This is a genomic window from Streptomyces sp. NPDC025273, assembly GCF_040638585.1.
In the GTDB taxonomy this organism is placed as follows: domain Bacteria; phylum Actinomycetota; class Actinomycetes; order Streptomycetales; family Streptomycetaceae; genus Streptomyces; species Streptomyces cinereorectus.
The window spans coordinates 54,892-149,660 of sequence record NZ_JBEZYP010000017.1 but is presented as its reverse complement, the minus strand read 5'-3'; the positions used below and the strand labels follow the sequence as shown (position 1 = coordinate 149,660).

79 protein-coding genes, 2 tRNA genes and 2 pseudogenes (1 of these 83 running past the window's edge) are annotated in these 94,769 nt (G+C 70.6%); 48 read left to right on the top strand and 35 right to left on the bottom strand.

Going from position 1 to position 94,769, the window contains the following annotated elements:
• Nucleotides 1-92: 92 nt before the first annotated feature.
• A complete protein-coding gene (gene htpG, locus AB0F38_RS25305) occupies nt 93-2,009 on the bottom strand; it encodes a molecular chaperone HtpG (protein ID WP_361897628.1) in 1,917 nt (638 codons plus the stop codon).
• Nucleotides 2,010-2,071: 62 nt separating this feature from the next.
• Nucleotides 2,072-2,812 carry a TetR/AcrR family transcriptional regulator gene (locus tag AB0F38_RS25300; protein WP_361897625.1) on the bottom strand — a complete coding sequence of 247 codons (741 nt, stop codon included), beginning with the start codon at nt 2,810-2,812 and terminating at the stop codon, nt 2,072-2,074.
• A 114-nt stretch (nt 2,813-2,926) separates the two neighbouring features.
• Between AB0F38_RS25300 and AB0F38_RS25295 the strand changes: the two genes are divergently transcribed.
• Nucleotides 2,927-3,484: an NAD(P)H-dependent oxidoreductase gene (locus AB0F38_RS25295; RefSeq protein ID WP_361897623.1), complete on the top strand. Its 558-nt coding sequence runs from the start codon at nt 2,927-2,929 to the stop codon at nt 3,482-3,484.
• A gap of 393 nt (nt 3,485-3,877) precedes the next feature.
• Here the strand turns inward: AB0F38_RS25295 and AB0F38_RS25290 are convergent, their stop codons facing one another.
• From AB0F38_RS25290 to AB0F38_RS25275, 4 genes are all read right to left on the bottom strand, one after another.
• Nucleotides 3,878-5,494, bottom strand: a complete 1,617-nt coding sequence (locus tag AB0F38_RS25290) for an MFS transporter (protein ID WP_361897620.1) — start codon at nt 5,492-5,494, stop codon at nt 3,878-3,880.
• A 309-nt stretch (nt 5,495-5,803) separates the two neighbouring features.
• Nucleotides 5,804-7,141 (bottom strand): hypothetical protein, encoded by a 1,338-nt coding sequence (locus AB0F38_RS25285; RefSeq protein ID WP_361897617.1) that lies wholly within the window; start codon nt 7,139-7,141, stop codon nt 5,804-5,806.
• Between the two features lie 296 nt (nt 7,142-7,437).
• A tRNA-Pro gene (locus tag AB0F38_RS25280) sits at nt 7,438-7,511 on the bottom strand.
• A gap of 110 nt (nt 7,512-7,621) precedes the next feature.
• The gene (locus AB0F38_RS25275; protein ID WP_361897614.1) at nt 7,622-8,560 is read right to left on the bottom strand and encodes a metallophosphoesterase; all 939 of its coding nucleotides are present in this window, start codon (nt 8,558-8,560) and stop codon (nt 7,622-7,624) included.
• 79 nt (nt 8,561-8,639) lie between these two features.
• Between AB0F38_RS25275 and AB0F38_RS25270 the strand changes: the two genes are divergently transcribed.
• Nucleotides 8,640-9,104 (top strand): GatB/YqeY domain-containing protein, encoded by a 465-nt coding sequence (locus AB0F38_RS25270; protein WP_361897611.1) that lies wholly within the window; start codon nt 8,640-8,642, stop codon nt 9,102-9,104.
• Between the two features lie 113 nt (nt 9,105-9,217).
• On the opposite strand, the gene AB0F38_RS25265 is transcribed toward AB0F38_RS25270, so the two are convergent.
• Nucleotides 9,218-11,452, bottom strand: coding sequence for a transglycosylase domain-containing protein (locus AB0F38_RS25265; protein WP_361897609.1), 2,235 nt, complete (start codon nt 11,450-11,452; stop codon nt 9,218-9,220).
• Nucleotides 11,453-11,850: 398 nt separating this feature from the next.
• Between AB0F38_RS25265 and AB0F38_RS25260 the strand changes: the two genes are divergently transcribed.
• Nucleotides 11,851-12,201: a WhiB family transcriptional regulator gene (locus AB0F38_RS25260; protein ID WP_361897606.1), complete on the top strand. Its 351-nt coding sequence runs from the start codon at nt 11,851-11,853 to the stop codon at nt 12,199-12,201.
• A gap of 36 nt (nt 12,202-12,237) precedes the next feature.
• Here the strand turns inward: AB0F38_RS25260 and AB0F38_RS25255 are convergent, their stop codons facing one another.
• A complete protein-coding gene (locus AB0F38_RS25255) occupies nt 12,238-13,677 on the bottom strand; it encodes an ArsA family ATPase (protein WP_361897603.1) in 1,440 nt (479 codons plus the stop codon).
• Nucleotides 13,674-14,705 (bottom strand): ArsA-related P-loop ATPase, encoded by a 1,032-nt coding sequence (locus AB0F38_RS25250; protein ID WP_361897600.1) that lies wholly within the window; start codon nt 14,703-14,705, stop codon nt 13,674-13,676. Before AB0F38_RS25250 ends, AB0F38_RS25255 begins: the two co-directional genes overlap by 4 nt.
• A gap of 71 nt (nt 14,706-14,776) precedes the next feature.
• On the opposite strand from AB0F38_RS25250, the gene AB0F38_RS25245 reads away from it, so the two are divergent.
• The 4 genes from AB0F38_RS25245 to AB0F38_RS25230 all read left to right on the top strand — a co-directional run bounded on the left by AB0F38_RS25245 (nt 14,777) and on the right by AB0F38_RS25230 (nt 17,274).
• A complete protein-coding gene (locus AB0F38_RS25245) occupies nt 14,777-14,935 on the top strand; it encodes a DUF4177 domain-containing protein (protein WP_019992579.1) in 159 nt (52 codons plus the stop codon).
• Nucleotides 14,935-15,405, top strand: coding sequence for a RidA family protein (locus AB0F38_RS25240; RefSeq protein ID WP_361897597.1), 471 nt, complete (start codon nt 14,935-14,937; stop codon nt 15,403-15,405). Before AB0F38_RS25245 ends, AB0F38_RS25240 begins: the two co-directional genes overlap by 1 nt.
• Before the next feature lie 118 nt (nt 15,406-15,523).
• Nucleotides 15,524-16,447 (top strand): NUDIX hydrolase, encoded by a 924-nt coding sequence (locus AB0F38_RS25235; RefSeq protein ID WP_361897594.1) that lies wholly within the window; start codon nt 15,524-15,526, stop codon nt 16,445-16,447.
• Nucleotides 16,444-17,274 (top strand): MBL fold metallo-hydrolase, encoded by an 831-nt coding sequence (locus tag AB0F38_RS25230; protein ID WP_361897592.1) that lies wholly within the window; start codon nt 16,444-16,446, stop codon nt 17,272-17,274. Before AB0F38_RS25235 ends, AB0F38_RS25230 begins: the two co-directional genes overlap by 4 nt.
• An 89-nt stretch (nt 17,275-17,363) precedes the next feature.
• On the opposite strand, the gene AB0F38_RS25225 is transcribed toward AB0F38_RS25230, so the two are convergent.
• The gene (locus AB0F38_RS25225; protein WP_014046869.1) at nt 17,364-18,038 is read right to left on the bottom strand and encodes a Crp/Fnr family transcriptional regulator; all 675 of its coding nucleotides are present in this window, start codon (nt 18,036-18,038) and stop codon (nt 17,364-17,366) included.
• Between the two features lie 403 nt (nt 18,039-18,441).
• On the opposite strand from AB0F38_RS25225, the gene nth reads away from it, so the two are divergent.
• From nth to AB0F38_RS25210, 3 genes are all read left to right on the top strand, one after another.
• Nucleotides 18,442-19,332, top strand: a complete 891-nt coding sequence (nth, locus tag AB0F38_RS25220) for an endonuclease III (RefSeq protein WP_361897589.1) — start codon at nt 18,442-18,444, stop codon at nt 19,330-19,332.
• 82 nt (nt 19,333-19,414) lie between these two features.
• Nucleotides 19,415-20,152, top strand: a complete 738-nt coding sequence (locus AB0F38_RS25215) for a CoA pyrophosphatase (RefSeq protein WP_361897586.1) — start codon at nt 19,415-19,417, stop codon at nt 20,150-20,152.
• 91 nt (nt 20,153-20,243) lie between these two features.
• Nucleotides 20,244-21,449: a MarP family serine protease gene (locus AB0F38_RS25210; RefSeq protein ID WP_361897583.1), complete on the top strand. Its 1,206-nt coding sequence runs from the start codon at nt 20,244-20,246 to the stop codon at nt 21,447-21,449.
• An 898-nt stretch (nt 21,450-22,347) separates the two neighbouring features.
• Here AB0F38_RS25210 and AB0F38_RS25205 read toward each other — a convergent pair.
• From AB0F38_RS25205 to AB0F38_RS25170, 8 genes are all read right to left on the bottom strand, one after another.
• Nucleotides 22,348-22,998: an MOSC domain-containing protein gene (locus AB0F38_RS25205; protein WP_361897580.1), complete on the bottom strand. Its 651-nt coding sequence runs from the start codon at nt 22,996-22,998 to the stop codon at nt 22,348-22,350.
• A gap of 360 nt (nt 22,999-23,358) precedes the next feature.
• Nucleotides 23,359-23,562, bottom strand: coding sequence for a hypothetical protein (locus AB0F38_RS25200; protein ID WP_361897577.1), 204 nt, complete (start codon nt 23,560-23,562; stop codon nt 23,359-23,361).
• A gap of 105 nt (nt 23,563-23,667) precedes the next feature.
• Nucleotides 23,668-24,636, bottom strand: coding sequence for an alpha/beta hydrolase (locus AB0F38_RS25195; protein ID WP_361897574.1), 969 nt, complete (start codon nt 24,634-24,636; stop codon nt 23,668-23,670).
• Complete coding sequence (locus AB0F38_RS25190) at nt 24,633-25,163, bottom strand: phage holin family protein (protein ID WP_361897571.1); 531 nt, start codon at nt 25,161-25,163, stop codon at nt 24,633-24,635. The genes AB0F38_RS25195 and AB0F38_RS25190 overlap by 4 nt, the downstream gene beginning before the upstream one ends.
• A gap of 39 nt (nt 25,164-25,202) precedes the next feature.
• Nucleotides 25,203-26,603 carry a Na+/H+ antiporter NhaA gene (nhaA, locus tag AB0F38_RS25185; RefSeq protein ID WP_361897568.1) on the bottom strand — a complete coding sequence of 467 codons (1,401 nt, stop codon included), beginning with the start codon at nt 26,601-26,603 and terminating at the stop codon, nt 25,203-25,205.
• A 293-nt stretch (nt 26,604-26,896) separates the two neighbouring features.
• Entirely contained in the window at nt 26,897-27,070 is a 174-nt protein-coding gene (locus AB0F38_RS25180; protein WP_361897566.1) for a hypothetical protein, read from the bottom strand.
• Nucleotides 27,071-27,293: 223 nt separating this feature from the next.
• Entirely contained in the window at nt 27,294-29,288 is a 1,995-nt protein-coding gene (gene acs / locus AB0F38_RS25175) for an acetate--CoA ligase (RefSeq protein ID WP_361897563.1), read from the bottom strand.
• A 159-nt stretch (nt 29,289-29,447) separates the two neighbouring features.
• The gene (locus AB0F38_RS25170; protein ID WP_361897560.1) at nt 29,448-32,012 is read right to left on the bottom strand and encodes a bifunctional SulP family inorganic anion transporter/carbonic anhydrase; all 2,565 of its coding nucleotides are present in this window, start codon (nt 32,010-32,012) and stop codon (nt 29,448-29,450) included.
• A gap of 284 nt (nt 32,013-32,296) precedes the next feature.
• On the opposite strand from AB0F38_RS25170, the gene AB0F38_RS25165 reads away from it, so the two are divergent.
• Complete coding sequence (locus AB0F38_RS25165) at nt 32,297-33,607, top strand: hypothetical protein (protein ID WP_361897558.1); 1,311 nt, start codon at nt 32,297-32,299, stop codon at nt 33,605-33,607.
• A 79-nt stretch (nt 33,608-33,686) separates the two neighbouring features.
• On the opposite strand, the gene AB0F38_RS25160 is transcribed toward AB0F38_RS25165, so the two are convergent.
• Nucleotides 33,687-34,682, bottom strand: a complete 996-nt coding sequence (locus AB0F38_RS25160; RefSeq protein WP_361897555.1) for an ATP-binding protein — start codon at nt 34,680-34,682, stop codon at nt 33,687-33,689.
• A 102-nt stretch (nt 34,683-34,784) separates the two neighbouring features.
• On the opposite strand from AB0F38_RS25160, the gene AB0F38_RS25155 reads away from it, so the two are divergent.
• On the top strand, nt 34,785-35,609 hold the full coding sequence (locus tag AB0F38_RS25155; RefSeq protein WP_361897552.1) for an oxidoreductase: 825 nt from the start codon (nt 34,785-34,787) through the stop codon (nt 35,607-35,609).
• A 426-nt stretch (nt 35,610-36,035) separates the two neighbouring features.
• On the opposite strand, the gene AB0F38_RS25150 is transcribed toward AB0F38_RS25155, so the two are convergent.
• A complete protein-coding gene (locus AB0F38_RS25150; RefSeq protein WP_361897550.1) occupies nt 36,036-36,875 on the bottom strand; it encodes an HAD-IB family hydrolase in 840 nt (279 codons plus the stop codon).
• A gap of 498 nt (nt 36,876-37,373) precedes the next feature.
• Here AB0F38_RS25150 and ssd point away from each other — a divergent pair, with 498 nt between their 5' ends.
• The 7 genes from ssd to AB0F38_RS25115 all read left to right on the top strand — a co-directional run bounded on the left by ssd (nt 37,374) and on the right by AB0F38_RS25115 (nt 42,554).
• On the top strand, nt 37,374-38,513 hold the full coding sequence (ssd, locus tag AB0F38_RS25145; protein ID WP_361897547.1) for a septum site-determining protein Ssd: 1,140 nt from the start codon (nt 37,374-37,376) through the stop codon (nt 38,511-38,513).
• Entirely contained in the window at nt 38,510-39,658 is a 1,149-nt protein-coding gene (locus AB0F38_RS25140; RefSeq protein WP_361897544.1) for a TadA family conjugal transfer-associated ATPase, read from the top strand. The genes ssd and AB0F38_RS25140 overlap by 4 nt, the downstream gene beginning before the upstream one ends.
• Complete coding sequence (locus AB0F38_RS25135) at nt 39,655-40,524, top strand: type II secretion system F family protein (protein ID WP_361897541.1); 870 nt, start codon at nt 39,655-39,657, stop codon at nt 40,522-40,524. Before AB0F38_RS25140 ends, AB0F38_RS25135 begins: the two co-directional genes overlap by 4 nt.
• 26 nt (nt 40,525-40,550) lie before the next feature.
• Nucleotides 40,551-41,324 (top strand): type II secretion system F family protein, encoded by a 774-nt coding sequence (locus AB0F38_RS25130; RefSeq protein ID WP_361897649.1) that lies wholly within the window; start codon nt 40,551-40,553, stop codon nt 41,322-41,324.
• 135 nt (nt 41,325-41,459) lie between these two features.
• Nucleotides 41,460-41,660: a DUF4244 domain-containing protein gene (locus tag AB0F38_RS25125; RefSeq protein WP_361897646.1), complete on the top strand. Its 201-nt coding sequence runs from the start codon at nt 41,460-41,462 to the stop codon at nt 41,658-41,660.
• Between the two features lie 109 nt (nt 41,661-41,769).
• Nucleotides 41,770-42,099 carry a TadE family type IV pilus minor pilin gene (locus tag AB0F38_RS25120; protein WP_361897538.1) on the top strand — a complete coding sequence of 110 codons (330 nt, stop codon included), beginning with the start codon at nt 41,770-41,772 and terminating at the stop codon, nt 42,097-42,099.
• Nucleotides 41,991-42,554, top strand: a complete 564-nt coding sequence (locus AB0F38_RS25115; RefSeq protein ID WP_361897535.1) for an Rv3654c family TadE-like protein — start codon at nt 41,991-41,993, stop codon at nt 42,552-42,554. Before AB0F38_RS25120 ends, AB0F38_RS25115 begins: the two co-directional genes overlap by 109 nt.
• 188 nt (nt 42,555-42,742) lie before the next feature.
• Here the strand turns inward: AB0F38_RS25115 and AB0F38_RS25110 are convergent, their stop codons facing one another.
• Nucleotides 42,743-45,232, bottom strand: coding sequence for a DEAD/DEAH box helicase (locus AB0F38_RS25110; RefSeq protein ID WP_361897532.1), 2,490 nt, complete (start codon nt 45,230-45,232; stop codon nt 42,743-42,745).
• 79 nt (nt 45,233-45,311) lie between these two features.
• On the opposite strand from AB0F38_RS25110, the gene AB0F38_RS25105 reads away from it, so the two are divergent.
• The 11 genes from AB0F38_RS25105 to AB0F38_RS25055 all read left to right on the top strand — a co-directional run bounded on the left by AB0F38_RS25105 (nt 45,312) and on the right by AB0F38_RS25055 (nt 61,955).
• The gene (locus tag AB0F38_RS25105; RefSeq protein WP_018551161.1) at nt 45,312-45,665 is read left to right on the top strand and encodes an STAS domain-containing protein; all 354 of its coding nucleotides are present in this window, start codon (nt 45,312-45,314) and stop codon (nt 45,663-45,665) included.
• 212 nt (nt 45,666-45,877) lie between these two features.
• Nucleotides 45,878-46,312, top strand: a complete 435-nt coding sequence (locus tag AB0F38_RS25100) for an ATP-binding protein (protein ID WP_361897529.1) — start codon at nt 45,878-45,880, stop codon at nt 46,310-46,312.
• 353 nt (nt 46,313-46,665) lie between these two features.
• Complete coding sequence (locus AB0F38_RS25095) at nt 46,666-49,107, top strand: sodium-translocating pyrophosphatase (protein ID WP_361897526.1); 2,442 nt, start codon at nt 46,666-46,668, stop codon at nt 49,105-49,107.
• A 281-nt stretch (nt 49,108-49,388) separates the two neighbouring features.
• On the top strand, nt 49,389-50,024 hold the full coding sequence (locus tag AB0F38_RS25090) for a small secreted protein (RefSeq protein WP_361897523.1): 636 nt from the start codon (nt 49,389-49,391) through the stop codon (nt 50,022-50,024).
• An 83-nt stretch (nt 50,025-50,107) separates the two neighbouring features.
• Nucleotides 50,108-51,631 carry a methyltransferase gene (locus tag AB0F38_RS25085; RefSeq protein ID WP_361897521.1) on the top strand — a complete coding sequence of 508 codons (1,524 nt, stop codon included), beginning with the start codon at nt 50,108-50,110 and terminating at the stop codon, nt 51,629-51,631.
• A 407-nt stretch (nt 51,632-52,038) separates the two neighbouring features.
• The gene (locus AB0F38_RS25080; RefSeq protein WP_361897518.1) at nt 52,039-52,236 is read left to right on the top strand and encodes a hypothetical protein; all 198 of its coding nucleotides are present in this window, start codon (nt 52,039-52,041) and stop codon (nt 52,234-52,236) included.
• 279 nt (nt 52,237-52,515) lie between these two features.
• Complete coding sequence (gene topA / locus AB0F38_RS25075; protein ID WP_361897515.1) at nt 52,516-55,365, top strand: type I DNA topoisomerase; 2,850 nt, start codon at nt 52,516-52,518, stop codon at nt 55,363-55,365.
• 298 nt (nt 55,366-55,663) lie between these two features.
• Nucleotides 55,664-58,741, top strand: a complete 3,078-nt coding sequence (gene tmk, locus AB0F38_RS25070) for a dTMP kinase (RefSeq protein ID WP_361897512.1) — start codon at nt 55,664-55,666, stop codon at nt 58,739-58,741.
• 175 nt (nt 58,742-58,916) lie between these two features.
• Nucleotides 58,917-60,122, top strand: coding sequence for a DNA polymerase III subunit delta' (locus AB0F38_RS25065; protein WP_361897509.1), 1,206 nt, complete (start codon nt 58,917-58,919; stop codon nt 60,120-60,122).
• A 131-nt stretch (nt 60,123-60,253) separates the two neighbouring features.
• Nucleotides 60,254-61,783, top strand: a complete 1,530-nt coding sequence (locus AB0F38_RS25060) for an alpha/beta hydrolase (RefSeq protein WP_361897506.1) — start codon at nt 60,254-60,256, stop codon at nt 61,781-61,783.
• Between the two features lie 98 nt (nt 61,784-61,881).
• Nucleotides 61,882-61,955, top strand: a tRNA-Thr gene (locus AB0F38_RS25055).
• A 121-nt stretch (nt 61,956-62,076) separates the two neighbouring features.
• Here AB0F38_RS25055 and AB0F38_RS25050 read toward each other — a convergent pair.
• Nucleotides 62,077-62,802, bottom strand: coding sequence for an alpha/beta fold hydrolase (locus AB0F38_RS25050; protein ID WP_361897503.1), 726 nt, complete (start codon nt 62,800-62,802; stop codon nt 62,077-62,079).
• Between the two features lie 109 nt (nt 62,803-62,911).
• Nucleotides 62,912-63,337 (bottom strand): annotated as a pseudogene (locus AB0F38_RS25045) (beta-1,3-glucanase family protein); the annotation flags it as partial.
• A 43-nt stretch (nt 63,338-63,380) separates the two neighbouring features.
• Between AB0F38_RS25045 and AB0F38_RS25040 the strand changes: the two are divergent.
• Together AB0F38_RS25040 and AB0F38_RS25035 are read left to right on the top strand one after the other, a co-directional pair.
• Nucleotides 63,381-64,259, top strand: a complete 879-nt coding sequence (locus tag AB0F38_RS25040; RefSeq protein ID WP_361897500.1) for a sulfurtransferase — start codon at nt 63,381-63,383, stop codon at nt 64,257-64,259.
• A gap of 125 nt (nt 64,260-64,384) precedes the next feature.
• Nucleotides 64,385-64,732 carry a hypothetical protein gene (locus AB0F38_RS25035; protein WP_361897498.1) on the top strand — a complete coding sequence of 116 codons (348 nt, stop codon included), beginning with the start codon at nt 64,385-64,387 and terminating at the stop codon, nt 64,730-64,732.
• A 5-nt stretch (nt 64,733-64,737) separates the two neighbouring features.
• On the opposite strand, the gene AB0F38_RS25030 is transcribed toward AB0F38_RS25035, so the two are convergent.
• From AB0F38_RS25030 to AB0F38_RS25020, 3 genes are all read right to left on the bottom strand, one after another.
• Nucleotides 64,738-65,418, bottom strand: a complete 681-nt coding sequence (locus tag AB0F38_RS25030; protein WP_361897495.1) for a phosphotransferase — start codon at nt 65,416-65,418, stop codon at nt 64,738-64,740.
• A gap of 37 nt (nt 65,419-65,455) precedes the next feature.
• Nucleotides 65,456-66,511, bottom strand: coding sequence for a DUF2804 domain-containing protein (locus AB0F38_RS25025; protein ID WP_361897492.1), 1,056 nt, complete (start codon nt 66,509-66,511; stop codon nt 65,456-65,458).
• A gap of 226 nt (nt 66,512-66,737) precedes the next feature.
• Complete coding sequence (locus AB0F38_RS25020; protein WP_361897489.1) at nt 66,738-68,444, bottom strand: bifunctional 3'-5' exonuclease/DNA polymerase; 1,707 nt, start codon at nt 68,442-68,444, stop codon at nt 66,738-66,740.
• A 168-nt stretch (nt 68,445-68,612) separates the two neighbouring features.
• On the opposite strand from AB0F38_RS25020, the gene AB0F38_RS25015 reads away from it, so the two are divergent.
• The 3 genes from AB0F38_RS25015 to AB0F38_RS25005 are packed head-to-tail and all read left to right on the top strand — an operon-like array spanning nt 68,613 to nt 72,901.
• On the top strand, nt 68,613-69,563 hold the full coding sequence (locus AB0F38_RS25015) for an NADP-dependent oxidoreductase (RefSeq protein ID WP_361897486.1): 951 nt from the start codon (nt 68,613-68,615) through the stop codon (nt 69,561-69,563).
• Nucleotides 69,564-69,567: 4 nt separating this feature from the next.
• A complete protein-coding gene (locus AB0F38_RS25010) occupies nt 69,568-70,749 on the top strand; it encodes a DUF2786 domain-containing protein (RefSeq protein WP_361897484.1) in 1,182 nt (393 codons plus the stop codon).
• A gap of 55 nt (nt 70,750-70,804) precedes the next feature.
• Complete coding sequence (locus AB0F38_RS25005) at nt 70,805-72,901, top strand: FUSC family protein (RefSeq protein WP_361897482.1); 2,097 nt, start codon at nt 70,805-70,807, stop codon at nt 72,899-72,901.
• A 12-nt stretch (nt 72,902-72,913) separates the two neighbouring features.
• Here the strand turns inward: AB0F38_RS25005 and AB0F38_RS25000 are convergent, their stop codons facing one another.
• Entirely contained in the window at nt 72,914-73,387 is a 474-nt protein-coding gene (locus AB0F38_RS25000) for a hypothetical protein (protein ID WP_361897479.1), read from the bottom strand.
• A gap of 268 nt (nt 73,388-73,655) precedes the next feature.
• On the opposite strand from AB0F38_RS25000, the gene AB0F38_RS24995 reads away from it, so the two are divergent.
• Nucleotides 73,656-73,898, top strand: coding sequence for a DUF397 domain-containing protein (locus AB0F38_RS24995; RefSeq protein ID WP_056793446.1), 243 nt, complete (start codon nt 73,656-73,658; stop codon nt 73,896-73,898).
• 83 nt (nt 73,899-73,981) lie between these two features.
• On the opposite strand, the gene AB0F38_RS24990 is transcribed toward AB0F38_RS24995, so the two are convergent.
• On the bottom strand, nt 73,982-74,566 hold the full coding sequence (locus AB0F38_RS24990) for an ATP-binding protein (protein WP_361897476.1): 585 nt from the start codon (nt 74,564-74,566) through the stop codon (nt 73,982-73,984).
• Between the two features lie 338 nt (nt 74,567-74,904).
• Here AB0F38_RS24990 and AB0F38_RS24985 point away from each other — a divergent pair, with 338 nt between their 5' ends.
• From AB0F38_RS24985 to AB0F38_RS24965, 5 genes are all read left to right on the top strand, one after another.
• Entirely contained in the window at nt 74,905-75,786 is an 882-nt protein-coding gene (locus tag AB0F38_RS24985; RefSeq protein ID WP_361897474.1) for a helix-turn-helix transcriptional regulator, read from the top strand.
• A gap of 54 nt (nt 75,787-75,840) precedes the next feature.
• Nucleotides 75,841-77,298 carry an aldehyde dehydrogenase family protein gene (locus AB0F38_RS24980; RefSeq protein WP_361897471.1) on the top strand — a complete coding sequence of 486 codons (1,458 nt, stop codon included), beginning with the start codon at nt 75,841-75,843 and terminating at the stop codon, nt 77,296-77,298.
• Nucleotides 77,299-77,476: 178 nt separating this feature from the next.
• Nucleotides 77,477-78,118, top strand: a complete 642-nt coding sequence (locus AB0F38_RS24975; RefSeq protein WP_361897468.1) for a PadR family transcriptional regulator — start codon at nt 77,477-77,479, stop codon at nt 78,116-78,118.
• Nucleotides 78,119-78,205: 87 nt separating this feature from the next.
• A complete protein-coding gene (locus AB0F38_RS24970) occupies nt 78,206-79,168 on the top strand; it encodes an ATP-binding cassette domain-containing protein (RefSeq protein WP_361897465.1) in 963 nt (320 codons plus the stop codon).
• The gene (locus tag AB0F38_RS24965; RefSeq protein ID WP_361897462.1) at nt 79,165-79,971 is read left to right on the top strand and encodes an ABC transporter permease; all 807 of its coding nucleotides are present in this window, start codon (nt 79,165-79,167) and stop codon (nt 79,969-79,971) included. The genes AB0F38_RS24970 and AB0F38_RS24965 overlap by 4 nt, the downstream gene beginning before the upstream one ends.
• A gap of 10 nt (nt 79,972-79,981) precedes the next feature.
• Here the strand turns inward: AB0F38_RS24965 and AB0F38_RS24960 are convergent, their stop codons facing one another.
• The 3 genes from AB0F38_RS24960 to AB0F38_RS24950 are packed head-to-tail and all read right to left on the bottom strand — an operon-like array spanning nt 79,982 to nt 82,464.
• A complete protein-coding gene (locus AB0F38_RS24960; protein WP_361897459.1) occupies nt 79,982-81,403 on the bottom strand; it encodes a glutamate decarboxylase in 1,422 nt (473 codons plus the stop codon).
• Nucleotides 81,404-81,418: 15 nt separating this feature from the next.
• Nucleotides 81,419-82,042: an NAD(P)H:quinone oxidoreductase gene (gene wrbA, locus AB0F38_RS24955; protein ID WP_361897456.1), complete on the bottom strand. Its 624-nt coding sequence runs from the start codon at nt 82,040-82,042 to the stop codon at nt 81,419-81,421.
• A 56-nt stretch (nt 82,043-82,098) separates the two neighbouring features.
• The gene (locus tag AB0F38_RS24950; RefSeq protein WP_361897453.1) at nt 82,099-82,464 is read right to left on the bottom strand and encodes a YbjQ family protein; all 366 of its coding nucleotides are present in this window, start codon (nt 82,462-82,464) and stop codon (nt 82,099-82,101) included.
• Nucleotides 82,465-82,610: 146 nt separating this feature from the next.
• On the opposite strand from AB0F38_RS24950, the pseudogene AB0F38_RS24945 reads away from it, so the two are divergent.
• Nucleotides 82,611-83,249, top strand: a pseudogene (locus tag AB0F38_RS24945) (VTT domain-containing protein); the annotation flags it as partial.
• A gap of 323 nt (nt 83,250-83,572) precedes the next feature.
• On the opposite strand, the gene AB0F38_RS24940 reads toward AB0F38_RS24945, so the two are convergent.
• Nucleotides 83,573-85,288, bottom strand: coding sequence for a threonine/serine exporter family protein (locus AB0F38_RS24940; RefSeq protein ID WP_361897450.1), 1,716 nt, complete (start codon nt 85,286-85,288; stop codon nt 83,573-83,575).
• 197 nt (nt 85,289-85,485) lie between these two features.
• Nucleotides 85,486-85,980, bottom strand: coding sequence for an inorganic diphosphatase (locus tag AB0F38_RS24935; protein WP_361897448.1), 495 nt, complete (start codon nt 85,978-85,980; stop codon nt 85,486-85,488).
• Nucleotides 85,981-86,066: 86 nt separating this feature from the next.
• Here AB0F38_RS24935 and dacB point away from each other — a divergent pair, with 86 nt between their 5' ends.
• The 6 genes from dacB to folE all read left to right on the top strand — a co-directional run bounded on the left by dacB (nt 86,067) and on the right by folE (nt 93,692).
• Nucleotides 86,067-87,551: a D-alanyl-D-alanine carboxypeptidase/D-alanyl-D-alanine-endopeptidase gene (gene dacB / locus AB0F38_RS24930; RefSeq protein WP_361897445.1), complete on the top strand. Its 1,485-nt coding sequence runs from the start codon at nt 86,067-86,069 to the stop codon at nt 87,549-87,551.
• A gap of 48 nt (nt 87,552-87,599) precedes the next feature.
• Nucleotides 87,600-88,745, top strand: a complete 1,146-nt coding sequence (locus tag AB0F38_RS24925; RefSeq protein ID WP_361897443.1) for a zinc-dependent metalloprotease — start codon at nt 87,600-87,602, stop codon at nt 88,743-88,745.
• A gap of 189 nt (nt 88,746-88,934) precedes the next feature.
• On the top strand, nt 88,935-89,999 hold the full coding sequence (gene tilS, locus AB0F38_RS24920) for a tRNA lysidine(34) synthetase TilS (RefSeq protein ID WP_361897440.1): 1,065 nt from the start codon (nt 88,935-88,937) through the stop codon (nt 89,997-89,999).
• A gap of 97 nt (nt 90,000-90,096) precedes the next feature.
• Nucleotides 90,097-90,636 (top strand): hypoxanthine phosphoribosyltransferase, encoded by a 540-nt coding sequence (gene hpt, locus AB0F38_RS24915; RefSeq protein WP_361897643.1) that lies wholly within the window; start codon nt 90,097-90,099, stop codon nt 90,634-90,636.
• 207 nt (nt 90,637-90,843) lie between these two features.
• Nucleotides 90,844-92,904, top strand: a complete 2,061-nt coding sequence (gene ftsH, locus AB0F38_RS24910) for an ATP-dependent zinc metalloprotease FtsH (protein WP_361897437.1) — start codon at nt 90,844-90,846, stop codon at nt 92,902-92,904.
• A gap of 182 nt (nt 92,905-93,086) precedes the next feature.
• Complete coding sequence (gene folE, locus AB0F38_RS24905) at nt 93,087-93,692, top strand: GTP cyclohydrolase I FolE (RefSeq protein ID WP_361897434.1); 606 nt, start codon at nt 93,087-93,089, stop codon at nt 93,690-93,692.
• A gap of 219 nt (nt 93,693-93,911) precedes the next feature.
• On the opposite strand, the gene AB0F38_RS24900 is transcribed toward folE, so the two are convergent.
• The gene (locus AB0F38_RS24900) at nt 93,912-94,394 is read right to left on the bottom strand and encodes a DUF3180 domain-containing protein (protein ID WP_361897431.1); all 483 of its coding nucleotides are present in this window, start codon (nt 94,392-94,394) and stop codon (nt 93,912-93,914) included.
• 55 nt (nt 94,395-94,449) lie between these two features.
• On the bottom strand, nt 94,450-94,769 hold the 3' portion of the coding sequence (gene folK / locus AB0F38_RS24895; protein WP_361897429.1) for a 2-amino-4-hydroxy-6-hydroxymethyldihydropteridine diphosphokinase. Its footprint extends 292 nt past the window's final position; only the last 320 of its 612 coding nucleotides appear in the window; its start codon lies off the right edge, out of view; it ends in the stop codon at nt 94,450-94,452.

Here is a 94,769-nt window from a genome sequence, read left to right as displayed (position 1 = left end):
CTTCGAGGGCGACGACGGCGACTCGGACACGGCCGGGTCGGACGAAGGGGACCCGGACGTCGGGGCCGCCCCGCCGCCGGGACACGGGGCGGTTACAGCGTGCGCTCCAGCCGGTCCGCCATCAGCCTGCTGAAGCGGGCCGGATCGGTCAGCTCGCCGCCGTCCGAGAGGATGGCCAGCCCGTGGACGAGCTCGGCCGCCTCGGCCAGCTGGTCGTCGGCGCCCTGCTCGGTGCCCCGTTCGGCGTAGGCCTTCTTCAGGCCGCCGATCAGGGCGTGCGAGGGGTTGAGTTCGAGGATGCGCTTGATCTGCGGCACTTCCTGGCCCATGGCGCGGTACATGTTCTCCAGCGCCGGGGTGACGTCGTGCGTGTCCGAGACGATGCAGGCCGGCGAGACGGTGAGCCGTGAGGACAGCCGCACCTCCTTCACGCTCCCGCCCAGCTGCTCGGTCATCCAGGCCAGCAGGCCGGCGTAGTCCTGCTGCTGCTTCTCGCGCTCGGCCTCGACCTCCTTCTTCTCCTCGTCGGTGTCCAGGTCGACTTCGCCCTTGGCGATGGACTGCAGCTGCTTGCCGTCGAACTGCGGCACGGACTGCACCCAGACCTCATCGACCGGGTCGGTCAGGAGAAGGACCTCGAAGCCCTTGGCGCGGAAGGCCTCCATGTGGGGAGAGCTCTCCATGGCGGCGCGCGACTCGCCCGTCATGAAGTAGATCTGCTCCTGCCCCTCCTTCATCCGCTCCACGTACGAGCGCAGAGTGGTCAGCCCCTCCTCGTCCTGGGTCGAGGCGAACGAGGAGATCTCGAGAAGTGTGTCGCGGTTCTCGAAGTCGTCGAGGAGGCCCTCCTTGAGGACCCGGCCGAATTCCTTCCACAGCGTCCCGTACTTCTCCGGGGCGGCGGACATCATGTCCTTCACCGTCGACAGCACCTTCTTGACCAGGCGCCGCCGCATCAACTCGATCTGGCGGTCCTGCTGCAGGATCTCGCGCGACACGTTGAGCGAAAGGTCCTGGGCGTCGACCACACCCTTCACGAAGCGGAGGTACGTCGGCATGAGCGCTTCGCAGTCGTCCATGATGAACACGCGCTTGACGTAGAGCTGGACCCCGCGCTTGTGCCCCTGCATGAACAGGTCCTGCGGTGCGTGGGACGGCAGGAAGAGCAGCGCCTGGTATTCGAAAGTGCCCTCCGCCTGCATGCGGATCGTTTCGAGCGGGTCGGTCCAGTCGTGGCTGATGTGCTTGTAGAGCTCGCTGTACTCTTCGTCGGTCACGGAGCTCCTGGACCGGGCCCACAGCGCCTTCATCGAGTTGACCGTCTCGGTGCCGGGCTCGGCTCCGTCCTCGCCCGCCGTTGTGGTGGCCATGCGGATGGGCCAGGTGATGAAGTCCGAGTACCGCTTGACGATCTCCCTGAGCTTCCAGGGCGACGTGTAGTCGAAGAGCTGGTCCTCGGCGTCCTCCGGCTTGAGTCGCAGGGTGACCGTGGTGCCCTGCGGGGCGTCGTCGACGGACTCGACGGTGTACGTTCCCTCGCCGCTGGAATTCCAGCGCGTTCCGTGGCTCTCGCCCGCGCGACGGGTCAGCAGCGTGACCTCGTCGGCCACCATGAAGCTGGCGTAGAAGCCGACACCGAACTGCCCGATGAGCTCTTCGGAGGTCGCGGAGTCCTGGGCCTCCTTCAATTCCTTCAGGAACTTGGCCGTACCGGAGTTCGCGATCGTCCCGATCAGCTGCACGACCTCGTCGTGCGACATCCCGATCCCGTTGTCGCGAACGGTCAGCGTGCGCGTCTCGGTATCGGCCTCGACGGCGATATGGAGGTCGGACGTATCCGCCTGGAGCGTGTCGTCGCGGAGAGTTTCCAGTCGCAGCTTGTCCAGCGCGTCCGAAGAATTGGAGATGAGCTCGCGCAGAAATACATCCTTGTTCGAGTAAATCGAATGGATCATCATCTGCAGGAGCTGGCGCGCTTCTACCTGGAACTCGAATGTCTCGGCCGGCATGGGTGCGGGTTCCCTTTCTGGGGGTGAGTCGTCTGGGCCGGGACAATCGTAGCCAGCCCGCGTCAATCCCAGGACCGGTTCGGGAGCCCTGTGAAGTCGCCCTGCGAGGGCGGGTGTTCGCGGTCGGACCGCGGGGTCCCAGGAGTCGGCTCGCGTGCTGCCCCGAGCCGGGTGACCAGGTCGTGCCAACCCTGGTCCAACTCCTCGATCGGTATCCCCCGTTGCCTGGTCAGGTGGTGGACCAGGGCAGCGTCTATCGATCCCAGCAGGGTGTGCGCGAGCAGCTCCGTATTGCCTTCCACGCGGGCGCCGCGCAGCAGCATGGCGACATGACTGAGACGCAGGCGGTGCGCCGGAACGGCGTAGGCGCGCAGCGGGTCGGTCCGGGAGGCCAGTATCAGGTCGTGGTGATCACGTTCGTGGCGCATGACGGCGGGCCCGAAGGCGTGCAGCCGGTCAGCGGCGGGGGCGTCCGGACCCATGGGCGGTGGCCCTGACAGGAAGGTGGCCTGGAGCAGCCCCTCGCGGTGGTCGAGCAGTGCGATGAGCAGGCCGGTGCGGTCGCCGAAGCGCCGGAAGACGGTGCCTTTGCCCACCCCGGCGGCCGCGGCCACCGATTCCATGGTCAGGTTGGCGGCTCCGCGGTCGGCCATGAGGCGTGAGGCGGCGTCCAGCAGGCGGGTGCGGTTGCGTGCCGCGTCCGATCGCAGCTGCTCGGGTTCGCCGACGGTGGAGAGCGTGAGAGGCGGCCGCGCCTCGCCCGGGTCGGGCAGCCAGGGCAGCGGGGGAACGGAACCGGTCATGGCTTCAGGGTAGCCCCGGGAGAAGGTAAGTGGACCGTGGTCCGCTTAAGTGCTACAACTTTAAACGGACCACGGTCCGCTTACTTCGCTGTCTCCGTCTCCCAGGAGTTCCCCATGTCCGTACGCATCCTCGCCCTCGTCGGCAGCCTCCGCTCCGGTTCCCACAACCGCCAGCTCGCCGAGGCCGCGGTGAAGCACGCCCCCGAGGGCGCCGCTGTCGAGCTGTTCGAGGGCCTGGCCGACGTGCCCTTCTACAACGAGGACATCGACGTCGAGGGCAGCGTCCCGGTTGCCGCCGCCCACCTGCGTGAGGCGGCCGGCAAGGCCGACGCCTTCCTGCTCTTCTCGCCCGAGTACAACGGCACCATGCCGGCCGTTCTGAAGAACGCGATCGACTGGCTGTCGCGCCCCCACGGTGCCGGAGCCCTCACCGGCAAGCAGGTCGCCGTCGTCGGCACCGCCTTCGGCCAGTTCGGTGGTGTGTGGGCCCAGGACGACGCCCGCAAGTCGGTCGGCATCGCGGGAGGAGTGGTTCTGGAGGACGCCAAGCTCTCCATCCCCGGCTCCGTGACCCGCTTCGCCGAGACCCACCCGGCCGATGACACCGAGGTGGTCGCCTCGCTCACCGAGGTCATCCGCCAGGTCGCCGAGCGGCCCGTCGCGGCTGCCTGACGCTTTTCGCCCCCGGCGGGGCGCGCCGAGGATGATGCGCCGTCGCCGGGGGGCGGTCGCGACGGCGCGGGCCCGTGCCGGCCACTCGGCTCCAGGACGATCAGGCCCCGACAGACACGTGTCCGGACCGAGCGCCCCTCGCCGTCCGGGGCCGCGAGCCCCTCGGCGACCTCGATCCGGAAACCACGGGGGTCGAAGTGTGGTTCCCCCGATACCGGGGCGGTCCATGCCGCGGCCCGAAACGCCCGGTTCCACGTCTGTGGCGCAGCGCCGGAGGTGGTAGCGGTCCGGGCGACACGGGGACGCGTACCCGTCCTTACAGGAGGCCCGGGACCTGAGCCGTCCGCGTCAACCGCACGCACGCACAGCGGCTGATCTAGCTGTTGCCCGCGGCTACGCCTTGGCCGAGCCGGGCTGGGTCGTCGGGATCCGATGGGTGAAGAACAGCGAGACCAGTGCGGAGAGCGCGAGGACGGCGAGTGCGGCGCGCAGGCTCTCGACGCGTGCCTCGGCGTTCGCGTCGAGCGCGGCCTCGGTCACCTCCGCGGTGGCGTCGGCGTCGTCGAGGACAGTCTTGAGCTGGGCGTTCGACAGGAAGGGGGCGCCGCTCTGGAGCTGGACGCTCGCCTGTTCCTTGACCGGGTCGGGGACAGCCGGGTTCTGTTCGATGCTGGTGAGGAACGAGGTGGTCAGCGTGGCGATCAGGATCGACCCGGCGAGAGCCGTACCGATCGAGGCCCCGAGGTTGGTGACGGAGTTCTGGATGCCGCCGACTTCCGCGCTCTGCTGATCCGGCACCGCGGACACGGTGACCGAGCCGAGCTGGGAGGCGAGCGCGCCCATGCCCAGCCCGATCAGCAGCAGTGGAACCGTGACGACTTCCGCGCCCGCGTCCGCGTCGAGCGCGGCCATCAGGACCACCGCCCCGGCGAGCATCGCCAGGATCCCGAGCCGCACGACCTGCCGGGGTGAGACGTCGGGAAGGAGACGCGGGATCAGGACCGCGGCCGCCAACAGCGTCAGGGAGAGCGGCAGGATGCGCGCTCCGGTCTGGAGCGCCGACAGGCCGAGTGCGACCGACAGATAGAGCGGAACGACGAAGAACACGCCCATCTGCACGAGGTACTGGAAGAAGAACATCGTCAGGCCGCCGGTGAGCTGCTTGTTGCCCAGCAGTGCCGGCTCCACGAGCGGCTCCCTGCCCCGTTGGACGAGACGGTCCTCCCAGCGGAGGAAAAACCAGATGAGGAACAGGCCCGCGAGCATCAGCCACACGACCGGTGAGATGCCCAGCCATGAGGGCGCGTCGGGTTTCGGCCGGAACCAGCCCCACTGGTCCGAGCGCAGGACACCGAACACGAAGATCCCGAGTCCCAGGGAGGAGAGTGCTGCCCCGACGAGGTCGATGCGCGGACGCCTGTCGGGCGCCGCGTCGGCGACCCGCCGCGTGAGCATCAGGATGCCGAGGACGAGGACCACCTCCCCGGCGAACACCCAGCGCCAGGAGAAGTACGTCGTGGCCACACCTCCGATGAGCGGCCCCACGGCGATGGCTACGGCCCCGGCGGCGGCGACGAGCCCGTAGGCGGCGGGGCGGCGCTCCACGGTGAAGTTGCCGGCCACGAGCGCGACGATCGCCGGCAGGATCAATGCCGCGCCGATTCCCTCCAGCAGCGCCCAGCCGACCAGGAGCACCGGCAGGTTCGGGGCGAGCGACGTGGTCAGCGACCCGCATCCGTAGATGACGCAGCCGATCATGAACGCTCGCTTGCGGCCGATCAGCGCGCCGACCTTGCCACCGGGAATCATGAGCATGGCCATCACGAGCGTGTACGCCGTGATCGCGCCCTGGATCCCGGTCACGGTCGAGTCCACGTCCTCGGCCACTGTGGCGATCGACACGTTCATGACAGAGCTGTCGAGCGCCATCAGGAACTGGCCGGAGGCGAGCGTCAGCAGGACGACCCGCGATGTGGTCGAACTGTCCTGTGTGTCCGTTCTGGGGGTCATGGCCGTATTGTGGCGATGATTGCGGAGAACCGATTCACGACCCGCCATGGAGATCGGCCGGTAGCCGGGCCGATGCTCCGGTATGTCGCCGACCCGGCTCTTTCGCCGAACGCCTCAGGCAGTGCGGGCCGTCGACGCAGACCGGGTTATCCCGCCGGGCGGGCGGTGTTCACTGCCGGGTTCACGGCGAACGGCAGGGGATCTCTGTGGGCCGCGCCCCATGCGGGTCACCCCGACCGGTTCGGCCGCGGCGCACTGATTGCGGCCGAGCATCTTGCGCGGGGCGGGCTCGGGCCATCGGGGCGTGCCTCAGTGAGCGGCGCCGTCGGCGCGGGAGTCGGCGGGCGGTGTTGCGCCGACGTCCAGGAACTCGAGGACGGCGAAGCCGACCAGCGTGATGACCGCCGTCCACACCACGACCATGGTGGTCGGGTAGGACCAGGTGAACAGGACGATCGCGGCGACAAGGATGATGGTGACGCCGATCCAGCGCTTGGATCGGTGCACGAACCGCCCGACCGCACCCAGGCGGAGCCCCGCCGACACCGCCACGTCGCGCAGCGCGGCAATGCTCCTGCGACAGCCCGTACGGGTGAGGAAGGCGAGACGGGACGGGCCGGCGAGGAACGCGCCGACGGCGGTGAAGAGGGCAACCGCAGCGAGCGCCCGCACTCCGGCGCGCAGGAACTTGACCAGTGCGTCGTACACGGCTCCGGCGGCCGGCTGGGAGGTCCCGGAAGGCAGCCGGTCGAGGTAGATGTCACGCACGACGGTCAGGGAGACACCCAGGACCAGCATGGCGACGAACACTGCCACCGCGGCCCCGATCAGCGCGTGCCGGCGGTTGAACGCCACGTGCACCCCCGCGGCGGCGGTCAGCAGGGCGATGACGGGCAACCAGCCGCCGAGGATCTCCAACACTCGTAGATTGGTCTTCACCTCGCCGATGTCCTTCGACTCGAAGACCACGAAGTCCGTATGAACGTCCGGGATCTTCGCGGCGGGCGGGAAACCGGCGCTGACCAGTTGTTCCCTCACCTGGGCGACGATCGGAGCCACGTCGATGGCGACCTGGTCGTTCTCCAGCGAGACCGTGCCATCGGCTTGACCCGTCAGGGCCTTGTCGAGCGCGGTGTGCGCCGCGCGGTTGCCGTTCACCCAGACCCGCTCGAAGGTACTGCTGGTGACCACCCGCTCCGCCGTGCTGCTGACCAGCTGTTTCAAACCGCTTTCGATCGGCTCGTCCAGGGTGCCCAGCAATTCGGCCACACGCGGCGGGACGCCCTTCTGTGAAGCCGCGTCGCTCAGTTCCTTGACCAGCGCGTGCACGTCCACCTGCGCCAGCACGGCGGCGGTGACCCGGTTGGCGACCGCCTTCTGCACCTCGGGATCGCCGGCCAGCGGTCCGACAGTGGCAACGTAGCGACCGGTGTCCTGCACGATGCTGTTCGTCCACACCGCGACGACGGACAGCAGCGACAGCAGTGCGGCGAAGAGAATCAGCAGTACGGAGCCGGCGGATCGGAAGGGGTGGTGCCGCGCCGCCTGTGGCGGTCCGGCGCTCTCCAGGGCACTCAACCGGTTCCGCAGTTCTTCCAGTTCGCCGTACTCTCCGGCCGAGCGCTCCGCACCCCCGCTGTGACTCATGGCCACGAGTAGATCCGTGGGGCGCGGAACGCGCGCCCCGGACGAACCAGGCGGGTGACGGTCCACCGAGGACGCCCCGGCCGGCCTGTGCGCGTTCTCCAGCCCTCCGGCCAGGAGACTTCGAGCCGCACAGTCATTGGGTGTGGCGGATTTCGCCGCGGACGGTCTGCACAGTGATCAGGTGACCCGTGGCGGAGTCCACGGAGCTTGGGAACCGACTCACCGAACAGCCCCAGAAACCACTCAGGGGCCCGACCCGCGATGCGGATCAGGCCCCTGACCTGGTGTTTCAGCTGTCGGGGTGGCGGGATTTGAACCCACGACCTCTTCGTCCCGAACGAAGCGCGCTGCCAAGCTGCGCTACACCCCGATGTCCACCGATTGTCTCGGCGACATCGATTACTTTAGCCCACCGGCGCCCGGAGGCGAAATCCGGTTTTTGTCGCGGACGGCGGGCACGGAGGTGAGCGCCCGTGACCGTCAGTCGCGTGGCGTCAGCGTCAGGAGGGTCGCCTCCGGCGGGCAGGCGAAGCGGACCGGGGTGTAGCGGTTCGTGCCGCAGCCGGCCGAGACGTGGAGGTAGGAGCGCTTGTCGCCCACCGTGTGGCGGGAGAGGCCCTTCACCCGGTCCGTGTCCAGGTCGCAGTTGGTGACGAGGGCCCCGTAGAAGGGGATGCAAAGCTGGCCGCCGTGGGTGTGGCCCGCCAGGATCAGCGGGTAGCCGTCCGCCGTGAAGGCGTCCAGGGAGCGCAGATACGGGGCGTGGACCACGCCGATCGAGAGGTCGGCACCCGCTTCGGGGCCGCCCGACACCTCGGCGTAGCGGTCCCGCTTGATGTGCGGGTCGTCCAGACCCGTGAACGCGATCTCCAGCCCGTCCTGCTTGAGGTGGCCCCGGGTGTTGGTCAGGTTCAGCCAGCCCGCCGCGTCGAACGCGTCGCGCATCGGCTCCCAGGGGTTGTGGACGACGCCGGCCGCCGGAGCATTTCCGTTGAGCCCGTGCTTGCCCTGCATCTTCTCCAGGAGGTATAGGGCAGGGTTGCGGAGCTTGGGGCCGTAGTAGTCGTTGGAGCCGAAGACGTACACGCCGGGGAACTCCATCAGCGGACCGAGCGCGTCGAGCAGCTCCGGCACGCCCTCCGTATCGGAGAGGTTGTCGCCGGTGTTCACGACGAAGTCCGGGCGCAGGCCCGCCAGCGACTGCAGCCAGGCGCGCTTCTTGCGCTGGCCGCTCACCATGTGGATGTCGGATACCTGGAGCACGCGCAACGGGCGTGCCCCGTCCGGGAGTACGGGAATCGTGATCCGTCGCAGGCGGAACGAGCGCGCCTCGAATCCGGCGGCGTATACGAGGCCGGCGGCGCCGACCGCAGCGCCGACTGCCGTGACTTTCAGGGGTACTCCGTAGCGTGCGCGCATGTGCCCATCGTCGCAGACACGGTGGGGCGGGAGGAAAACAGGAGGGCGGCAGGTGCCCCGTACCTGTCACAATCGCCGCATGACCACGCTCAAGTCCAAGCTCAAGGAAGACCTCACCACGGCCATGAAGGCGCGTGACGAGCTCACCTCGTCCACCCTCCGGCTCACCCTCACCGCGATCACCAAGGAAGAGGTCAGCGGCAAGTCCGCGCGCGAGCTCTCCGACGACGAGGTGCAGAAGGTGATCGCCAAGGAGGCGAAGAAGCGCCGTGAGGCCGCCGAGGCCTTCGCGCAGGGCGGCCGGGCCGAGCAGGCGGAGCGGGAGAAGGCGGAGGGCGAGCTGCTCGACGCGTACCTGCCCAAGCAGCTCTCCGACGATGAGCTGAACGCGATCGTCACGCAGGCCGTCGAGGAGGCCCGGGCAGCCGGCGCCGAGGGGCCGCGGGCGATGGGCGCCGTCATGAAGATCGTCAGCCCGAAGGTGACGGGGCTCGCCGAGGGCGGCCGGGTGGCCGCCACCGTGAAGAAGCTCCTCGCGGGCTGAGGGAGGCGCGGCGGGGTCGATCCGCCGGCCGGGAGACCCGGCGGGACGTACGTACGAGAGGAGGGGCGCTCCCGAGCCGGGAGCGCCCCTCCTCTCATACGTGGACCAGGTGATCAGGGACCGTTGCCGCCGCCGCGCGGGCCGCCGTCATTGCCGCCGATCATGCCGGGCGGGAGGGTGATCCCGCCGGTGGTGTCATTGCCGGGCTTGTCGTTGTTGCCGCCGCCGTTGTCCTCGTCGCGGCTCCCGTCCTTCTCCGGGTCCGCCTTCTCCTTGCCGCGAGGCACCGCGATCGGATGGAAGGACGGGGTCTCCGAGGCGGTCAGCGCGCCGGTCATCGCGGTCTTCCAGATGGGACCGGGCAGACAGCCACCGCAGACCTTCTCGTAGTACTGACCACCGATGTTGATGTTGTACATCTTGGTGGTCTTCTCGCCGATGTCGTCCCCGACCCACACCGCCGTGGAGAGGTTCGGGGTGTAGCCGACGAACCAGGCGTCCAGACGGTCGTTCGTCGTACCGGTCTTGCCCGCGTTGTCGCGGTCGGTGAGACCGGCCAGCGTGCCGGTGCCGTCCTCGACCACGCCCTTGAGCATCTGGCTGATCGAGTCCGCCGTCGGCTCGCTCATGGCGCGGGAGCACGTCGACTTCGGCACCTCGATCGCCTTGTCGTCGGCGTCGGTGATCGACTCGATGGCGATCGGCGAGCAGTACGTGCCCCGGTTGGCGAACGTGGCGTACACGGAGGCCATCGACAGCGGGGTGCTCACCTCACCGCCGAGGGTGATCGAGGCGTTCTCCTCGATCTCCTTGCCGTCGCCCCGCTCGTAGCCGACCTTCTTCGCCATCTCGACCGTCTCGCAGAGCCCGGTCTTCTGCTCCAGCAGGGCGAAGTAGGTGTTGATGGACTTGCCGAGCGCGCTCGTCATGTCCCACGAGCCCTTCTCGGACTCCAGCTCGTTCTGCAGGTCCCAGTTGTCGCTGCCGGTGGGGGCACCCGAGCAGTCGCGGTAGGAGCTCTTGGGCACCGAGAGCTTCCAGCCGGTGGAGAAGCTCGTCGCCGGGGTGATGCCCTTCTCCAGGGCCGCGGCGGCGGTGATCGGCTTGAAGGTCGAGCCGACCTGGAAGCCGTAGGTGCTGCCGCCCATCTTGTTGCTGACGGCGAGGTTCAGCACCGTCTCGTGCTGCTTCTGGTCCAGGCCGTACGGGCGGGACTGGCCCATGGAGAGGATCTTGCCGGTGCCGGGCTGGACCTGGACGACCGAGGCCGCGACCTTGTCGTCCTTGTAGACCTTCGAGGTCGCCGCCTCGTTCGCGGCCTCCTGCGCACGCGGCGAGAGGGTGGTCTTGATGGTCAGACCACCGAGGTTCCAGAGCTTGGAGCGCTCTTCCTCGGTCTTCCCGAAGGCCGGGTCCGTGAGGATGGTCTTGCGTACGTAGTCACAGAAGAACCCGGAGCCGCTGACGGCCGTGATGCAGCCGTTCTGCGGCTTCTTGACCTTCAGGTCGATCGGGGCGGCGATGGCCTTGTCGGCCTCGCTCTGCGAGATGTCGCCGACGGCCGCCATGCGCTGCAGCACGGTGTTGCGACGCTTGGTCGCCTCCTCCGTGTCGTTGACCGGGTCGTAGCGGCTCGGCGACTGCACGAGACCGGCCAGCAGCGCGGCCTCCTCCAGCTTCAGGTCCTTGGCGTGCTTGGAGAAGTAGCGCTGCGACGCGGCCTCGATGCCGTAGGCCTGCTGCCCGAAGAACGTGATGTTGAGGTAGTTCTCCAGGATCTTCTTCTTGCCGAGCTCTTCCTCGACCTGGATCGCGTACTTGAGCTCGCGGACCTTGCGGCCCAGGGTCTGCTGCGTGGCCTCGGCGACCTTGTCCGGGTCGTCGCCCGCCTCCTCGACGAAGACGTTCTTGACGTACTGCTGGGTGAGCGTCGACGCGCCCTGCGCGGCCCCGCCGGCCTGCACGTTGCGGTTCATCGCGCGCAGGATGCCCTTGAGGTCCACCGCGCCGTGCTCGTAGAAGCGCGAGTCCTCGATCGCGATGATCGCGTCCTGCATGTACGGCGAGATGTCCTTGAGCGGGACGACGGTGCGGTCGCGTGAGTAGACCGTGGCGATCGCGCCGCCCTCGTTGTCCAGGATCGTGGTCCGCTGGCTCAGCGGCGGAGTCTTGAGGTTGGAAGGGATCTCGTCGAATCCCTCGACCGTCCCCTTCGCGGCGAGCCCCAGTGCTCCGGCGGCCGGCAGCGCGATGCCCGCCAGCACGACTCCGGAGAGTGCGGCGACACCGAGGAACTTGGCGGCCTGCTGGGTCGTCGTGAGACCCCCGCCTGAGCGCTTCTTTGGCATAGGGGCAGCCTACGTTCTCATTCGCCGGACACACGTATAGGCCTTGGCCTAAGCTGCTCTCAACTGTCACAGCTGACCGATTTCGTATCAACCCCTGTGCACGGCCCCTGAACAAATTCAGCCACTCGCCGAGGCGCTCCCGAATTCGCCCCGCGTGTCACTGAATGTCCGTTGCTTCATGGGCACCCTGTCCCGATTTAGTCGGGATGTTCACGTATGTCCTCGCCTCACTCCTCTGGGTGATCTGCCGCCTACGCATAGTCCGTTCGGACCATTCAAGATTGGGCCCGAAGGGGGTGTTGCGCTGTCGCCACCTTCCGTAACGTCCTCAACTGGCAGCGGTGAATATGCCGTTGTCGCCGTGGGGGAGCCTCGATTCGGGAGAGGACGGCGCCGGCATGGGCTGGGTAACCGACTGGAGTGCGCAGGCAGCCTGCCGCACTACCGATCCGGATGAATTGTTCGTACAAGGGGCAGCGCAGAACAGGGCCAAGGCGGTGTGCACCGGTTGCCCGGTGCGGACCGAGTGCCTGGCCGATGCGCTGGACAATCGCGTCGAGTTCGGCGTGTGGGGCGGAATGACGGAGCGGGAGCGCCGCGCACTGCTGCGCCGACGGCCCACCGTCACGTCCTGGCGTCGCCTGCTGGAGACCGCGCGCAGTGAGTACGAGCGGTCCACGGGCATGTTGCCCGCAGCGGTGGGCCTGGACGACGACGAGCTGCAAGAGACGTACGCCGCCGTGGGGTAGACCCCTGCGGGATCCCGGCGTCGTGTCCCACGCAGCTCAGGCCGGAGCGGAACCGGTCGCGAGCCGTTCCCCGATGGCCCGTAGGCCTGCGAGGTCGTGCACATCACCGGGGAGCGCGGCCACCTCGGTCACCGGGACCTCGGGGTGGATCGCGGTGAAGCGGTCACGTGTGTGCTGCTCGCGCGCCACGACCTGCATCCGCTCGGCGTGCAGCCGCAGCAGACTGGCGGTCAGTTGCTCGACGGATACGTCGGGCACGGTGACGGGTACGGCGGTGGCGTCTTCGTCTGCGGCGTGCGTGAGCGGCCCGGACGGCTCAGGCGACTTTCGGTCATGCGGATCGGGGTCGTGCGACGTTCTCCCGTGCTGTTCGGGGGCAGGCGACTTCGGGTCGTGCGGCTCGTCCGGAGGGGAATCGTGCGCAGTCGTCTCGCCGCTGTGCTCAGGGGGGAGTGGTGGCTCGGAGGCATCGGGAGAGGTGACGGCCGCCGGGTCCCACAGGCCAGCCTTCCCGGCCGTCTGATCCACAATGCCGACGCCTTCAAGATTTTCTGCGGCGGCCAGCGCCCGCTCCGCGGAGAGCCGTGCGGCCTGGCTGCCGTGCACCCGGTTGAGAACGAGACCGGCCAGCGGCATCTCCTCCGCGGCCAGCCGTTCCACGAAGTACGCTGCCTCGCGCAGCGCGTCCCGCTCCGGCGTCGCGACCACCAGAAACGCCGTGCCAGGGGCCTGGAGCAGCTTGTACGTGGCATCGGCCCGGGTGCGGAATCCGCCGAACATGGAGTCCATCGCCGTGACGAAGGTCTGTACGTCGCGGAGGAACTGCCCGCCGAGCAGCTTGCCGAGCGTCCCCGTCATCATTGACATGCCGACATTGAGGAACTTCATCCCGGCCCGCCCGCCGATCTTCGCCGGGGCGATCAGCAGCCGGATGAATTTCCCGTCGAGGAACGAGCCGAGACGTTTCGGCGCGTCCAGGAAGTCCAGTGCGGAGCGGGACGGCGGGGTGTCGACGATGATCAGGTCCCACTCGTCGCGCGCCCTCAGCTGCCCGAGCTTCTCCATCGCCATGTACTCCTGTGTGCCAGCGAAACCGGCCGACAGGGACTGGTAGAACGGGTTCTCCAGGATCGCGCGGGCCCGCTCGGCGTCCGTGTGCGCCTCGACGGTCTCGTCGAAGGTGCGCTTCATGTCGAGCATCATGGCGTGGAGTTCGCCGTCGCCGCCGATGTCCTCGACCCGGCGCGGGATGTTGTCGAGCTGGTCGATGCCCATGGACTGGGCGAGCCGGCGGGCCGGGTCGATGGTGAGGACGACCACCTTGCGGCCGCGCTCGGCCGCCCGTACACCGAGCGCCGCTGCGGTCGTGGTCTTGCCGACGCCACCCGAACCGCAGCACACGACGATCCGGATCCCCCGGTCGTCGAGGAGCGCGTCGGTGTCCAGCCCCGGTGCGATGTCCGTGCCCAGTGTCATGACCCCACCCCTTGTCCGGAGCGGGACGCGCCCCCGGCGGGCCCCTGCCCCGCCTCGTCCGCCGTCTCCTCGCCCACACCCTGTTTACGGAACTCCGCCGCCAGGTCGTACAGCGCGGACAGGCTCACACCCTCGCCCATCAGCGGCAGCTCGACGGTGGGCAGCCCGAGCCCGGCCAGTACCGCACGCTGCTCGCGCTCCAGGCCCACCCGCTGGGCATGCTCGGCGGCCTGCTCGACCAGCGGCCGCACGAGCCCTGCCGAGCCGGTCACGCCCGACCTGGTCAGCGCCTTCGCGATCTCCTTGCGACGACCCCCGGACGCCGTGCGCAGCGCGTCCTCGTCCAACAGGTGCGGCCGCACCATGTTCACGACGACGCGTCCCACGGGCAGTTCCGCGGCCCGCAGCTCCGCGATGCCGTCCGCGGTCTCCTGGACCGGCATCTCCTCCAGGAGTGTCACCAGGTGGACCGCCGTCTCGGGGGACTTCAGGACCCGCATCACGGCCTGCGCCTGATTGTGTATCGGGCCGATCCGGGCCAGCCCCGCCACCTCGTCGTTCACGTTGAGGAAGCGGGTGATGCGGCCCGTGGGCGGAGCGTCCATGATCACGTGGTCGTAGACGAACCTGCCCTGCTTGTCCTTGCGCCGCACGGCCTCGCAGGCCTTGCCGGTCAGCAGGACGTCCCGGACGCCGGGCGCGATGGTGGTGGCGAAGTCGATCGCGCCGAGCTTCTTCAGCGCCCGGCCGGCACCGCCCAGCTTGTAGAACATCTGGAGGTAGTCCATCAGCGCCCGCTCGGCGTCGATCGCCAGGGCGTGGACCTCCCCGCCGCCCGGCGCCACGGCGATCTTGCGTTCCTCGTACGGAAGGGCTTCGGACTCGAAGAGCTGGGCGATGCCCTGTCTGCCCTCGACCTCGACGAGGAGCGTGCGCCTGCCCCCGGCCGCGAGGGCGAGCGCGAGTGCGGCGGCGACCGTGGTCTTACCGGTACCGCCCTTGCCGCTGACGACCTGGAACCTGCTCACGTCTTCGAGCCTAACCAGTCGGCGGGCAGCCTACGCACGAGGCCGCCTGTGCCAGGCATTACAGTCGGCTCATGACCAAGTGGGAATACGCGACCGTGCCCCTTCTCGTGCACGCGACCAAGCAGATTCTGGACACCTGGGGCGAGGACGGCTGGGAGCTGGTCCAGGTCGTTCCCGGCCCGAACAACCCCGAGCAGCTCGTGGCCTACCTGAAGCGGGAGAAGCCGTAGTGGCGGGCGCCGTCGAGGCGAAGCTCGCCGAGCTCGGCCTGACGCTCCCTGACGTCGTCCCGCCGCTGGCCTCGTACCAGCCGGCCGTGCGGTCCGGGGTGTACGTGTACACCTCCGGCCAGCTGCCGATGGTGGACGGCAAACTCGCGGTGACGGGCAAGGTCGGCGCCGAGGTGACGCCGGACGAGGCCAAGGAGCTGGCGAAGACCTGCGCGCTGAACGCCCTGGCGGCCGTGAAGTCGGTCGCCGGCGACCTGGACCGGATCGCCCGGGTCGTGAAGGTCGTGGGCTTCGTCGCCTCGGCCTCCGACTTCACCGGGCAGCCGGGCGTGGTCAACGGCGCGAGCGAGCTGCTGGGCGCCGTCCTGGGCGACAAGGGTGTGCACGCCCGCAGTGCCGTGGGCGTCGCCGTACTGCCGCTGGACGCACCGGTGGAGATCGAGGTGCAGGTCGAGCTCGTCGAGGCCTGAGCCCGTACCTCCCGCTGCCCGCCCGGTCTCCGTGACCGGGCGGGATCATGCGTGTACGGGGCAGCGGCAAGGCCGTACGCCCCTCGAACATCGGCGCTGTTCCGGATAGCCTCCGGCCATGTCCAACGGTCAGTGGTACCCACCGGAATGGCCCGCCCGGATCAGGGCCCTCGCCAGCGGCGAGCTGACAGCCGTGCGCCCCAGGCGGGCGGCCACGGTGATGCTGCTGCGGGACGACGCGTCCGGGGCGGGGACCCCCGGTCCCGCCGTCCACATGCTGCGCCGGCGCACCTCCATGGCCTTCGCCGGGGGTGCGTACGCCTATCCGGGTGGCGGCGTCGACCCGCGCGACGACGACCACCTCGTGGACTGGGCGGGACCGTCCCTTCAGACCTGGGCGGAGCGGCTGGGCGTGGACACGGTCACCGAGGCACAGGCCGTCGTCTGCGCGGCGGTCCGGGAGACGTACGAGGAAGCGGGCGTCCTGCTGGCCGGATCCACCGCGGACACCGTCGTGAGCGACACCACGGGCGCCGACTGGGAGGCCGACCGTGAGGCCCTCGTAGCCCGCGAGCTGTCCTTCGCCGGTTTCCTCGACCGCCGGGGCCTGGTGCTGCGCTCCGACCTGCTGGGCGCATGGGCCCGCTGGATCACTCCGGCATTCGAACCGCGCCGGTACGACACCTGGTTCTTCGTCGCGGCGCTGCCGGAAGGGCAACGCACCCGGAACGCCTCGACCGAGGCCGACCGGACGGTCTGGATCCGGCCCGGTGACGCCGCGGACCGCTACGACCGGGGCGAACTGCTGATGATGCCGCCCACCGTGGCCACGCTGCGGGCACTGAGCCCGTACGGTACGGCCGCCGAGGCGCTGGAGGCAGCGGATTCCCAGAGCCTCGCTCCCGTACTGGCAGAGGCCCGGATGGAGGGCGGCGAGCTGGTGCTGAGCTGGCCCGGGTACGCCGAGTTCACCCAGCACATCCCTTCCGTCCCCGTCTCCGCGGACGGCGGAGGCACCGGCACGGACGGCGGCACCGCATGAGCGACGCGGCAGCCCTGCCCGGACAGCCCCGCGGCGGGGTGCTCTCCGGCTCTGCCACCACCCGTACGGTCAACGTCCTGGCCCCCAACGCCTCGGCGATGACGCTGGACGGCACCAACACCTGGATCGTCGCGGAGCCGGACTCCGACCTCGCGGTCGTGATCGATCCGGGGCCGCTCGACGACACGCACCTGCGGACCGTCATCGACGCCGCGGAGAGGGCGGGGCGGCGCATCGGTCTCACCCTGCTCACCCACGGCCACCCCGACCACGCGGAGGGCGCGGCCCGCTTCGCCGAACTCACGCGTACGAAGGTGCGCGCCCTGGACGCGGCCCTGCGGCTCGGGGACGAGGGGCTGACGGCCGGTGACGTGATCACCACGGGAGGGCTCGAGCTCCGGGTCGTCCCCACCCCGGGACACACCGCGGACTCGCTCTCCTTCCACCTGCCCGCCGACCGGGCGGTGCTGACGGGCGACACGATCCTCGGGCGCGGCACGACGCTCGTCGCGCACCCGGACGGGCGGCTCGGCGACTACCTGGACACACTGCGGCGGCTGCGTTCGCTGACCGTCGACGACGGGGTCCACACGGTGCTTCCCGGGCACGGGCCGGTGCTGGAGGACGCCCAGGGGGCCGTCGAGTTCTACCTCGCTCACCGGGCGCACCGCCTCGCCCAGGTCGAGACGGCCGTGGAGGCCGGACACCGGACGCCCGCGGAGATCGTGGCCACGGTGTACGCGGACGTGGACCGTTCCCTGTGGCCGGCGGCGGAGCTGTCGGTACGGGCCCAGCTGGAGTACCTGACCGAGCGCGGCCTGATCTGAGTCACGGCCCGCAGGGCTGCCCCCGGGCACGCGCAAGGGCCCCACCGCACGGTGAGGCCCTTTCGGTGAGCGTACGAGGCAGGGCGGCGTCAGCGGGACCGCTTCGCCAGCCGCTCCACGTCCAGCAGGATCACGGCCCGGGCCTCGAGCCGCAGCCAGCCGCGGCCCGCGAAGTCGGCGAGGGCCTTGTTGACCGTCTCGCGGGAAGCGCCGACCAGCTGGGCCAGCTCCTCCTGGGTCAGGTCGTGCACCACGTGGATGCCCTCCTCCGACTGGACGCCGAAGCGACGCGACAGATCGAGGAGCGCGCGGGCGACGCGGCCCGGCACGTCGGAGAAGACCAGGTCGGACATCTGGTCGTTGGTCTTGCGCAGCCTGCGGGCGACGGCCCGCAACAGGGCGGTGGCCACCTCGGGACGGGCGTTCAGCCAGGGCTGGAGGTCACCGTGGCCGAGGCCGAGGAGCTTGACCTCGGTGAGCGCCGTCGCGGTCGCGGTGCGCGGACCCGGGTCGAAGAGTGACAGTTCCCCGATGAGCTCGCCGGGGCCGAGGACGGCCAGCATGTTCTCCCGGCCGTCGGGGGAGGTGCGGTGGAGCTTCACCTTGCCTTCGGTGACCACATACAGGCGGTCGCCCGGGTCGCCCTCGTGGAACAGCGCGTCACCGCGTGCGAGGGTCACCTCACTCATCGAGGCGCGGAGCTCCGCGGCCTGCTCATCATCGAGCGCCGCGAAAAGCGGGGCGCGCCGCAGAACGTCGTCCACGAGTTCTCTCCTTGTCGGCCTGTTCAGGGAACCGTGGTCCCCATGATGCCGGACGGTAAAACAGTGCGATCGATCACAAACCAGTTTGACGCACGGGCGTGCCGGGCCCTACGGCAGGGGGCTGATTGGGCGTGGATGAGCGGTGACCGGGGCAGATGTCAGCCCCTGGCTCTAGGCTGGCCGGGTGTCCGGAACGCCGGTGGGAGCGCAGGCAGAGAGGGCTGATGGGGTGCCGGAAGACGGAAATTCCGCTGTGGGTGAACAGCCTGCGCGAAGTCGGAGAAAAGCGACAGAACTCCCTGAGGCAGAGTCGGGCAGGCCCGCCGAGCCGGCCGCACAGGGTGCCGGTGCGCCGCGATCGACGGGGACGCCGCGCGCAGCCGGTGCGACTCGGTCCCGGCCGGTGAAGAAGACCGCGAAGAAGGCTGTGAAGAAGTCGGTGACAGAGCCCACGACCGGGCCCGCGAAGAAGCCCGCGAGGAAGGCGGCGGCGGAGCCCACGACCGGCACCGCGAAGAAGCCCGGTAAGCCGGAGTCGCATCTCGCCATGGTCCGGCGCGCCCGTCGGATCAACCGCGAACTCGCCGAGATCTATCCGTACGCGCACCCCGAGCTGGATTTCCGCAATCCTTTCGAGCTTCTGGTCGCCACGGTGCTCTCCGCCCAGACCACCGACCTGAGGGTCAACCAGACCACTCCCGCGCTCTTCGCCGCCTACCCGACTCCCGAGGACATGGCCGCCGCCGTCCCCGAGGAGCTGGAGGAGATCATCCGGCCGACCGGATTCTTCCGGGCCAAGGCGCGGTCCCTGATAGGGCTGTCGGCATCCCTCCGGGACAATTTCGGCGGCGAGGTCCCGGGCCGCCTCGAGGATCTCGTGACCCTGCCCGGCGTCGGCCGCAAGACGGCCAACGTCGTGCTCGGCAACGCGTTCGGTGTGCCCGGCATCACCGTGGACACCCACTTCGGCCGACTGGTCCGCCGCTGGAGGTGGACCGAGCAGGAAGACCCGGAGAAGGTCGAGGCGGAGGTCGCCGAGATCTTCCCGAAGAGCGAGTGGACCATGCTCTCGCACCGCGTCGTCTTCCACGGCCGCCGCATCTGCCACTCCCGCAAGCCGGCCTGCGGGGCCTGCCCGGTCGCCCCGCTCTGCCCGGCGTACGGCGAGGGCGAGACGGATCCCGAGAAGGCCAGGAAGCTCCTGAAATACGAGATGGGCGGCTATCCGGGACAACGGCTCAGCCCGCCCCCGGACTATCCGGGCAGCCCCGCCCCACCCTTGGGAGCCGGGTGAACGACACCACTCCCGCGGGTGGTGCAGGGGGCCGCTCGGAACGAATCCGCCGACGGCAGGCGTTGGAACGACGGGGGTGCACATGACGCACGCACAGAGCACACGGGCCGCGCTGGGAGCGGTCACCACAGGGACGAGCGCGCCCCACGACAGCGCGATCACCGTCACCACAGAAGGGCTGCCCGGCTGGCTCGACCCCGTGGCCCGGGCGGCACGGAGCGTCCGGGCCCAGCAGCTCAGCCAGTTCCTGCCGCCCGAGAGCGGGGCCGGACGCCAGTCCGCGGTGCTGATCCTCTTCGGCGAGGGCGAGTGCGGGCCCGAGCTGCTCCTGATGGAGCGCTCCAGCTCCCTGCGCTCCCATGCGGGCCAGCCGTCCTTCCCGGGGGGCTCGCTCGACCCGGAGGACGGCGACCGTGCCACCACCGGACCGCTCAGGGCCGCGCTGCGGGAGGCCCAGGAGGAGACGGGCCTCGATCCGGGGGGTGTCCAGCTCTTCGGTGTGCTGCCCCGGCTCTACATCCCGGTCAGCAGCTTCGTCGTCACACCCGTCCTCGGCTGGTGGCGGGAGCCGAGCCCGGTGGGAGTGGTTGATCCTGCCGAGACCGCCAGGGTCTTCACCGTCCCCGTGGCGGATCTCACGGATCCGGCCAACCGCGCGACAGCGATCCATCCGAGCGGTCTGCAAGGCCCGGCATTTCTGGTCGAATCCGCACTGGTCTGGGGTTTCACGGCCGGCGTGATCGACCGGATCGTGCACTACGCGGGGTGGGAACGCCCCTGGGACCGGACCAAGCAGGTGCCGCTCGACTGGCGCGCATGACAGGCTGACTCCCGTGCTGCGCTGTTCCGGGCCTGGCCCGGACCCCGTCGAACCGGACGGGCCAGGTGACGAATCTGCGAGGCTATAGACGGTGAACGTGCTGGACATCCTGCTGCTGGTCGGTGCCGTGTGGTTCGCGGTCATCGGCTACCGCCAGGGTTTCGTCGTCGGGATCCTGTCCGTGATCGGCTTCCTGGGGGGCGGCCTGGTCGCCGTCTACCTGCTGCCGGTGATCTGGGACCGGCTGACCGACGGATCGGAAGTCTCTTCCACCGCCGCCGTCGTCGCGGTCGTGATCGTGATCGTCTGCGCCTCCGTCGGCCAGGCCTTCACCACGCATCTGGGCAACAGACTCCGCAGATACATCACGTGGTCGCCGGCGCGCGCCCTGGACGCCACCGGCGGTTCCCTGGTCAACGTGGTGGCCATGCTGCTCGTCGCCTGGCTGATCGGCTCCGCACTCGCGGGCACGACACTGCCGACGCTGGGCAAGGAGGTCCGTAGCTCCTCGGTCCTGCTCGGAGTCTCCAGGGTGATGCCCGATCAGGCCTCCAACTGGTTCACGGACTTCTCCTCCGTCCTCGCGCAGAACGGCTTCCCGCAGGTCTTCAGCCCGTTCGCCAACGAGCCCATCACCGAGGTCAAGGCCCCGGATCCGGCCCTGGCGGGCAGCCCCGTCGCCGCCCGCGCCAAGAAGTCCATCGTCAAGGTCGTCGGCATGGCACCGAGCTGCGGAAAGGTCCTCGAAGGCACCGGCTTCGTCTTCTCGGACCGACGCGTGATGACCAACGCCCATGTGGTGGGCGGCGTCGACGAGCCGACCGTCCAGATCGGCGGCGAAGGCCGGCTGTACGACGCGAAGGTCGTCCTCTACGACTGGGCGCGGGACATCGCCGTGCTCGACGTCCCGGACCTCGACGCGAAGCCGCTGCGCTTCACCGACACCGAGAACGACGCCGAGAGCGGTGACGGCGCGATCGTCGCCGGCTTCCCGGAGAACGGCGCCTACGACGTACGCTCCGCCCGCATCCGCGGCCGCATCGACGCCGACGGCCCGGACATCTACCACCGGGGCACCGTGCAGCGCGATGTCTATTCGTTGTTCGCGACCGTCCGCCAGGGCAACTCCGGTGGCCCGCTGCTGACTCCGGACGGCAAGGTGTACGGAGTGGTGTTCGCGAAGTCGCTCGACGACCCGGACACGGGGTACGCCTTGACGGCCGACGAGATCCGCGAGGACATCGAGCTCGGCAGGTCCGCGGCCCAGCAGGTCGACAGCCAGGGCTGCGCGCTCTAGACGATCGATTCCGAGGGGTGCGGTGGTCGTAGGCGGCCGGTGCGCGCATGACGGGCCGGCCGGTGTGATCGTTGTGCCGGAGGCCGGCGAGAGGAGCCGCTGCAGGACGCGGACCGTCACCCCCCCGGGGTCCGGCCGCCGGTGGCGGTCGCGGTCGAGCCGGCCTTTGAGGGACTCGTTGATCGACCCGGTCGCCTGCCGAAGCGGCTTGAACACGTGTGACCAGGCTTGCTCGGCCTCGCCCTTGCGGGCCGGCGGCAACAGCGGATGTCCCCGCGAGCTGGCGTTCGCAGTCCCCCGAAGTGGCTCATGTCGCCGATCAACGTCTACCCTGCCCGGCCGGTGAGCAGGCCGGGCTCGACTTCGAACATGGCGGGCAAGGTCCCGTGCTCGTCGGCCTCGCCCCGGTCAGCGCGAAGGCGGCGGACAGGCCGTGCGGCATGCGCACCAGGGGCAGCGGCAGGCCCCGAAGAACCGCGAATGGCCGGCTCCGTAGCCGTACTCGGCCCATTCGGCAAGGTCGGAGGGTTTGACGGTCTCGCGCGAGCGCTCGCACTCCACCGAGGGGAGTCCACCACCCACACGGCAACGGTCCACAGCGTGGTGTCGATGGCCAGCAGGAGTATGACCTGCTGGATCAGGCCGGTGTACCTGCGCAGCCGCTCGTTGTGGCCGGGCTGCCGGGGCGGGTGCACGGGAACAGGTGCCGCACGCGGGCGCGGGCATGACGGATCCAGCGTGCCTCGGGTGTGAGGGCGAGCAGCGCCTGTATCACTGCCAGGGTCACCAGCTCCGCGTCGTGCGCCGCGGTGCACCATGCCCGCCTTCGGTCGGTACGGGGCCAGTTGCGGGTGAAAGCCTTCACCATGGGCGCGGTCGAACGCCTGAACTCGCTCGTCTACGCGGTGATACGTCTGCGGGCCCGTTCCTTGTCCTCTTCCGGCAGCGCGTCGGCGACCAGCAGCCGCGGCAGCAGTTCCGGTTCCCGTGTCATCGCGCGGAACGCGAGCGCGACGGTCACGTCGTGGTCGGGCCGGTACACGATCCGCACCGGGTCGGCGGCACGGATGTCGCCCGGCTCGACCACACGCAGATACGCGCCCGGCAGCGCGGCCTGCGTGAACCGCTTGATCCAGCCGTCACGCTCCAGCCAGCCCTGGAACGTCGCACACGGGATCCGCGGGCACGACACCTCCAGGACGACATCCGGCCCGATGCGCCAGCGCTCGCCGATCAGAGCACCGTTGACGTCCAGGCCGACAGTCGAGAGATTCTCCCCGAAGACGCCGTTCGCCAGCGGCTTGCCCAACTCGGCCTCCCACCGGTCGAGGTCCTCGCGGGCGTAGGCGTAGACGGCCTGGTCGCAGCCACCATGGTGCTGCACGTCGTAGACCCGATCGCCGACGAGACCGACCGTGCCGGTGCCCTTGGGGCCAGGGGCGGCCACGGCGACCGGGCCGTCAACGGGCCGCTTGTCGATACCCGTGGCGCTGAGACCCTTCCAGGGGTTGGGGCGTGGCCTGCCGACATTGACGGAGAGCAGCTGCATGGAGGCGACGGTACGGTCCGCTGCACCCGAAAGGCGACACATTTCCCCGCCACCGCGGCCCTTGCGGGGTGCACGGTGCCATCGAGGCCGCTCCCTCGGCGGGGTGATGGTCCGTCTCCTGCGGCGGGCTCGCGCTGACCGCCGGGTTCGGCACGACGAGCAACGAGCACACAGGCCGGCCGGTCATCGGGAACTGACCGCCTGCGACCACTGACCTTTCGAATTGATCATCCAGGCGCCGCGGCCGGGGACCTGCCGCCGCCCGACTGCTTCCGCACCGGGCTGCGGCGGGCGGACCACGCAGGACCCTGAGGTCTCAGGGGCTGAGGGGGGGCCGTGCGTGGCGTACCGGCCGACGTGTCATCCGCGGGGATGGCGCAGCCGCGCCGAGACCCAGCGGGCCCGGCGGTGGAGGATGCGCGGAATGCCCAGCCGGAGATCGTGAGAATCACTCGCATCGTGCACCTGGCTCACGGAGCCGCCCCCCTCATGAGTGCTCTGACCAGCGGAAGCGGTCGAGCGGTGGTTGCGTGCTGCGTCGTTGAAGTCGCGCGTCCAGCCCATACCCCGACGTCTGCCCGTGACCCAAGGTCGGTAATCGCGCGCGAGTCAGCCAATTGGCTTATGCGGCAGGCAATTGGCTGTTCGTCGGACACCTGTCCCCATCGGCTACCGGTCGGGCTCGGGATCCTTGAGCCAGTTGATGAGTTCGGTCGAGAAGCCCACCGGATCCTCCTCGTGGGGGAAGTGCCCCAGACCGTCGAAAAGTCGCCACCGGTACGGCGCCTCGACGTACTCGCCCGACCCCGCGGAACTACGGGTCCGGACAGCCGGGTCGAGCGAACCGTGCAGGTGCAGCGTAGGAACGCGCACCGGGCGCTTCATCCGGCGGTTGAACTGGACGCCGTCCGGACGGGCCAGGGAACGCACCATCCAGCGGTACGGCTCGATGGCGCAGTGCGCCGTCGACGGGATGCACATCGCGCGCCGGTAGACGTCCACCGTCTCGTCGTCGGGAAAATCCGGGGTGCGCGGCCCCGACCAGTCCCGGATGAGGCGGCCGACCAACGCCGCGTCGTCCGCCACGAGCTGGCGCTCCGGAACCCATGGACGCTGGAATCCCCAGATGTGCGAGCCGGCCCGGGACTGTGCGAAGTCGGAGAGCATCGAGGACCGCCAGCGACGCGGATGGGGCATCGAGGACACCACGAGCCGTCGCACCAGCTTCGGCCGCATGACCGCGGCCGTCCAGGCGAGATAGCCGCCCATGTCATGACCGACCAGCGCCGCGTCCGGCTCGCCGAGCGAGCGGATCACGCCGGTGACGTCGAGCGCCAGGTTGGCCGGGTCGTAGCCCCGGGGGGTGCGGTCGCTGCCGCCGACGCCGCGCAGGTCCATCGCGACCGCACGGAATCCGGCGTCGGCCAGTGCGGTCAGCTGGTGGCGCCAGGTCCACCAGAACTGCGGGAAGCCGTGCAGCAGCAGCACCAGCGGCCCGTCGCCGAGCTCGGCGATATGGAAGCGTGCACCGTTGGCGGCCACATCGCGGTGGGTCCAGGGGCCGTCGAGACGTACGGGACCGCCGGAACCGGCAGTCGGTCCCACCGGGCCGGGCGCGTTGACATCGGGGTCGGTCATGTGGACGAGCGTGCCACAGAGGCCGCCTTGTCCTGGACCGGACGGTTCTCGATGGCCTTGTCCGCGAGTGTGCTGCCCGGGGCCCGGCCGATCGCACCCTGGATGACGGCGGGGCGGGGGTGCGGCTTGACGCCCTGCAGGACCGCAGCGGTCTGCTTGGCCGAAGCGATGGACTTCTCCGGCGGCTTGACCTTCTTGAACTTCGCGATGGCGATCAGGGCGAGCAGGACCGCCAGCAGAATGAACGCCAGGCCCACGATTCCGAAGCACCAGGCCAGCCCCAGCCCCGACGTGTGAATCCAGTAGGCGGCCGCGAAGCTCAGCACGGGAAGCGAGAACAGGATCAGCACACCCGCGACGATGAACGCCACACTGCCGATCACACCGCGCTTGACGTCCTGGCGCACCTCGGCCTTGGCCAGGGCGATCTCGTCATGCACCAGCGCGGACATCTCAGCCGTGGCCGAGGCGAACAGCTGGCCGATACTACGGTCGGTGCTGCCCGCGTAGTTGCCGGGGTCGCTCATCCCTGACTCCCTCTCCTCTTGCGTACATCCGATGTCAGATCATGCCGGACTGTCCGGCTTGCCGCTCGCTGCCCCCGCCAGTTCGGCAAGGCGGCGATGCTCGGCCGCCTTCCTCTCGTATATCGCGGCCATGCGCAGGTGGTACTGCGGGTCGTCCTGCTCGTAGACGTCCGGCACACCCGATTCGTCCTCGTCGCGCTCCTCCGCCTCGTACAGGGCCCTGTATCTGCGTACCCGGAGTCTGAGCAGTACACCGGAGAGTACGGCGGCAATCAGGGATCCGAGCAGGACCGCGGCCTTGACCTCGTTGATCATGCCCTCGTCGCCCTCGAACGCGAGCTCCCCGATGAGCAGCGAAACGGTGAATCCGATCCCGGCGAGGGCGGCGACCGCGAAGACATCGGCCCAGGCGAGATCCTTGTTCAGCTCGGCCTTGGTGAAGCGCGCGACGAGCCAGGTGCCACCGAAGATCCCGATCGTCTTCCCGACGACCAGACCGAGAACCACACCGAGCGTTTCGGGCCGGGTGAAAACGCCGGCCAGGGCGTCGCCCTTGAGAGTGACACCGGCCGAGAAGAGTGCGAACAGCGGCACCGCGACGCCGGCCGACAGCGGGCGCACCAAGTGCTCGATGTGCTCACCGGGGGAGTGCGCCTCGCCCTCGCGCCGGGTGCAGCGGAGCATGAGGCCCATGGCGACACCGGCGATCGTGGCGTGGACACCGCTGTTGTACATCAGGCCCCAGATGACCAGGGCGAGCGGAACGTAGACGTACCAGCCACGGACCCCCGTGCGCAGCAGCGCGTAGAAGACCGCCAGGCAGAGGAAGGCTCCGCCGAGCGCCAGGAAGTCGATGTCCTCGGTGAAGAAGACCGCGATGATCAGGATCGCGAACAGGTCATCGACGACGGCCAGCGTGAGGAGGAACGCGCGCAGTGCCGCCGGCAGCGACGTGCCGATCACAGCGAGGACGGCGAGAGCGAACGCGATGTCGGTGGCGGTCGGAACGGCCCACCCTGCCGCGGAACCTCCGCCGAGCGCGGCGGTCAGCGCGTAGACGGCAGCGGGTACGGCCATCCCGCACAGGGCGGCGGCGACGGGCAGGGCCGCCGCCCTGGGGTCGCGCAGCTCGCCCGCGACCAGCTCGCGCTTGAGCTCGACGCCCGCGACGAAGAAGAAGACCGCGAGCAGGCCGTCTGCCGCCCAGTGGGCTACGGAGAGGTTGAGCCCCAGGGTCTCGGGACCGAAGTGGAAGTGGCTGACGGCCGCGTAGCCGGAGCCGAAGGTGTTCGCCCAGATCAGCGCGGCGACGGCCGCGACCAGCAGGATGATGCCGCCCACCGTCTCGGTGCGCAGGGCCTCGGCGACGTAGTTCCGCTCGGGCAGGGGCAGACGGCCGAGCAGGGTGCGGCGGGAGGGAGGGGGGACGGGCGCGGCCACGAGGGAGACCTCCGGGTCGGGTAAGGCTGCGACGGCATGGCGGATACACGTGCCGACCAGACTTCCCGGCGCCCCTGTGGAGTTCTCTTTGTGAAGTTGTCGTGACGCACTGACGTGCGTGGTGACGAAGCCCTCACTCTACCTGGGGCACCCGGGAACGGATCCGGACGCGCACCCGGCTCCGGAGTCCGCCGCCCGTCGACGCCGTCCGCTGACCAGCATCGTCCCCGGACGACCGAGGGGCACCCGGGGCGCCGCCAGGTGCCGTCGGAGCCTACGCGGAAGCGGCTGTGTCAGCCGGGCAGGCGCACGTCGTCCCACTTGGCGGTGGGCTCGGGCCGGACGCCGGTCTGGACGAGCGGACCGGAACGCTGCCCGGAGCAGCCGTCGCTTCCGGTTCGGCTGCGGGTGAGCCGGCGGCTGGACATGTCCGCGTCCACGATGGAGTCGGGGTTCCCGCCGATCATTCACGGCGGCTGACGCCGCGCACGAACGTCAGGGCGCAGCCCTCGCGGAACACCGCCCCTCCACCCGATGTCGTGACCACTCATTCAGGGGCCGTATCCGGGCGGGCTGACAACCGGCGCCCGGCCTCGTCGGCTGCGCGTTCCGTTCCTCCGCACGCATGGGGACAGTGACCCGAGCAGGACCGAAGCCCCGCACCAGGCGGAGGCTTCGGTCCTGCGGCTGCTATGCCGGGTCGGCGGGCTTCAGACTGTCGGCGATGCGTCGCACGCTGTCCGAATCCGTGAGTGTGGTGACGTCACCCAGCTCGCGGTTCTCGGCGACATCGCGCAGCAGGCGCCGCATGATCTTGCCGGATCGGGTCTTCGGCAGCTCGGCCACCGGGAGGACCCGCTTGGGCTTGGCGATCGGGCCGAGCGTGGCACCGACGTGGTTGCGCAGCTCCGCTACCAGCTCCTCGGAGGCGGTGGCCGTGCCGCGCAGGATCACGAACGCGACGATGGCCTGGCCGGTCGTCTCGTCGTTCGCGCCGACCACGGCCGCTTCGGCGACCGCCGGGTGCGATACGAGGGCCGACTCGACCTCGGTGGTCGAGATGTTGTGCCCGGACACGAGCATGACGTCGTCGACCCGGCCGAGCAGCCAGACGTCGCCGTCCTCGTCCTTCTTGGCGCCGTCGCCCGCGAAGTACTTGCCCTCGAAGCGGGACCAGTAGGTGTCGATGAAGCGCTGGTCGTCGCCCCAGATGGTGCGGAGCATCGACGGCCAGGGCTCGGTGAGGACGAGATAGCCGCCCCCGCCGTTCTGCACCTCGCGGGCCTCGTCGTCCACGACGGTCGCGGAGATACCGGGCAGGGCACGCTGCGCCGAGCCGGGCTTGGTCGCCGTGACTCCGGGGAGCGGCGAGATCATCATCGCGCCTGTCTCGGTCTGCCACCAGGTGTCGACGACCGGGCAGCTGTCGGCACCGATGTGCTTGCGGTACCACATCCAGGCCTCGGGGTTGATCGGCTCGCCGACCGAACCCAGGACCCGGAGCGACGACAGGTCGAACTTGGCGGGGATGTCGTCTCCCCACTTCATGAACGTACGGATCGCGGTCGGCGCGGTGTAGAGGATCGTGACGCCGTACTTCTGGACGATCTCCCAGAAGCGCCCCTGGTGCGGGGTGTCGGGCGTCCCCTCGTACATGACCTGGGTCGCGCCGTTGGCCAGCGGCCCGTAGACGATGTACGAGTGTCCCGTCACCCAGCCGATGTCGGCGGTGCACCAGTACACGTCCGACTCGGGCTTCAGGTCGAAGACCGCGTGGTGCGTGTACGCCGTCTGGGTGAGGTACCCGCCGGAGGTGTGCAGGATGCCCTTCGGCTTACCCGTGGTGCCCGAGGTGTAGAGGATGAAGAGAGGGTGCTCCGCCTCGAAGGCCTCGGGAGTGTGCTCGGCCGACTGCCGGGCCGTGATCTCGTGCCACCAGACGTCCCGGCCCTCGGTCCACGCGGTGTCCTGTCCGGTGCGCCGGACCACGAGGACGTGCTCGATGCTGTCGATGCGGGAGACGGCGTCGTCCACGGCCGGCTTGAGCGCGGAGGGCTTGCCCCGGCGGTAGCCGCCGTCCGCGGTGATGACGACCTTGGCGTCCGCGTCCTGGATGCGGGCGGCGATGGCGTCCGCGGAGAAGCCGCCGAAGACCACCGAGTGCGCGGCGCCGATGCGGGCGCAGGCCAGCATCGCGATCGCGGCCTCAGGGATCATCGGCAGATAGACGGCGACCCGGTCGCCCTTGCCGACTCCGAGCTCGGTGAGGGCGTTGGCGGCGCGCGAGACCTCGTCCTTCAGCTCCGCGTACGTGATCGCACGGCTGTCGCCCGGCTCGCCCTCGAAGTGGATGGCGACCCGGTCGCCGTGGCCCGCCTCGACATGGCGGTCCACGCAGTTGTACGCGACGTTGAGCGTGCCGTCCGCGAACCACTTCGCGAAGGGCGGGTTGCTCCAGTCGAGCGTCTCCGTCGGCTCCGTGGCCCAGGTCAGGCGACGGGCCTGCTCGGCCCAGAAACCCAGCCGGTCCGCATCGGCCTGCTCGTACGCCTCCACCGTCACGTTGGCGTTCGCGGCCAGATCGGCAGGCGGTGCGAACCGCCGCTCCTCCTTGAGCAGATTGGCCAGGCTTTCGTTGCTCACGACATCTCCCATTCCCAGGGTGTCCGTTGTGTCCCGGGTCATAGCTCATCAGTCCGCAGGCCGGGTGACAAGTGTCTGCCCGGAATTGGTTTAGACCTGTGTTTCGTGTATAGAAGCACAGCCCCCGCTTCCGCGAGCAGCGTGGTGCGTTGCTTGCGGAAGCGGGACCACAAGGTCTCACGGACCGGTGGCGCGTGTGGTTCAGGCGCCGACCACTGTGTCGGGGGCAGCGTGGCGGACTCCGGGGCCGCGGTACACACCGGATCGAACACTGGGGCCGGTATCGAACTCGCCGCCGAGCCGTGTGTCCGGTTCCGCGCCGGGTTCCGAGGCTGGGTCGACCCGGGCGAACACCTCGTCGGGGCCGGTACCTGAACTGGCTCCCTCGGCCAGCAGGTAGGCCTGGGCCTCGCCCACGTGGAAGTACATGCCGTGCAACTGCAACGTGCCCGCCGCGAGCCGCCGCGCCACCGAGTCGTGCGCCCGCAGGTGTTCCAGCTGCTGGACCACGTTGGTGAGGCAGAGCTGCTCCACGGCATCGGTGGGCAGCCGGCCGGAGATCCGCGCCCAGGAGTGGTGGCGCGAACCCATACGCTCCAGGCTCGGCAGGCCGTGCCGCAGCCAGCGCCACAGTGGGGTCCGGGGGGCCTCCGTCTCAGGTGCGGCGCCCAACAAGGCCTGCATGGCCCCGCACCCGGAGTGCCCGCAGACGGTGATGGACTCGACTTCCAGCACCTCCACCGCGTACTCGATCGCGGCGGCCACGGAGTCGTCGTTGCTCATCGCGCTCACTGTGTTCGGCGGCGGCACCAGATTGCCGACGTTCCGTACCGTGAAGAGGTCGCCGGGCCCACTCGCGGTGATCATGCTGGTGACCAGGCGGGAATCGGCACAGGTGATGAACAGCTGGGAAGGCTGTTGGCCCTCGGCCGCCAGCCGGGCCAACTCCTCGCGAACCAGAGGGGCGGTGGTGCGCTGAAAGGAGCTGAGGCCGCTGAGCAGCCTATGAGCGCCCTGCCGGTCGGCTCCAGCACCCGATGAGGCGGAGGGAGAGGCAACGGCAACCGCTGTGCCGGGGACCCCGGCCGCGTCGGCATGTCCGGCCTTGTCGTGGCAGTGGTGGTTGCGCCACGGTGTCCATGGACGACAACAGGAGTGGGCAGCTGACGGGGGCTCGCCGATCCGGCCGCCCGAGCGCCCGGTGAAGGCGATCCGTCCGCCCAGGGCCGTCTGGGCCGTACACCACTCCTGAATCGCCTCGTACGCCGCGTGGTCCATGAAGAAGCCGTCCAACTCGATGGTGGCATCGGCTCCTTGGGGCAGACGTCCGAGCAGTCGGCTGAGCCGGGGAACAGCCAGGAAGGTCAACTGCCCACGGACGGTCACCTGATACCTGCCGTCCTGCTCCGACACCGTGATCCGGGTGCGGGCCAGCCGGTGCAGGGCGACGCCCACCGCCACGACGATGCCGATCGCCACGCCCTCGAGGACGCCTGCGCCGATCACACCGGTGATCGTGGCCCCGTACACCAGGAACTCGCGATGTCTGTGGACGTTGCGGATGTGCGCGAAGCTGACCATCTGGATGCCGACGACCATCACCAGGGCAGCGAGCGCCGCCAACGGGATCCATTCGAGGGCCGTGACCAGCAGCACCGCGGCGATCAGCACCCAGACACCGTGCAGCACCGTGGAGGCGCGGCTCGTCGCCCCGGCTCGTACGTTCGCCGAACTGCGCACCGCTCCTCCGGAGACGGGGAGCCCGCCGAAGAGTCCGGCCAATGCGTTGGCGGCTCCCTGAGCGCGTAGCTCCCGGTCGAGATCGGCGCGCTTGACCGGTACGGGCGGCGTGGCTCCGTCCCTGTGCTGCACCGCCGTCCGGTCGGCGGTCAACTTGTCCACGGCGACGGAGGCGAGGAGGGATTCCAGACTCGCCACCAGCATGACCGTGAACATGGCGGTGGCCAGGGCGGCCACCGGGCCCTGAGGCAGCTCGGGCAGGGCGTGCGAGCGCCAGGAGGGCAGGTCGACCCGGGCGATACCCGGTGTCGCCACGGCGGCCACGGCCGTTGCGATGACGACTGCCGCGAGGGCGGCCGGAATCCGGCCGAGCGCCGATCCGATGCGTCCGGGCAGCCGTGGCCAGAGGACGAGAAGAGCGATGGTCAGCGCGCCGATGAGCGGTGCGGCCGGGCTGAGCTGCTCCAACAAATCAGGCAGAGTACGGACGTTGCTGAGAACGGAACTCTGGGGGGACCCGCCGAGCACAACGTGCAGCTGAGCGAGCGCGATGGCCACGCCGATGCCGGCGAGCGTGCCGTGCACGATGGCGGGGCTGACGGCGAGCGCCCCGCGGGCTGTTCTCAACGAGCCCAGCAGGATCTGCAGCAGGCCCGCGCCGATGGTGATCGCGCAGGTGGTGCGCCAGCCGTAGACCTGGATCAACTCGGCTGTGACCACGGTCAGCCCGGCTGAGGGACCGCTGACCTGGAGGGGTGTGCCGCCCAGCAGTCCGGCGACGATGCCGCCGATGACCGCGGAAACCAGTCCGGCTGCGAGTGGGGCATCCATGGCGACGGCGAGGCCGAGCGACATGGGGACGGCGATCAGGAAGACGGTGAGGGACGCGGACAGGTCGGCGCCCGAGATACGGAATCGGCGGCCGTTCCTGGGGGGCGGACTGTGCGGACGCTTGACTCCCGAGGCGCGGGGAGGGCGCGAACTGCGGGATGAACGGTCATTTCGAGTAGGGATGCAGGCAGACATGGTCCCGTCTCCTCCGGGGCAGCGCGGTCGCGGAATGTGAGTGACGCGGCCGTGGGTCACGGCGTGCAGCGGCGGGATTTCTCAACTCTCGGTAAATGAATCGTAATGGAGAGTAAAGGAAGGTGTCCATGTTTTCGAGCACATAGCGTATGCAGTCACTCATTCAAGTGAATAAGCATCTTTTATTCCATCTTGTCTTACTGGTTCCTCGCAACTGCGTGCGATGTTGACCGCGCCACGTCGGCACTTCAACGCACGACTCCTGCAAGGAAGAGGGTGGACGGATGATGGCCGCAACGAAGAGGATCGCCCTGGGCGCCGTGGCCACAGCGCTGATCGCCGGCCTGGCGGGCTGCTCCGGAATCGGCTCCGGCACCGGGAAGGAGGCGGCGCCGGGCAAGCAGGAGCACTCCCCGGCTGCAGCGCCCAAGGGTGCGGTCAAGCTCATCGGCGACGGGTCCACCGCCTTCACCGGAGCTCAGCCGAAACAACCCGTGGCGAAGCGCCTGAAGCCCGGTCAGAAGCCTCCGCAGTTCGTGGTGTTCTCCTGGGACGGCGCTGGGGAGGACAGTCAGAAGCTCTTCTCGCACTTCCGCGGAGTCGCGAAGAAGTACGACGCGAACATGACGTACTTCCTCAGCGGTGTGTACCTCCTCCCGGAGGACAGGAAGGCGCTCTACGCCCCGCCCCGGCATGCGGCGGGGCGCTCGGACATCGGCTTCAACGACACCGAGGGCATCCGTGACACCTTGGTGGAACTACGCGCCGCCTGGCTGGACGGCAACGAGATCGGCACCCACTTCAACGGGCACTTCTGCGGGCCGGACGGCGGCGTCGGGACCTGGTCGGTCGAGGAGTGGAAGAGCGAGATCGCCCAGGCGAAGGCCTTCGTGAAGAACTGGAAAACCAACTCCCCGGCGCTCAAGGCCGAAGCGCCGCTGCCCTTCGACTACGACCAGGAGCTGGTCGGCGCCCGCACCCCCTGCCTGGAGGGGCAGAAGAACATGGTCGCAGCTGCGCGGACCATGGGCTTCCGCTACGACTCCAGTGGTGTCGGCAACCAGGTCTGGCCTGCGAAGAAGGACGGTGTCTGGGACCTTCCCCTCCAGCTCGTCCCGGTCCCTGGCCGCGCCTTCGAGACGCTCTCGATGGACTACAACTTCATGTTCAACCAGTCCGGCACGACACAGGGGGACCCAGGTCGGCACGCCTACTGGGGCAACCAGATGAGGGACGGTCTGCTCCAGGCGTTCGACCGTGCCTACAACGGGAACCGTGCTCCGCTGATCATCGGTAACCATTTCGAGTCATGGAACGGTGGCACGTACATGCGTGCCGTCGAGGAGACCATCAAGACGGTGTGCACACAACAGGACGTGCGCTGTGTCTCCTTCCGGCAGTTGATCGACTGGCTCGACGCGCAGGGCCCGGCGACCCTCGCCAAGCTCGGAACGCTGAAGGTCGGACAGGAGCCCGAGCAGGGCTGGGCCGCCTTCCTGGCCGGTACGGCTCCCGGCAAGGCGGCAGGCAGCCCCGTGCCTGCGAGGCCGGCGGACCAGCCGGGAGCCAAGGGCGCGGACAGGAGCGCGGACTAGGCGTCACCGACCGGCTTCGGGCGTGCCGCCCGGCGCCGGCCTCGTGGCGTACCGGCTGGTCATGCAGCGAGCCGGCCGGTCAGGCAGGCTGGGTGGCGCCCGCGTGGGCGCAGTGCTCATTCAGTACGAACGCGGGGTCGACCTGGGCAGCCAGGTCGGCGCCCGTCTTCTCGTTGCCCCAGCTCTCGGCGTTCTTCAGATGGAAGTGCACCATCTGCTGCGTGTAGCGCTCCCAGTCGCGCTGCTCGTAGGAGTCCTCCGCAGCGTTCTGCAGAAGCTGCAGAGCCATCCGGTTGTCCGCCTCCAGCAGATCGAACGGGGCCGGCCTGCCCTTCTCCATGGTGCGGACCCAGCCCGACTGACCGATTCCGACCAGCAGGTCGTCGCCTACCTCCGCACGCAGGAAGTCGAGATCGTCCTTGCCCTGAACCTTGTTGCCGACCACTTTCAGGGCGACGCCGAAGTCCCGAGCGTATTCCTTGTACTGGCGGTAGACGGAGACGCCCTTCCTGGTCGGCTCGGCGACCAGGAACGTCATGTCGAACCGGGTGAACATCCCCGAGGCGAACGAGTCCGATCCCGCCGTCATGTCCACCACCACGTAGTCGTCCGGGCCGTCGACCAGGTGGTTGAGGCAGAGCTCCACCGCCCCGACCTTGGAGTGGTAGCAGGCCACCCCCAGATCGGACTCTGTGAACGGACCCGTGACCATCAGCCGGATGTCCCCGTCGTCCAGTCGCACCGTGCGCGCGCAGGCGTCGTAGACCGGGTTGTCCTCGCGGACGCGCAGCAGCCGTGAGCCCTCACCCGGCGGTGTCGTTTTGATCATCGTCTCGGTGGACGCGATGCGGGGGTTGGTGCCGCGCAGATACTCCTTGATGAGGGGCAGTTGCGCGCCCATGGCGGGCAGGGCGGCGGCTTCCGTCTCGTCGAGGCCGAGCGCGGCCCCGAGATGCTGGTTGATGTCGGCGTCCACCGCGACGACATGGGCTTCATTGGCAGCGAGGTGGCGGATGAAGAGCGAGGACAGCGTTGTCTTACCGCTGCCGCCCTTCCCCACGAAAGCGATCTTCATGTTCACCTAGGGTAGCGGGTTCATCGCTCAGTGCTGTCATGCTTGGTGAAGAAGGCCACTCCCCGGCGGTATCCGGACGGGGTGCGCGTAGCCTCCCTACCTATGAGTACGACTTCCTCGGACCCGCTTGCCGCCTTGGGTGCCCTTCCGGGGGTGACCGATGCGGTGGACTCCGTACGCAAGGCCGTGGACCGGGTCTACGGCCACCGGGTCATGCGGCGACGCAGCAATGAGGTCACCGCGGAGGCGGCCCTGCGTGGCGCCCGCGGTTCGGCGGCGCTGTCGGGCGCCGACTGGAATCTGGAGGAGGTGCGCCGACGCACCGACTTCAGTGGCGAGGCCGAGGCGCGCACCGTCGGGGCGGCCTTGAGGCTGACGGCGGAGGCGGGTCAACTGCTCTCCATCTGGAGACAGTCCCCGCTGCGGGTCCTGGCTCGGCTGCACCTGGTGGCGGCCGGTGGGGCGTCCCCTGACGATGCTGTCGGCCGGCCCCGGCTGGCGGGCGAACCGGTCGACGAACCGCTGGTCGAGGCGCCGCTTCCTGATGCACACGAGGTGGCGGGGCGACTTGAGGGGCTGTCGCAGCTGATCATCGCCGGGAGCGAGGCGCCGGCGCTGGTGATGGCCTCTGTCGTGCACGGTGAACTGCTGGCCCTGCGGCCCTTCGGCTCACACAACGGCCTGGTGGCCCGAACCGCCGAGCGCATCGTACTGATCGGCAGCGGGCTCGATCCGAAGTCGATCTGCCCTGCCGAGGTGGGGCATGCGGAACAGGGGCGAGCGGCCTACGTGGCGGCTTTCGAGGGCTATCTCTCGGGGAAGCCCGAGGGAATGGCTGCCTGGATCGAGCATTGCGGGCGCTCGGTGGAACTCGGAGTCAGGGAGTCGACGGCGGTCTGCGAGGCGCTGCAGCGCGGCGCCGCCTAGGCAGTGAGCGTCCCGGCGACCGAATGGGCGGCGCCGGAAAGGGGTGCGGCGGTACCGGATCCGGTACCGCCGCTGGCATGTCCGCCCAGTTACCAAGCGTCCTCGATATATGCCCATCAGGTCAGGTTCTTTGCCCGTCACCTGGTGCGGCTGGCCCGTAATCGACGGGTCGACGTCGCGTGGGTGCTCGACTTTCATGCACGGTCCGTGGGGCCGTCTGTGCGTGCAAGGGTGATCCTCTCGGATGTCCCTGGTCTCGCGGGCCGTTGAGTCCTTTGTACTCCAGGACCGGGGGTAGCGGAAGTCCTGGCCACACTCTTTTACTTTTGGGTTCAAAAGGTGCGAATCGCATGCTGCTGCGTGTGTTCGATCACACTGGCGCTGTCACGGAGGTCGGGCAGGCGCGCATCGGCCCGGCCCGCTGTGTCACGTGGTGACTGCGGCGGCGCGGCGACGGTTGGCGTACCAGACGAGCCCGGCTGTCACGGCCGCCGCACCCACTGCCGCGGCGGCCACGAGTGCCGGGCGCGGAGGCATGGAGAACGCAGGCAGTCGCTGCTTGAGGCGGACGGGGCGGTCGAAGGCGAGAATCGGCCATTCCCGGAGGACGGCCTCGCGCCTCAGCGCCCGGTCCGGGTTGACCGCATGCGGATGACCGACGGACTCCAGCATGGGCACGTCGGTGGCGGAGTCGCTGTAGGCGTAGCAGCGCGAAAGGTCGTACCCCTCCGAAACTGCGAGCGCCTTCACGGCTTCGGCCTTCGTGGGCCCGTAGGCGTAGTACTCGATCTCGCCTGTGAAGCAGCCGTCGTCGCCGACGACCATCCGGGTTGCTACGACCCGGTCGGCGCCGAGCAGTTCGCCGATCGGCTCGACGACTTCCGCTCCCGAGGTCGACACGATGACGACGTCGCGGCCGGCGGTGTGATGCTCCTCGATCAGGGTCGCCGCCTCGTCGTAGATGATCGGGTCGATCAGATCGTGCAGTGTCTCGGCGACGAGCTCCTTGACCTGCTGGACGTTCCATCCCTTGCAGAGCGCTGAGAGGTAGTCGCGCATCCGCTCCATCTGGTCGTGATCGGCGCCCCCGGCGAGGAACACGAACTGTGTGTACGCGGTGCGCAGTACGGCACGGCGGTTGATCAGCCCGCCTTGGTAGAAGGACTTGCTGAAGGTCAGTGTCGATGACTTCGCAATGACCGTCTTGTCCAGGTCAAAGAAGGCTGCTGTGCGCGGCGAGAAGCAGTTTTCCACAAAGGTGAGCATAGGGGCCCACCATTCGGCGTAAACCCCGGTGGGTGGGTTTGCCTGAGAGAGCGCTCGGGTACACCATGGAAGTCACGGATCGTTCGCGACCGTGCTAACCCGGTCCGACTCCTCCCCCCCCGAGTCGGCCGTGGGGACGACCCCCGCTCTCCCCCCCGGCGGGGGTCGTCGCATGTCCGGAACCGGTTCTGCCCTCCGGAACAATGGGCCTCCTTGGTTTCCCGGTCACGCCGAGCATTGCTGCCGTGCACACACTCGAGCATGCATCGTCACGCTGTGTAGCGGAAGGTCTGCGCTCTGAAAGTCGCCTGGACGAGCTACCGAGATATTCACAATGCTGAAGTTGTCCACAGCTTTCGAGCAAGATCCACATGTTTTTCCGATGCGCAGCATGTTGATTCCACCCGCGAAGTCCGCGGGTTCCGGAATCGCGCATCTCGGTTCGGTCCGAGACCGCCGCGAACCGCACCGAAGGGGCAGTGGGAAGGGGCGGGGACCATGGCTGGATCCAACGCACGAGAAGGTCTGTCGAACGCCGAGGGGCCGCGGGACGGACCGTTGATCGTGACCGAGGACGTGCTTTTGCTGGACGACTTGCTGAGGCTGTGCGCGGCGGCCGGCGTCGTGCCCGAGGTGCATCACGGACCACCCGCACAGAGAAGCGGCTGGGAGCGGGCCCCGATGGTTCTGGTGGGTGACGACGCCGCACCGCGGTGCCGCGGTGCGGCACGCAGGCGGGGAGTGATGCTGGTCGGCCGGGACCAGGACGACCCTGACATCTGGCGCCGGGCGGTGGAGATCGGGGCCGAATGCGTGCTCCGATTGCCTGACTCCGAGGGCTGGCTCGTCGATCGGATCGCCGATACCGCCGAAGGTGCCGGGCGTCCCGCGCTCACCGTCGGGGTGATGGGTGGCCGGGGCGGCTCCGGTGCGTCCACGCTTGCCTGTGCGCTTGCTGTGGCGGCGGCCAGGTCCGGTCGGCGGACCCTGCTGGTCGACGGCGATCCGCTGGGCGGTGGGATCGACGTGCTGCTCGGTGGTGAGGAATCCGAAGGAATGCGGTGGCCGGATTTCGCCGGTTCCAAAGGGAGGGTGGGTGGCCGCGCACTGGAGGAGTCCTTGCCCGCGCTGCACGGACTGCGCGTGCTCAGCTGGGGACGGGACAACGACGTGACCGTCCCGCCGTCGGCCGTGCAGGCGGTCCTCGCGGCGGCTCGGAGGCCCGGCGGAGTGGTCGTCGTGGACCTGCCGCGCCGGGTCGACGAAAGCGTGGCCGAGGTGCTGGCACAAGTGGACGTAGGGCTGCTGATCGTGCCGGGTGAGCTCAGGGCGGTGGCGGCAGCCAAGCGCGTGGCATCGGCGGTCGGTGCGGTCCTGGAGGATCTGAGGGTCGTCGCGCGCGGGCCCTATACGGCCGGCCTGGACGAACAATGGGTGGCGCAGGCGCTGGGACTTCCTCTCGTCGGCGACCTGCCCCTGGAAGCGCGGCTTTCGGAGGACCAGGACAGAGGCACGCCACCCGGCGGCAATTCGCGTGGCTCACTGGCTCGCTTCTGCACGGCGTTCTGGGATCGGGCGGACTCCTCGGCCGGCGCGGCGGGCATTGCGGCAGGACGGCCCGGCGGGGGTACCTCATGACCGAGGCCCTGCTCGACGCCGTGCGGCAACGGCTGGCCCGCAGCGGTGCCGCGCCCACCCCGGCCGGAGTGGCGGCCGCGCTGAGGGCACAAGGTCGCTTGCTCGGTGACGCGGAAGTGCTCGGTGCGGCCGAGGAACTGCGTGGGGAGCTGGTCGGCACCGGAGTGCTGGAGCGCTTGCTGGCCGACCCGGCGGTGACGGACGTGCTGGTGTCCGCTCCCGACCGGGTGTGGGTGGACCGCGGGGCCGGACTCGAACTGACCCCGGTCACCTTTCCGGATGCCGCTGCGGTCCGCAGGCTGGCGCAGCGGCTCGCCGCGGTGGCGGGGCGGCGGCTGGACGATGCCCGGCCGTGGGTGGACGCACGATTGCCGGACGGGACACGGATGCACGCTGTCCTTCCGCCGGTGTCCGTCGGCACGACGTGTCTGTCGCTGCGCGTGGTGCGCCCCAGGGCTTTCACGCTGGCGGAGCTCGTCGGGGCCGGGACGGTCCCGCCCGGCGGGGACCGCGTCCTGAGAGCGCTGGTCGAGGCCCGGGTCTCCTATCTGATCAGCGGGGGGACAGGTGCCGGGAAGACGACTTTGCTGTCCAGCCTGCTGGGCGCGGTCGGCGACGGGGAGCGCATCGTGCTCGCCGAGGATTCGTCTGAACTGCGCCCGGACCATCCGCATGTGGTGCGCCTGGAATCGCGTCCCGCGAATCAGGAGGGGGTGGGTCTGGTGACGCTCCGGGACCTGGTGCGCCAGGCGTTGCGCATGCGGCCCGACCGGCTGGTGGTGGGGGAGGTGCGGGGCGCCGAGGTGACGGAGTTGCTGGCCGCGCTGAACACCGGGCATGAGGGCGGGTGCGGCACGGTGCATGCCAACGCGGCGAAGCACGTTCCGGCCCGTCTGGAGGCACTGGGGACGGCGGCGGGTCTCGACCGGGCGGCACTGCACAGCCAGTTGGCGGCTGCGCTGTCGGTTGTGGTCCATCTCGTACGGGACCGGGGAGGGCAGCGGCGCCTCGCCGAAGTACACGTGCTCGAACGGGACGTGGCGGGTCTGGTGATGACCGTGCCCGCGCTGCGCTGGGGTGCGGAGGGGTTCGTTCCGGAGCGGGGCTGGGAGCGGTTGGGGTCGCTGATCGGAGGAGCGCGGTGACAGCGGCTCCGGACGCCCTGAGGCAGGCGCTGACTCTGGTGATAGCGGTGTGCGCGGGTCTGGCGGGCGCACTGGCCGTGCTGCGGGACCCGGGGGTGCGGCGGGCACAGGCGTTGCTCGCGGGAGCGAGGGCGGACCCGCAGCAGTCGGCAGCGACATGGGCCACGGTCCGGGTGTTCCTGGAGCGGCGGCGCGAATGGCTGTGTGCTCCTGTGGCGGCTCTTCTCGCCGTGTTGGGTGAATCGGTGCTGCCCCTGCTCGCAGGGGCCGTGGCGGTGCCCCTGGTGCGGCGCTGGATGCGGCGGCGGACGCTGCGGTGCGAGCGCGAACGGGCGGCCGACGCGGTGACGGCACTCTGCGGGGCCGTCGTGGGTGAGCTGCGGACGGGACGTGAGCCAGGGCAGGCCCTGGCCGCCGCCGGGTGTCAGGCGGGAGCGCTGGGGGCTGCCGAGTCCGCGGTGCTGGCGGCCGCGCGGTTCGGCGGCGACGTGCCGGGCGCGCTCCGGCAGGCGGCGGCCGGACCCGGCCTCGACGGACTCGCGGGGGTGGCGGCCTGCTGGCGGGTGGCGGTGGACGGCGGAGCCGGTCTCGCGGCGGGGCTGTCTCGCCTGGAGGGTGCGTTGCGGGCTGAGCGGAGGCGGCGGGAGGAGTTGCGGGCGCAGTTGGCGGGCGCGTGGTCGACGGTCGTAGTGCTGGCGTTGCTGCCGGTAGTGGGGCTGGGGCTGGGAGCGGCGCTCGGAGCGGACCCGCTGAGGGTGCTGTTGCACAGTCCGGGCGGGCTGGCGTGTCTGCTGACGGGCGGCGTGCTGGAGGCGGCGGGGCTGTTCTGGGCGGCGCGGATCGTGCGGGCCGGGGAGACGGAATGAGCGGGCTCTCCGGCGAGGTCCACGGGATGGGGGCCATAGGTGCGGCGCTGGGGGCGGGCGTGTACCTGCTCCTCACACTGATCGGGCAGCGGCAGGAGCGTGCGACCCGCAAACGTGGAGCGCGGCTGTCGGAGGTCTGCTCCGCCGGCCGGAGGCTCGATTGGCAGCGCCTGCGGACAGGAGGCTTGGGCCCTGCCCCGCAATGGGCGGCGTCCTTGGGCGCCTGTGCAGTCGGCTGGATCCTCGTCGGAGGGCTGGCCGGGTGCGGGGTCGGCCTGGCGGCGGCCTACGGGGTCCGGCGATGGCAGAGGTCCGGGCGTGGGCGCAGAAACGGGGGCCAGGAAGCGGAAGCCGCTTCAGGAGCCAGGCAGTTGCCGCTTGCTGCGGATCTGCTGGCGGCCTGCCTCTCGGCGGGCGCCGGACCCCGGGACGCGGCGGAGGCCGTCGGTGAATCCATGGGCGGCCCGGTCGGCGACCGGCTGGCCCGCACGGCAGCAGAGATCCGGCTGGGCGGCGACCCGGCCGACGCGTGGGGGCGGTTCGCGGAGATACCGGGTGCGGGGCCACTGGCCCGCTGCCTGGAGCGGGCCGGCTCGACGGGCGCTCCGGCGGCGGAGCCGGTCGCCAAGCTGGCCGACGAGATGCGTGCCGAGCGGGCGAGCGCGGCTGTGGCGCGCGCCCAGCGAGCGGGCGTGCTGATCACAGCGCCGGTCGGGCTCTGCTTCCTGCCCGCCTTTCTGGCGGTGGGTGTGGCACCGGTGGTCATCGGGCTGGCGTCCGGGCTGTTGCACAGCAGATGACGCAGAAGTGCGGGTGGTGCTTCTCCCCGGACGCCCCTACGCCCACTCCGATCCGCATTTCCTCACCGAATTTCTGAATCTGATCTGAACGGGGCCGAGATGGGAAAGAACGTTGTGGGACAGGCGCTGTGTGCGATGCGCCGTGCCTGGCGGGACAGGTACGACAGGCTTGCCCGGTCCGTCAGGACGGACCGGGGCATGACGACGTCCGAGTACGCGGTGGGAACCATCGCAGCGTGTGCGTTCGCGGCGGTGCTCTACAAGGTCGTGACGAGCGGGGCAGTGCAGTCGGCGCTGCAGTCGCTGATCAAGGACGCGCTCGATGCGAAGTTCTGAAGCGGCGAGGGCAACCCGGGCCCGGACCCGGACTCGCACCGGGGCAGGAGCCAGGGAGGGGCCCAGAGCGCCGGTCCGGCGGCCGGCCGGATCCGGTGACCGGGGTGCGGTGACGGCGGAGGCCGCCATGGCCGTTCCCGTGCTGGTGGCTTTCGTCCTGGCTCTTGTCTGGGCCCTGGTGGCGGCGTCCGATCAGATCCGATGCGTGGACGCCGCGAGGGCCGGGGCGAGGGCGGCCGCCCGCTCGGAACCGGAAGCTGCGGTGCTGTCCGCGGCGCGGGAGGCGGCGCCGGGCGGAGCCCGGGTCGACCTGGCGCGAACCGGGGAGCTGTGGCGGGTCAGGGTCGAGTCACCGACGCAGGGTCCCGGACAGCTTGCTCTGACGCTGAGCGCGGAGGCGGTCGCCTTGGCCGAGGACACGGTGGGAGCGGCGCCGTGAGAGACGCGCGAAGGAGAGCGCAGCCCGGGGACCAGGGGTTGGCGACGGTGTGGGTGGCTATGACGACGGTGACACTGTGCGCGGTGTTCGCCATGGTGCTCGCGCTGGGACAGGCCGTGGCGGCCCGGCACAAGGCGGGTGGGGCCGCGGACCTGGCTGCTCTTGCCGCGGCCGATCGTGCAGTGCGGGGAGAAGCGGTGGCCTGCAGCGCAGCGAGGGAGGTGGCCGGGGCACAGGAGGCTGAGGTGGTCCGGTGCGTGGTCCAGGGAGAGGTCGCCGATGTGACGGCCCGCGTGCGTTTCGGTCCGTACTCGCCGGAGGTCAGGTCGAGGGCGGGTCCTCCGGCTACGGGGCCGTCCGGAACGGCGGCTGCCGCACCACCGGGTGCGCAGTCGGCGGTAGCGCCTACGGGGGTGCGGGCACCGGCGGTCCGACGGCTCCAACGACACCACTGAGCGCGGGGGCGAGGTATCGACGGCGGTGAGGGGACACGCGCGCTCACATCGGGACGGGGCAACCTTGGTCGGTGACATCGGTGACATCGGTGACATCGGTGACATCGGTGACATCGGTGACATCGGTGACATCGGTGACATCGGCGTCGCCCGGCTGTGGCGTCGGCCCGGCTACGGGCCGGTCGTGTCTAGCCCTCGGGGCCTTGCGGCTGCGGGTCCTCCTCGGGGTCCGGCGGTGCGGTCCTGAGGAGTTCTGTCAGAAGGCGCACGGCACCCCGCTTGTGCAGCGGTTCGTTGCCGTTGCCGCACTTGGGGGACTGGACGCAGGACGGGCAGCCGGCCTCGCACTCGCAGGACGCGATGGCCTGGAGGGTCGCCGTCAGCCACGTCCGGGCCGTGTGGAACGCCCGCTCGGCGAACCCGGCGCCGCCGGGGTGGCCGTCGTAGACGAAGACCGTCGGGAGCAGGGTGTCCGGGTGCAGGGGAACGGAGACACCGCCGATGTCCCAGCGGTCGCAGGTGGCGAAGAGGGGCAGCATCCCGATCGACGCGTGCTCGGCGGCGTGCAGGGCGCCGCCGAGGATCTCGGGGTTGATCCGGGCGGCATCCAGCTGGTCCTCGGTGACCGTCCACCACACGGCACGGGTGCGCAGGGTGCGGGGCGGCAGGTCCAGTTTGGTCTCGCCCAGGACCTCCCCGGAGATCAGCCTGCGGCGCAGGAAGGAGACGACCTGGTTGGTGACCTCCACGGAGCCGAAGCAGAGCCGCCCGTCTCCCCACGGGACCTCGGTGTCGGTTTCCAGCACGGTGATGGCGGTGGTGTCGCGTGCGTTGGTCGAGTACGGCGGGACGGCTTCCTCCACCAGGGCTACCGCGTCCTCCAGATCCAGCTTCCGGACCAGGTACGTGCGGCCCTGGTGGAGGTGGACCGCGCCCTCGTGCACGGCGGTGTGCGCTGCGGATTCATCGACGGTGCCCAGCAGCCGGCCGGTGCCTTCCTCGACGATCTGGACCGGACGGCCGCCCCCGCCGCGGATGTCCGTGAGGTCGGCGGCCCGTTCGCGGCGGGTCCAGTGCCAGCCCGTAGTCCGCTTGCGCAGCAGCTTCGCGGCTTCGAGCTGCGGCAGCAGGTCGGGCACCGCGGGGCCGAAGAGCGCGAGGTCGGCCTCGGTGAGTGGCAGTTCCGCCGCCGCGGCACACAGGTGCGGGGCGAGGACGTACGGGTTGTCCGGGTCCAGGACGGTCGATTCCACGGGCTGCTGGAAGAGTGCTTCGGGATGGTGGACGAGGAACGTGTCCAGCGGGTCGTCACGGGCCACGAGGATCGCCAGTGCGCCCTGCCCGGCGCGTCCGGCGCGGCCCGCCTGCTGCCACAGGGACGCCCGGGTGCCCGGGTAGCCGGAGATGACGACGGCATCCAGGCCCGACACGTCGATGCCCAGTTCCAGGGCCGTGGTCGCGGCCAGTCCGAGCAGTTCTCCGGAGTGCAGTGCGCGTTCCAGGGCCCGGCGTTCCTCGGGCAGGTATCCGCCTCGGTAGGCGGCGACCCGCGCGGGCAGGGAGCTGTCCACCTCGGCGAGCCGCTCCTTGGCGATGAGGGAGATGAGCTCGGCGCCGCGCCGGGAGCGCACGAAGGCGACCGAGCGGACGCCCTGGAGGGTCAGGTCGGTCAGGAGGTCGGCGGTCTCGGCCGTGGCGGTGCGGCGCACCGGAGCGCCCTTCTCACCGTGCAGGTCGGTCAGCGGCGGCTCCCAGAGGGCGAAGACCATCTCGCCGCGGGGCGAGGCGTCGTCGGAGACCTCCTTCACGGGCAGGCCGGTGAGGCGGCCCGCGGCGACCGATGGCTGCGCCGCGGTGGCGGAGGCGAGCAGGAAGACGGGGTCGGAGCCGTAGCGCGTACACAGGCGGCGCAGGCGGCGCAGCACCTGGGCGACATGGGAGCCGAAGACGCCCCGGTAGGTGTGGCACTCGTCGATGACGACGAAGCGCAGGGCACGCAGGAAGGAGGCCCAACGGGGGTGGGACGGGAGTATCCCCCGGTGCAGCATGTCGGGGTTCGTCAGGACGTAGTTGGCGTACTGGCGTACCCATTCGCGTTCTTCGACCGGCGTGTCCCCGTCGTAGACCGCCGGTCGTACCGCGGTTCCGAGCGGGGCGGAGAGTTCCTTCACGGAGCGCCGCTGGTCGGCGGCGAGAGCCTTGGTCGGGGCGAGATACAGGGCGGTCGCGCCGCGGCCGTTCGGGGCCTGTGAGCCGTCCATGAGGGCACTCAGGACGGGGGCCAGGTAGGCGAGCGACTTGCCGGACGCCGTTCCGGTGGCGATCACGACGGATTCGCCGTCCAGGGCGTACTCGGCGGCGGTGGCCTGGTGTTCCCACGGATGGTCGATCCCGGCCCGGCCAATTGCCGAGATCACTTCTGGCCGGATGCGATCCGGCCAGATGGCATGGGTTCCCGCTCGCGGGGGCAGGTGCTCCGTATGAGTGATGCGCGCTGCCCGGCCCGCCCCTGCGGCGAGCCGGTCGAGGACCACGGCGGGAGAGGGGCGCGAGCCTTCGTTCCCGGGTGGTCTGCTGGGGCGGTGATTCTTGGCCATCGGCACCGAGTGTGTCACTGGCATGACGGACAATGGCCCCAAGGCGTCGTGCATGGCTGCTGGTAAGTGATTGAATGCCATCGCGGCTGGCGATCCGTCCCCTGGCCTCCGTCGGGGAGACCGAGGGGCGACCGCTCGATAGCAAGGTGCTGGAGGATCCGTGGACCTGTCCCTGTCGACTCGCAATGTGTCCGGCCCTGGTGGCGACCGTACGGTCGTCGAGGTCGGTGGCGAGATTGATGTGTATACCGCGCCCAAGCTGCGCGAGCAGTTGGTCGAGTTGGTGAATGACGGCAGCTACCACCTGGTTGTCGACATGGAGGGTGTCGACTTCCTCGACTCCGCCGGCCTCGGCGTGCTTGTGGGTGGCTTGAAGCGTGTCCGGGCCCATGAGGGCTCGCTGCGCCTGGTGTGCAACCAGGAGCGCATTCTCAAGATCTTCCGGATCACAGGTCTGACCAAGGTGTTTCCCATTCACACCACGGTCGACGAGGCTGTCGCGGCCACCGACTGATTCGTCGGCCCAGGCCTGCCGTTTTCGGGCGGCAGGCGGCGGCAGGCAGCGACAGGCCGACAGGCGGCAGCAGGCAGGCCGTCGCGGGCAGGTGGTCGACCCATGGGGTCGGCTGCCGGCTTCGTCGGTTCCGGAGGAGCATGGAGAGCAGGGGTACCGGGCGACACGCCCGGGCCCCTGAGATGCACGCCCGTACGTTCGAGGGGGATGGCATGCCAACCGTTGAACTCCGCTTCAGCGCTCAGCCCGAACACGTCAGGACGGCTCGCCTCGTGGCAGCCGCCGTGGCACGCCGGGCCGGCGTCGACGAGGCGGTGCTCGACGAGGTGAGACTCGCCGTCGGCGAGGCGTGCAGCCGTGCCGTCGGTATGCATCGCAGTCATGGCATCACCGCTCCGGTCACGGTTGTGCTGACCGAGGAGGAGAAAGCGTTCTCCATCGAGGTCGGCGACGGAGTCCCCGGCCCGGGTAGCGATCCTTCACAGTCGGGCGCGGGGCCGGAGCCGGACACCGACGCGGACAGCGAGGACGAGATGGGCCTCGCGGTCATCAGAGGCCTGGTCGACGATGTGGAGGTCCGGTCGGGCGTGGACGGCGGAGTCATCCGTATGACCTGGCCCACTGCCCCGGCGGTGGTCCTGCCCTGAGCCGTACCGCCCCTTCCCTGAGCCCTGCCGTCCCTTCGGGAACGTAGGTCCCTCCTGGCGCCGAGTCCCTCCGGGCGGTACGCGGCGGATTTAGTCACGGACACGCCGGTACGTGCGAGCAGTTTTTCGGCCCTGCTGAGCAGGGCCGTTTTTCATGTGCGCATGATCAATGATCTGTGGATTTCTGCGTGCGTCATGCCCCTGCCCCATTACTGCATCCGGGTGCAATGCCGGGCGAGATTGTTTGCCATTGGGTGGACGAAAGTCGATTTCATTGACCATTCACTGTTTTGATCAGGATTCGCTCCCTACAATCCGTCCACGTCTTGAGCGCTGAGCTTCAAGGAGGACGTATGGCGGAGTTCTTCGGCACCCCACTGTTCTTCAGCACACCACCGGCAGAACTGACGCACGTTACCGGACCTTCCGTCCGGCCCACCTCGCTCGCAGCCGCGGTTCTCACCGATGAGAACCGGCTGATCGTCGCCGTCGTCGCGGTCGTCGCACTTGTGGCGCTGGTCGTCGCCCGGCTGCTGGTGCGCCAGGTGCTGGCGGCCGGTGAGGGCACCGACCGCATGAAGGAGATCGCGGCAGCCGTCCAGGAAGGCGCGAATGCCTATCTGGCCCGGCAGCTGCGCACCGTCGGCGTCTTCGCCGTGGTCGTGTTCCTATTGCTTCTGCTGCTCCCGGCCGACAACTGGTCGCAGCGTGCGGGGCGCTCGTTCTTCTTCCTGGTGGGTGCGCTCTTTTCGGCTGCCACGGGATACATCGGCATGCGGCTGGCCGTGCGCAGTAATGTGCGTGTGGCGGCTGCTGCGCGTGAGGCGACTCCAGCACAGGGTGAGCCGGAAAGGGATCTCGCCACTGTTTCGCACAAAGCGATGAAGATCGCCTTTCGGACGGGTGGTGCGGTCGGCATGATCACCGTCGGCCTCGGCCTGCTCGGTGCCTCCTGCGTCGTCCTCGTCTACGCCGCCGACGCGCCCAAGGTGCTGGAGGGATTCGGGCTCGGTGCCGCACTGATCGCCATGTTCATGAGAGTCGGGGGCGGCATCTTCACCAAGGCCGCCGACGTGGGCGCGGATCTCGTGGGCAAGGTGGAGCAGGGCATCCCGGAGGACGACCCGCGCAACGCCGCGACCATCGCCGACAACGTGGGAGACAACGTCGGTGACTGTGCGGGCATGGCGGCCGATCTCTTCGAGTCGTACGCCGTGACGCTCGTCGCCGCACTCATCCTGGGCGAGGCCGCCTTCGGGGACCCGGGACTGGCCTTCCCGCTCATCGTTCCGGCGATCGGTGTGGTCACCGCGGTGATCGGGATCTTCGCGGTCGCCCCGCGCCGGGCCGACCGAAGCGGGATGACGGCCATCAACCGCGGATTCTTCGTGTCTGCCGTGATCTCGCTCGTCCTGGTGGCCGTGGCGGTGTTCGTCTACCTGCCCGCCTCGTACGCCGAGCTGGACGGGGTCACCGACAGCGCCATCACCTCGCACGGCGGTGACCCGCGCGTCTTCGCCCTCGTCGCCGTGGCCATCGGCATCGTGCTCGCAGCCCTGATCCAGCAGCTCACCGGCTACTTCACGGAGACCAACCGGCGCCCTGTCCGGGACATCGGCAAGTCCTCGCTGACCGGCCCGGCGACGGTGATCCTCGCCGGTATCTCCATCGGGCTGGAGTCGGCCGTCTACACCGCGCTCCTCATCGGTCTCGGCGTCTACGGAGCGTTTCTGCTCGGCGGGGCGTCGATCACGCTGGCGCTCTTCGCGGTGGCCCTGGCCGGGACGGGCCTCCTGACCACCGTGGGGGTCATCGTCGCGATGGACACCTTCGGCCCGGTCTCGGACAACGCCCAGGGCATCGCCGAGATGTCGGGCGACGTCACGGGCGCCGGGGCGCAGGTCCTCACCGATCTGGACGCCGTCGGCAACACCACCAAGGCCATCACCAAGGGCATCGCGATCGCCACCGCCGTCCTGGCGGCGGCGGCTCTCTTCGGCTCGTACCGCGACGCCATCGCCACGGCGGTCGACGACGTGGGGGCCCGTGCCGGGGAGCTGGGGCTGAGCCTGGACATCTCGCAGCCGAACAACCTCGTCGGCCTGATTCTCGGCGCCGCCGTCGTGTTCCTCTTCTCCGGTCTGGCCATCAACGCGGTCTCCCGTTCCGCCGGGGCCGTGGTCCACGAGGTGCGGCGGCAGTTCCGCGAGCACCCCGGGATCATGGACTACACGGAGAAGCCGGAGTACGGCCGCGTCGTCGACATCTGCACCAAGGACGCCCTGCGTGAACTGGCCACGCCCGGGCTGCTCGCGGTGCTGGCGCCGATCGCGGTCGGGTTCAGCCTGGGGGTCGGGGCGCTCGGCTCGTATCTCGCGGGTGCGATCGCCACCGGCACCCTCATGGCCGTCTTCCTCGCCAACTCCGGTGGCGCGTGGGACAACGCCAAGAAGCTCGTCGAGGACGGGCATCACGGCGGCAAGGGCAGCGAGGCCCACGCCGCGACCGTCATCGGGGACACGGTCGGCGATCCCTTCAAGGACACCGCGGGCCCGGCCATCAACCCGCTTCTCAAGGTGATGAATCTCGTGGCGCTGCTCATCGCTCCCGCGGTCGTGCAGTTCAGCTACGGGGACGACGCGAACGCGGGTGTGCGAGCCGTGGTCGCCGTGGTCGCCCTCGTCGTCATCGTCGGTGCGGTCTATGTGTCCAAGCGGCGCGGGATCGCCATGGGTGACGAGGAGGGTTCGGGAGGTGGGGGTGCCAAGCCGGCCGATCCGGCGGCTGTCTCGTGAGACAGCAGGGGGCGGGTGATCCGCGGTGTGAGTAACACCTGATCAGAAAGTCTGCGGGCGGCGTGTGGTGATGCGCCGTCCGTCTGCCGCCGGGGCTCTTCGGGGCCATGGTGGCGGACAGTGTTCGCACGCGTGCACGAGTCTGCAGGTGAGTTGTATCTCCCTCATTTCCCTTGGTGCAAATGGCTGCAAAAGCACGCACATCGGATACCTGGCGCCTGAATGTCGCCCACTTGGCGTGTAAGTTCCGGGGCCGAGAGCCTTGGAAGGGACCCAATCCGGTGAACAAGAAGCTTGCAGCCGCACTGTCCGGCGGTGCGGTACTCGTACTGACACTGTCGGGCTGCAGCGACGACAGCGACAACAAGGTGAACGACTGGGCGAAGAAGGTCTGCGACCAGGTCCAGCCGCAACTGCAGAAGATCGCGAACGCCAATGCCGCGATCCAGCAGCAGACGGCCGACAACAGCAAGCCCGCCGACGTCCAGCAGACCGACTCGGCTGCCTTCCAGCAGATCTCGCAGGCCTACAAGGCGCTGGGCACGGCCGTGGAGTCGGCGGGCCCGCCGCCCGTGGACGACGGCGAGACCACGCAGAAGGAAGCGGTGAAGGAGCTCAACGCCTCCTCCGCGGCGTACGCGAACCTGAAGACGAAGGTCGACGCGCTCGACACGAAGGACCAGGCGGAATTCGCCGACGGACTCAAGGGAATCGCCGACGAGCTGAACAAGATCAGCACCAGTGGCGACCAGGCTCTGAAGAAGCTCCAGTCCGGTGAGGTCGGTTCGGCGATGGCGAAGCAGAAGGGCTGCCAGAAGCCGACGGCCTCCGCCCCGCCCGCCTCCGCTCCGTCCGCTCCGGAGCCGGCGCCGTCGAAGTCCGCCGCGCCTTCGGCTTCGGCGAGCGAGAAGGCGTAACCGCGGCGCCTTCACAGCGGTCCGGTCGCCCTTGTGGGTGCCGGGCCGCTGCCGTTGTCGGCGGGAGCGGACACAATGGGCGGGTGAGTACGACCAGCCTTCCCGCATCCGCCCGCACATCCCTGCTCCGCGAAGCCCTGATCGCGGCGGCCTTCACCGCCGACGGGCTCCTCGACCGGCTCGGCGCGCCCGCCTACGCCGCGCTCGCCCGCAGTGAGACCGTCCCGGCGCTCCGGGCCACGCGCGGGGACTCGCCGCTCGACACGCTGGTGCGGCTGTTCCTCCTGCAGCGCTCCGTCCCGGCGGCCACCGCCGCCGGCGCACTCCCGCTGGAGGCGTGTGTGGAGGACGGCTGGGTCGTGCGGGAGGGCGATCTGGTCAGAGCGACCGTCGACGTGCGGCCGTACGGCGGGCCGGAGGGCCAGGACTGGTTCATCGTCTCCGACCTGGGGTGCGCGGTCGGCGGGGCCGGCGGAATCGGCTCGCACGAGGAAGGCGTCGTCCTCGGTGTCGGCGGCGCGTCCACCACGCTCGCCGGAATCACCGTACGCAGGCCCGTCGCCTCCGCCCTCGATCTCGGTACGGGATCCGGCATCCAGGCCCTGCACGCCGCCCAGCACGCGACCCGGGTCACGGCCACGGACGTCAACCCGCGCGCCCTCGAATTCACCCGGCTCACCCTCGCCCTGTCGGGAGCGGCCCCGGCCGATCTGCGGGAAGGCTCCCTGTTCGAGCCGGTCGGCGCGGAGACGTACGACCTGATCGTCTCCAACCCGCCCTTCGTCATCTCACCCGGAGCCAGGCTGACGTACCGCGACGGTGGCATGGGCGGCGACGACCTGTGCCGGACCCTGGTGCAGCAGGCGGGCGACCGGCTGAACGAGGGGGGTTATGCGCAGTTTCTCGTCAACTGGCAGCACGTGGAGGGCGAGGAGTGGCAGGACCGGGTGCGTTCCTGGGTTCCGCACGGCTGTGACGCCTGGATCGTGCAGCGCGAGGTGCAGGACATCACGCAGTACGCCGAGTTGTGGCTGCGCGACAGCGGTGACCACCGTACGGACCCCGCCGCGTACGCCGACCTGTACGAGGCCTGGCTGGACGAATTCGAGGCCCGCGGCACCAAGGCCGTCGGCTTCGGCTGGATCGCGCTCAGGAAGTCCGCGGCGGCCGCTGCCGGGAATCCCTCGGTCGTGGCCGAGGAGTGGCCGCACCCGGTGGAGCAGCCGCTCGGGCCTGCCGTCGAGGCCCATTTCGCACGGCAGGACTATCTGCGTCAGCACGACGACGCGGCTTTGCTGGCAGCGCACTTCACCCTTGCCGAGGAGGTCGTGCAGGAGCAGGTCGGCCTGCCGGGCGCCGAGGATCCCGAGCATGTGGTGCTGCGTCAGAACCGCGGGATGCGGCGGGCGACCAAGGTCGATGCGGTCGGCGCGGGGTTCGCGGGTGTGTGCGACGGATCGCTGCCCGCGGGCCGGATCCTGGACGCCATCGCCCAGCTGATGGCCGAGGACCCCGTGCTGCTCCGTGACCGCACCCCGCAGGCGATCCGGCTGCTGCTGGAGGAGGGCTTCCTGGAGCCGGTGCGGGGCTCCGGGCCCGCCCGCTGACCGCGCGACGCGACGACTCGGCCACGCGCCGGCCGCGTGGCGGGGGCGCGGGGCTAGGGGCTGCCGGGAGGCTCTGGGAGGCCGTCACGTCCCGTGCGCCGTCGGGGCCCTGCCACCGCGCTCCGCTCTTGTGCGGACGAGCCACGCCCCTCGCCCCGAACAGCCTTCTGATCAGCTCTTTCCCGCCCACAACGCCCCGGCCCCGGGAGGTCAGCGGATTCCGCTCGGGGTCGTTCCCGACAGGGCTGTGCGGCGTTCACCCGGGGTTCGTGCCGGCGTCGCCCCGGCGTGGCAGGGTCCCCTCTGTCGAGCAGTGCGGACGGCACGGGCGGCGCAGGCGCACGGGCTGCCCGCATGGACGGGCGGCGTGGGCAGCAGCCGGCGCGCGGAGCGTGAGGGGTACGGACATGGAGAGCGTCACCGCGGTCTTCGCCGGTACGGCATTCGCACTGTTCGGTGCCGCCCTCCTCGTCTGGACGGGGGCGCGCGCCATTCAGCGTGCGCCGGTCGCCCTCGGTGTGAGCCCCGTCGCCTCCACCGTTCTCGCCACGCTCTTCGGCGTACTCTTCCTCCTTCTCGGCGTGTGGTGTCTCACCCGCGTCTGATCAAGACCGGGGGCAGGGCCGGTCACCGGCCGGCGCCCGCCCCGCAGGCGTCCCGGCGATGGCCCGAAACCCGCAGGCGACAGCGCTGCGAAGCGCGGACCGGGCGGTCCGGGCGGCAGGAATGGCGGAAGTCGGGTTACCGTTCGAGTGGCCGTTGCGGGCTTTTGCCGTTTGACACGGGGGCGGGTTGTACCGTCACACTCCGCAGCGACAGCACCGCGGGCAGCGTCACTGCGCTGCCCGGATGCCCACGAGTGCCGACCGGAGAGAAGAGCGAAGTTGTCCCCGACCAGCGAGACCGCAGGCCGCCGACTCGTCATTGTCGAGTCGCCTGCCAAGGCGAAGACGATCAAGGGCTACCTCGGCCCCGGATACGTCGTCGAGGCGAGCGTCGGGCACATCCGCGACCTGCCGAACGGCGCCGCCGAGGTGCCGGACGAGTACACCGGTGAGGTCCGCCGTCTCGGGGTGGACGTCGAGAACGACTTCCAGCCGATCTATGTCGTCAACGCCGACAAGAAAGCCCAGGTCAGGAAGCTCAAGCAGCTCCTGGCCGAATCCGACGAGCTCTTCCTCGCCACCGATGAGGACCGCGAGGGCGAAGCCATCGCGTGGCACCTGCAGGAAGTTCTCAGGCCCAAGGTCCCGGTCCACCGGATGGTCTTCCACGAGATCACCAAGGACGCGATCCGGGCCGCCGTCGCCAACCCGCGCGAGCTGAACCAGCGCATGGTCGACGCCCAGGAAACCCGCCGCATCCTCGACCGTCTGTACGGCTACGAGGTCTCGCCGGTCCTGTGGAAGAAGGTCATGCCGCGGCTCTCCGCGGGCCGTGTCCAGTCCGTCGCCACGCGACTCGTCGTCGAGCGGGAGCGTGAGCGCATCGCCTTCCGTTCCGCCGAGTACTGGGACCTGACCGGCACCTTCGCCACCGGCCGCGGCGGTGACGCCTCCGACCCCTCGACGCTCACCGCCCGCCTCAGCGCGGTCGACGGGCGCCGCATCGCCCAGGGCCGCGACTTCGGTCCGGACGGCCTGCTCAAGGCCGCGTCCGGCCGGACGCTGCACCTGGACGAGGCGAACGCCCGTGCCCTGGCCGCCGCGCTCGCCGACTCCGCCTTCGCGGTCCGTTCGGTCGAGTCGAAGCCGTACCGGCGCTCCCCGTACGCCCCCTTCCGTACGACGACCCTCCAGCAGGAGGCGAGCCGCAAGCTGGGCTTCGGGGCCAAGGCCACGATGCAGGTGGCGCAGAAGCTGTACGAGAACGGCTTCATCACCTACATGCGTACGGACTCCACGACCCTCTCGGACACCGCGATCTCCGCGGCCCGGGCGCAGGTCACACAGCTGTACGGGGCGAACTATCTGCCGGACAAGCCGCGCACGTACGCCGGGAAGGTCAAGAACGCGCAGGAGGCGCACGAGGCGATCCGCCCCTCCGGCGACCGCTTCCGCACCCCGGCCGAGACGGGCCTCACCGGCGACCAGTTCCGGCTGTACGAGCTGATCTGGAAGCGGACCGTCGCCTCCCAGATGAAGGACGCCGTCGGGAACTCCGTCACCGTGAAGATCGGCGGGCGGGCCGGCGACGGCCGGGACGCCGAATTCTCCGCCTCCGGCAAGACGATCACCTTCCACGGCTTCATGAAGGCGTACGTGGAAGGGGCCGACGACCCGAACGCCGAGCTGGACGACCGCGAGCGCCGGCTGCCGCAGGTCGCCGAGGGCGACGCGCTGACCGCCGACGAGGTCACGGTCGACGGCCATGCCACCAAGCCGCCGGCCCGTTACACCGAGGCCTCGCTGGTCAAGGAGCTCGAAGAGCGCGAGATCGGCCGTCCGTCGACGTACGCCTCGATCATCGGGACGATCCTGGACCGCGGCTACGTGTTCAAGAAGGGCACGGCCCTGGTGCCGTCGTTCCTCTCGTTCGCCGTGGTCAACCTGCTGGAGAAGCACTTCGGCCGACTGGTCGACTACGACTTCACCGCACGCATGGAGGACGACCTCGACCGCATCGCGCGGGGCGAGGCCCAGTCCGTGCCGTGGCTGCGGCGGTTCTACTTCGGCGCGGGCGCCGACGGCGCGGCCGACGCGGGTACGGCCTCCGACGCGGGCAACGGCGACGGTGACCACCTCGGTGGCCTGAAGGAGCTCGTCACCGACCTCGGGGCGATCGACGCCCGGGAGATCTCCTCCTTCCCCGTCGGCAACGGCATCAAGCTGCGGGTCGGCCGGTACGGCCCGTACATCGAGCGCGGCGAAAAGGACTCCGAGGGCCACCAGCGCGCGGACGTGCCGGAGGACCTGGCGCCCGACGAGCTGTCCGTGGAGCACGCGGAGGAGCTGCTCGCCAAGCCGAGCGGTGACTTCGAACTCGGCGCAGACCCGGTCACCGGGCACCAGATCATCGCGAAGGACGGGCGCTACGGCCCGTACGTCACCGAGGTGCTGCCCGAGGGCACGCCGAAGACGGGCAAGAACGCGGTGAAGCCCCGGACCGCGTCCCTCTTCAAGTCCATGTCGCTGGACACGGTGACGCTGGCCGACGCGCTCAAGCTGATGTCGCTGCCGCGGGTCGTCGGCGAGGACGCCGAGGGTGTCGAGATCACCGCGCAGAACGGGCGCTACGGTCCGTACCTCAAGAAGGGGACGGACTCGCGCTCCCTCACGTCCGAGGACCAGCTCTTCGACATCACGCTCGACGAGGCCCTCGCGATCTACGCCCAGCCGAAGCAGCGCGGGCGGGCCGCCGCCAAGCCGCCGCTGAAGGAACTGGGCACCGACCCGGTGAGCGGTGCTCCGGTCGTGGTGAAGGACGGCCGCTTCGGTGCGTACGTCACCGACGGCGAGACCAACGCGACGCTGCGCACCGACGACAGCGTCGAGGACATCACGCCGGAGCGCGGCTACGAGCTGCTCGCCGAGAAGCGGGCCAAGGGGCCCGCGAAGAAGAAGACGGCGAAGAAGGCTCCGGCCAGGAAGGCGCCCGCGAAGAAGGCGACGGCGGCGAAGAAGACAGCCTCCAAGGCCACGACTGCCAAGAAGACGACGGCGACCGCGAAGAAGACCGCGGCGAAGAAGGCTCCGGCCAAGAAGGCCGCCCCTGCGGCGTCGACGGAGGACTGACCTCGCCGGAGGCCGTACATGACGGAGGAGGGGCCGGACATCCGGCCCCTCCTCCGCCGTGTGCGCACGGACGGGCGTCCTGTGCGCACGGAGCGGCGTCCTGTGCGCACGGAGCGGCGTCCTGTGCGCACGGAGCGGCGTCCTGTGCGCACGGAGCGGCGTCCTGTGCGCACGGACGGGCAGACAAGCAGCGCACGGGCCGGGGATACCTACCACGGGTGCTCCGCGCGGCACCCCCGGCGGCCGTATGTTCGGACGCGGCCCCCGGTCAGCGCAGCGCTCCCGATAGGCTGGGCGGATGACGCGAGCCGAGCAGCCACCGGTCGTGAGCCCCACCTCCGACACACTTGCCGCAGACTCACGCGAGCGCGCCGTACGAGCCCTGTTGCGCATCCCCCCGCTGAAGCGGTTGTGGAGCGCCCAGCTCGTCGGCAGTATCGGCGATTCACTCGCCCTTCTCGTGCTGGTGCTGTTGTCGCTGCAGGCGGCGGTCCTGGAGGGCTCCTTCGGGGCCGGATACCGCGGGGCGGCCTTTGCCGTCGCCGCCGTCTTCGGTGCCCGGATCCTTTCCACCGTGCTCTTCGGAGCCGTACTCCTGGGGCCCTTGACGGCGCTCACGGCCCCTGGTGGTCCCGTGGACCGCCGCTGGCTGATGATCGGGGTGGACGGGCTGCGGCTCGCGCTCCTGGTCATCGCGCCGCTGTGGATCGACTGGATGCCCGACAAGGCGCTCATGATGATCCTCGTCACCGTTCTCGTGGCCGGTGCCGCCGAACGCCTGTGGACGGTGGCCAAGGAGAGCGCGGCTCCCGCGCTGCTGCCCGCGCCGCCCATCGAGGGCGCCGCCGTACGCCCCCTTCCCGACCACCTCGATCCGCTGCGCAGGCTCTCCCTGCGGACGAACTTCCTGGCCATCCCCGCGGCCGCGGCCGTCCTGCTGGTCGCCGCGCTGATTGGCAACCTGCTCGGTACCGGGCTCGACTGGTTCTCCTTCCACCAGGCGGCCCTCGGTTCGTACGTCGCGGCCGGCTTCTTCTCGGCCTCGATCTCGGTCCTTTACTTCCTCGAACTGCCGGGCATTCCGACGCCCCGCCCGCGCTCGCCACTGGAGGGTCTGCGCCGGCCGGCCACCGCAACGGGCACCGACAAGGGCCGCACCGGCAGCATCCCGCTGGTCGTCGGCGTGTGTGCCGCCGTCGCCGGGGCCATCGCCGCCGCAGCCGCGGTCTCCGTGCTGCACGCGGCCGACCTGGGCGGCGGACCCGCCACCTTCGCCCTGCTGATCCTCGCCCTGACCGGCGGCACCGCGCTCGGTATCCGTACCGCGCGGAAGGTCCTGCCCACCCTGTCGCGCCGCCGGCTGCTGGCGCTGGCCACCGCCGTCACCGGAGTGGCGCTCCTCGCGCTCGGCCTGGTCCCGGACACGGCGACCGGGCTGCTGATCGCGTTGCTCGCCGGCTACGCGGCAGGTGTCACCGCCCACACCGGGCACGCGGTGATCGACCAGGAGACCGAGGAGTCCCGGCGGGCCAGGACCACCGAGCACCTCCAGGCCGTCGTCCGGGTGCTCGTCGCGCTCGGCGCGGTGGGCGGTCCGCTGCTCGCCGCCGCCATCGGGCGGCACCGGCTGGGTTCCGGCGACTTCGTCTTCGCCCACGGAGGGGCCGCCTTCGCGCTGGTGCTGATCGGTGCCCTGCTGCTGCCCGTCGCCGTGATCGTCCTCGCCAAGACGGACGACCGCGCCGGGGTGCCGCTCCGTCGTGACCTGCGCGAGGCTCTGCGCGGCGGCCAAGACCCCGATGTCGCCCCCGCCACGACCGGATTCTTCCTCGCCCTGGAGGGCGGCGACGGAGCCGGGAAGTCCACCCAGGTCGAGGCGCTCGCCGACTGGATCAGGGCCAAGGGCCACGAGGTCGTCGTGACGCGCGAGCCGGGGGCGACCCCGGTCGGCAAGCGGCTGCGCTCGATCCTGCTCGACGTGTCGTCGGCCGGGCTGTCGAACCGGGCGGAGGCGCTGCTGTACGCCGCCGACCGCGCCGAGCACGTCGACTCGCTCGTCCGCCCGGCGCTGGAACGCGGTGCGATCGTCATCTCGGACCGCTACATCGACTCGTCCGTCGCCTACCAGGGTGCGGGCCGCGACCTCTCCCCGACCGAGATCGCCCGGATCTCGCGATGGGCGACGAGCGGACTCGTACCGCACCTGACGGTGCTCCTGGACGTCGACCCGGAGACGGCGCGGGAGCGCTTCACCGAGGCTCCCGACCGGCTGGAGTCCGAGCCTGCCGAGTTCCACACCCGGGTACGGTCCGGCTTCCTCACCCTCGCGGCGGCGGACCCGACCCGCTACCTGGTGGTGGACGCCGGCCAGGAACCGGAAACGATCACCACCGTCGTACGCCACCGGCTCGACCAGCTCCTCCCGCTCTCCGAGGCCGAGATCAGGGCCCAGGAGGAGGCGCGCAGGGCGGCCGAGGAGGAGGCCCGGCGCAGGGCCGAGGAAGAGGCTGCACGCAAGGCCGAGGAGGAGCGGCTGGAGCGTGAGCGGCAGGCTCAGCTCGCCAAGCTCCGTGCCGAGGAGGAGGAGCGCAAGCGCCGCGAGGAGGAGGAGGCGCGGCAGCGTGAGGCCGAGCGGCAGGCAGAGGAGGCCCGGCAGCGCGCCGAGGACGCCCGCCGCCGTGCCGAGGAGGAGCGGGCCCGGCTGGAGGCCGAGGACCGGGTGCGTGAGGCCGAGCAGGCGCGGCTGCGCCAGCAGGCCCAGGAAGAGGCCAGGCTCCGCCAGGAGGCGGAGGCACTGCGCCTGGAGAAGCAGCGCAAGGCGGAGGAGGCACTGCTACGGGCCGAGGAGGCACGGCGCCGTGCCGAGGCCGAGGCGGCTGCCCGGGCCGAGGCGGAAGAGGCTGCGAGGAAGCGGTCCGCGCAGTCCGCTCCGTCCGTACCGGACAACGAGCTCACGATTCCGACCCCGGTCGTGAATCCGAACGAGATCACCCAGCCGGTGCCGCTCGCCCCGCCGTCGGACCGTCCGGTCCGTGACGCGGAGGAGACGGCCGTCCTGCCGCCCGTCCGGGACGAGGACCCGGCGGACCGCGTGCCGCCGGGCCTGTTCCGCGACGAGAGCCGCGCCGCGCCCGCCGCCGAGAACGAGAACGAGCGCACGCGCGAACTGCCGCAGGTCGCCGACGACCCGCGGGCGGGGCGGGCCGCTCAGGACCGTTCCGGCCGCCCGAAGCGTCCTCGTCCCGACTGGGCGGAGGAGACGCCGCTCGACGATCTGCCGACGCTGGCCGACGAGCTGCTCGGTGGCCAGGACGAGGACCGGGGCGACCAGGACCGGGGCGACCAGGGCCGGGGCGGTCGCCGGCCGCGCGGCTGAGGATGTGTCCGGGAGCCCTCGGCCATGCGCCGAGGGCTTTCACGGGCGCACTCGGTCATGCGGCCGAGCGGGGACGGCGGAGCCCTCGGAAGACGGAGGGCCGGGAATGTCGGACCCTTCCCGCACAATGGGATCCGGTTTTCCCCGCACCACACCACCGGAAGGGCGGTGACCCATGACCGTATGGGACGACCTGGTCGGCCAGGACCGAGTGCAGGAGCAGCTCGGTGCCGCCGCCCGGGACGCCGATGCGCTGGTCACCGCCAACTCCACGGGGCAGGCGGTCCCTCCGGGGTCGAAGATGACCCACGCCTGGCTCTTCACCGGCCCTCCCGGCTCCGGCCGGGCCACCGCCGCCCGTGCCTTCGCCGCCGCCCTCCAGTGCACCGGCCCGGACCGGGCCCTGGGCGGGGCACCGGGCTGCGGCTTCTGCGACGGCTGTCACACGGCCCTGATCGGGACCCACGCGGACGTCGAGGTCATCCGCACGGACCTGCTTTCGATCGGCGTGAAGGAGACGCGTGAGCTGGTCCGCCGTGCCCAGCTCTCCCCGGCCGTCGGCCGTTGGCAGGTCATCGTGCTGGAAGACGCCGACCGCCTCACCGAAGGAGCGGGAAACGTCCTGCTGAAGGCCGTGGAGGAGCCCGCACCCCGCACGGTGTGGCTGCTCTGCGCGCCCTCCCTGGAAGACGTGCTGCCCACGATCCGCTCCCGCTGCCGTCACCTCACGCTGCGTACGCCGCCTGTCGAGGCCGTCACCGACGTGCTGATCCGGCGCGACGGCATCGACCCCGCGCGGGCCGCGTCCGCCGCCCGCGCCACCCAGGGGCACATCGGCCGCGCGCGCCGCCTCGCCACGGACGAGCGGGCCCGTGCCCGCCGCGCCGCCGTGCTCAAGCTCCCGTTGCGCGTCCACGACGTCGGTGGCTGCCTCAAGGCCGCTCAGGAACTGATCGATACGGCCACCGAGGACGCCAAGGAGCTCGCGGAGGGGGTCGACGTCAAGGAGACCGAGGACATGAAGGCGGCCCTCGGCGCCTCCGCCGGGGGCAGGATGCCGCGCGGCACGGCGGGGGTGATGAAGGAGCTGGAGGACAGGCAGAAGCGCCGCAAGACGCGTACCCAGCGCGACAGCCTCGATCTCGCGCTCACCGAGCTCACCGGCTTCTACCGCGATGTGCTGGCGATCCAGCTCGGCTCGCAGATCGCCATCGCCAACACCGACGTGCAGGACGCCCTCGACCGGATCGCCGAGTCGTCGACCCCCGAGCGCACCCTGCGGCGGATAGAGGCCGTGATCGCCTGCCGCCGGGCGCTCGACCGCAACGTGGCGCCGTTGCTCGCGGTGGAGGCGATGACGATGGCCCTCCGGGCGGGCTGACAGGCGTCCGGCACTGCCGGCCGGGCGGTCCCCGACGCACGGGCTCGTGCGATTTCGTACGGGAGGTGCGCGGATTCACCCGTAAGAGCAGGGAATCGGTCGGGTCGTCCCCCGGCGGCTACGCTCCGGGGATGGACACCAGGCGCCTGCTCCGTATCTTCGCCACCGCGCTCGGCACTGCCGGCCTCCTCGTCTCCGGCTGCAGCAGCGGCGGTTCGGCGCCCAGCGCGTCGGCGACGGGTTCGGCCGCCCCCGAGGGCCTGGAGCCGTACTACGGGCAGAAGCTGCGCTGGCGGGACTGCGGTGTGGAGGGCTTCCAGTGCACGACGATGAAGGCTCCGCTGGACTACGGGAAGCCGGAGGGCGGCGACGCCGACCTGGCCGTCTCCCGCAAGAAGGCCACCGGCCCGGGCAAGCGGATCGGCTCGCTCCTGGTGAACCCGGGCGGACCCGGCGGCTCCGCCATCGGCTACCTCCAGGGGTACGCGGCCATCGGCTACCCCGCCCCGGTCCGTGCCCGGTACGACATGGTGGCGATCGACCCGCGCGGGGTGGCCCGCAGCGAGCCCGTCACCTGCCTGACCGGTAAGCAGATGGACGCCTACACCCAGGTGGACCAGACGCCCGACGACGACGCCGAGATCACGAAGCTGAACGAGGCCTTCGACACGTTCGCGAAGGGCTGCGAGAAGCGTTCAAGTGAGATCCTCCCGCACGTCTCCACGGTCGAGACGGCCCGGGACATGGACATCCTGCGCTCCCTGCTCGGCGACGAGAAGCTGCACTACGTCGGTGCCTCGTACGGCACGTTCCTCGGCGCGACGTACGCCGACCTGTACCCCGGCCGGGTGGGCCGCCTCGTCCTCGACGGGGCGATGGATCCCTCGCTCCCCGCGATCGACATCAACCGGGACCAGACCGCGGGCTTCGAAAGGGCGTTCCAGTCCTTCGCGGCGGACTGCGTGAAACAGCCGGACTGTCCGCTCGGCACGAGGTCCACCGCCGGCGCCGCGACCGCCCTGAAGAAGCTCTTCGCCGACCTGGACGAGGAGCCCGTCCCGACCGGTGAGACCCGGAAGCTGGGTGAGTCCCTGGCGATCACCGGCGTGATCGCCGCGATGTACGACGAGGCCGCCTGGCCCCAGCTCCGGGAGGGGCTCGCCGGGGCGCTGCGCGGCGACGGCTCCGGCCTCCTCGCCCTGGCCGACAGCTACTACGAGCGCGAGCCGAGCGGGAAGTACGCGAATCTGATGTTCGCCAACGCCGCCGTGAACTGTCTCGACCTGGCCCCCGCCTTCTCCGGGCCCGCCGCGGTGGAGGAGGCGCTCCCAGCCTTCGAGAAGGCCTCCCCGGTCTTCGGCAGGGGCTTCGCCTGGGCGGCCCTGAACTGCGGCTCCTGGCCCGTCGAGGCCACCGGTACCCCGCACCGCACCGAGGCGAAGGGCGCCGACCCGATCGTCGTGGTCGGCACCACCCGCGACCCGGCCACCCCGTACAAGTGGGCCGAGTCCCTCGCGGGGCAGCTCTCCTCCGGCACCCTGCTCACCTACGAGGGCGACGGACACACGGCGTACGGGCGGGGCAGCGACTGCATCGACACGGCGATCAACACCTACCTGTTGGAGGGCACCCCGCCCAAGGACGGCAAGAAGTGCTCCTGACCTGCGGATACGGCCCCGGGGGCGGGCGGTACGGAGCACCCCTCGAAACTGTGTAGACTTGGCGTCGCTGCTGACCGCACCATGGTGCGACAGAGCGTGCCGCCTTAGCTCAGTTGGCCAGAGCAACGCACTCGTAATGCGTAGGTCTCGGGTTCGAATCCCGAAGGCGGCTCTGTGAAAGCCCCAGGACTCACTCGCCGTGACCTGGGGCTTTTGCTTGTTCTCGCCGACTGCGGGTCGACGCCGTGGCCTGGTCCGGCGCGCCCGGGCCGACCCGGTGTTCTCGCGCAGGCTCAGCCGGTCACCGCGTCCCGGATGATTCCGTAGGGCGGGGCGGCGGCCAGATAGAAATGGTCACCGGGCAGGGACACCCTGCGGAACGGGCCCCGGGTCGACTCGCGCCAGGCATCGGCTTGTTCGGCGGTCACCCTGGGGTCCGAAGCCCCCACCAGCGCGGTGACGGAGCAGCCGAGCGGTGCCCGCTCACCGGCCGTGTAGGAGGAGAGCATCCGGAAATCCGCCCCGACATAGGGCAGGACCAATTCCAGGAACGCCGGGTTGCGCAGCAGTTCCGCGTCCGTGCCGCCCAATTCGACGAGACGCCGGGTGACGGACTCGTCGTCCCATCGGGCGGCCGCGGCCGCGTCGCCGAGAATCAGCTGCGGGGCCCGGGCGCCGGACGCGAACAAGTGCGTGGGCCCGACCCCGTCCGCTTCCAGGGCGCAGGCGGTTTCGTACGCGACGATCGCACCCATGCTGTGTCCGAAGAACGCGGTCGGCCGGCTTTCCACCAGAGGGCGGAGAGCCGTGGCGATCTGCCGTGCCATCGCTTTCAGATCGGTGGCGGGCGATTCGGCCATGCGCTCGGCCCGCCCCGGATAGCACACCGCGTGCGGTTCGAACTCCTCCAGCGCCTTGCCCCATCCGCGAAAGAAGTAGGGCGAACCTCCGGCGTGGGGGAAACACACCAGCCGTCGCGCGGCGAAGGGCCGCGACTCGATGCACTGTGTCCAGACCATTCCGCCTCCAGGGCAGGTACCGGGCGCCCGCGCGTGCGCACTCCCGGACGATCCAACCCCATGCTGACGCCCGGTGACCGGGGGACCGGAGAACTGCTGCCGTCGCCTGGAAGGTCGTCGGCGTCAGCCGGGCGCCCGTCGGTGCGTTGTCCTGGATGTACGAGGCGAAGTCGGCCACGTCGCCGAAGGCGGAACCATAGGTCTTCCCGTCCTGGGTGGCCGCGTGGATCGCCGCGGAGTGGCGGTTGGCGAGCGGCGAGGACCGGTAGAAGGCGGACGGGTCCGTCGTCGGCTGCACGGGACCTGCGGTTCCCCTGGTGAAAACGCTCTGACCTGAGGTGACTTGGTTGAGCACCCTGAGGTCCGGATCGCTCAGGACGCCTTTGATCCGGGCTTGATTCCGAATGCTCCTGGAGGCGGCGGGGGAGCTGCCCGGCCTGGATGTCTGCGCCGAGGAGCGGGGACGCCGCCCGCCCACCAGGACGCGGCCGCGTACTGTCGCCGTCGGGACCCGCGCCGCGTGGCGGATACGCATGGTGGGGGCGGACCGACGACGGGCGATCAGGGGGAGAGCGGGCATGACCGACGACGCGGGAACGACCGGGGGCACGGGACCGACCGATGACACCGGGGCCCTGCCGGGGCCGCTCGTCGGCGCCGACTGGCTCGCCGCACGGCTCGGGCGGACGGGCCTCGTGGTGCTCGACGCCTCGGTGGGGGCGCATCGCGAGGCGGGGCGCCGCATCCCGGGGGCCCGGCGCTTCGACATCGACGGAGCCCTGTCCGACCAGGCCGTGCCCCTGCCCCACACGATGCCCGGTGCGGTGCGGTTCGCCGAGGAGATGCGGGTTCTGGGCATCGACGACGCGGACACCGCCGTCGTCTACGACACCGCGGGGATCTACTCCGGCCCGCGCGCCTGGTGGATGCTGCGAGCGATGGGCTTCGACCGGGTCGCGGTGCTGGACGGCGGCCTGCCCGCCTGGATCGCGGCCGGGCTGCCGGTCGAGGACCGTGCGCCAGGCGGCGAGGGGTGCACCGGTGACTTCACGGCCCGTCCGCGCGACGGGATGCTGATCGACAGCAGTGCGGTGGCGGAGGCCCTCGGGGACCCGCGCGCGGCCGTCCTCGACGCCCGCTCCCGCGAACGCTTCGCCGGTACGGGGACCGAGCCGCGGCCGGGACTGCGGTCCGGCCACATGCCGGGGGCGCTGAACCTGCCGTTCGACGAGATCCAGCGCGACGGCCGGATGCTGCCCGCGCGCGAACTGCGGTCGGTGTTCAGCGCGTTGGCCGGGGATCGGGAGCGGCTCGTCGTCAGCTGCGGATCGGGCGTCACCGCCTGCGTCCTGGCACTGGGCGCCGAACTCGCCGGATACCACGAGGTGTCCGTGTACGACGGCTCGTGGAGCGAGTGGGGCGGGCGGTCGGAACTGCCGGTCGTGACGGGCGCGTAGGGCTGTTCCGCGGGGGAGATGAGTGCCGCGGCCCGAGCGCTCTGAGTACCCGCGCGGATGAGATGGCCGGGCAGTCTGCCGCAGGGTGGACGCATGTACTCCGACGTGCTGAAAGGCAGCCGCGCATGTTTCCGGCACTCCCCGCCCCCGCGCCACCCGTGGCGCGCCCCCGTCCCACCCCTACCCGGCTGGTCGTCCTGGTCGCCCTGATCTGGTGTGTCCCCGTCGCCGCCCTGTGCACGCTGGGCTTCCTGGTGCTGGTGGTGGCGCTCTGGGGCGCGGCCTCCGGTGAGTCCCCCGTGGCGTTCCTGCTGGGGGCGGCCGGGGCGGCCGCGGCCGGCGCCGCCGTACTGGCCGCGCTGTACCGTGCCCCCTTCCTGCGGGGCATGACCCCGACCGGCCGGATCGCGCTGCTCGGCGTCGTGGTGTGGCCACTCCCGGTCGTCGCGATGGCGTACGCGCTCAACGGCTGAGGCGGTCAGCCCGCCAGGCTCGCGACCAGAGCCGCCGCGTCGTCGAGCACCGCCGTCTCCCGCGCGGTCAGCCCGGGGTCCGCCGCGCGCCGGGCGGTGGCGGTGGCGAGGGCGTCGGCCGGGACGCCGCCGTCGGTGTCGAGACAGGACATCAGGTCGCTGAGCAGGCCGCTGACGAGCTCGCCCGGGAACGGGCCAGGGGCGAGTGCGAGTTGGGCCAGGATCAGCGAGGACATCGCCCGGTCCAGTGCCGGAGGCCCCTCGGCCGCCGTGTTCCAGTCGATCACCACGGCCCCGTGCGGGGTCATCATCACGTTCTCCGGATGCAGGTCCAGATGCAGGATCCGGTCCCCAGGGTCCTGGGAGATGCGCGGCGGGATCGCGTGCAGCTCCCGCAGCAGCCGCGCCAGCAGGTCGGCGCCCTGCGCCCCGGTGAGCGTGCCGGCCAGCAGCGCCTCGGACAGGGTCGGCCCGCTCAGCCGTTGCATCACCAGGTCCGTCGGAAGCGCTCCACCGGCCGGCGGCCCGATGCGCGGGACGGCGAATCCGGAGGCGGAGAGGTACGACAGCACGGCGAGTTCCGTGGTGGCGTCCGTGTCGTTGCGGTAGCGACGCAGGACCCAGGCGTCGTCGAGTGCGAACACATCGGCGGTGCGTCCCGAGCCCAGTAGAGGGCCTATGTGCATGAGGGGAAACCTGCCCGGGCCTCCGCATGAGGGGGAGTCACCAACGCATGTGGACATCCTCGGCCCAGCCCAGGAGCTGCTCCACGGCGATCTCGGTGCCGTCGTCGGTGCGGATCCGCCCGTCGTAGTAGCCGAAGCACTGGTCGGTGCGGTTGGCGATCAGCCCGGCATCCGTGCGCGCGGAGCGGTTGTGGAACGGGGTGAACGTCAGATCCACCTGACCGGACGACGGGGTCCGGACGGTCCAGGGGGCCAGCAGGTCGGAGGCGGACCAGCGCCAGTCCAGTTCCTCGCCGATCTTGGTGAGCCTGCCGTCCACACAGAGGCCGTTCTCGGTGGATCCGGTGCCCGCCGTCCACCGCCCGCCGAACTGGAGGCCGACCGTGTGCCCGTCCGTACGTCCGGACGCGGCGCCCCAGTTCCAGTCGACCGTGCGCGGCCAGCGGCCGCGCCCGTGGTCCAGGACGGCCCAGGTCCCCTCTCCGTCCCCGCCGAACGTGAGGAGCTCGCTGCCGATCCGGACCCGGCCCGCGGCGGGGAGCGCGGTGTGCTTGGAGGTGTACTGGAAGCGCCGGTCGCTCCAGGGCACGACCACGGAGAGCGATTCGTGACCGTCCGGCCGCGCGACCAGGATGTCGGCCTCCAGCGGCAGCCGGTCCGGCGTCAGGCAGCGGGCCCGCAGCCTGGTCCCGGCGTTCTCGTCGCGGATCTCGACGCGGACCTTCCCGCCGGTCGGCCGGGCGGGGCCGACCACCACGTCCTCGGAGCCCGGTGCGCCTGCCACGGTGTCCGGAAGGTGGACGCCGCGGCCCGCGGGGACGATCGAGGAGCGCTCGAACTCACGGCCCCCCGGCCCGTACTCCAGGACGTAGACCGTGTTCAGCGCCAGGAAGTCGAGGTCACTCACGGTCAGCGCCACCAGATGGGTGGGCGTGGTCACGCACCAGTACTCCCACCGCTTCGTCCGGCCCCAGCCGCGCAGATTGGCACGGTGCAGCGGTTGCCTGGACCAGCCGACCGCCGCCGGATTCAGGGTGCCGTCAGGCAGGCAGAGGTCGACGGGCTCGGTTATCTCGTGCTCGTGCGTCGCCATGGGCGGAGCCTACAGCGGGCGCCTGACCGTACCCGGGGACCGCTCCGGCCCCGGCCACGGGACGTGCGGCGGGCCTGCGGAGGACCGGGGCGGCCACCGCCCTGGCCGCCTCGACGCGGTCCGACGAGGCGTTGAAGAAGGCGCCGCACGACGAGGCGCTGAAGAAGGCGCCGCACGACGGGTGCCCGGTACGTCGGGCCCGTGCGCCTGCCGCGGCGGTCGCGTCCTACTTGGCGTCGGAGTAACGCTCGACGACCACCGTGGTGAACGGGAACCGCACCGGGGTCTCGCCGAACGCGATGCGCCCCGCCAGCTCCCCGGCCGCCCGGATCGCCTCCACCACCGCGGGGGCCTCGTCGGCCGGGCAGTGCACGATCACCTCGTCGTGCTGGAAGAACACCAGCTCGGCCCGCATCCGCCCGGCGGTGAGCTTCTGCCGCAGCGCCGCGAGGAGCAGCAGCGCCCAGTCGGCGGCGCTGCCCTGGACGACGAAATTGCGCGTGAAGCGGCCCCGCGCCCGGGTGTTCGACGACGCGTACCCCGGCGTGAACCCGTACTCCCCGGAGCTTTCCGTGGGCGGCGGGTCCTCGCTCTCCTGCGGGATGCCCGCCTCCTCGTCCTCGCCGGCCCCCGCCGCGGGCGGGCTCGTCCGGCCCAGCCACGTACGCACGAGACGGCCCTCCTCGCCCGCCTTCGCCGCGTCGTCCACATAGGCGACGGCGAGCGGGAACCGCCGCCGCAGCGCCGCCAGGTTCTTGAGGCCGTCGCCGGACGTCTGCCCGTAGACGGCACTCAGCAGGGCGAGCTTGGCGTGCTCGCGGTCGCCCTGGAACGCCCGGTCGGACAGGGCCTTGTAGAGGTCGCCCTCGTGCCCGGCCACCTCCATCAGCCCCCGGTCGCGGGAGATCGCGGCCAGCACGCGCGGCTCCATCTGGTCGGCGTCCGCCACGACCAGCCGCCAGCCCTCGTCGGCGACGACCGCCTGCCGTATGACCTTGGGGATCTGCAGGGCGCCGCCGCCGTTGGTCGTCCAGCGCCCGCTGACCGTGCCGCCCGGCTGGTACTCCGGGCGGAAACGGCCCTCGCGCACCCAGTCCTGGAGCCAGCCCCAGCCGTGGGCCGTCCAGATGCGGTACAGCTTCTTGTAGCGGATCAGCGGCTCCACCGCCGGGTGGTCGAGCCCTTCCAGCTCCCAGCGCCGGGTCGACTTCACCTTGATCCCGGCCCGCGCGAACGCCTTCACCACATCGGCGGGCAGGTCGGGGCGCACCCGTCTGCCGAAGGCCGCCGACACCTCGTCCGCGGCCTCGGCCAGCCTGCGGGGTTCGCCGCCGCCCGCGTAGCGCTCGCCCAGGAGGTCGCTCAGCACCTCGCGGTGCACATCGGCCCGCCAGGGGAGGCCGGACCTGTTCATCTCGGCGGCGACCAGCATCCCGGCGGACTCGGCGGCCGTGAGCAGCCGCATCCTGCCCGGGTGCTCGGACGCGTCGTGGCGGCGCAACTGCTCCGCGTAGACCTGGAGCAGTGACTCGAACGGCACGTCGGTGCCGGCCCGCGGTTCGAACAGGGAGGACTGGGAGCCCGGCTCCGCCGAGCGGGGCGGCGGATCGGGCGGTACGGGGGCGTTGCACAGCCTGGCCCAGGCCGCGGCGGCGGAGCGGGGCTCGCCGAGCCGCCCCTCGTGGCCGAGCAGCAGCTGCTCGGCGCACTCCACGTCGTAGCACCGCTCGACGCGCACGCCCGCCGCGAGCAGCCGGGGGTAGATCTCGGCGGTCGACCGCCAGACCCACCGCACGACGTCGGGGCGGGAGCGGACGGACTCGACCAGGTCGGGTTCGGCCAGGACGGGACCCGCGGGCAGGCCGTCGCGCTCCAGCGGCACCAGGAGCGCGCCGCCCGCCTCCGTGGAGGCCACAGCCCAGCGTTCGGTCATGGCCCGAGTCTGGCACCCGCCACTGACACGGGGCCCGCCTCCTCCCGCACGCGCACCGCCTCCGGCGGCGGGCCCCGCTCGCCGAGCGGTCGCGCGAGGCGGCGGCGAGGATTCTCGCGGGACGCGCGGCGCGTACCGAGGGCGAGCGGGGGCGTGGAGGAGACGGTGATGGAAGCGATCGTGTACGAGGAGTTCGGCGGCCCCGAGGTGCTGCGCCTCACCCAGGTCGACGACGTCCACCCGGGTCCCGGACAGATCCGGGTGGCGGTCAGGGCCGCCGGGGTCAACCCGGTCGACCACAAGATCCGCAACGGCTGGATGGAGGCGGCCTTCCCCACCCCGCTGCCCGCCACACCCGGCAGTGAGTTCGCCGGGGTCGTCGACGAGACGGGGGAGGGCGTCACCGAGCCGGCGGTCGGCGACGAGGTACTCGGCCGGAGTGTCACCGGCGCGTACGCGGCGTACGTGCTGGCGGACGCGGACGCCGTCGCGCCCAGACCGGAGGGCCTCGGCTGGGAGGAGGCCGCGGCCCTGCCGGTGGCGACGGCGACCGCGGCCCGGGTGCTGGACGAGCTCGCGGTGACCGCGGGCGACACCCTGCTGCTGCACGGGGCGGCCGGTGCGGTCGGCTCCGCCGCCGTCCAGCTGGCCACCGCCCGGGGTGCCACGGTCATCGGGACGGCGTCGTCGGCCAACCACGACTACCTCCGGGTGCTCGGCGCGGTTCCGGTGGCATACGGGGAGGGGCTGGTGGAGCGGGTGCGCGCGGCGGCGCCGCAGGGCGTGGATGCCGTGTTCGACGCCGCGGGCAAGGGCGCGCTCGCGGACTCGGTCGAGCTCCGCGGTGGCACCGACCGCATCGTCACCATCGCCGACGCGGACGCGGCCACGTACGGTGTGGCCTTCTCGGCGGGCGGCGGTGCGCCCGCGGACGAGGGCGAACGGCTCGCGGAGTACGCCGCCATGGCCGCGGCCGGCGAGCTACGGATCCCGGTCGCCGGGACGTTCGCGCTCCACGATGCGGCGAGGGCCCAGGAGCTGAGCGAAGCCGGACACGTACGCGGCAAGCTCGTGCTGCTCCCCGGGGAGCCCGCGGACACCGGTAGCCGCCTACCCTGAACTGATGGAATCGGTGATCGACCAGGCCTGTGCGGCGGCCCTCTACGCGGACGGTGACGCGGGCCTCGACGCCGGTGCCTCCCTGCTCGCCGCCGACCCGTCGGCCGACGAGGAGCTGCACCGGCGCGGCGAGGAGTTCGTCCGGCGTGCCTGGGCGCGCGGCTGGCAGCCCGCAGACCTCGTACGGATCGTCCGGCGCGAGCTGGACGGGACGGGGGCCGCCCTCGCCTCCGCGCTGATCACCGCGGAGACCGCGCGGTACGGGCGGCTCCCGCCGCGCTGGGCCGCCCAGCTCGCCGCCCTGCCCGCGCCGGAGCCGCGCAACCGGCCCGACCGCTTCACGTACGCCTCCGCGCTGCTGGAGCTGTACCGCCTGCTGCTGCGGCTCCCGGTGATCGAACCGGTCGGTCCGCCGCCCGGCACGGCGGCCGACGGCCTGCACCTCCCGCCCGCCCACGGCGAACCCCGCATGCTCACCCGGATCCGGGCCCTGCTCGCCAAGGCGGAGGCGACCGGCTTCCCGGAGGAGGCGGAGGCGCTCACCACGAAGGCACAGGAGCTGATGGCCCGGCACAGCATCGACGAGGCCCTGCTCGCCGCCCGTACGCAGGGCGGCGGGGGGACGCCGGGTGCCTGCCGGATCGGTGTCGACGCCCCGTACGAGAGCGCGAAGGCGATCCTGCTCGACTCGGTCGCTTCGGCGAACCGCTGCCGGGCCGTGTGGAACAGCGATCTCGGGTTCACCACGGTCGTCGGCTTCGAGCCGGACCTGGAGGCCGTGGAGCTGCTCTTCACCTCCCTCCTGGTGCAGGGCACCGCCGCGATGACGAAGGCGGAGGCCGGCCAGCGGGCCGCCGGACGCAAGCGGACCAAAACCTTCCGGCAGTCCTTCCTGATGGCGTACGCCCAGCGCCTCGGCAGCCGGCTCGCGGCGGACACCGCCCGGGTCACCGCGGCCGCCGGCACGGGTGGCCGGACGGGGAGCGGGGGCGAGGTCCCCGCGGAGGGTCTGCTGCCGGTGCTGGCGGCCAGGGACGTCGCCGTCACCGACGCCGCCGAGCGGATGTTCCCGCGGACCACCACCAGCCGGGTGCGCGGAGTGACGGACGCCGAGGGCTGGGACCACGGCACGGCGGCGGCGGACCGGGCCAGGATGGGCGCAAATGGACCCGGAATAACCCGATAAGGAAGTGAGAGTGGCATAAGTCCCCCTCCTGGGGAATGCGGTTAGGCTCGCTCCCATGAGCTGGCTCCGGGCGCTGAAGGAGACCGCCCGCTCGGGTCTGAGCATCGAGCGACAGCGTCTCGAACCGCTGGTCGCCCTGCGCGGCGCCGCGGGCCTCGCCCTCGTCGTCGGGCTGTCCCTCACCCTGTTCGGCCCGGTGATCGCGGCCAGTTCCGCCTTCGGGGCCTTCCAGGCGGCCATCGCCACCTTCGAGCGGAGCTGGCGGCCCCGGCCCGTGCTCGCCCTGATCTCCGGCACCAGCCTGGCCGTGTCCACGTTCGTCGGCTACGTCAGCATCACCCAGCCCGTCGTGTTCCTGGGCCTGCTGGCGTTCTGGACGTTCGCCGCCGGGATGACCTGGGCGGCGGGCCCGACGGCCGGCATCCTCGCGGGTTCCAACGTCGCGATCATGCTGGTCACGATCACCCTCCCCGGCTCCGTCGCCGACGCCGCCGCGCACGCCGCGATGATGGCCTTCGGCGGCCTGGTCCAGGCCGCCCTGATCGTGCTCCTCCCGGTCCGCAGATGGGGCGCCCAGCGCGACGCGCTCGCGGACGCCCTGGCCGCCGAGGCCGACTACGCGCGCCGGCTGCGGCACGACCCCGTCGCCCCCTTCGACCCCGTACCGCTGATGACCGCCCGCAGCGCCGCCGCCATCACCCCCCGCGAGGCCCGCAGACTCCCCGTCGAGCTGCACGGCGCCCGCGGCGTCGCCGAGCGGCTGCGGCCGGTCCTCGCCTCCCTGGCGGACCCGGCCCTGGGAGTGCCCGGCGACGGGCTGGAGCGGGTCTGGGTACGCGAACTGCTCGGGGCCGCCGGGTCGGTGCTGGACGCGGCGGCCCACGCCGTCCGGCACGGGGAGCCGGTCCACCTCGCCGCCACCGACCTGGGAGTCCTGGGGACCCCCGACAACGAGGTGATCCTGGCCGGTCCTCCGCGGCGCGCCGCCGCCCGGCTCGACGCGCTGCTCGCGGACGTCATCGAGATCGCCGAGGGCGCCGGCACCCGTGAGCCGGCCGGGCACGCCGCGGACACCCGGCGCCGCCCCAGCCTGCTGCGGCTCGTCCCGGTGACGCTGACGGCGATGCGCCGCGAGCTGCGCAGGGAGTCGCCGGTCCTGCGGCACGCCGTCAGGCTCTCGGCGGTCGCCACCCTCGGCTTCCTGCTGGGCGCCGCGCTGCCCTTCGGCCACGGCTACTGGGCGCCGATGGCGGCCGTGATGGCGATGCGCCCGGACTTCTCGCAGACCTACTCCCGGTCCGTGGCCCGGTTCGGCGGCACCGTCGTCGGGGTGGCCCTCGCCACCGGCCTCGTGCAGGCGGTCGAACCGGGCGTGACGTCGGCCGCCGTCCTCGCGGTGATCTGCGCCTGGCTGATGTACCTGCTGATGCGCACCGGATACGCGGTCAGTCAGGCCTGCGTCTCCGCCTACGTCGTCTTCCTGCTCGGCATGGCAGGCGAGGACTGGTCGCAGACCGTCCTCGAACGGGTCGTCCTGACGCTCGCCGGAGGCCTGCTCGCGATGATCTCGTACGCGGTCTACCCGGCCTGGGAGACGCCACGGCTGCGCAACCGGCTCGCCCGCTGGCTGGTCACGGACGCGCGGTACGCGGCGACCGTCCTCGACGGGTACGCCGATCCGGCGGCCAGGAGCAACGCCGATGTGCGGAGCGCCCTGCTCGCCACCCGCGAGGCCCGCGTCGCCTGGCAGGAGGCCCTGGCGACCGCCCGGCACGAACCCGTACGCCACCGCGGTCTCTCCCGCGCCGCCGCCGACGAGGCCCAGCACGCCCTCTCCCAGTTCGGCCGGGTCGCGATGCTGCTGGAGGCCCACCTGCCGGCCGGCACGGCCACCCCGGTGCCGGGAGCGGCGGAGCTGGCCGGTGTGCTGCGGCGGGTCACCGAGCAGGGCGCCAAGGCGGTGCGGGAGCGCCGGGTGCCGGACTGGGAACCGGTGCGCGAGGTGCTCGCGGGCTGGGACACCCCGCGGAGCCGTCCGGAGGCGGTGCCGCCGCCCGACGCCTTCGTACGCGACGGAGCGGCCATGCTGCTCGACGCCCTGGAGGACTTCGCGCGGGGCCTGGAGGGCCCCCGGGGCAAACGCAGGGCCTGAGACCCCGGTGCGTCAGGGGACGGGGATCTCCGGCAGCCCGGTCGGCAGCTTCCCGGGATCGGACTTGGTCAGGGTGTCCTCGGCTCCGCCGTCCCACGAGACGACGAGCTTCTCGCCGTCGTTGGACTCGATGGCTCCCATGGTGCGGTCGGTGTTCCCGTCGGCGCAGGTCAGCGCGAGCATCACCTCGCCCATGTCCTTCACGTCGCCCTGGCAGACATGCTGGTCGGCGACGAGCGCCACCTTGCCCGAGGACACGGACAGGACGACCGCCCGACCGTCGGAGGTCCCCGTCCAGGTGCCGTCGAGCGCCGCCGCCTCCGCGCCGCCGGAACCGCTGTCCGCGTCACCGCCGGGCGTCGCGCTCCGCTCGGCACCGGAGACCGCCGGTTCCCCGCCCGCGTCGTCGTCGCTGCCGCAGGCGGTCAGCGCGAGCGCGGCGACGAGTCCGGCGACGACGGCGCCGGAGCGTACGAACCTGTTCATGGAGTTCCCCCTTGGAGAGTCACGGCCGAAAGACCGCGCCAAGCTACCAGGGGGAACGCGGCGACTCCCCGGATCGGGAGCCGAATTGGCGGCCCGTTCGTCTTACTCCCACGGGGTGGGCCGGTGCGGAGAGGCACGCGGAACGAGGGAGAATCTGTAATCGCGCGCACACCCCGTGTGCACGTGCATCTGCTCATGCATTGGCATATGAACACAGCTATGATCCGAGCTAGTTGACACTTGCACCTTGCAACTCGGGGAGCGTCCTGTGCACCACGTGTACAACGGCATGGCGGCCACAGAGCTTCGCGGAGTCGTCTGGCAGAAGAGCAGACACAGCAACTCCCAGGGGTCCTGTGTGGAGTTCGCGAAACTGCCCGGAGGGAATGTGGCGATGCGGAACTCGCGACACCCCGACGGGCCCGCCCTCGTCTATACGCCGGCCGAGATAGAGGCGTTGCTGCTGGGCGTCAAGGACGGGGAGTTCGACCACCTGGCGACGGGCGGCTGACCGTACGTCCGTCCGCCGCCCGTTCGGCGCGCCACCCTGCACGGATGTCCGGCAGGGTGCTGTCCTGTGCGCGCCCCTCCTTCCTACAGGGCCTCGGGGAACGCGTCGGCCGGCGCCGCGGCGCCCGTCCGCTGCCGCTTCGCAGACGCGCCGTCCGTCGTGCAGTGGTCCCGGCCCGCGTTGTCCGACAATCGGAAGAGGGCCCAGACCACCTTGCCGCGCCGCACACCGCCCGCCACGTCCCCGGCGAGTACGGGGGAGGGGTGCCAGCCCCACGAGTCGCTGAACGACTCCACCAGGAACAGCCCGCGGCCCGACTCGGCCGAATCGGGTGCCTCGCCCGCCACCGGGCTCTCCGTGCTGGGGTCGCGCACCGCGCACACCAGCCGGGAGGTCCAGCGCATCAGGTGCAGCCGTACGGCCGGGTCCTGCCGTCCGCGCGGGTGATCGGCCGGGAGGGCGTGACGCAGCGCGTTGGTGACCAGCTCGGACACGACCAGGCCGACATCGTCGAACCGGTCGCCCAGGTCCCATGAGTTCAGCGTCGTCCGGGTGAACTTGCGCGCACCGCCCACCGCTTCGAACCGGGCCGGCAGCGTGCAGGAGGCCGAACCCGACACCGCCGACGGGTCGATGGGTGGAAGCCCCAGCCGTAACGGCTCGAGCATCGTGGATCCATTCGTCCCCATGCGAGGCACTCCCGGGATTCGCGGCTGTAGCGGCACTGCTGGTAAGGGCACTGCGCGGTACGGCGGCACAACACGAACGTGAACGCAGGTGCGCGAGGGCCATGGTTCCGAATGCGCACGGCAGATGCAAGGGCAGATGCACGTGCACGTGCCGGACCTGCCCGATAGCATGCCGGTTCTTGGTCATTTCTTCCGGTACCAAGTTTCGGAGCTTTCTGGAACGCTTGCCATTTCCGTAATCGAATGAGTACGGGCTGAAGCGTTTTGGTGGCAGAATCCGGCACCGGGGCTCGGGGGGACCCGGTGTACGGGAAGCGATGGGGAGGGTCGGACCAGTGTCGGCAGGCGAGTCGAGTGGATCTGTGGTGCGGCGCATCCTGCTGGGCTCACAGCTCAGGCGGCTGCGTGAGTCGCGCGGCATCACCCGTGAGGCGGCCGGCTACTCCATCCGCGCCTCCGAATCGAAGATCAGCCGCATGGAGTTGGGACGGGTGAGCTTCAAGGCCAGGGACGTCGAGGACCTGCTCACGCTGTACGGAGTCGCGGACGAGGCGGAGCGGGACTCGCTCCTGGGTCTGGCCCGCGAGGCCAATGTGGCGGGCTGGTGGCACAGTTACGGCGATGTGCTGCCCGGCTGGTTCCAGACATATATCGGTCTGGAGGGAGCGGCATCGCTCATCCGGATCTACGAAGTCCAGTTCGTGCACGGCCTCCTGCAGACCGAGGCCTACGCCCACGCGGTCGTCTCGCGCGGGATGCGCGGTGCCCCCGCGGCCGAGATCGACCGCAGGGTCGCGCTGCGGCTGGCGCGCCAGAAGGCGCTCGTCTCCGAGCGCGCCCCCCGCTTCCACGCCGTGCTCGACGAGGCCGCGCTGCGCCGTCCGTACGGCGATCGTGAAGTGATGCGGGAGCAATTGCGGCATCTGATCGATATGTCGGAACAGCCGAACATCACGCTCCAGGTGATGCCCTTCAGCTTCGGCGGTCATGCCGGCGAGAGCGGGGCATTCACGATGCTGCGATTCCCGGAATCCGATCTGTCCGACATTGTCTATCTGGAGCAGCTGACAAGTGCGCTCTATCTGGACAAGGCGGAGGAAGTCGCCCAGTACGAAAAGGCCATGGTCCGTCTTCACGAGGACAGTCCCGGGCCGGAAGAGAGCCGGGATCTTCTTCGCGGTCTTCTTCAACTCATCTGATTCGCCAGTACGATGACGTACCGACAGGAGTCTGCGCCTGCAGTAAGGGATTGCATGTCCTTCTTCAATGAACTGGCCCACCAGTACATCGACGGCGAGTGGCTGACCGGAAGCGGCTCGTGGGACATCATCGATTTCAATCCCTACAACGGCGAAAAGCTCTGCTCCGTCACCGTGGCCACCGCCGCCGAGGTCGATCTCGCCTACCGGGCGGCCGAACGCGCCCAGCGCACATGGGCCGAGACCAATCCCTACGAACGGCGGGCCGTTCTGGAGAACGCCGTACGGCTCGTCGGGGAACGCGGCAGTGAAATCGCCGAGATGATTGTCGATGAACTCGGCGGCACCCGTTCCAGGGCGGAGTACGAGGTGCGGGCCGCTCAGGAATTCCTGCGTGCGGCGATCGGGCAGGCGCTCCGGCCGGCGGCACAGCTGCTGCCGGCGGCCACGGACGGCAAGGAGAACCGGGTCCACCGGCTTCCCGTCGGCGTCATAGGTGTGATCAGCGCCTTCAACTTCCCCTTCCTGGTGACGATGAAGACGGTCGCCCCCGCGCTCGTACTCGGCAACGCGGTCGTCGTGAAACCCCATCAGAACGCCCCGATCGCCGGCGGCGGCCTGGTCGCCAGGATCTTCGAGGACGCCGGCCTGCCCGCCGGTCTGCTCAACGTGCTGATCACCGACAGCGCCGAGATAGGCGACACGTTCATCGCGCACCCGGTGCCCAGGGTGATCTCGTTCACCGGATCCGACCGGGTCGGGCGCCATGTCGCAGCCACCGCCGCCGGGCTGTTCAAGCGGACCGTGCTCGAACTGAGCGGCAACAGCGCACTGGTCGTGCTGGAGGACGCCGACATCGAGCACGCGGCCCGGGCCGCCGTCTTCAGCCGTTTCCTGTACCAGGGGCAGGTCGGCATGGCGGCCAACCGCATCCTGGTGGACCGCTCCGTGGAGGAGGAGTTCACCGAGCGGTTCACCGCCGAGGTGCGTGCCCTCAGGACGGGTGACCCGCGCGACCCGGACACCCGGATCGGCCCGGTCGTCAGCGAGTTCCAGGCCGACGCGCTCACCGCGCTGGTCGACGAGGCGCTCGCGCAGGGGGCCACGGCCCTCGTACGGGGCCGTACCCGCGGCAATCTCGTCGAGCCGACCGTGCTGACCGGACTGCCGGACGGCTCACCGCTGCTGGAGCAGGAGATCTTCGGCCCGGTGGCGCTGCTGATGCCGTTCGACGGGGAGGACGACGCCGTACGGATCGCCAACGACAGTCCCTACGGGCTGAGCGGCGCCGTGCACACGGCCGACGTCGAGCGTGGGGTGCGGTTCGCGCGGCGCATCGTGAGCGGGATGTTCCATGTCAACGACTCCACCGTGCAGGACGACCCGCTGGTCGCGTTCGGGGGCGAGAAGGGCTCCGGCATGGGACGGCTGAACGGCGAGGCGGCTGTGGAGGCCTTCACCACCCGGCGGTGGATCTCGATCCAGCACGGGCGAACGGTCTTTCCCCTCTGACCCCGGCGGGTTGCGGGCGGGATCCGGCCTGATGGGGCCGTGCGCCCGGCGTACGCCCAGGCGCGAGCGGGGTGCGCCGACAGCGCCCGTGAGCCGCTGGACGGGCGGGACGGCCTTCGAGCCGTTGGCCGGAAGGGCGGGCTACGCTGGGCGGAGCTGAACACGAAGGATGGGTGGTATGTCCGCGATCCGGCTCCTGGTCCTGGGCGCCGTGCGTCAGCACGGCCGCGTGCACGGCTACCAGGTCCGCAACGACCTGGAGTACTGGGGCGCGCACGAGTGGTCCAACGCGAAGCCGGGCTCGATCTACCACGCGCTCAAGCAGATGGCGAAACAGGGCCTGCTCCTCGCGCACGAGACCGCCCCGTCCACGGCCGGCGGCCCGCCCCGTACCGAGTACGAGATCACCGAGCAGGGCACCGAGGAGTTCCTGTCCCTGCTGCGGGCCGCGCTGGTCTCGTACGACCAGGGCATGGACGTGCTCTCGGCGGGCATCGGCTTCGTCGTCGATCTGGAACGGGCCGAGGCGGTGGCGCTGCTCCATGAGCGCGTGGCCGCCATCGAGGCCTGGCGGGCCTCGGTCACGGGGTACTACACGCCCTCCGACGGCCCCGAGTCCCTCGGGCACATCGGCGAGATCATGAATCTGTGGGTCCATTCGGCGGACGCGGGCGCCGAGTGGACGCGCGGCCTGATCGCACGGATCGAGGCCGGTGCGTACACCTTCGCGGGGGAGGGCGAACCCTTCGTCGGGGTGCTCGCCGAAGGGCAGGAGAACCCTTACGCGACCGGGGTTCCCGACCCCGGGGACGCCCACTGATCAAGTTTGACCAAGTGATGGGCCGGGCAGTATCTTCTGGCTCGCTAGTCAAATTTGACTACATGATTCCGAAGGGCTGGTGGCACCGTGACCGACGCGATCGTGGTCGAAGGAGTGCACAAGCGGTACGGACGCAGGCGTGCCCTGGACGGACTGGACCTCACGGTCCGCGGCGGCACGGTCCACGGGGTGCTCGGGCCCAACGGGGCGGGCAAGACCACCGCCGTACGCATTCTGTCGACCCTGCTGCGGTACGACGGGGGCCGGGCCGAGGTGGCGGGCTTCGACGTGCGGTCGGCGGCGGCCGAGGTCCGGCGGAGTATCGGGCTGCTCGGGCAGCACGCGGCCGTGGACGAGGAACTCGGGGGCCGGCAGAACCTGGAGATGTTCGGCCGGCTGTACCACCTGGGCGCACGCCGCGCCGGCGTACGGGCCGACGAACTGCTGGAGCGGTTCGGGCTCGCCGACACCGGGCGCAAGGCGGTCAAGCGGTACAGCGGAGGCATGCGGCGGCGCCTCGACCTGGCCGCCTCCCTGATCACCGACCCGGTGGTGCTCTTCCTGGACGAGCCCACGACCGGGCTCGACCCGCGCGGCCGGGCCGAGGTGTGGCGCGCCGTGCGCTCCCTGGCGGCCGGCGGTACCACCGTCCTGCTCACCACCCAGTACCTGGAGGAGGCGGACCAGCTGGCCGACCGGATCTCGGTGATCGACGGTGGCCGGGTCATCGCGGAGGGGACGGCCGACGGGCTCAAGGCGACGGTCGGCGGCGACCGCGTAGACGTGGTCGTCCGCGACGCGGACCGTCTCGGCGACGCGGCCCGGGTGCTGGGCGAGGGGGTGACCGCGGACGCGGACCGGCGGCTGCTCAGCGCACCGGCCCCGGACCGGATGGCGACCCTGGCCCGCACCGTGCGGACGCTGGAGGAGGCGGGCATCGAGGCGGAGGACATCGCCGTGCGCCGCCCCACGCTGGACGAGGTGTTCCTGGCCCTCACGGGGAGCGGCGACGCAGGGGACACGACGACGGACCCGGCGGTGGCCGCATGAGTACGGCGACGGCGGGCACGGGAGGCATCGGCTGGGCCCTGGCGGACTCCTGGACGATGACCCGGCGCGAACTGGCGCACTGGGCGCGGCAGCCGGTCCAGGTGGTCGTCGGCCTGGTCTTCCCGGTGATGCTCCTGCTGATGTTCAACTACCTGGTCGGCGGGGGCCGGGGGGTCGACGGGGACCACACGGAATTCCTGGTGCCGGGCATGCTCGCGCTCACCATGGCCTTCGGCCTGGAGGGCACGATGCTCGCCGTCACCCAGGACCTGGGCAAGGGCGTCGTCGACCGCTTCCGCTCCATGCCGATGGTCTCGGGTGCGGTCCTGGTCGGGCGGAGCGCCGCCGACATGCTCCAGTCGGTGGCCGCGCTCGCCGTGATGACCGGCGTCGGATACGCGCTCGGCTGGCGCTGGCACAACGGCCCGGCCGCCGCCCTGGCCGCGCTGGGACTGCTGCTCCTGCTGCGGTTCGCCATGCTGTGGATCGGCATCCACCTCGCGATGGTGGCGGGCAGGCCGGAAATGGTGCAGGCGGTGCAGATCCTGGTCTGGCCGGTGGGCTTCCTCTCCAACGTCTTCGCGTCGCCGGACTCGATGCCCGGATGGCTGGGCGCGGTGGTGGAGTGGAACCCGATGTCGGCCACGGCGACGGCGGTCCGTGACCTGTTCGGCAACCCGGGCGGAGCCACGGGCTCCTGGGCCGCCGGACACGCCGAACTGCTCGCGGTCCTCTGGCCGGTGGCGCTGATCGCGGTGTTCTTCCCGCTGGCGGCGGCCAGGTTCGCCCGGCTCAGCCGGTGACCTCGGGGCCTCAGTGGTGGAACGCGGTCTGCGCGGCCCGGTCGCGGTGCAGCGGATGCGGCTGGCCGCGCAGGTCGGGCAGGAGCCCGCGCACGTCCTCCAGCAGCATCTCCGCGAGGTCCGACGAGAACCCGTTGCGGCAGACCACCCGCAGCACCGCCAGGTCCTGCCGGTTGGCGGGGAAGGTGTACGCGGGCACCAGCCAGCCGTGCTCACGCAGCCGCCTCGACAGGTCGAAGACGTCGTACCCCAGTACGCCGGGGTTCGTCGTCAGGGCGAACACCGGTAGCTCGTCGCCCCGGCTGAGGAGCCGGAAGTCGCCCAGGTCCTCGAACTCCCCGGCCAGCCGGCAGGCCACGTCGCGGGACGCCTGCTGAACGGCCCGGTAGCCCTCCCGGCCCAGCCGCAGGAAGGTGTAGTACTGCGCCACCACCTGTGCGCCGGGCCGGGAGAAGTTCAGCGCGAAGGTCGGCATGTCGCCGCCCAGGTAGTTGACCCGGAAGACCAGCTCCTCCGGGAGCTCGGCCGGAGAGCGCCACAGCGCCCATCCCACACCCGGGTAGACCAGGCCGTACTTGTGCCCCGAGGTGTTGATCGAGCACACCCGCGGGAGCCGGAAGTCCCACACCAGGTCCTCGTCGAGGAACGGGGCCACCATCGCCCCGGACGCCCCGTCCACGTGGACGGGAATGTCGAATCCGGTGTGCTCCTGGAGCTCGTCCAGCGCCGCGCAGAGTTCCGCGATCGGCTCGTAGGAACCGTCGAAGGTGGATCCGAGGATGCCGACCACCCCGATGGTGTTCTCGTCGCACAGCTCGGCGGCTGCCTGCGGGTCCAGATGGAAGCGCTCGCCCTCCATCGGGACCTGGCGCGGCTCGACCTCCCAGAACGTGCAGAACTTCTCCCAGCAGACCTGCACATTGACGCCCATCACGAGATTGGGCCGGGCGGTCGCCGGATAACGGTCGGCGTTCCTGGCCGACCAGCGCCGTTTGAGCGCCAGCCCGGCCAGCATGCAGGCCTCGCTGGAGCCCGTGGTCGAACAGCCCACCACCGTCGCCGGGTCGGGAGCGTGCCAGAGGTCGGCGAGCATCGCCACACAGCGCCGCTCCAGCTCGGCGGTGCGCGGGTACTCGTCCTTGTCGATCATGTTCTTGTCCCGGCATTCGCCCATCAGCACACCTGCCTGGGGCTCCATCCAGGTGGTGACGAAGGTTGCGAGGTTCAGCCGGGCGTTGCCGTCGAGCATCAGCTCGTCGTGGACGAGCCGGTAGGCGGTCGACGGCGGCAGCGGACCGTCCGGGAGGCGGTGCGTGGGGGGCGCCATGTCCATCGAGGCGGTGGGATCGGCCTCCCCGAAGAACGGGTTGAGGGCGAGCCGGCGGTGCTCTTCGGTCGTGGGCGCACCGTGTGAACCCTGGTGGAGCGGCATCGGCGGGTGGTCCCCTCAGTTCTCGGCCGCGAGTCCGGCCTTGACGGCCCGGGTGAACTTCACGACCCGCTCGGCCTGGACCCGGGCGGCTGTCAGGGTCTGCTCACCGACCGGGAGGTCGCCCTGCCCCGAGACATGGGAGGTGCCGTACGGATTGCCGTCGGCGAATTTCGACGGGTCCGTGTAACCGGGGGCGACGACGATGCCGCCGAAGTGGTGGATCGTCTGGTAGAGCGCCAGCAGGGTGGACTCCTGCCCGCCGTGGGCGGTGCTGCTGGCCGTGAAGCCGCTGTAGACCTTGTCCGCGAGCCGTCCTGCCTGCCAGAGGCCGCCCAGGGTGTCGAGGAACTGCTTGAGCTGGGCGGCGACGTTGCCGTACCGGGTGGGCGAGCCGAGGATCACCGCGTCCGCCCAGACCATGTCGTCCGGCGAGACCTCGGTGATGCCCGCGGTCGCCTTCGCGTGGGCGGCCCATGCCGGGTTGGAGTCGATGGCGGCCTGCGGGGCGAGCTCGGCGACCTTGCGCAGCCGCACCTGGGCACCGGCCCGCTCGGCGTCCTTCGCCAGGGCGTGGGCGATCGTGGAGATCGTGCCGGTGGAGGAGTAGTAGACGACGGCGACGTTGACGGACGTGGGCATGCGGGAACCTCCGGGAAGCTGAGCGGGAAGGTGCGGGACGGGTGGTGCGGGACCTGTCAGGAGTTGCTGATCACGGCCGCCGTTCCGTAGGCGCAGACCTCCGTGCCCACGTCGGCCGCCTCGCTCACGTCGAACCGCATCATCAGCACCGCGTTGGCGCCGCGCGCCCTGGCCTGCTCGACGAGCCGCTCCATCGCCTGGTTGCGGGTCTCGACCAGGGTCTTCGTCAGCCCTTTCAGCTCGCCGCCGATCATCGACTTCAGCCCGGCGCCGATCTGGCTGCCGAGGTGGCGGGAGCGGACCGTGAGTCCGAAGACCTCGCCGATGACCTGTGTCACCTGGTAGCCGGCTACGTCGTTCGTCGTGACGACCAGCACGTCCGCCTGGGCCGTCTGCCCCCCGCCGTAATCCTCAATGCCCATGGGATGGCACCTCCTGAGGACAGCTTTGCCCCGGTTCGTCCCGTGCGCATCCTTGCTTACGCCACTGGAACCCAGAGGCCTTCCGCAGCGTTGATAGCTTGGGGCGGCCACGCAGCCGCCATCGATCGATCCTGGAGCCCGGACCCTTGAATACGCTTGCGCTCGGCCCGAGCTGGCTGGACCCGGACTATCTGCTCAACACGTTCGGCCTTCCCGGCCTTCTGCTGATCGTCTTCGCCGAGTCCGGCCTGCTGATCGGCTTCTTCCTGCCCGGCGACTCCCTGTTGTTCACCACCGGCCTGCTGGTGACCACGGGCGATCTGAAGTACCCGCTCTGGCTGGTCTGCACGCTGGTCGCCCTGGCGGCGATCATCGGGGACCAGGTCGGCTACCTCTTCGGCCGCAAGGTGGGCCCGGCCCTCTTCAAGCGCCCGGACTCCCGCCTCTTCAAGCAGGAGAACGTCGAGAAGGCCCACGAGTTCTTCGAGAAGTACGGCCCGAAGTCGCTGGTGCTGGCCCGCTTCGTGCCCATCGTCCGGACCTTCACGCCGATCATCGCCGGTGTGAGCCGGATGAACTACCGCTCGTTCATCACCTTCAACATCATCGGCGGCATCCTCTGGGGTGTCGGCGTGACGGTGCTCGGCGCGGCTCTCGGCAAGATCGACTTCGTGCACGAGAACATCGAGATGATCCTCATCCTGATCGTGCTGATCTCCGTGGTGCCGATCGTGATCGAGTACCTGCGGGCCCGCAGCAGGGCGAAGAAGGAGCGTGCGGCCGAGCGCCAGGAGGACCGGGGCCCCTCGGGCGGCGGCCCGGCCGCGGGACCCCACGACAACGGTCCCGGCCCGTACGGCGGCGGCCCGGCCGCGGGTCCGTACGACGGCGGCCCCTACGGCGGCGGCAACGGCCCCGAGCCGGGTCCGTACGGCGGCCCGGGTCCGTACGGCGGCGGCCAGGGCAACGGTCCGTACGGCACCGGTCCGGACGCGGGCGGCCAGGGCAACGGCTCCGGCCAGCGCGGGCGGCACGCCAAGCGCTGACCCGGCCGCACCCGTACACGCACGGCGCCCTGTCCCCCACGGGACAGGGCGCCGTTCCCGTATCAGAAGCCGCGTGTCCGCTTGGCCGCGCGGCGGGCCGGACCTCCGACCGCGCCCGGCACACGCATGAACAGCCGTGAGATCTCGCTCCCCAGATTCACCCCGATGGCGATGGCCAGTGCCGTCGCCACCGCGGTGGAGAGCGAGGCGAGGCCGGTGTCCAGCTCGTTCTGGGCCACACCCAGCAGACCGAAGTACGTCGCCGAACCGGGCAGCAGGGGGCCGATCGCCGCCGTGATGTACGGCAGCGACGAGGTGTACCGGTAGCGCGAGAACAGCTGACCGAACAGCCCCACCAGGCCGGCGGCCACCGCTGTCGCCGCCACCGGCGAGATGCCGCCGGTGCGGGCCATCGCGCCGTAGATGATCCAGGCCACGCCCCCGTTGAGGGTCACGGCGAGCACGGTGGAGCGCTCCTGCTGGAGCAGGATGGCGAAGGCCAGGGTGAGGGCCATCGAGGCCAGGATCTGCAGCACCGGCCGGTCGTTGGGTACGAACCGGGCCTCCGGGTTCAGCTGGGCACCGAGCTGGACGCCCAGGTAGAGCACCAGCAGTACCCCGGCGACGATGCCGATGAAGAAGTACATGACCTCCAGGAGCCGGGCCCCCGCGGTGATGTAGTAACCGGTCAGACCGTCCTGCACACCGGCGACCAGGGCCCGCCCGGGCAGCAGCGCGAACAGCCCACCTGTGATCACCGCGGACGGCCGGACATCCGTCGAATGGGTGAGGGTCAGCGTGATGCCCATCGCGGCCGGCGGCATGGCCGCGGCCATGAACTGGTAGAACTCCGGCAGCCCGCGCCCGGCGCACAGCCAGGCCAGCCGGTCCCCGAGCATCGCGCCCGCCGCCGCCACGACGAAGACCAGCACACCGCCACCGACCAGCACCGATGCCGAACCGGCGAGCAGCCCGGCGGAGGCGGTCAGCACCCAGCCCGGGTACGGGTGCCGGTTACGGCGGATCTCGGCCAGCCGGCGGTAGGCCTCCTCCAGCGAGACCTCGACGTGCTCCGCCGTCGTGATGTCGTCGATCAGCCGGAACACGGCGGCCAGCCGGGTGTAGTCCGTGCCCCGGCGGCGTACGGTCCTGCTCGCCGTCACCGGGTCCTCGACCAGCGACGGCTGGTGCGAGATGGACAGCAGGGTGAAGGTGACCGTCGGCTCGCACCGGTCGAGCCCGTACGAGCGCGTCACCGCGAACATGGCCGCCTCGACGTCCTCGGCACCCTCGCCGCCCGCGAGCAGCAGCTCCCCGATACGCAGCGTCAGGTCGAGCACCCGGGGCACCGCCGGGCCCGAGTCGTCGGTCTTCTGCACGCTCTCCGGTGCCGGACGCTCGGTCACGGGCATCCGCAGCATCGTGCGCATGCGGTCCTGCCAGGGGGCTTCCTTGGTCAGCCGGACCATCGGAATGCCGTGCGCGGGAGTGAAGACGGGCTGCTGGTGCTGTGCGCTGTACCCGCTGGGCGGGACGAACGCTGAGGCCGGCGCGTCGGCGCCCTGGCCGCTTCCCGGACCGGAAGCGGAACCCTGTCCCGAGCCGGAAGGTGCCGACGGATCCGTGTGCACGCCAAACGGAAGAGCGAATTCCGACGTGGGGTGGTCGTCCTCGGAAGGAGCCGCCGACTGCTCCACGCCGGCCGGCGGGACGAAGGCGCTGCGTGCCTCGTCGGACTGGGGCTTCTGGTCCTCCGGACCGCCCTGTTCCGCCACCACTCGACCTCGTTCCTCCTCGACGGCGTGTTCTGGGAGCGCTTCTGCCCAGTATGGGCACGGACATGGGCCACCACGCACACAACGGGCGGCGCACCGGTGAAGGTGCGCCGCCCGTTGTGTACGGTCAGCGGGGCCGGTCGGCCCGATGTGCCGTAGTCCGCACCGTCCCGCCCGCAAGCGGAACCGGAAGGACTACGTCAGTGCGCGCCGCCCTGCGTCTCGAGACGCTTGTACGAGGCCTCGATCTCGGCCTCGGCCTCGGTGCGGCCGACCCAGTCGGCGCCCTCGACGGACTTGCCGGGCTCCAGGTCCTTGTAGACCTCGAAGAAGTGCTGGATCTCGAGCCGGTCGAACTCCGACACGTGGTGGATGTCGCGCAGGTGCTCCACCCGGGGGTCGGACGCCGGGACGCACAGCAGCTTGTCGTCGCCGCCGGCCTCGTCGGTCATCCGGAACATGCCGATGGCGCGGCACTTGATGAGGCAGCCGGGGAAGGTCGGCTCGTCCAGGATGACCAGCGCGTCCAGCGGGTCGCCGTCCTCGCCGAGGGTGTTCTCTACGAAGCCGTAGTCGGCCGGGTAGCTGGTCGAGGTGAAGAGTCGACGGTCCAGGCGGATCCGACCGGTCTCGTGGTCCACCTCGTACTTGTTCCGCGAACCCTTCGGGATCTCGATGGTGACGTCGAACTCCACGGGTGGCTCCTCCATGATCAACACATACGACTGGTGGTTAAGTGTCCCTCACGCAGACGAGTGCTCGCGAAAGGGGATGGTCAACGGTGGCCGAGCCGGTGGAGAGACCGACGGACGAACCGTTGAACAGGTGGGGCAGATGGAAGGACTCCGAGTACCTGAAGCGGGCGACCGGGTCGAACAACTGGCAGCTGGCCGCAGGCTCCGCGGTGCTCGGCCTGGTGGTCGCCGCCGGTGCCGTCCTGGCCGCCGGTCCCTGGGACTCCGGTCAGCGTAAGGCCGAGCGGGACCGGGCCGCTGCCCAGCAGCGCACAGGTGGCGCACATCACCAACGGGCCACGCCCGCCGGGCCGGAGCCCGCGCCCCGCGCCCCCGCCGTCCTGACGCCACTGGGAGCGGCGGCCGGCCTGACCGACCCGGCGGGTGCGAACAGCCTGAAGACCGTTCTCTCGCCCCTGCTGGACACGCCCGCACTCGGCACCGTACGCACCGCCGTCGTCGTCGACACGGCCACCGGCCGGCAGCTGTACGCACGGGGCGCGGCCACGCCCATGACTCCCGCGTCCACCGTGAAGATCGCCACCGGCGTCGCCGTGCTCTCCGCCCTCGGACCCGGCCACCGCATCGCCACGACGGTGCGGGCGTCGGCGGACTCCCGCACGCTCACCCTCGTCGGAGGCGGCGACCCCACCCTGGACAAGGCCGCCCTGCGAGCCCTGGCCGCCGACACGGCGCGCGCCCTGCGCGGCAGCGGCACCGGAAGCGTCGAGCTGACGTACGACACGTCCCTGTACTCGGGCCCTGCCCTGCACCCGATCGGCCCCAACGAGAACATCACGCCGGTCAGCGCGCTCATGGTCGACGAGGGGCGCCTCGACGGCAGCGACCGGGGACCCGCCCCCCGCACCGACGACCCCGCCGGCGACGCCGCCCGCACCTTCGCCGGTCTGCTCGACGACGCCGGTGTGGCCACCCGGTCCGAGCCCTCTTCCGGGCGGGCCGGCGCAGGGTCCAGGACGGTCGCGACGCACCTCTCGAAGCCCCTCTCCGCCCTGGTCGAGCGTGCCCTGGCCAACAGTGACAACGACATCGCCGAGGCGCTGGTCCGTCAGACGGCCCTGAAGGCGGGTACGCCGGCCTCCTTCGCCGGGGGCCGGCGCGCGGTGACCGAGCGGCTGAAGAAGCTGGGGCTTCCCCTGGCCGGCGCGAACCTCGCCGACGGCAGCGGCCTGGACCGCGCCGACAAGGTGACGGCCGGCCTGCTCACCGGCCTGCTCGCACTCGCCGCAGATCCGGACCACCCCGAACTCCGCCCGGTCCTCACCGGCCTCCCGGTGGCCGGCTTCACCGGGACGCTCGACGACCGCTATCCCGCGACCTCCCGGGGCACCGGTCTGATCCGGGCCAAGACCGGCACCCTCACCGGGGTGAACACCCTCGCCGGGACGGCGGTCGACGCGCAGGGCCGGCTGCTCGCCTTCGCCTTCCTCGCCTCCGGCACCACATCCCCGTCCGAGGCGGAGTCCACCCTGGACACCCTGGCCACCGTCCTCGTCAGAGGCACCCGATGAGCGGCTGACACCCCACCACGGGGCGACCACCTCACGTACGGTTGACGCATGACGAGCATCGGTGGTGCCGAGATGGTCGACTGGAATCTCGCGGTCGCGACCGCGACCCGGCTCGTGCGGCCGGGTCCCGAGATCAGCCGTGAGGAGGCCCGCGCCGTCGTCGCGGAGCTCCGCCGGCATGCCAAGGCCTCGGAGGAGCATGTCCGTTCGTTCACCCGGATGATCCCGGACGGGCACGAACCCGAGGATACTCCGGTCCTGGTCGTCGACCGTGCGGGCTGGATCAGGGCCAATGTCGCCGGTTTCCGTGAGCTGCTGGGTCCGCTGCTCGGGAAGATGCAGGACCGGCGGGGCAGCGGCCCGGGCAACGCCGTGCTGGGTGCGGTCGGGGGCAAGGTGACCGGCGTCGAGCTGGGCATGCTCCTGTCGTTCCTGGCCTCCCGGGTCCTCGGGCAGTACGAGACCTTCGCCCCCGCCACCCGGGAGTTCCCGGCCTCCGCCGACGGCGGCGGCCGGCTGCTGCTGGTCGCCCCCAACATCGTCCATGTCGAACGCGAACTCGCCGTGGAACCACATGACTTCAGGCTCTGGGTGGCCCTCCACGAGGAGACCCACCGCACCCAGTTCACCGGCGTGCCGTGGCTCCGCGCCCATCTGCAGGGCGAGATCCAGTCGTTCCTCGACGAGACCGACATCGACCCGATGACCGTCCTGGAACGCCTCAGGGAGGCCGCCCAGTCCTTCACCGGAGGCAGCCGGCCCGAAGGCGAGCGGGGGGAGGACGGCGACGACGGCGGGCGCAGCCTGGTCGAGATCGTCCAGACGCCCGCGCAGCGCGAGATCCTCGGCCGCCTCACCGCCGTGATGTCCCTGCTCGAAGGGCACGCGGACTTCGTGATGGACGGGGTCGGCCCCGACGTGGTGACCTCCGTCGCCGAGATCCGGGAGAAGTTCCAGCAGCGCAGGGCGCGCGGGGCGAGCCGTCTCGACCTGGCGCTGCGCAAGCTCCTGGGCCTCGACGCCAAGCTGCGGCAGTACCGCGACGGCGAGAAGTTCGTGCGGGCCGTGGTCGACGAGGTCGGGATGGACGGCTTCAACCGGGTGTGGACCTCGCCCAACACCCTCCCCACGAAGGCGGAGATCGCGGCGCCCGCCGACTGGGTCGCGAGGGTGCACCGTAGGACAGATTCATGATCGCGGCCCGCGCGACGACGGGAGAACGCCCCTCCAATCACCCATCCGAGGGACCGTAGGGGCACGGGAAGGCGTGCAATGCTCGATGAACAGCTTGGCTCTGTCACCATCGACGCACTCTGAGTGACGGGACTCCGTCCCGGCGTTCCGAGGCACATCCCCCAGAACTCCACCCGAAGGGCACCGGACATGGGTCCCCATCCTGCGGTCGCGGCGATACGCCTGGCGGTCCGCCGCGTACTCCACGACGTCGTCACCGAATACAACCGCCACACCGAACGCGCGGAGTTCGCCGAAGCCGGAGCCGGCGTACGGCGGGCCGCACTCCCCGACGGGCCCGACACCCCGCTGGTGCTCGTCGCCTGCTCCGGGGGTGCCGATTCCATGGCGCTCGCCTCCGCACTGGCCTTCGAGTCGCGCAAGCTCCCTGTCCGGGCCGGCGGCATCACCGTCGACCACAACCTCCAGCCCGGTTCCGCCCTTCGCGCGGGTGAGGTCGTCACCCGCCTCGCCGAGATGCGGCTCGACCCGGTCGAGGCCGTCGCCGTCAGCGTCGGCCGCGAAGGCGGGCCCGAGGCAGCCGCCCGTGAGGCCCGCTACGCCGCGCTGGACGCCGCCGCCGAGCGCCACGGCGCCGCCGCCGTCCTCCTCGGCCACACCCGCGACGACCAGGCCGAGACCGTCCTCCTGGGTCTCGCCCGCGGCTCCGGCATCCGCTCGCTCTCCGGGATGGCCGCCGCCTCCGGCCCCGAGGGCCGCTACCGCCGTCCCTTCCTCCAGCTCGACCGGCAGACCGCCCGCAAGGCCTGCCTGGTCCAGTCCCTTCCCGTCTGGGACGACCCCCACAACATCGACCCCGCCTACACCCGCTCCCGGCTGCGCCACGAGGGCCTGCCCGCCCTGGAGAAGGCGCTGGGCAAGGGGGTCGTCGAAGCCCTCGCCCGTACGGCCCAGCTCTCCCGCGACGACGCCGACGCCCTCGACACCTGGGCCGCCGAGGCCGCCCGCTCGGTGCGCGACGACGACGGACGGCTGGAGTGCGCCAAGCTCGCCGTCCTGCCGCCCGCGGTGCGCCGCCGGGTGCTGCGACGGGCCCTGATCGACGCCGGATCGCCCGCCGGTTCCCTCTTCGCCCGGCACATCGAGGAAGTCGACCGGCTCATCACGGGCTGGCGCGGCCAGGGGGCCATCAACCTGCCCGGCCGCGTCGAGGCACGGCGGCAGGGTGGCAGACTGGTGATTCGGCAGAGCTGAAGCGCAAGCGGCTGACGTGCAGGCGAGACGCCCGTCCGGCCCTGGGGAAGCCCGGGTCCGGCAGGCAGAGAAAGAGACGCGGGTGAACGAGAAGGACATGGGTACCGACCTTCAGTCGGTGCTCCTCACCAAGGAACAGATCGACGCGAAGCTCGTCGAGCTGGCCGCGAAGATCGACGCGGAGTACGCGGGCAAGGACCTGCTTCTCGTCGGCGTGCTCAAGGGCGCGGTGATGGTCATGGCGGATCTGGCGCGTGCGCTGTCCACCCCCGTCACCATGGACTGGATGGCCGTCTCCTCGTACGGCGCGGGGACCCAGTCCTCGGGCGTCGTCCGGATCCTCAAGGACCTCGACACCGACATCAAGGGCAAGCACGTCCTGATCGTCGAGGACATCATCGACTCCGGTCTGACGCTGTCCTGGCTGCTGACCAACCTCGGTTCGCGTGAACCGGCGAGCCTGGAGGTCTGCACGCTCCTGCGCAAGCCGGACGCCGCGAAGGTCGCCATCGACGTGAAGTGGGTCGGCTTCGACATCCCCAACGAGTTCGTCGTCGGCTACGGGCTGGACTACGCGGAGAAGTACCGCAACCTCCCCTTCGTCGGCACGCTCGCCCCGCACGTCTACGGCGGCTGAGACCCGCCCCGACGGGACCGGCCGAACCCGGCCGGGCTCCGGGGAACCCTCACTGCCCTCCCGCCGTTGGAGCCTTCGAAGGCGGGTTTGTCAGACGTCCCCTGCGGTCGCGGGTGACAATGCTGGGGTACCGTCCGAAGAACAGTCTTTTCTCACAGCAGCATTTACCTACGGGCAGGAGGGACGGGGCGACTTCGCTCCGTATGGATGGACGTGAAGCGATACTTCCGTGGGCCGGTCATGTGGATCGTGCTGGCCGTCCTCGCCGTGGTCGTGTTGATGCAGGTCGTCGGCTCGTCCGGCGGCTACAAGACGGTGGACACCGGCAAGGTGATCCAGGCGATCAGCAAGGACCAGGTGGAGCAGGCCAAGCTGACCACCGGTGACGAACAGATTCTCAAGATCGAGCTGAAGGACGGCCAGAAGCTCAAGGGCGAGTCCGGCAGCAAGTTCCAGGCGAGCTACATCGGTAACCAGGGCGTCGAACTGGCCGACACGCTGCAGCAGAAGTTCGAGAGCGGTGACATCGAGAAGGGTTACACCGTCTCGCCGTCGAAGCAGTCCCCGTTCGTCTCGATCCTCCTCTCGTTGCTGCCCTTCGTCCTGATCGTCGTCGTCTTCCTGTTTCTGATGAACCAGATGCAGGGCGGCGGTTCCAAGGTCATGCAGTTCGGCAAGTCCAAGGCCAAGCTGATCACCAAGGACACGCCCAAGACGACCTTCGCCGATGTGGCGGGGTCGGACGAGGCCGTCGAGGAACTGTACGAGATCAAGGAATTCCTCCAGGAGCCGGCGAAGTTCCAGGCCGTCGGCGCCAAGATCCCCAAGGGCGTCCTGCTGTACGGGCCGCCCGGTACGGGCAAGACCCTGCTCGCTCGCGCGGTCGCGGGTGAAGCGGGCGTTCCGTTCTACTCGATCTCCGGTTCCGACTTCGTCGAGATGTTCGTCGGTGTCGGCGCCTCCCGTGTCCGGGACCTCTTCGAGCAGGCCAAGGCGAACGCGCCGGCGATCGTCTTCGTCGACGAGATCGACGCCGTCGGCCGGCACCGCGGTGCCGGGATGGGCGGCGGTCACGACGAGCGCGAGCAGACGCTCAACCAGCTGCTGGTGGAGATGGACGGGTTCGACGTGAAGGGCGGCGTCATCCTGATCGCCGCCACGAACCGTCCGGACATCCTGGACCCGGCGCTGCTGCGTCCCGGCCGTTTCGACCGGCAGATCGCCGTCGACCGGCCGGACATGCAGGGCCGTCTGGAAATCCTCAAGGTGCACCAGAAGGGCAAGCCGGTCGCGCCCGACGTCGATCTCAACGCGGTCGCCCGTCGTACGCCCGGCTTCACCGGTGCCGATCTGTCGAACGTGCTGAACGAAGCGGCGCTCCTCACGGCGCGCAGCAACAAGAAGCTGATCGACAACAGCATGCTCGACGAGGCCATCGACCGCGTCGTGGCGGGCCCGCAGAAGCGGACCCGGATCATGTCCGAGAAGGAGAAGAAGATCACCGCGTACCACGAGGGCGGACACGCCCTGGTCGCGGCGGCCTCGCCCCAGTCGGACCCGGTCCACAAGATCACGATCCTCTCCCGCGGCCGTGCCCTCGGTTACACGATGGTGCTTCCGGAAGAGGACAAGTACTCCACGACGCGCAACGAGATGCTCGACCAGCTGGCGTACATGCTGGGCGGGCGGGCGGCCGAGGAGCTGGTCTTCCACGACCCGACCACCGGTGCCGCGAACGACATCGAGAAGGCCACCGCCACGGCCCGCGCGATGGTCACGCAGTACGGCATGACCGAGCGCCTCGGTGCGATCAAGTTCGGCGGCGACAACACCGAGCCCTTCGTGGGCCGTGAGATGGGCCATCAGCGCGACTACTCGGAAGAGGTCGCGGCGCTCGTCGACGAAGAGGTCAAGAAGCTCATCGAGACCGCGCACAACGACGCGTGGGAGATTCTCGTCGAGAATCGCGACATCCTCGACGCCCTGGTCCTCGAGCTCCTTGAGAAGGAGACGCTCAACAAGGAGCAGATCGCCGAGATCTTCGCCCCGATCGTGAAGCGTCCGGCCCGTCCGGCGTGGACCGGTTCGGCCAGGCGTACGCCTTCGACGCGTCCGCCGGTGCTCTCTCCGAAGGAGCTGGCCCTGACCAACGGCACGACCACCGCCAACGGTTCGGCCACCCCGGCGGAGATCGCTCCGAAGGACATCACGTCGAAGGACATCGGCACCTCCACGGAGGCCCTCCCGGAGGAGCGTCCCGAGAGCTAGTCCCCTGCCCGACCCGGTGTGGCCCCTGTCACGGGTGCACCACCAGGCCCGGAATGGATGCCGCGCCCCCCAGGTTCTAGCCTGTGGGGGCGCGGCTTTTTCGTATGCCTGCGCCATGCCTGTCGTTCTTCTGGGATGTCCGGGCGGGCCTGCGCAGGTGACAGCACAGGAACGAGGCACAGATGACCGACCCGGTGACGCTCGACGGGCAGGGTTCGATCGGCGTATTCGACGAGAAGCGGGCCGAGTCCGCCATACGTGAACTCCTCATCGCAGTCGGGGAGGACCCGGACAGGGAAGGGTTGCGCGAGACGCCGGGCCGGGTGGCACGTGCGTACAAGGAGATATTCGCGGGCCTCCACCAGGAGCCCGAGGACGTCCTCACGACGACCTTCGACCTCGGTCACGACGAGATGGTGCTGGTCAAGGACATCGAGGTGTTCAGCACCTGCGAGCACCACCTGGTGCCCTTCCGCGGTGTCGCGCACGTCGGGTACATCCCGGCGACCAGCGGGAAGATCACGGGGCTGTCCAAGCTGGCCCGGCTGGTCGACGTGTACGCCCGGCGCCCCCAGGTGCAGGAACGGCTCACCACGCAGATCGCCGAGTCCCTGATGGCCATCCTGGAGCCGCGCGGGGTCATCGTGGTCGTCGAGTGCGAGCACATGTGCATGTCGATGCGCGGCATCCGCAAGCCCGGGGCCAAGACGATCACGTCCGCCGTCCGTGGCCAGCTGCGCGACCCGGCCACGCGTGCGGAGGCGATGAGCCTCGTCATGGCCCGCTGAGCAGGGGTGCCGCGGCACCGATGAGTCCGTGCCGCGGAGGGGGTCCACGGACGTGGAAACGGCCGTCCGGCCGGATCCCCCGGAGCAGCCGGGCCGTCCCGGCGGATGCCGGGCTCCAGGTCTTCGAGGCGCCCGCGCGTGCGGGTGGTGGCCCCGGAGAACCTGGTGGGCGAGGACCTGGACGGGTTCGGAACCGGATCACCTCGGTCGGGGGCCCGGTTAGGCCGTAGCCGTACTCCTGTCGTCGTCCCCGTCCTCCGGGAGCCTGCAGACGCGCTCCAGGAAGACCGCGGCGGCGACGACGGCGATGCCGGCCACGACCGCGCTGCCCGCGTAGATGGCCTGATCACGCCGGGGCGGGATGTCGAGGTAGCCGAGCAGGAAGACGCACGTACCGCCGTACATCCCCGCGACCAGCGCCGCGACGAGGGCACTTGCCTGGCCGAAGACCACGGCACGCGCCGCCATCAGGGGCTCGACGCCCTTCGCACCCGGGCGGCGCTCCCGCTGGGCGCGCAGGCGGGCCCGGATCGACAGGGCCGTGGCGAGCAGCACCACGGCGATGACCGCGAGCACGACGGGCGCGGCGAGCGGCACGCTCGGCAGGCTGCCCAGGGAGTCCCAGAGGCGGGCTCCGCCCCAGGACAGCACGCCGGCTCCGGCGAAGAGTCCGGCCAGGAGTCCGAGCCGTAGTTGCTTCACCGAGAGTGCCGCCCTTCGCCGCCGTTGCCGTGTCGTTCGTCCTTGAGCCTAACGACTACTCGGGCAGGCGGAGTTCCAGGTCGGCCCGGGGGAGCACGCCGTCGCGTCCGACGCCGGCCAGCAGGTCGGCGACCGGGCCGGAGCCGGGCAGCTGGGCCTCGGGATCCACGTCGTGCCAGGGGGCGAGGACGAAGGCGCGCTCGTGGGCGCGCGGGTGCGGAAGGGTGAGCAGCGGGTCGTCGGAGACCACATCGGCGTACGCCACGATGTCGACGTCGATGGTGCGCGGTCCCCAGCGCTCCTCGCGGACCCGGTCGAAGGCCTCCTCGATGGCCTGGCCCCGCTCCAGCAGCGAGGACGGCGGCAGGGTCGTCT

Coding starts and splice junctions, on each gene's coding strand:
- htpG (WP_361897628.1), bottom strand. CDS start 2,009: ATGCCGGCCGAGACATTCGAGTTCCAGGTAGAAGCGCGCCAGCTCCTG.
- AB0F38_RS25300 (WP_361897625.1), bottom strand. CDS start 2,812: ATGACCGGTTCCGTTCCCCCGCTGCCCTGGCTGCCCGACCCGGGCGAG.
- AB0F38_RS25295 (WP_361897623.1), top strand. CDS start 2,927: ATGTCCGTACGCATCCTCGCCCTCGTCGGCAGCCTCCGCTCCGGTTCC.
- AB0F38_RS25290 (WP_361897620.1), bottom strand. CDS start 5,494: ATGACCCCCAGAACGGACACACAGGACAGTTCGACCACATCGCGGGTC.
- AB0F38_RS25285 (WP_361897617.1), bottom strand. CDS start 7,141: ATGAGTCACAGCGGGGGTGCGGAGCGCTCGGCCGGAGAGTACGGCGAA.
- AB0F38_RS25275 (WP_361897614.1), bottom strand. CDS start 8,560: ATGCGCGCACGCTACGGAGTACCCCTGAAAGTCACGGCAGTCGGCGCT.
- AB0F38_RS25270 (WP_361897611.1), top strand. CDS start 8,640: ATGACCACGCTCAAGTCCAAGCTCAAGGAAGACCTCACCACGGCCATG.
- AB0F38_RS25265 (WP_361897609.1), bottom strand. CDS start 11,452: ATGCCAAAGAAGCGCTCAGGCGGGGGTCTCACGACGACCCAGCAGGCC.
- AB0F38_RS25260 (WP_361897606.1), top strand. CDS start 11,851: ATGGGCTGGGTAACCGACTGGAGTGCGCAGGCAGCCTGCCGCACTACC.
- AB0F38_RS25255 (WP_361897603.1), bottom strand. CDS start 13,677: ATGACACTGGGCACGGACATCGCACCGGGGCTGGACACCGACGCGCTC.
- AB0F38_RS25245 (WP_019992579.1), top strand. CDS start 14,777: ATGACCAAGTGGGAATACGCGACCGTGCCCCTTCTCGTGCACGCGACC.
- AB0F38_RS25235 (WP_361897594.1), top strand. CDS start 15,524: ATGTCCAACGGTCAGTGGTACCCACCGGAATGGCCCGCCCGGATCAGG.
- AB0F38_RS25230 (WP_361897592.1), top strand. CDS start 16,444: ATGAGCGACGCGGCAGCCCTGCCCGGACAGCCCCGCGGCGGGGTGCTC.
- AB0F38_RS25215 (WP_361897586.1), top strand. CDS start 19,415: ATGACGCACGCACAGAGCACACGGGCCGCGCTGGGAGCGGTCACCACA.
- AB0F38_RS25205 (WP_361897580.1), bottom strand. CDS start 22,998: ATGCAGCTGCTCTCCGTCAATGTCGGCAGGCCACGCCCCAACCCCTGG.
- AB0F38_RS25200 (WP_361897577.1), bottom strand. CDS start 23,562: ATGGGCTGGACGCGCGACTTCAACGACGCAGCACGCAACCACCGCTCG.
- AB0F38_RS25195 (WP_361897574.1), bottom strand. CDS start 24,636: ATGACCGACCCCGATGTCAACGCGCCCGGCCCGGTGGGACCGACTGCC.
- AB0F38_RS25190 (WP_361897571.1), bottom strand. CDS start 25,163: ATGAGCGACCCCGGCAACTACGCGGGCAGCACCGACCGTAGTATCGGC.
- AB0F38_RS25180 (WP_361897566.1), bottom strand. CDS start 27,070: ATGATCGGCGGGAACCCCGACTCCATCGTGGACGCGGACATGTCCAGC.
- acs (WP_361897563.1), bottom strand. CDS start 29,288: ATGACCCGGGACACAACGGACACCCTGGGAATGGGAGATGTCGTGAGC.
- AB0F38_RS25170 (WP_361897560.1), bottom strand. CDS start 32,012: ATGTCTGCCTGCATCCCTACTCGAAATGACCGTTCATCCCGCAGTTCG.
- AB0F38_RS25165 (WP_361897558.1), top strand. CDS start 32,297: ATGATGGCCGCAACGAAGAGGATCGCCCTGGGCGCCGTGGCCACAGCG.
- AB0F38_RS25160 (WP_361897555.1), bottom strand. CDS start 34,682: ATGAAGATCGCTTTCGTGGGGAAGGGCGGCAGCGGTAAGACAACGCTG.
- AB0F38_RS25155 (WP_361897552.1), top strand. CDS start 34,785: ATGAGTACGACTTCCTCGGACCCGCTTGCCGCCTTGGGTGCCCTTCCG.
- AB0F38_RS25150 (WP_361897550.1), bottom strand. CDS start 36,875: ATGCTCACCTTTGTGGAAAACTGCTTCTCGCCGCGCACAGCAGCCTTC.
- ssd (WP_361897547.1), top strand. CDS start 37,374: ATGGCTGGATCCAACGCACGAGAAGGTCTGTCGAACGCCGAGGGGCCG.
- AB0F38_RS25140 (WP_361897544.1), top strand. CDS start 38,510: ATGACCGAGGCCCTGCTCGACGCCGTGCGGCAACGGCTGGCCCGCAGC.
- AB0F38_RS25130 (WP_361897649.1), top strand. CDS start 40,551: ATGGGGGCCATAGGTGCGGCGCTGGGGGCGGGCGTGTACCTGCTCCTC.
- AB0F38_RS25125 (WP_361897646.1), top strand. CDS start 41,460: ATGCGCCGTGCCTGGCGGGACAGGTACGACAGGCTTGCCCGGTCCGTC.
- AB0F38_RS25110 (WP_361897532.1), bottom strand. CDS start 45,232: ATGGCATTCAATCACTTACCAGCAGCCATGCACGACGCCTTGGGGCCA.
- AB0F38_RS25100 (WP_361897529.1), top strand. CDS start 45,878: ATGCCAACCGTTGAACTCCGCTTCAGCGCTCAGCCCGAACACGTCAGG.
- AB0F38_RS25095 (WP_361897526.1), top strand. CDS start 46,666: ATGGCGGAGTTCTTCGGCACCCCACTGTTCTTCAGCACACCACCGGCA.
- AB0F38_RS25080 (WP_361897518.1), top strand. CDS start 52,039: ATGGAGAGCGTCACCGCGGTCTTCGCCGGTACGGCATTCGCACTGTTC.
- tmk (WP_361897512.1), top strand. CDS start 55,664: ATGACGCGAGCCGAGCAGCCACCGGTCGTGAGCCCCACCTCCGACACA.
- AB0F38_RS25065 (WP_361897509.1), top strand. CDS start 58,917: ATGACCGTATGGGACGACCTGGTCGGCCAGGACCGAGTGCAGGAGCAG.
- AB0F38_RS25060 (WP_361897506.1), top strand. CDS start 60,254: ATGGACACCAGGCGCCTGCTCCGTATCTTCGCCACCGCGCTCGGCACT.
- AB0F38_RS25050 (WP_361897503.1), bottom strand. CDS start 62,802: ATGGTCTGGACACAGTGCATCGAGTCGCGGCCCTTCGCCGCGCGACGG.
- AB0F38_RS25040 (WP_361897500.1), top strand. CDS start 63,381: ATGACCGACGACGCGGGAACGACCGGGGGCACGGGACCGACCGATGAC.
- AB0F38_RS25035 (WP_361897498.1), top strand. CDS start 64,385: ATGTTTCCGGCACTCCCCGCCCCCGCGCCACCCGTGGCGCGCCCCCGT.
- AB0F38_RS25030 (WP_361897495.1), bottom strand. CDS start 65,418: ATGCACATAGGCCCTCTACTGGGCTCGGGACGCACCGCCGATGTGTTC.
- AB0F38_RS25025 (WP_361897492.1), bottom strand. CDS start 66,511: ATGGCGACGCACGAGCACGAGATAACCGAGCCCGTCGACCTCTGCCTG.
- AB0F38_RS25020 (WP_361897489.1), bottom strand. CDS start 68,444: ATGACCGAACGCTGGGCTGTGGCCTCCACGGAGGCGGGCGGCGCGCTC.
- AB0F38_RS25015 (WP_361897486.1), top strand. CDS start 68,613: ATGGAAGCGATCGTGTACGAGGAGTTCGGCGGCCCCGAGGTGCTGCGC.
- AB0F38_RS25010 (WP_361897484.1), top strand. CDS start 69,568: ATGGAATCGGTGATCGACCAGGCCTGTGCGGCGGCCCTCTACGCGGAC.
- AB0F38_RS25005 (WP_361897482.1), top strand. CDS start 70,805: ATGAGCTGGCTCCGGGCGCTGAAGGAGACCGCCCGCTCGGGTCTGAGC.
- AB0F38_RS25000 (WP_361897479.1), bottom strand. CDS start 73,387: ATGAACAGGTTCGTACGCTCCGGCGCCGTCGTCGCCGGACTCGTCGCC.
- AB0F38_RS24990 (WP_361897476.1), bottom strand. CDS start 74,566: ATGCTCGAGCCGTTACGGCTGGGGCTTCCACCCATCGACCCGTCGGCG.
- AB0F38_RS24985 (WP_361897474.1), top strand. CDS start 74,905: ATGGGGAGGGTCGGACCAGTGTCGGCAGGCGAGTCGAGTGGATCTGTG.
- AB0F38_RS24980 (WP_361897471.1), top strand. CDS start 75,841: ATGTCCTTCTTCAATGAACTGGCCCACCAGTACATCGACGGCGAGTGG.
- AB0F38_RS24975 (WP_361897468.1), top strand. CDS start 77,477: ATGTCCGCGATCCGGCTCCTGGTCCTGGGCGCCGTGCGTCAGCACGGC.
- AB0F38_RS24965 (WP_361897462.1), top strand. CDS start 79,165: ATGAGTACGGCGACGGCGGGCACGGGAGGCATCGGCTGGGCCCTGGCG.
- AB0F38_RS24960 (WP_361897459.1), bottom strand. CDS start 81,403: ATGCCGCTCCACCAGGGTTCACACGGTGCGCCCACGACCGAAGAGCAC.
- wrbA (WP_361897456.1), bottom strand. CDS start 82,042: ATGCCCACGTCCGTCAACGTCGCCGTCGTCTACTACTCCTCCACCGGC.
- AB0F38_RS24950 (WP_361897453.1), bottom strand. CDS start 82,464: ATGGGCATTGAGGATTACGGCGGGGGGCAGACGGCCCAGGCGGACGTG.
- AB0F38_RS24925 (WP_361897443.1), top strand. CDS start 87,600: ATGACGAGCATCGGTGGTGCCGAGATGGTCGACTGGAATCTCGCGGTC.
- tilS (WP_361897440.1), top strand. CDS start 88,935: ATGGGTCCCCATCCTGCGGTCGCGGCGATACGCCTGGCGGTCCGCCGC.
- hpt (WP_361897643.1), top strand. CDS start 90,097: ATGGGTACCGACCTTCAGTCGGTGCTCCTCACCAAGGAACAGATCGAC.
- ftsH (WP_361897437.1), top strand. CDS start 90,844: ATGGACGTGAAGCGATACTTCCGTGGGCCGGTCATGTGGATCGTGCTG.
- folE (WP_361897434.1), top strand. CDS start 93,087: ATGACCGACCCGGTGACGCTCGACGGGCAGGGTTCGATCGGCGTATTC.